Consider the following 110,316-nt stretch of genomic DNA (forward strand, 5'->3'; position numbering starts at 1 on the left):
CCGGTCACGGCCAGCAGGAGGGAGCAGGTCAGGGCGAGCAGGGGAGCGCGGGTTCCGGCGTTCCGAGTCATCAGTGGTCCTCTCTGCGGTGGGCGGTCGCCCGGCAGGCCCCCGCCCGGTCGCTGCCTGAAACGCTACGAAGCGCCGCAGCCCGTGACAAGGGCCCAAAGGGCCAGGCGGCGGCCCGGTGCGGCAGCGCGGGAGTGGGGTGCCCCCGCGGACGGGTCAGAAGCGCCCGTCGGTGTCCTGGTCGCGTCGGCGGAGCGGATTCTCGCGCCAGTCCTGGCGGTCGGAGGGGTCCGGGCCGTAGCCGGGGCGCAGCAGAGGTTCGTCGGGATCGTCCTCGGGGTGCGGCTTGCGGGGTGCGCCCGTGCGATGGGTGAGCCAGTATCCCCACCCGATGCAGGCCGCCGCGACGAGGATGATCAGCAGCCCGATGGCCAGGAGGAGTGGCGCCTCTTCGGGCGCCGGCGTGCCCGTCGACGCGGCCCGGGCGAAGTCCGAGACCGCCTGCGGGACGAAGAGCGTGCTGACGAACAACAGGACGAGGCCTGTCAGGTACTGCTTGACGCCGAGTTTCATGACTTCCCTGGGTGTCCTCGCGGTCGGTTCGGGGCTCCTCCCAGCTTAGGCCCTGGCGCCCGCACCCCTACGCTGGACTGGTGCGTCAATCCCTGCCCAGCAACCGCCGGCTCAGCCGCAGTATCCTGCGGCTCGCCGTCCCGGCCCTGGGTGCGCTGATCGCGGAGCCGCTCTTCCTGCTCGCCGACTCGGCGATCGTGGGTCACCTGGGCGTGGAGGAGCTCGCCGGCGTGGGCCTTGCGTCCACGGTGCTGCAGACCGCCGTCGGTCTGATGGTCTTCCTCGCCTACTCCACCACGCCCGCCGTCGCCCGTCTGCTCGGTGCCGGGCGCCTGCCCGAGGCGCTCGCGGCAGGGCGCGACGGCGTGGGCCTCGCCGTCGTGCTCGGGGTCCTCCTGTCCGCCCTCGGCTGGGCCTCCGCTCCGCAGTTGGCGTCGCTGATGGGCGCCGAGGGGGCGGTGCACGCCTTCGCCGTCGACTACCTCCGCTGGTCGATGCCGGGACTGACAGCCATGCTGGTGGTGCTCGCGGCGACCGGCATGCTGCGCGGGTTGCAGGACACGCGGACGCCGCTGATCGTCGCGGGGGCCGGGTTCGGCGTGAACATCGTGCTCAACTACCTGCTCGTCTACGGCGCCGGGATGTCGGTGGCCGGGTCCGCGCTCGGGACGAGCATCGCCCAGTGCGGCATGGCGACCGTCTACCTCGTGATGATCGTCCGCGCGTCGAGGGGGCAGCGGGTGCCACTGGCGCCGTCGCTCCGCGGCATCCGGCGAACCGCCGGCGTCGGGTCCTGGCTCATGCTGCGCACGCTGTCGCTGCGCGTCGCGATCCTCGCGACCGTGTTCGTCGCGACCGCGCAGGGGCCCCTCAGCCTCGCCTCCCACCAGCTCGTGATGACCGTCTTCACCTTCCTCGCCTTCGCCCTCGACGCCCTCGCGATCGCCGCGCAGGCCCTGATCGGCAAGGAGCTCGGTGGAGGGAACCGGCCGCTCGCGGCGGCCCTCACGGGGCGCATGATCACATGGGGCGTGGGGTTCGGCGTTCTCACCGGCTGCCTGCTGGCGGCCGTGGCGCCCTTCATCGGATGGATCTTCACCCCGGATCCGTCGGTCCAGGCCGCGTTCACGGCCGGTCTGTGGGTGCTGGCCGCGTTCCAGCCGGTCTGCGGTCTCGTCTTCGTCCTCGACGGCGTCCTGATCGGGGCGGGCGACGCGCGCTACCTGGCGATCGCCGGCGTCGTGAACCTGGCGGTGTACCTGCCGTTGCTGGGTCTCGTCGGGATGGCGGACCTGACCGGCGGGGCGGGCATCGTCTGGCTGTGGCTCGCCTTCGGCGGGGGCTACATGCTGGCGCGCGCGGCGACGCTGGGGTGGCGGGTCCGGGATGATCGCTGGATGGTGACAGGGGCGACGCGGAGCGTGGTTCGGGAGGCCTAGCCAGGACGAATCCGGATCAGCCTGGCTGCTGCAGTCCTTCAGCGGTACCGACCTGCTCCATGAGGTGCTCCTTGATCGTCCTGTCGAGTGGTGATGCGTCGACGGCGATCCGTGCGCGGTCCAGTTGGGCGCGGAGGGTCCGGGTATGCGTGCCGAGGCTCTCGGCGTAGCCCGCACTGAGGGTGATCTCGGTGAGCATGTCGATGGTCCGGCTTGCCGTCCGGGGGTCCGTGAACGCGTAGGTGATGACCTGGTCCATGACCAGCTCGAGCAGCTGTGCGAAGGTCGGGAAGACCAGCCGGGCCCGCGCTTGCCCGGCTTCGTCGCAGAGCGTCGCCGGCCCTGTATCCCTGGTGGTGAGGGAGCAGAGGAGCGCGGAGATGTGGCTGAGTGCATGGACGGCGGTCGTGGGGTCGTTGATGCCGGGTGAGAGCGCCTTGTCGGTCACATCGAGGAGTTGTTGCAGGCCGAAGGACGGATCCTGCGTGGACGTGCGTTCGAATCCCGTCCTCAACGCCCGGGACGCTGCCTGCTCCAGGCCGGTCAGCCGATCGCCGGACAGCGGGGTCCCATTCGTGCTCCACAGCTGCGCGACGGGTATCCCCGCCACGAGCGACGTGCCGGGTACCGCATCCATGGCGATGAAGGCGTCGTGTTCCACGGCTGCTGCCACGAGGTCCGCGTCCTTGACCCGGATGAGGAAGCCGGAGGACGGAGCCTTCAACGGCGACGGCGTGGTCCGCGGCGACGGTGCCTCCTGGGTGCGTGGTCCCTGATCGGGGAACACCCGGTCCAGGGTGCCCTCGGCCTCCCGATGGACGTCCCGCAACATGGTCTCGACGCGGATCTGTCGTGCAAGGTGGGCCAGGAAGAGCACCAGTGCGACGACGGTCGCGATCGACAGGGCGAACGCGGTGGTCACGGCGATCTCCGGGACGAAAGCGTCGCCGGCGCTGGTCTCCACCCGGATGCTCCGAAGCACGGTGAGAGCGAAGACGAACGTCGCCAGGAACAGGGCGAGGGTCCAGTGGACAAAACGGTCACGCGTGAAGGTGCGCAGGAGCCGGGGGGAGAACTGGCTGCTCGCGAGCTGCAAGGTGACGACGGTCAGGGAGAAGGTCAGCGACGTCACGGTGATGGTCGAGCCGGCGATCGTCTCGAGCAGGGACCGCGCAGCTTCAGGGCCTCCACCGAACAGGACGCCCGAGACTGCCGGCGGCATGCGGTCGTCGAACTGCCCGTCGAGGAAAGGGAGAGCCTGTCCGAGCCCGAGAGCGATGACCGTCGCGGCGAGCGGCACGGGCCAGAGCTGGGAACGCAGGGACTCCCGTATGGACTCTCTATCCAGGTTCATGCTGCCCAGTCTGGTTCATGGAGGCCATGTCCCGTTCTCCCCCCTCTCCGTGTGCGCTCAGCCCGTCACCGGTGGTGTCCGGTGCAGTACCCGCCCACCTGCGTTCCCGACCACACAATCCTGACCGTTCCACCCCCGAGATCGGCGGGGTAACAGGGTAGTTGCGATTGCGCAACGGTAGCCGAAGAAGGGTCACGATGCCATAACGCCGGTTGTCTCGCAGTGAGAAGCATGCTTACGGTCTATGAGGGAGCGGCATCACCCAACCCCGGAAAGGCCGACCACACGGACAGGAACGGCCCAGGTCCCGGGGTCGTCCGAAGCATCCTCGAAGACGTCCGAATGTCGTCGTCGAGGGTCCGGTCGGAGGACACGGTGACGACCTCCCATCAGCACCTGCACACCGATCTCCGCACGTCCCCCGATCCCGCAAAGGAAACCTTCATGCTTCCGCGCCGCCAGCAGAGCTCGACCACCTACCGGCACCACCAGCCTCCGGCAGGGCGGCCAGGCGTGTCCGCCGCCATCCTGGTCGCCGGTCTCATCGCCCTGACAGGATGCGCCACCGGCGGCGAGGACAACTGGAACTCGACGGCTGTCGGCGATGACAAAAGCGTCGGAGCACTGGACCTGCGCAGTGTCCTGCTGGTCGCCGCCGAAGACGGGGGACCAGCCAGGCTTCTGGGTACTTTGGAGAACAACACCGACCAGCCCATCGAGGTCACCATCAGCGATGAGGACGAGGAGACAACGCTGACCGTCCCCGGTGACGGCAGCATCGGCCTGGACACGGATGAGACCCTCCTGCAGAGTGCCGGAGACGCGCCCGGCGCTCGCACGACTCTCACCGCGACCACTGACGAGGGTGACGTCGAGCTCCTGGTCCCGGTCGTCGACGGGACTCTCGACCCCTACGAGCCATACCTGCCCGAATAACCGGTCCGCGGTTGCTCCTGGTCCTCTTTCATCGATGAAGCGGGGCGACGGATACTGGTGGCCATGACCGATCACGGGACATCCGACCGCGAGATCGACGCGGTGATGCGCGCTTCACGCGCCCTGATTGCCGTGGTTGCGACGTCCCTGGCCGACGTGGAGCAGCAGGTCACCCCGGCCCAGTTACGGGTTCTGGTGCTCATTGCCAGTAGGGGACCCCAGACCCTGGGGTCTGTGGCGGAGGATCTGAAGGTGCATGCTTCCAATGCGAGCCGCACCTGCGACCGTCTGGTCGCCGCCAGGATGATCGAACGCGGCGAAATCCCGACCGACCGGCGGTTCCTCCAGCTCCGCCTCACCGACACCGGGACCCACTTCCTGGCCGGTCTCATGGCGCATCGCCGGGGAGCCCTCGCAGAGATCGTCGCAAGGATGCCCGCCGAGGACCGGCGCGAACTGGGAACCGTCATGGAGTCGTTCGCTGAAGCGGCAGGAGAACCCTCCGATGAAGCGTTACCCGCGGTCCTCGGACTCGGTTTCCCCTGACGTCGAGGACCGCCGGGCGGTCATCGCCGGGACCCGGTCACGTTCTCCGTGAGGTCCTCGAGGCGGTCGAGCCCCAGAGCTTCGATGATGAGGTGGACGTGGCCCTCGATCGTGCGAAGGGGCAGGTGCAACGCCCGGGACATGTCCTGGCAGGTCAGGCCGCGGACGATCATCGCCGCGATCGACTCCTGCCGGTCTGTGAGAACGCGGTGCTGCACGGATTGCTCGTGCCGGGCACCGCTCTCCGATCCCGTCGAGCCGGGTTCCGACCACAGGGGACGTGGAGTGAAGGCAGGCAACATGACGCGACTCCTCAGGGGCAGGTGAATACCAGTGCCACCGGGGTCTGGGTGCCAGCCTCAACCCTCCGTCATGCGCGTCCGCCCGTCAATTAGGGTGTGGTGGTGGACGCGGTGATGCGGTTGGAGGGACTCTGGGCTGGGGTCTTGAACATTTGGGTCTTTCGAACGGAGGTCGGGCTATGGTGGAGTCAGTTCTTGGTGAAATTCAGTGACCATCGGCGGATCACCGAAGGGCTTTCAGAGCGATGAATGCCTGCGGCCGTAGGGCCGAAGCCAACGACCCGAGAGCCACCATGCAGAACGCACCCCTATCCCCAGCCCTGCCTACCTGTGTCCGGTGTTCTGTCGTCGCGGGGGCGGGTGGTTGGGTGTGTTGAGTGTTGAGGGTAGTGCTGATTTGTGTGCGGTGTTCCTGACGGAGTTGCCGGTGACCGGTGCTGCGATGTCGATTTTCATGGGGACCGCGAATGAGACGCGGGTGGGTGCCACGGATGAGCGTGCGATCGCGTTGGATGAGGCGCAGTTCTCTGTGGGGGAGGGTCCGCGGTGGGATGCGATGCGGACCCGGGCGCCGGTGATGGTCCCGGATACGCATGCGGCTCATCTGACGTGGCCCGTGCTGGGTACTGCGTTGGCGGATGCGGGGGCGGCGGCGGTGTTCGTGCTGCCGATGCTTGTCGGTGCAGTGAATATCGGTGTCGTGGAGCTGTATCACACCCGTCCCGGGCCGTTGAGTCGGTCGAAGCTCCTGCATGCGGTGGCGTTGACGGGTAAAGCGTCGTGGTCGCTGATGCATTCGATCCTGGACGAGGGCCGCCACGGTCCGGGGATGATGGAGTCCGAGCCGTTGGCGCGGCGGGAGATCCACCAGGCCACGGGGATGATCCTGGTGCAGGCGGATGTGTCGGCCGCTGAGGCCCTGATGCTGTTGCGGGCGCACGCGTTCGCGCATGAGCAGTCCCTGGAGGACGCGGCGCGGGCGGTGATCGGCAGGAAGCTGACCTTCTCGGGGGAGCCGGATGCTGTGTCCGATAGTGCCGATGGTGAGGAACACTAGTGGAAGTACTTCTATATCCCCGCCATCAGGGCGACGATACGAAGCGGTGCCGGAGGGCAGAGCAATGGTGACCCGATCACGACCCGAGAAAGTCAGCACCGCATTCGTCCGGCTCGCCGATACCCTGGTCGCCGATTACGACGTCCTGGATCTGCTGCATACCCTCGCGGAGGAGTGCGTGGATCTTCTGCAGGTCGATCAGGTGGGCATCCTCCTGGCGAGCCCGCTGGGGGATTTGCAGGTGGTGGCGTCGACGAGTGAACAGTCGGAGCTCGTCGAGATCCTCCATTTGCAGGCGGGGGAGGGCCCGTGCATCGAGTGTTATCACTCCGGGGCGGTCGTGTCGATCGCCGATATCGCTGCGCTCGGTAAGTGGCCGGCGTTCCGGGAGGCTGCGCTCCGGCAGGGGTTCGCGTCGGTGCATGTGGTTCCGTTGCGGATCCATGACCGGGTCATCGGTGCGATGGGTCTGTTCTGTTCGGAGATCGGGGATCTGGCGCGGGAGGATGCCATGATCGCCCAGGCCCTGGCGTCCGTGGCCACGATCAGCCTCTTGCAGGAGCGGACGATCCGGGAGAGCCAGATCGTCAATGATCAGCTGCAGAGGGCGTTGAACAGCAGGATCATGATCGAGCAGGCCAAGGGCGTCATCGCCCAGATCTCCACCGTCACCATGGACGAGGCGTTCAATCGCCTGCGCAATCATGCCCGCTCCACTCACCAGACGCTGAACGACACCAGCCAGAAAGTCATCGACCGGACACTGCTCCTCTGAACCACCCCCTCGGCCCGACCGCTCCCCGGGACCGGTCGGGGGAAGACGGGCCCTCCGCGGTCAGGGACGGGTCCACGAGGCGCCCGTCGACGAGGTGGACCGATCCGTGCATGCTGGGCAGGTGCACGAGGTCGTGGGTGACGAGCAGCGTGGACGTGTTCAGTGTGTCGGTGAGACGCAGGATGAGCTCGATGATGTGGGCGCCGCGTTCCTGGTCGAGGGCGCTGGTGGGTTCATCGACCAGGAGCACGCTGGGATCGTTCATGAGTGCCCGCGCGATATTGACGCGCTGGCGCTGCCCGCCGGAGAGCTGATGAGGGCGCTTGCCAGCATGGTCGGCGAGGCCTACTGCATCCAGGAGTTCAGCGGCACGACCCGCGGCCTGTGCACGGTTGGTCCTGCTGTGTCTGCCTCCGAGTTCGTTCATGACGACGAGCTGTTCCTGCGCGGTGAGGGACGGAACGAGGTTGGATTGCTGGAACACGATGCCGATGCTGGTGCGCCGTAGCTCGGTTGCCTCGTCCCGGGTCAGTCGTGTGGCGTCGATGCCGTTGATGAGGACCTGCCCCGAGGTCGGCCGCATGAGGGTTGCCGCGACCGCGAGGAGGCTGGACTTCCCGGATCCGCTGGGGCCCGTGATGCCGGTGACCGTGCCGGGATGGCAGGTGAGGGACACGTCGTCGACGGCGGTGACGGTGCTGTCTCCGTCGGGAAAGGTCAGGGTGATGTTGTCCAGGCGGATCATCGGTTACTTCCCAGGGCGGTGAGCGGGTCGGCGGAGGTGACGGAGCGCAGGGCGAATGCTGCCCCGGCCAGGCCGAGCACGACCATGATGATGCCCGGAAGGGCCGTTGTGAGTGGGCTGAGGAGGAAGGGAAGTGCTGAACCTGCGAGAGCGCCCAGCAGCGCGACTACTCCCAGTCCGATGCCGATACCCAGGAACAGCACGATGAGAGCCTGGCCGAGGGCGTCCGTGATGAGGGATCGGGTACTGGCTCCGAGGGCCTTGAGGACCGCGACGTCGGCCTTCCTCTGCATGGTCCAGACGGTGAAGAACGCCCCGATGACCAATCCGGAAATGCCGAACAGCATGCCGATCATCAGCAGGAGGGATCCGATCTCGGACCGGAATGCGCCCAGTGCGGTGAGGGAGCCGAGAGTGGTCTTCGAGATCGTGGCCTGGGCGCTGTCGGCAGCGGCCCAGTCCGGGTCACCGGTCACGGTGAGGACGGTGGCGTAGGCATCGGCAGTGCCGGTGGCTGCCGAGTAGGACTGCCAGTCGTGCAGGGTCATGCGGACCACGGGGGTATGGCTGTACCAGCCGTCCCCGTCGATCGACTCCACGAGGTACGGGGTGCCCGCAATCGTGACGCTGTCACCGACGACCACCTCGAGGTCCTTCGCGGCTGATTCGGACAGTGACAGCAGCCCGTCGTCGGTGGGAGCGGTGGGATCGACGTCCGGTTGGACCCCGAACACGGCTACCGCCACACGGGTAGCGCCGGTCTCGGCGCGGGTCTGGCTGATCCCCACGGGCCGGGCTGTGGCGACACCGTCTGCGGCGGCCCAGGAGCGAGCCTGCTCCTCGGTGATCGTGGAGTCGGAGAACGACGGTTCAGCAGCACCACCCGGGGTGCCGGCCGGTGCCGAGAACACGATCCTGTCCGCCGGGAGGGCGAGGACGGCAGAGATGTTCTGGGTGGCCAGACCCCCGGTCAGGCCACTGAGGAAGCCGACGAGGACGGTGATGAGTGCAACAACGGACCCGATGAGGACGAATCGTCCCCGGGCGAAGCGGAGATCGCGTAACGCGACGAACATGGCGTCTACCTTTCCTGTCACCGGAAGTGGTGACAGGTTCAACTCTGCCGCTGCAGGACGGTTCATTCATCGGTCCCGAGATGGCTTCCTGCCGGTCGAAGGAATGGATCCGCGATCCTACTTTCGGACGATGAGCCGGATCTGTTGCACGCGTAGCATTCAGATCATGGCCCATACTGCTCTGACCCCGGTCTTCCTGGGGCTGCGTACCGGCCTGCACGCCCTGTTCGTCGTCCTCGCCGCCGTCGTCCTCGCCCGGGCTGTCCTCGTCCCGACCGACGCCAGTGGGGTCGTCGTCGTCCTGACGGTCCTCCTGGCAGTGGTGTACTGCCTGGGTGCGGTGGTCCTTCGACCTGCGCGCCCGATACCGAACGCGCGGGCGTCCGCCTGGTTGGGCGCGCTGTCGGTGCTGTGGCTGATCCTGCTGGCGCTCGGCCCTGACGCTGCGTACCTGGTCTTCCCCCTGTTCTTCCTCTACCTCCATCTCCTGGGCCGGTGGTGGGGATCAGCGGCGATCGTGGTGTCGACGTCCGTCGCCGTCGGCGCGCTGGGCATCCACAGCGGGTGGACCGTGGGCGGTGTCGTCGGTCCCTTCGTCGGGGCGGGCGTCGCCCTCCTGATCGGACTCGGCTATCAGGCCCTTGCCCGTGAGGCAGGGCAGCGGGAAGCGCTCGTCCGGGAACTGCTGGAGACGCAGGGCCGGCTCGCGGCGACCGAGCACGAAGCAGGAGTCCTCGCAGAACGAGCCCGCCTGGCGCGGGAGATCCACGACACCGTGGCGCAGGGACTCTCCAGTATCCAGATGCTGCTCCACGCGGCCGAACGCCTGGATCCGGACCGGCCAGGGATGGAACACGTCCGGTTGGCACGCGAAACCGCTGCCGCCGGCCTCGCCGACACGCGCCGGTTCATCCGTGAACTGACCCCACCCGACCTCGACGACGACGGGCTGGGCGGTGCCCTGCGCAGGCTCGCGACCACCCAGTGGGCCACACAGGGACTCGACGTCCGGGTACGCGTCTCCGACACGGTCGTCCTGCCGATGCACCTGCAGACCGCGCTGCTGCGCATCGCCCAGGGAGCCATTGCGAACGTCCTGCAACACGCGAACGCCACTACTGCCACCATCACCCTCGCTGTCGACGACGGTGTCCTGCGGTTCGCCGTCGTCGATGACGGAACCGGATTCGACCCCGGGGAACTCACCCGGGACACCGCACGCACGTCGGACTCGTTCGGGCTCCAGTCCACCCGTGAACGCGTACAACAGCTCGGGGGCACCCTCCTCCTCGATGCCGCCACCGGGCACGGGACATCCCTCACGGTCGAACTCCCACGTGAGGACGCGGCGTGATCAGGATCGTCATCGCCGATGACCACCCCATCGTGCGCGCAGGCCTGATCGCCCTGTTCAGCCTCGAGGACGACCTCCGCGTCATCGCCGAGGCGGCCACTCCCGACGAGGCCGTCCGTGCCGCCGAACGCGAATGTCCCGACGTCGTACTCATGGACCTGCAGTTCGGTACGCGGGCAACGTCCACCGGCGCTGATGCCACTCGGCGCATCAGATCCCTCGAAGCCGCCCCCTACGTTCTCGTCCTGACGAACTACGACTCCGACGCCGACATCCTCGGCGCCGTCGAGGCCGGCGCCAGCGGCTACCTCCTCAAGGACGCCCCGCCCCATGAACTGGTGGCAGCGGTCAGGGCCGCGGCCGCCGGCGAGAGCGCCCTCGCTCCGATCATCACCTCCCGGCTCCTCGACCGCCTCCGTGCGCCGGGCATCAGTCTCAGCGCACGCGAGATCGAGGTGCTCCAGCGTGTGGCTACAGGACACTCGAACAGTGACATCGCTGCGATCCTCCACATCAGCGAACCCACCGTGAAATCCCACCTCTCCCACATCTTCTCCAAACTCGACGTCACCTCCCGTACAGGCGCCGTCGCCACCGCCCGCTCCAAAGGGATCCTCCGGTAGCTCATCCCCATCGCTCCGCGTTTGTCCACCGCGGACGGGAGGGGGCGCGTGATGTCTGCGGATTAGTTGCACAAGGTAACGTGATCGATGGGTCGGCGTCTGTCGGGCTGATTCAGGCACTACATGGGGTTCCAGGAAGCGGCATCATGATCAGCCAGGACGTGCAGCAGTGGGTGGCTGTCCAGACTCTACGGACGGCGAATTTCGATGCGTCGTCCGTGTGGCTCACCTACGCGAGCCTCGGTGGCAAGCGCGACGTGCGCGAGGTGATCTCCTACCTCGAGGGTGGGGGGACCCTGCCGGTCCTCGATCGGGATCTCGTCGCGCACGCGTTCAACGAGATGATCGATGACTGCGATCTCCCGGTGGACGGAGCCCATTACAGCACCGACGAGGTCGCGGACGGGTCCGGTTTCGGGGACAACCTCCGTGTGCTGGTCCTGGACCCCGACGAGCACAGGTTCGACCTGCCCGCGGCGACGGCGCCCTACGGGATCTCCGCCGATGGCGAGGAGATCGATGCCACTGCAGAGCAGGATGAGGATGCCGAGTACCGGCGGTGCCATGCCCTCCATGAGACGGGACTGCTGGACACAGGAGCGGAGGACCGTTTCGACCGCTACACGAAGAGGGCCCGCGAGCATTTCGGGGTGAGCTCTGCGTCGATCGCCCTGATCACCGAGGACCGGCAGGTCATCAAGTCCGTCGTCGGCCCGATCGGGCAGGACCTCCCACGCGACGTCGCCCTCTGTTCGCGCACCATCGAAGCCTCCCGGGTACTGGTCATCACGGATGCCAGGACCGATCCCGAGTACTGTGATCACCCGCTCGTCGTCGCCGGCCCTCACGTCCGCTTCTATGCCGGCTTCCCGATCACGACCGCCGACGGCTGGCGGATCGGAACGCTGTGCCTCATCGATGACCGCCCGCGCTCCTTCAGCGACGACGACGCGCTGGACCTCCAGCGTATGGCGCTTGATCTCGAGATCGAGATCTGGGTCGGCGACACCGCCTAGGAACGAGGGTGCTTCACCGCTACCGTCCGATGGTCGATCAACGCCGTGGTTCTATTGGGGTGCGGAGCGGTAGCTCGCCGGACTCACGGGGGAAGAATGGCACATCGCCGAAAAGCACTGAAACAGTCCACGCCCACTGACGCATCACTGTGGGCCAGGCCATTCGGCTATGCACTGTGCGCCGTTGTCTGGCTGGTGCTCTTCCTCGTCGTGGCGGGGATGTCGCTGGGCGCCCTGCCACTCGCGTTCTCGGACATGGGACCACTGCGGGCGAGCGACGGTCTGGCGAGAGCGCTGGCCGATCCGGCGGAGGGCCTCGCCTTGATCGCCGTCCTGGTCCTGATGCCCCTCATATGGGGCGGCGTCTTCGCGTGGCTCCTCGTTGCGACCGGAGCAATGGCCGCGCTGAGCGTGGTGTTCGTTGCGCGTGCACTGAACAAGGACTTCTCGAGTGAGAAGCTGAGCTTTTCGACGATGGACGATGCGGTGATGGGCGGACCGAGCCCTGATGGAGTGGCGATGTCGCTGCAACCGGTCCGGTCGACACCCGTCTCCGACGTCCTGATCCCCGCCTACTGGGCCGGCTGGAAGCCGGGCGTGAACCTCTACCTCTCGGCCACCATCCTGGGCGCCGCGTATCTCTTCACTGTGATCTGGGTCTTCTGGCCTGTGGATGGATGGCTGTGGCAGCTTCTCTGTGCCGTGATCACGGTGACGCTGGCGGTCTGGGGGGCGTGGCGCTACCGGCGCGCCCTCCTCGAACGTCCGTTGCCCGGCTACTTCGAGCGCTGATGCGCAGGTGGTGTTCGGCGGTGCCGAGACGGACTCTGCCGGTCATGGGTCGTCGGGGAAGAGTGGGCGGTCTGCCCTGGGCGCCCCCGGAGGACCGAAGGGGCGCCCACCGCTGCGGGCACCCCTTCTACGCGTCCCGGGATGGGGGCGCTACTTCCCGACCGGGCCGAACATGGCGTCGATGTCCGCCATCTCCATGTCGGCGGTGTCCTGGATGAGCTGGAGCAACTCGGGATCCAGCCCCGGCGCGAACTCCTCCAGGCGCTCGGGTGCGATCTCCGACGGCACGCCCTCGGGTGCCTGCTCACTGGCATCGAGGGTGGTGCCGTCCTTCGACGGCGACAGGCCCTGGTAGATCTTGCCGGCCTCCGACTGGCCCTTGAGGTCGAAGGTGTACTGCTTGCTCTGCAGCCCGAGGTCGAGGAGCTTCTTGACCTCGGGGAACTGCTCGGCGTTGGTCTTCGGGATGGGCAGCAGCGACTTCCAGTTCACCCCGAGGGTTTCGAGGGCCTTGGCGTACCCGTTCTCGTGGGCCTGGTCGCGGACGATCAGGTAGGAGATCGTGGAGCGCGCCGTCTTGTTGTCCGTCATCTCGTACATGCGGCACTTCTGCAGGCGGCCGGTGGCCTCGAGCATCAGGTTGTACAGCAGGTCCAGCGGGAGGTTGCCCGAGTTGTAGACATAGCTGCCGCTCCACGGGTTGCCGGCCGAGTCCACCGGCAGGGCGCCTTGTGCGCCCACGAGGTAATGATGGATGTTGCCCGCGGACAGGGCGAGGTCGAGGGGGATCGCCCCGCCGGCGCCGGGGGTGTCCAGCGGGTCGTCGATCTTGCCCTGGTAGCGGGGTGAGCCGTCGAGGAGCCGGGAGATGGTGGTGCCGATCAGCTCGACATGGCTGATCTCCTCGGTGCCGATGCCCTGGATCAGGTCGCGGTAGGGCTTGGCCGCCGCACCTCGGAAGTTCATGGCCTGGAACAGGTACTGCATCATGGTGCGCATCTCGCCGAACTGCCCGCCCAGGCCCTCCTGCAGGGCGTTGGCCGCAGCGGGATCCGGCTCGTCGGGAATGATCTCGTTGATGAGTTGCTGGACGTGGAAGAACATGGGACCTCCTAAGGGGCGGCGACACACCACCGCTTCTCACACTTCTCCAGAAGAGCCGTCCCTACAACATCGCTCGTCCTCCGGGCGCAGGGGTTGCCAAGAACGGCTGACTGCGACTACATCGATGCCAGGCGGATGTGCCCGGACCGTCGGAATGGATGGACCATGAAGAGATGAGCACGGCAATCCCTCTGCCGAAGGTCGGCGCCCCGGCAGTGAGGGCCCTGGCGCGGATCGGCATCCACACGGTCGACGACCTGGAAGGTGCCGACTTCGGCGAGCTCGCGACTCTTCATGGGGTCGGCCCGAAAGCCGTTCGGCTCCTCCGCGCGGCTCTCGACGAGAAGCACAGGCTCGGAACCGATCCCGAGCAGGAGGGCACCTGACGGCAGGACCTGATCAGCTGAAATGCGTCCGGGTGCGCCCACGGAGGTCGCGGACGAAGGCGCCCACGGCACCCACGTCAGCCACCTGCGACGGGGGCGGTACGCTGCGATTCCCCTCCGGTAGCCGGCTGCTTGACGACCGGAGGGACTCCCACGTTCGTGCACGAGGCTCGTCGGTGTGTTCCGGCTGAGTCCCGCGGACGAATCCGGGGACATCGTTAGGGGTAAGCCCAGTATGCGCCCCTGATGAGCGGCCTCGTCCCCCGGGCCCATCGGGATCAGCTGTGTTCATCCCCTGCGGGAACTGGTACGGGGTCCTGGTGCCCGTGCCGGCCGAGGGTCGGCGTTGTGCCGGACTAAACTGGGCACACCGGAGATCGCCCGGCACCGCACTCTTCGAGAGAGGCCTTTGATGGCTGCAGCACCGCCTGCCCCGGGCGCCGGCCCCGACCTCGCCGAATTCACGGTGTGGAAGCCGTTCCTCGTACGTGCCGTCGTCAGCTTGGTGTTCGGCTTCGTGACCATCTTCTGGCGTGAACCCTCCACCCTCGTGCTGTCCCTCGTCGGCGGACTGTATCTCCTGCTGACCGGCGCCGCGTATCTCTGGACGCACCGCATGGCGCACTGGGGTCCGGGGTCGAGGGTGCTCACCGATATGGGCGGTGGACTGCTGCTCGGAGCCGGTCTGGCAAGCCTCGTCCTCCGGACCGATACCGTCTTCGCATTCGCCGGCGCCGTCGCGCTCGTCGCGGCGGGATCCGCCGAGCTGGTCCGCGGGCTCGCCGCCCGTCGACACGCCGCGGCGCGGGACCTCGTCGTCGTCGGCGTCGTCAGCATCGTCACGGGCGTCATCCTGCCGTTCGTCGAGCCGCTCGGCGCGCATGCGCTGCTGGGAGTCACGGGCGGCGGCGCGCTGCTCACCGCCGTCGTGCTCGGCATCGCGGCCCTGAGCTACCGGCACGATTCAGCGCTCAGCGCACCCCGGGGGTCCGGCTCCCACGGCGAGCCGGACCCCGTAAACTAGAGGCTCTACGCCTCGTAGAACATTCGCATCACCGGAAGGAGTGCCCGTGGCCAAGCGCCAGCCGGGGAAACCCACCCAGGGACGGTTCCGTCACGGCATCAAGGCGCCCCTCGTCTTCTCGGCAGTCCTGGCCGTGGTGGCCGGAGTCGCGACGTCGATCTTCGCCACCGGCGGCGGAACCAAGGTGCTGCGCATCGATCTGGGCCTGACCGCAGCAGGGATCGCCTTCATCGTCTCCCTCGTGATCTGCGCGATGCTCATGATGGCGGAGACCCCGAACGCCGAGCACCTCAGCAAGGGATCCGGCGTCAACCGGTCCTCGGCGAAGCCTGACCCCAAGGGTCCGTCCGCGCAGGATCCCGCCGCGCAGGGTCCGTCCACGCCGGCGTCGGCTGCTCCCGAGCGTGGTGACCAGCCCCGCTACGGCGAGCGCCTGCCGAACCAGGACTCCTGACGAAAGCGCCCCACGCGCCTGCTTGACGGCGCTGTTAGCCTGCCCCCATGGGCGACGATCTGCGGGCATTCATCAGGGACTTCGGCACGATGGTGCGCCTCGCGCAGGACGCGCAGCCGCACCACGCCCGCGGCAGGGAACTCGTCGAGACCCTTGCCGCGCACCTCGATGCGGACCCGGGAAGCCTCCCTGTGGTGGTCGAGGACGTCCCGGCCCACCGTTTCGTGGACGCCGACATCATCCTCGCGTCACTGGCCCGGAAGGGGCGGTGCGTGGGGATAGGCGGCGGTGACCAGCGGCACCACATGTCCCTCGGCGACATGATCCAGCAGTCCGAGCTGTACCCGAACTTCCCGCTGTCGCAGCCGGACTACGTAAACCTGCCCGTCGGCCCGGACGAGCAACGGCAGGCGATCGCGCTCGGCCTCCACCTGTTCCACCGCGGCGGCGTTCCACTCGCCCTCCTGCAGCGCCAGGCCGAGCCGCGCTTCGGCCGGCAGGTCGCGTCCCTTGAGGTCCTGTGCTCGGATGCCGACGTCGTCGCCGGTCTCCTGGCGGAGTTCCGACGGCGGATGCAGCGCGAGAGCGTGATGAAGGGGCAGGTCCTGTCGCTGACCACCGAGGACTTCGGACCGAGCGCCGCGGGCGTCACCTTCCATCGTCGGCCCACGCTGGAGGCTGCGGACGTCATCCTTCCCGGCGGCCTGCTGGAACGCGTCAGCGAGCACGCGCTCGGCATCGCGTCACACCGGGAGGCGCTCGTCGCGGCCGGCCAGCATCTCAAGCGCGGCATCCTGCTGTACGGTCCGCCGGGCACCGGCAAGACCCACACGGTCCGATACCTGCTGAGCGCAAGCGAGGGCACCACGGCGATCCTCCTGTCCGGCGGAACCCTCGCGCACATCGCGGAGGCGGCGCGGATGGCGCGCGCGTTGCAGCCGTCGATCGTCGTCCTCGAGGACTGCGACCTCATCGCCGAGGATCGCAGCTTCGGCCACGGGCCGCAGCCCCTCCTGTTCGAGGTGCTCGATGCGATGGACGGGCTCGACGACGACGCCGACGTCACGTTCGTCCTGACCACGAACCGCGTGGACATGCTGGAACGGGCGCTCGCGCAGCGGCCCGGGCGCGTCGACCTCGCCGTCGAGGTGCCCCTCCCGGCCGAGCACGAACGGGCCGACCTGTTGCGGCTCTACGCGCGGGACCTGCCCTTCGGTGCGGACGCCATCGGATCCGCCGCGGGCAGCACCGCCGGAACCACGGCGTCCTTCACGCGGGAGCTGGTGCGCCGGGCCGTCCTCGCGGCCGCGCTGCAGGACGTCCCCGTCGCGGACGCGCATCTGCTCGCCGCGGTGGACGAGCTGATGGCCGATGACGCGTCCCTGACCCGGAGCCTGCTCGGCAGCAGCGGCCCGGAGTCGGAGGCCGGGGCCGCGGAGCCCGGCACGGCGTCGTTCGGGTGGGGCCCGGGATCGGCGATCTCCGCAGCCGATCACTCCCCGGTGCAGGGCCCGGGCTTCGCCGACGGCGGCTACTCGGAGGACGGGTTCCCGGATGACGGCGTCGAGGACATCGGCGGCATCGGCGGCGGCGAGGGCCGGGCGTGACGGCTGGGACGTGAAAACGGGGAGATGACCGTCCGGCGAGGAACCCCGGTCAGGCGCTCCGGGCCTTCCTGGCGCGGTACGCCTTCACGTGCGTCCGATTCGCGCAGTTGCCGGTGTCGCAGAAGCGCTTCGAGCGGTTGCGGGTGAGGTCGAGCACCACGTCGTCGCAGTCCTCGGCCGCGCAGGAGTGCAGGCGGTCCAGTTCATGCGCCCGGATGACGTCGGCGAGGGCCATGGCCGCCTCGGTCGCCATCCGCGCCTCGAGTGGAGCTTCCGGCCCGGTGGCGTGGAGATGCCAGTCCCACTCGTCGTGGCGGACCAGCTGCGGGAGTGCGTTCGCCCGGCGGAGGATCGCATTGACGAGCCCGACGGCGTCGTCCTCCTCCGCGAACCAGATCACCTCGAGTTCGGTGCGCAGCGCGCGGACGGACCGCAGTTCGGCGTCGGTGTGGGTGCGGGAGCCGCTGAAGCGCTGCTCAGCGAGGAAGCGGTCGAGCCCCTCGGGCGTCGCCAGGGGGTCGAGAGGATCCTTCCCGGTGTTGATCAGCGCCGCCACGGTCGAGAGTGCCACCTCCGTGTCATAGGTGAAAGACATGTTGACTCCTGACATCGCGCTGATCTAATGTCACGACCATAGCCACTTGTCACCCCTGACACCAAGCATCGATCCGAAGGGAGAGGCCGTGACCCTGCGCCCTACCGCCGGTCTATGGATAGCGCTCGTCTCGGCCGCGACCTTCGGCGTCTCGGGTCCGTTCGCGAAGTCCCTGCTCGAGATCGGCTGGAGCCCCGGCGCCGCCGTCGGGCTGCGCATCGGGGGCGCCGCCGTCGTGCTGCTCGTCCCGGTGCTGATCGCCCTGCGCGGCCGCTGGTCCACCCTGCGGGGCAACGCGCTGACGATCGCGATCTACGGGACGACGGCGATCGCCCTCTGCCAGCTCTTCTACTTCAACGCCGTGCAGCGCATGTCCGTGGGAGTGTCCCTGCTGCTCGAGTACCTGGCACCCGTCCTGCTCGTGGGGTTCCTCTGGCTGCGCTCGCGGACGGCCCCGAACGCGCTGACGATCATCGGGTCCGTGACCGCGATCCTCGGGCTGCTGCTGGTCCTCGACCTGGCGGGCGACGCCCGGCTCGATCCCGTCGGCGTGCTGTTCGGTCTCGCCGCCGCCGTCTGCCTCGTGGTGTTCTTCCTGATGTCTGCGCGGGTGGACGAGACACTGCCGCCGATCGTGATGGCCGGCGGGGGCATGGTGGTGGCGGCCGGCACCATCCTGGTCCTCGGCCTGACGAACATCATGCCGTTCCGGTTCGTGTTCTCGGACGTGCGCCTGGCCGGAGGCACCTACAGCTGGATCGTCCCGGTGGCCGTCCTCGTCCTCGTCGCGACGGTCGCCGCCTACGTGACGGGCATCCTCGCCGCGCGGCGCCTCGGCTCGAAGGTGGCGAGTTTCGTGGCCCTCACCGAGGTGATGTTCGCGGTGCTCGCGGCCTGGCTGATCCTCGGCGAGCTGCCCGGTCCCGTCCAGCTGCTCGGCGGGCTGCTGATCGTGGCCGGCGTCGTGTGCGTCAGGGTGGACGAACTGCGGTCCGCGCCCGACGGCGACCTCGAGGAGGCGCTCGACCAGCCCGATCCCGTGGAGCCGTTGCCGCGCCCGTGAGATCGGGGACGGGAACTTCCGCCCTCCCGTGATCGGTTGAACCTTCAGCAGTGCCGTCTCTTCCGGGCGCTGCCATCCAACGGGAGGACACGCACCACGTGAACAGCGTCACCGGGCAAGACCGAGGGCACCGGAGCCGGCCGGATCGGCTGCTCCTGGGTCTTCTCCTGATCGGCGTGCTCGCCTCCACGCTCGTGCTCCTCGGCCCCGGTCTGCTGAGTGGCCTGCGGGCCGCGGGCGGCCCGGTGCTCGGGACTTCGGAGTGCACGGTGGGGACGTCCGAGGGGGAGGTCGGACTCACCCGGACCGAGGCGAAGCAGGCGACGACGGCGGTGGCGCTCAGGGCCCGCGGATTGCCGGCCCCGGACACGGCCGGGATCGATGCGGCGGTCCTGCAGCGGGTGGCGGAGGGACCGGCCGGGGATGCCGGGCCCGGTCTGGCCTGCCGCGGCTCGGCTGCCGACGACCTCCAGGTCCAGGAGCTGACGGCCACCGGCCTGACGCCTCGCGCCCAGACGGTCCGCGAGGCCATGGGCGAGGTCTTCGGTGACCAGAGCCTGGGCGGGTTCGTCCCGGGAGGGGTGGGACAGGGACACGGGGCGGAGTCCACGCACTACGACGGCCGGGCCGTCGATGTCTTCTTCCGTCCCGTGACGGAGGAGAACCGACGCGCCGGATGGCTGGTGGCCCACTGGCTCGTCGCCCACGCCGAGGACCTGGATATCCAGTACGTGATCTTCGATGACCGCTTCTGGAGCGCCCACAGTTCCAGGGCACAGTGGGGCGACTACGACGCGCCTGATCCGGGCAACGAGATCCTGCGTCATCTCGACCACGTGCACGTCGACGTGCTGCGCGGCGGCACCTGACCGGGTAGGTGGCGTGCGGCCCTCAGACACCCTTGAGGCGAGCGCCGACCCCCAGTACACTGGTGCGCATGACCGGGCAGGAGCCGGCCCCTCCGGGGGTCGCTGCGGTTCCCCAGGGCGGTGCGGTACCTCGCGAGGACACGGCCGGTCGCTCGCTGCAGGCTCCGTCCCCCCGCAGTGCGACGGAGCGCAGCCGCACCTTCCTCGGCATCCTGGTGAACACCGGGCTCGCGAACATCACCACCAGCTACCTCTGGTTCGCCTTGACGTTCTGGGCCTACCTGGAGACGCGCAACGTGATCGCCACCGGCGTGATCGGCGGCGTGTACATGCTGCTGATCGCCCTGTCCAGCATCAGCTTCGGCACCTTCGTGGACCGCTACCGCAAGCTCTCCGTCATGCGCGTCGCGGCCGGCTTCACCCTGGTGATGTTCGTGCTGGCCGGCGTCATGTTCCTGGTGACGCCCGCCGCCAGTCTCCTGGACCTGCAACGGCCGTGGTTCTGGGTCTTCACCCTGATCATCCTCGTCGGTGGCGTCGTGGAGAACCTGCGTAACATCGCGCTGTCCACGACCGTGACCATCCTCATCGAACCGGACCGGAGAGCCAACGCCAACGGACTGGTCGGCATGGTCCAGGGGCTGATGTTCGTCATCACGTCGGTGCTCTCCGGGCTGTCGATCGGGCTGATCGGCATGGGCTGGACGATCGCTGTCGCCCTGGTGCTGACGGCCCTCACCTTCGCGCACCTGCTCACGCTGCGCATGCCCGAGGAGGCGCGCGCGGCGGCCACGGATGCACGGGGCGGGTTCGACCTGCGCGGTTCCCTCGCCACGGTCCTCGCCATCTCGGGGCTGTTCGCGCTCATCCTGTTCTCCACGTTCAACAACTTCGTGGCCGGCGTCTACACGGCGTTGCTGGATCCGTACGGCCTCGAACTGTTCACCGTGGAGCAGTGGGGGATCCTCTTCGCCCTCGGTGCCACCGGGTTCATCGTGGGCGGCGCCCTGATCGGCAGGTTCGGCCTCGGCTCGAACCCCCTGCGCACCATGCTCATCGCGGTGATCGTGATGGGGGTCGTCGGGGCGGTGTTCACGCTCCGGGCATGGGCGTGGCTGTACATCGTCGGCATCTGGCTCTATGCGGTCCTGGTGCCGTTCGTCGAGGCGGCCGAACAGACCGTCATCCAGCGGGTGGTACCCCTGCCCCGGCAGGGGCGCGTCTTCGGCTTCGCCATGGCGTTCGAGTCCGCGGCGGCACCGGTCACCGCCTTCGTCATCGCGCCGATCGCGCAGTTCTGGATCATCCCGTACGCGCGGTCGACGGAGGGCGCCGCCCGGTTGGCCCCGCTGCTCGGGGAGGGCGCCTCCCGCGGCATCGCGCTCATGTTCCTGGTGGCGGGGATCGCCACGATCGCGGCCGCCGTCCTGGCCTTCCTCGCGCCGGTCTATCGTCGCGTGTCGGCGTCCTACGCCGGCGCGGAGGCCCCGGCGGCCGCGCCGGCACAGTGACCGCGAGGTCCTGCCGGGCCGCAACCAGCCGGGCCCGGGGCGGCTACCGTCCGAAGCTCCGCAGCCGCAGCGAGTTCGCCACCACGAGCACCGAACTGGCCGCCATCGCCGCTCCCGCCAGCATCGGATTGAGCAGGCCGAGTGCGGCGACGGGGATGCCGACCGCGTTGTAGAAGAACGCCCAGAACAGGTTCCCCTTGATGGTGCCGAGGGTGCGGCGGGACAGTTCGATGGCCTGCGCCACCTGCTCCAGGCTGTTCCCCATCACGGTGAGGTCCGCTGCCTCGATCGCGACGTCCGTGCCCGACCCCATGGCGATGCCGAGGTCCGCCTGCGCGAGCGCCGCGGCGTCGTTGACGCCGTCGCCCGCCATGGCCACGGTCGCCCCGGCGGCCTGCAGTTCCCGGATGGCGTCCACCTTGCCCTCGGGGGTGACCCCGGCGCGGACATCGGCGGCGTCGATCCCGACGACGGCGGCCACCTGCAGGGCGACGGCCCGGTTGTCGCCGGTGAGCAGGACGGGCCGCAGCCCGAGGCGGCGCAGCCGCGCGATCGCCGCTGCCGAGCCGTCCTTGACGGTGTCGGAGAGCGTGATGAGGCCTGCGACGTCGTCGCCGATCGCCACCCAGATGGCTGTCCTCCCGGCGTCCTCCGCGGCCGTGAACGTGGCCGTCTGTCCCTCGTCGGGCCGGATCCCGTTGCGCTCCAGCCAGCCGGCCCGCCCCACGGTGACGACGACGCCGTCGACCTCCCCGCGCACGCCGCCCCCGGGCGCGCTCGAGAAGTCGTGGGCCACGGGCAGCCGCCCGGCGGCGGCGGCGTGCTCCGCGATGGCCTGCGCGATGGGGTGCTCGCTCGCGGCCTCCACGGCGCCCGCGAGGCGCAGCAGGTCGGGTGCCGGAACGGCGGCGAGCGGGACGACGTCGTCCACGGACATGGTGCCCGTGGTGACGGTGCCGGTCTTGTCCAGCACGATGGTGTCCACGGTGCGGGTGTCCTCGAGGACCTGGGGGCCGCGGATGAGGATACCCAGCTGGGCGCCGCGGCCGGTGCCGGTCAGGAGTGCGGTGGGCGTGGCGAGGCCGAGGGCGCACGGGCAGGCGATCACCAGCACGGTCACGGACGCCGTGAAGGCCGCGTCGAGGTCCCCGACCAGCACGAGCCACAGCACGAAGGTCAGGACCGCGAGCACGAGGACCACGGGGACGAAGACCGCGCTGATGCGGTCGGCGAGGCGCGCGATGCGGGCCTTCCCGCTCTGTGCCTGGCTGACGAGGCGGCCCATCTGGGACAGCACGGTGTCGGAGCCCACGCGCGTCGCCCGCACCACGAGCCGGCCGGACGTGTTGATGGTCGCACCCGTCACGGTGTCGCCGGGGCCCACCTCGACGGGCATGCTCTCGCCGGTCAGCAGGGCGGTGTCCACGGCGCTGTGGCCCTCCGTGACCGTGCCGTCGGTCGCGATCTTCTCGCCCGGGCGGACGACGAACGCGTCCCCGGGGATCAGCGCATCGGCGGGCAGCGTGACCTCGGTGCGCTCGCCGTCGACGGTACGCAGCACGCGGGCCTCCTTTGCGCCGAGGCTCAGCAGGGATTTCAGGGCGTCGCCGGCGCGCTGCTTCGCCGACGCCTCGAGGAAGCGGCCGAGCAGGAGGAAGGTGACGACGACGGCGGCCACCTCGAAGTAGTGGGAGTGCTCCGTCATGTCCATGCCCGCCATGCCGGCATGCTGGGTGAGGGCGGGATCGGCGAACAACTGCCCGGCCGAGAACAGGAAGGCCGCGGTGACGCCGATGGAGACGAGCGTGTCCATGGTGGAGGACAGGTGGCGCGCATTGATGGCCGCCGCACGGTGGAACGGCCACGCGGACCACGTCACCACCGGCAGGGACAGCCCGAAGACCACCCAGCCCCAGTTCGGGAACTGGAGACCGGGCACCATCGAGATCAGCAGCACCGGCACGGCCAGGACGGCAGCGAGGACCAGGCGCGCCCCGAGGAGCGACGGCGTGTGGTCGTGGCCGCCGTCGTCCGGGTGTTCGGGGTGCACGACGCGGGCGCCGTAACCGGTCGCCACCACGGTGTCGATCAGGTCCTGGTCGCTGACAGTGGCCGGCACCCGGACGACGGCGCTCTCCAGCGGCAGGTTGACGCTGGCCTCGACGCCGTCGAGCTTGCCGAGCTTCCGCTCCACCCGGCCGACGCACGACGCGCAGGTCATGCCCTGGATCGAGAGTTCGACGACGCGGTGCTCCTGCTCCGTACCCTGCACCGGGGCCTGCTGGGCGGCCATCTCAGGAACCGGCAGGCACCACGGTGTAGCCGGCCTCGGCGACGGCGCCGTCGATCGAGGCGGCATCCAGCGGTGCGGAGGAGGAGATGGTGGCGGTGGAGGTGCCGCCGTTCACGAGCTCGACGTCGACGGTCTCGACGCCGGGGAGTTCCGACAGTTCGCTCTTGACCGCGCTGACACAGTGGCCGCAGGTCATGCCGGTGATGTTGATGGTGGTGGTGCTCATGGTGTTCTCCTCGGTGGGTGGATCGGTGGGTGGATCGGTGGGTGGATCAGGCGCTGGATCAGGCGGTGGGGCGTGTGGCTCGGTGCTGATGGGCGTCCTCTGCTGCCACCGCAGGACGCGGCTGTCAGCGCAGAAGGCGTCCGATCGCGGCGGTGGCTTCCTGGACCTTCTCCTGCACGGCGTCGCAGTTGCCGGAGACCTGGGAGTCCTGGGCGGCTCCGACGACGCAGTGCGAGATGTGCTCCTCGAGCAGTCCCATCGAGACGGCGTGGAGGGCCTTGTTGACGGCCGCGACCTGCGTGAGGATATCGATGCAGTACTTGTCCTCCTCGACCATCCGTGCGATGCCGCGGACCTGGCCCTCGATGCGCCGCAGCCGTTTGAGGTAGGCGTCCTTGTCGTCCGTGTAGCCGTGCTGCACGGTGTTCTCCGCATCGGTCCCGGTGGTCATGAATTAGCTCCTCGCATACGGTCCACGATACCCTTGGGGGGTATAACCGCCAAGCCCTCCTGGTATTCCCGCGTGGAGGGAACACCCAGCAGGATGCCGTACGTTGGCTAACCGGCACACTCTCGACCCAAGGACGTTCATGACCCTCTCGCTGTCGGGCTGGCAGAAGCGAGTCCTCGTGATCCTCGCTGCGATCGCCGTCGTCGCGCTGTTCGCCCTCGCGTTCACCGCGGGCCGCGTCTCCGCCGGACCCTCCTACCCCGACGCCGGCAGTGCTGATGCGGGGTTCGCCAGGGACATGCAGGTCCACCACAACCAGGCCGTGGAGATGTCCATGATCGTGCGCGACACCGTGGAGGACGAGACCCTCCGGTCCATCGCCTATGACATTGCCCTGACCCAGCAGCAGCAGGCGGGGCAGATGTACGCGTGGCTCGAGGAATGGGGGCTGCCGCAGAGCGACTCACAGCCGCGCATGGAGTGGATGGCGGGCTCGGGTGACCACGGCGGGATGGACATGGGGTCGGGTGCGGACGGTGGATCCATGCTCATGCCGGACGGTCTCATGCCCGGCATGGCCACAGAAGCCCAGCTCGACGAGCTGCGTGCCGCGCGCGGCGAGGACGCCGAGAGGCTGTACCTGACGCTGATGATCAGCCATCACCGGGCGGGCGTGGACATGGCCGCAGCCGGTGCCGACCTTGCGGAGACGGAGCAGGTCCGCACGCTGTCCACGAAGATCCAGTCCGGCCAGCAGGCCGAGATTGCCCTCATGCAGACCATGCTCGACGCCCTGTAGTGCCGCGCTGTCCCGCTGCCGCCCCGCCGGGCGGTTCGGGGACAGGCGGCCCCCGCCGGTACATTTGGTTCCGGCGCTAACCGAACCGCGGCGACCGCCGCAGCCACCCCAGCACCGAAGGACACCTCGTTGAACAAGAAACGGTCTCAGGAGAACCAGGACCGCCAAGCGCGCCTGGCCGCCATCCAAGCCCAGCAGCGGGCCGGTGAACGCAAGCGCAACGCCCTCATCTTCGGCGGGATCGGCGCCGTCATCCTGGCGATCATCATCGCGGTGACCCTGGTCATCGTGAACCAGGTGCAGGACAACCGGGAGCGCGACGCCCAGGCGTCCCAGCCCATCGAGGGCGTCCAGGAATACCCCGACGTGACGTTCGAGCACGTGGACGGTCCGGTGGAGTACGAGCAGTCGCCGCCCGTCGGAGGCAACCACAGCCCCGTCTGGACCAACTGCGGTGTCTACACGGAACCCCTCCCGAACGAGAACTCCGTCCACTCGCTGGAACACGGCGCTGTCTGGATCGCCTACAACCCGGACATCGGCCAGGCGGAGATCGACAAGCTGACCGAGCTCGTGGGGAAGCGCTCCTACGTGCTGCTCAGCCCCTACCCCGGCCTCGAGTCGCCCGTCGCCGCCAGCGCCTGGGGTATCCAGCTCACGGTCGACTCCGCCGACGACCCCCGTTTGGACACGTTCCTCACCAAGTACATCCAGGGCGAGCAGACCCGCGAACCGGGCGCGGCCTGCTCCGGTGGCGTCACGCCCGCGGGCCTCGCCTCCTAGGAACCCCGCATCGCCGACGGCGCGGCAGGACCCACCACGGTCCTGTCGCGTCGTCGGCGTCCCCCCTCGACGAGCCGTCGTCATCCCCGCATTCGTTGTCTCCGCGTGCGAACACTTCGGTAGCGTAGCCAGTCGGGGCTGCGTATCGGCGGCCCGGATGATCGGAAGGTACCCCGTCGTGACGGACGAGAAGAACCTCGGAGAACTGTCCCTGCCCGGGATGCTGCAGGACATGGTCCTGGACAGCTCGGACATCAACGAGTTCCTCGACGGGCTTGCCAGGCTCGCGGCGGACACCCTCTCGACCCGGGGCGCCGAGATGATGTGCGGTGTCACGCTCCTGCGGCACGGATCCATGGGGACGGTCGCCAGCAGCAGCGAGCAGGCGAAGCTCATGGACGAGGTCCAGTACGCCTTCGACGACGGACCGTGCATCAGGGCCGCCCGGGACGGTCAGGTCTACCGCGTGGACGATTTCCTCGAGGAGAAACGCTTCGGAAACTACACGGCTGCCATCGCGGAGCACGGGATGCGCTCCGCCATCGGCGTGCCGATCCCGCTCGAAGGCCTCGCGGCCGCCGGCCTGAATGTGTATTCACCCCAGCCCCACGCCTTCGGCGACGAATCCATCGCCGAAGCCGTGCAGCTCGCCACGGAGGCCTCGAAGTTCCTCCGCGTCGCAGTCCGGGTGGCCCACCTCACCGACACGGGCGAGCACCTACAGGCTGCGATGAGCTCTCGGACCACGATCGACGTGGCGGCGGGCATCATCATGGGCCAGAACCGGTGCAGCCACGAAGCAGCCATCACCATCCTCAAAGCCGCATCCAGTGGACGGAACATCAAGCTGGCGGACATCGCCGCCGCCGTGGTCACCTCGATCGGCCAGCAGCTCCCCGAGACGCACTTCGTCCCCTGACCATCCTCAGGTCCCCGCTGTAGCTCATGACCTCATCCCCTGCGGGGGATGCAGGGGGAGCCCGGACGGGTAATGGTGGCGTCCTACGCCATCCACAGCGAGGAAGAGGTGCACCATGACTACAAGCGCGGACAAGGAACAGCAAGCCGTCATCGTCTCGGGTGACCACGGGCACGGGAAGCACCATGCCGAGGTCCTGATCATGAGCAGGGACCCGGAAGGACCCGGAGGGGCGGGCAACTACTACAACTCCCTCGGGGTGGTCGATGACGTCTCCGACGAGGACTTCGACGCGCGATTCCTGGCACTCGATCCGGAGATGCTGAGGAAGGAACACGGCGGAGACGGGATCCGCTTCAACGGTCCGCGCCGTTTCCTCGCCGACCGCTTCGAAGGGGAGGCCTTCGACGGGGGCAAGCCCAGCATGATGGGCCCCCTCCCCATGTACCTGTACGGCACGTTCGTCGTCCCGGATTTCGACGCGTTCATCGCCGGCAAGCAGACCCCCTACCGGGAGACGGTCTCCAAGCGCTCCACCACATGGTTCTTCGAGGCCGGCTCGGAGGTGTACGAGCTGGTGTCCCCTGAGGGAACCGTGTTCGTCATGCAGAGCGCCTCGTTGAGGGTGGACCCCGGCAACACCGTCGACAGGCTACCGACCCTCGGAGAACGCCTGGCGTTGCCGGAGGGGTGGGCCTACCGGGCCAGGACCCTCGAGGACGAACTCGTCATGCGGGCCACCTATGACAGCGACCCGCCGAACACGGTCGTCCTCGACGAGCTCGAGAACAACTACCAGCGCCTCCGTTAGCACCCACCCCGTTCCGCGGGGGCCGCCTCCGGTCGACACACCCGACCACGCGATGCGCGGGCACCTGATCCAGGGGCGTGAGGTCACCCCGCGCGGGTGACGCGCCGCAGGTCTACCGTGTTCAGGATGAGTACGGACGTCCCCAGCATCGCCGGGACGGCCATGAGGGCCGGCGGACTGGCTCCGGCCCCGTCTGGAAATCCGGCCCGATCCGAAGGAGACGACATGTGTCGTTGGCTAGCGTATTCAGGTTCCCCCGTGCGATTGGACGACCTTCTCTACAAACCCGTGAACTCCCTCGTCATGCAGAGCAAGCACTCACGCATGGGCGTCGAGACCACCAACGGCGACGGGTTCGGCGTCGGCTGGTACGGGACCGGGCCGACTCCCGGGGTCTACCACAGCACCGAGCCTGCCTGGCACGACCGCAACCTGCGCGAGCTCGCAGGGCATGCCTCGGCCGGCCACGTGTTCGCACATATCCGTGCCACCACCGGCACGGCCGTCCAACAGACGAACTGCCACCCGTTCCGCCACGGCCAGTGGCTCTGGATGCACAACGGGGTCCTCACGGACTTCCACAAGGTGAAGCGTGATCTGGCCATGGCGGTCGAGCCCGACCTCTACCCCGAGATCGAAGGGTCGACGGACTCGGAACTGTTCTTCTACCTCGCCCTCACCTTCGGGCTGGAACGGGACCCGCAAGCGGCGGTCGCGGAGGCGGTGGGACTCATCGAGGAGACCGGACGGCGCCACGGCATCGACTACCCCCTCCAGATGACGGTCGCAACCACCGACGGCGACACCACCTGGGCCTTCCGCTACTCCAGCGAGGGCAACTCGCGATCACTCTTCCACAGCAATGACATCGCGACCCTCCGTGCCCAGTACCCGGACAACCCCCTGATCCATGAACTCTCGGACGATACGCGGCTGGTGGTCTCCGAGCCGCTCGGGGACCTCCGCGGGGCGTGGCGGGAAGTGCCGGACGCCACGTGCGTCGTCGTGCACGGAGGCGAGCAGGAACTGTACCCGTTCTCGCCCTCGACCCCGGTCGCTGCGGCAGTCTGAGCCATCCTCGGTCTCCATCCGTCCGACGCCAGGACCCGGCGTGAGGTCACCCCGCGTGGGTGACGCGCCGCATGCCACCGGCCCACAGGATGAGACTGCGGCGGCCCGTCGGACCGCCCGTCACAATGAGAAACGGAGGTCTTCAGCATGGCTGAGACGATGGATGAACCAGGGCCGGTGGATTGGCTCGTCGTGGAGTTCCCCGGGCCGGACTTCGGCAAGGGCCAGATCGCCCCGTTCCTGGAGGACCTGGTCAATCGTGAACTCATCAGGGTCCTCGATATGGCGTTCCTGCGGAAGAACGCGGACGGCGCGCTCGAGACGGCGGAGATCTCCGACCTCGACGAGACCGAGCTCGGCGGGATCCGCATGGCTGAGACCGAGCTCGCGATGGTGCTGTCCGAGCAGGACATCATGGACCTCGCCGAGACGATCGAGCCCGGCCACTCCGCCGCGGTGCTCGTCTGGGAGAACCAGTGGGCGGCCCCGTTCGGTGCGGCCGTCCGCAAGGCCGGCGGCCAGCTCGTGGCCAGCGGCCGTATCCCCACCCAGGCCGTCATCGCCGCCTTCCAGGCCGACGAGGCCGACACCCGGTCGGCCGAAGCAATGAAGGAAGGAGTCTGACATGCCACTCGCAGCACGCCGCAGGCGCAGGACCGCCGCCGCCGTCGGCGGGGCCATCGTCGTCGCCCACGGGATCAACCGTCGCGGAGACCGCCGGGAGGACCGGCGGGACGACCGTGGGGACCGGCGCGAGGATCGCCGGGATCGCCGCGACTGACACCGTAGAAGACACGTCGATCGTCACATCACGGAATCCTTGTTCGCCGGTGCGCATGACTTCGCGGTCATGCGCACCGGCGCGCATCGTCATCGACGGGTACGAGGACGACTTCCGGCGCATCGACAAGATGCAGGCATCTGCCGGGACCGCCGGCTGCATCGGCCGGTTCCGTTCCTACGACGAAGGACGAAGACCATGTCACTGTCCGTGAAGCTGCCGAAGGACGACGCCGAGGTGACCCTCATGCGGTTCGAGGGAGTACGGGCGCAGCGCTACACCGAGATCTTCCTGATCGCACCCGCCGAGACCGGCGAGATGATCGGCAGCATCTACAACACCATCGGCCTGAACGATCCCGACGGTTCCGGCGACACCTGCCCCCAGCCTGTTCTGGATCGCCTCGACATGCAGGCCCTCGCGGAGGAATACGGCACCCCTGCCGCTTTCAAGAACGGCCCCCGCCTGTGGTGCCTGGACTGGATCGATGCCAAGGTCGGCAGTGAGCGTGACTTCCACGGGTTGAAGGCCCGCTGGGTCATGTGGCTGGACGTCCCCAAGGGGATAGGCGGCCGTCAGGAGGAACTGGCGTACAAACCCATCACGGGCAAGCGTGACACCGAGTTCGGCATCGACAAGGGATCTCCCGCCTTCATCCTGGACGACCCGGACGGCAATACGTGGGTGATGAAGTCGGTCAGCCTCATCATCGACCCGCACCAGACGTACGCCGCCATGACGCAGCTGGGTGAGCGTCTGCGCCTCCCCGAGGGGTGGTCGTACCGAGCCGTGACATTGGACCAGGACCTCGTCCTCACCCCCGAGAACGGGACCGCACACATCCTCCAGGACGACCTCGGGAACACCTACGACCGTGTGGGCGGACCGTTCAGCAACTTCACGCCCTGAGCGTCGGCTCGTCCACCCGGCACTGTCCCGAGATCGGCCGGACATCACTGCGAGGAGCGCACCATGGCAGAGACCTCGACCGCCGGCCCGGAGGCGTCGCCCGCCCCACCGGTCGGCATGCTCGACTGGCGCGACGAATACGCCTACACGGCGGGGGTACAGGCCTTCATCTACGGATTCGCCTACATCTACAACGCCAAGCTCCGGCATGACTGGGCGACGAGCACGCAGGACCCCGCGGTCATCCCGGCTGCGGCTGTCAACGAGTTCTGGCATGCCAGCCGGATCCTGGATGCGACCTACCGGGCGGGCGGCTGCCCGAGTACGGACTCGCTGTACTCCCTGGCCTGGTTGGACCTCCGTGACGGGCCGTTGATCCTGTCCCACCCGGACATGGGTGAGCGGTACTTCGCCTTCCAGCTCGCCTCGTTCACCTCGGACAATTTCGGTTACGCGGGTCAGCGCACCACCGGGCCGGGCGCTGGAGACTTCGCCGTCGCTACTCGGTCGGTGACCACGCGTCCGAGCTGCGGATGGACGACGACGGGGGGGGCTGATGCTGTACCTGCAGCCGGACCCGCCGGCCGACGAGCGGCAGCAGAACTGGCTGCCGTCCTCATCCGAGAGCCAGTGGTTCGTCCTACTCAGGATGTACCGGCCGAGGCCCCCGGCCCTCGACGGCTCCTGGCGGTGCCCGGGAATCAGCCGGACGGACTGAGCCCACCCGCGCGCGACGATGAAGGGAACGAGATGATCTGGGCGTTATTGGCGTTCCTGGGGGTGCCGCTCTGGTTGTGTGCCCTCGGACTGTTCACCGTCATCTACCGCAACCGGGCGCTGCGCCGGCGACGCGGCAACATCCCGGTCAGGGTACTCCGGTCCGGGAAGACCCGCTGGGTGAGGGGGCACGCCGTGTGGATCTCGGACGTGTTCGCCTGGCGGGGCAGCCCCGCCGCCTGGACCGAGGGCCTGGTGCAGGTTCTCACCGTCAGCGTCGCGCCCGCGGATCCCGAGCAGCGCAAGCACCTGCGGGGGCTCGGCGGGGACCCCCTGATCGCGACGATGACGGTCGCCTCCGCGGCCTCGGACGAGCCGGCCACTCTGATGGTCGCCGTGGCCGATGTTGACCGCGCCGCTGTCCTCGGACCGTTCCATCCGGCCCCGGATCAGAAGCAGTCGGGCCGCTGACCGTCCTCACCGCGTAGGCCGGGGCGGCCGCCGTGCTACTGGTCGACCGCGGCGCCGATCGGTTCGAGGACCACCTCGGGATGGTCCTTCTTGAAGTGCCCCACCTTCCACTTGTCCCCGAACACGGCCACGATCTCGCCGTCGGACCGGAAGAGGATCTCGCCGCCGCGGAAGGTCTGGGGAACCCCCTGGCTCTCCGGCGCCACGCGCATCGCGAGCGTGTAGGAGAGGTTGTCCAGCGAGGTCGGCGCGTTGAACTCGGTGCCGAGCCGCTCGGCGGCGACCTCGAACTGCAGGGCCCCGACGGCCGCGAGCACGGGCGCCTGGTCGCCGCGGAGGTCCGAGCGCAGCACCTGCACCACGCCCTCGTGCTCGAGCTGTTCGATGCCGCGCCGGAACTGCTTGTACCGTCCCGGATCCTTGGCGCGCGCGACGGCGAACAGTTCGGGGGAGAAGCGCGGGATGTCGGGGAACTGCACGGGCTCCTCGGCGAACAGGCTGTCACCGACGCGGAGGCTCGTCGCGTTCACGAGTCCGACGACGTCACCTGGCCAGGCGGTGTCCACCACCTCGCGGCTGCGTCCGAGGACGCGGTGCGCGTACTTGGTGGCGAAGGGCTTCCCTGTGCGCTGGTTGGTGATGACCATGCCGCGCTCGAACGTGCCGGAGCAGATGCGCAGGTACGCGATGTGGTCGCGGTGGGCGCTGTCCTGGCCGGCCTGCACCTTGAACACGAAGCCGGACATCGGCGCGTCGATCGGGCGCGGCTCGTCCTCCTTCGAGGGGCGGGGGCTGGGGGAGGGCGCCACGTCCACGAGGATGTCGAGGAGCTGGGAGACACCGAAGTTCTTGGCTGCGGCGGCGAAGAGGACGGGCGTCTGCCGGGCCGCCTCGAACTCCTCGCGGTCGAAGGAGCCGTGTGAGGATTCGACGAGGCCCGACTCCTCGCGGGCGTCGAGCCAGGCGCCGGCGTCGCGCGGGTCGAGGGCGTCGATGTCCACCTCGGTCTCCGTGGCGGCCTGGGCGCCGGCCTCCACCGCCGTCAGAGCGATCGCCCGCTCCGCCCGGAGGTCGAGGAGCCCCTGGAACTCTCCGGCGATCCCGGCCGGCCAGGTGAGCGGGACCGGCGTCATCCCGGTGCGCTCCCCGACGTCGTCGATCAGGCCGAGGGCGTCGAGGCCCGGCCTGTCCCATTTGTTGATGACCGTGATGATCGGGATGTTCCGTGCCTTGCACACCGCGAGCAGCTTGACGGTCTGCGGCTCGAAGCCCTTGGCGGCGTCGATCAGCATCACCGCGGAGTCGACGGCGGCGAGGACGCGGTACGTGTCCTCGGAGAAGTCCGCGTGGCCCGGGGTGTCGACGACGTTGAGGATCGTGTCGCGGTAGGTCAGTTGGAGGGCGGCGGAGCTGATCGAGATGCCGCGTTCCTGCTCGATGCCCATCCAGTCCGAGACCGTCGCGTGGCGGCTCGACTTGCCGTGCGTGACGCCGGCGTCCTGGATGGCCCGGGCGAGCAGCGCCAGCGCCTCCGTGAGGGTCGACTTCCCGGCATCGGGGTGCGAGATGACGGCGAAGGTGCGACGGCGTCCGGCCTCGCGGCGGACGGCGTCGGCGTCGAGGACGGGGGATTCGGTTAGCAGGGCCACCCTCCCATTGTCCCCGATACCGGCGGGGCGCCCGTCGGCGGGGGCCCCTGTTCGCTGTCCGCGTGGGTGCGGGCGGCCCGGGAGGGTCCGGAGCGGCGGATCCCGACGGCGCCGTCGGCGTCAGTGCAGCTCTCGCCGCATGAGGATCCGTGGGAACCCGCTCACCACCGATGTGGTGTCAGCCGCCCGGGTGAATCCTGCCGCCTCGAAGAGCCGGCGCGTGCCGACGTAGGCCATCGTGGTGTCGACCTTCAGCCCTTTGTTGTCGACCGGGTACCCCTCGATCGCCGGGGCGCCGTGACTGTCCGCGAAGTCCACCGCGCCTGCGAGCAGCCGATGCGAGATGCCCTTGCCGCGATGCCCCGGCCGCACCCGGATGCACCACACCGACCACACGTCGGCGTCGTCGACGCGGGGGATCGTGCGGCTGCGGGCGAAGGCCGTGTCGGCGCGCGGGTGGACGGCCGCCCAGCCGACGACGTCGTCGCCGTCGTACGCGAGCACCCCGGGCGGCGGATCCTGGTGGCACAGGCGCTGCACGAGGTCACCGCGCCCCTGCCCTGTCAGTGCGGCATTCTGTTTCGACGGGAGGCGGTAGCTGAGGCACCAGCAGGCCTTCGCATCCGCGCGCCTCGGTCCCACCATCGTCGCGACGTCCTCGAACGCCGTTGCCGGACGCACCTCGATCACCATGACCCCACTGTTCCACCCGCACCCCCGGCGGACAACGGGTGCGGGTGACCGGCCTCGGAGGAGGGGGTCGGCTACCTCACGGCTCCCGTGTCTGGCAAGCAGTTCCGGGACCCATGTCGACGGGATCGGCGACCAGATGCTAAGTAGGCTGATCAATGGAGTCCCAGCAGGGTCCCTTCCCCCCAATCCAAGGAGCGCCATGATTCGCAAGACCGCAGCTACCGCAGCCCTCTCCCTCGTCATCCTGACGGGAATGGCAGCCCCCTCCATCGCCTCCGAAGAGCCGGCTTCCACCACCCAGACCCAGGAGAGCGACGACAACGGCGACAACGGCCTGTGGGGCCTTCTCGGCCTTCTCGGCCTCGCGGGTCTGTTGAAGAAGAACAAGAAGGAGCACGTCGACCACCGCGCCAACGGCGCCTCGGGCGTGAACGACCCGAACCGCGCCGGACACTAGGTCCCGGCTCCCGGCGGGCCCGAAGCCTGGGCGCGCCCGGCATGACAGGGGTCCATTCCTTCCGGAAGGGACCCTTGTGGTGTTCCCGGGGGTTGCCGCCTAGTGGTCGACGCGCTGCGCCGTCGTGCCTCGCAGGCTCCAGGCAGCAAGGATGGACGCGCCGGCCATGAGCAGCGCCGCGATGCCGGATGTCAGTGTGACGCCGCTGTCGAAGGCCTGGAACGCCGATTCGCGGAGGAGCGACGCATCGGCGGGGCCGAGCTGGGCCGCGATCTCGACCGCTCCACCGAGGGTCTCGGTGGACGTCTCCGCCTGGCCGCTGCTGAGCGCTGCCGGGAGGACCAGGTCCCGCTGGTAGGACGCGAGGAGGATGCTGCCGAGCACGGCGGTGCCGAGGACCGAGCCGACCTCGTAGGCCGTCTCGGAGACGGCGGACGCCGCGCCTGCCTTGGCGGCCGGGACGGAGGACAGGATCAGGTCGTTGGACACGGTCTCGGACGCGCCGACGCCGATCCCGAGGATCACGAAGGCGGTCATGAGGAAGCCCGCGGACCCGCCCTCACCCAGCAGGGCGATCATCGCGTAGGCGACGGCCGAGAACAGCAGGGCGATCGAGACGACGACGTGCGGCGGGCACCGGCGGGCCAGCGGCACGACGGCGAGGCCGGCGATGATCGTCACGAGGAGGCCCGGCAGCAGGACCAGCCCGGCGTCGAGCGGGCTGAACCCGAGCACCAGCTGGAGGTGCTGCGAGACGAAGAACAGGAACCCGACGAGCGAGAAGATCGCGAACAGGTTCACGAGGACGGCGCCGCTGAATGCGCGCACCGTGAACAGGCGGACGTCGAGCATGGGGTTGCGGCGTTGCAGCTGGCGGGCGACGAAGGCGGTGCCCGCGGCGATCCCGATGAAGGCCACGGTCACCGAGACGAGCAGCGGGCCTCCCTTCGCCAGGTTCTTGATGGCGTAGACGATCGGCAGCATGGTGCCGATGGACAGGACGATGCTGGCGTAGTCCACGAGGCCCGGGTGGGCATCCCTCGATTCGGGCACGAGGGCCGGGGTCAGCGCGAGCATGAGCACCAGCACGGGCACCGCGAGGAGGAAGACGGAGCCCCACCAGAAGTGCTCGAGCAGGATGCCGCCGAGAAGGGGGCCGAGTGCGGCGCCCGCCGAGAAGCCCGCGGCCCAAACCGCGATGGCGATCCGGCGCTGGTTCCGGTCCAGGAAGATGTTGCGAATGAGCGAGAGGGTCGAGGGCATGAGCATGGCGCCGAAGACGCCGAGACCCACGCGGGCGGCGACCAGGAACCCGGCCGTCGGGGCGAACGCCGCGACCACCGAGAACACGGCGAAGCCCACCGCGCCGATCATGAGCAGGCGGCGGCGGCCGAAGCGGTCGCCGAAGCTGCCCATCGCGACCAGCAGGCCGGCGAGCACGAGGGGATAGCTGTCGACGATCCAGAGCAGTGTGGTCCCGCTCGTTGCGAAGTAGCGGGAGATCTCGGGCAGGGCGAAGCTCAGCACCGTGTTGTCCACCGAGACCAGCAGCACCGGCAGCATCAGCACGGCGAGGGCGAACCACTCGCGGCGGCCGGCCAGGGGGTCGGGGGACTGAACGGCACGCGGGTTCACCCCGGATACACGTGCGGAGGAGGAAGGTGTCGTGGTCATCCATTCAAGCTATACCGTCCAGCCGGTACAGTACAACTATCGTGACCGGTATCATCAGGGAGTGTCCAGTTCCCGCGAGCGCATCCTCGACAGCTTCGAGAAAGCCCTGATCCGCGACGGAGAGAGGGCCGCGACCATGGAAGCGGTGGCTGCGGCCGCCGATGTCTCCAAGGGCGGACTGCTCTACCACTTCCCCTCCAAGGAGGCGCTCGTCGACGGCCTGGCCGACCGCCTCCGCGGTCTCGCCGACAAGGACCGCGAGATGATGACGGCCGCGCCGGACGGGGCGGCCCGCTACTACGTCCGGACGTCCGTGTTCGAGGACAGCCCCCTCGACCGCGCGCTCGTGTCCATGGCCCGCCTCGCCCAGCAGGGGCACCCGACGGCGAAGGCCTCCCTCGCCGACATCCAGGAACGGTGGCTCGACGCGCTCGACGCCCAACTCGGCGACCGCACGACGGCGCACGCCGTCAAGCTCCTCGGCGACGGCCTCTACTACGACGCCGCCTTCTTCGCCTCGGCCGGGACCGGCCGCACGAGCGGCGCGGAGATCGACGAGCTGCTCGGCGTGGTGGACCTCATCGTCAGCCGGAGCGGGCGCAGCGGCGCCGCACCCTGACGAACCCCGTCACCCGGCGCCGTCATCCGGTGGTCATCGGGTGCGGTCATCCTGTGCCGGGACGGGTCCGCAGGAAGAACGCCTCACCGGAGTGAGGCGTGCGAGCAGGATTCGCCCGGACAAGCGGTTCGGGTACTGAGGAGGGGATGGACGGATGATCAAGGGTTTCAGGGACTTCATTCTGCGCGGCAATGTGATCGAACTGGCGATCGCCGTCGTCATCGGCAGCGCCTTCACGGCCCTCGTGGGCGCCTTCACGGCGAACATCATCAGCCCGGTCATCGCCTCCGCCGGCAGGATCGATACGGCGGGGTACGGCTTCTGGATCCGGCCGGGAAACGACGCCACGTTCGTCGACGTGGGTGCCGTCCTCACGGCCGTGGTCACCTTTCTCATCACGGCGGCCGTGGTCTACTTCCTGTTCGTCGTGCCCATGAACCGTGCCCGGGCCCGGCTGCGTGCGCTCGCCGCGCCGCAGGACCACGAGGAGGCCCCGCTCTCCGTCGACACGGCCCTCCTCACGGAGATGCGGGACCTGCTGAAGGACATGGCGTCCCGGGGCGTCCGGCCGTGACCGGCCCGGCCGGTCCGCCTGCGGGGTTGGGCTCCCTCCGCCCGCAGAGCCTGCCGCTCCGCGCCGGCGTCCGCCTGGTGGTGGCGGCGGTCGTGGTCCTGGCGGTCCTGTCCACCTTCCTGGACACCGCGTCCCGGGGCGCCGTGAACCCGTTCAACTTCTTCGGGTTCTTTACGATCCAGAGCAACCTCATGGCCGCAGCGGTCCTGCTCGCCGCCGCCGTGCTCCAGGTCCGCGGAGCAACCGCACCCGAATGGCTCCTGCCCGTACGGGCAGCCGTCACCACCTACATGTTCGTCGTCGGCGTCGTCTACAACCTGCTGCTGTCGGGACTCCCGGGCGGCGTGGAACTCGCCTGGGCCAACTGGGTCATGCACGTCGGCTTCCCCGTCTACGCGGTGCTGGACTGGATCGTGACCACGGACCGGCGTGCGCTCTCCTACCGCGTGCTCCGCCTCGTCCTCGTCTACCCGCTGGTCTGGGTGACGGTGGTCCTCGTGCGGGGTGCCACCGACGGCTGGGTGCCCTACCCGTTCCTCGACCCGGCGTCCGGCTACGCCTCGGTGGTTTTGTACGTCGTCGTCATCGCGGCGGCCGTCCTGGCTTTCGGTGCCGTCGTGATCCTCGTCAGCCGCCGCGTCCGACCTGTCGCCCAACTCGTCGGCGAGGCCCGGCGCGGAGCCGACTGACCGGCGGCCGCCCTTCCTGCTCGGCTGAGCCCGGGCGCGCGTCGCCCTACCGACGGGTGTCCGCGAGGTCCGACGTCGACGGCCCCTCGAGCAGCTTCCCGTCAGCCGTGAAGCGCGACCCGTGGAGCGGGCAGTCCCAGGACCGCTCGACGTCGTTCCAGGACAAGACTCCCTTCAGGTGGGGGCAGACGGCCGAGACGCGGTGCTGCACGCCGTCGACCGTGCAGACCCCGATGGGGCGCGCGCCCTCGCGGATCACACGGCCCTCACCCTCGCCGGGCGTGGAGGAGGAGGACCTCGCGAGGCCGCCCAGCCAGCCGGTGACCATCTCCATGCCCACGACGGCGTTCGCCTGCGCTGTCTGGAGCGCGTCGGCCGGGCTGACCCTGGTGCGGTACAGCGTCTCCGCCCAGGGCATGTTGCCGCCGAGGATCTCGCCCGCGAGGGCCAGCGATGCGGCGACCGCGTTGGTCATGCCCCACCTGTTGTAGCCGGTGGCCGCATAGATGTGCCCGCCGCCGGCCGGTACCTGGCCCACGTAGGGGACGGCGGCGGCCGGCGTGTAGTCCTGGGCGGACCAGGCGTACGCGGGACGCGCCGTCGGGAAGTACTCGCGTGCCCACCGCGTGAGGCCGTCCACCCTCGCCTGGGTGTTCAGGCTGTGGCCCACCTTGTGGCCGTTGCCCCCGACGATCAGGTACCTGGTGCCGTCGACGACGGCGGTGCGCAGCGACCGGGTGGGGGAGTCCGCGCCGAGGTACATGTCCTCCGGGACGTCGCCCTCCACGGCCAGGGCCACGCAGTACGAGCGCATGGGCTGCAGCACGGCGAAGTAGCCGCCGCGGTCGAGGATGGGGATGCCCGTGGCGAGGACGACGTTCGCCGCCGTCACCGGGCCCGCGTCGGTCTTCAGCTCCACGCCGTCCGCGCCCACGCGAGCCCTCTCGAGCCCCTCGACGCGGACGCCTTCGACCAGCGTGCCGCCGTGCCGCCTGAACCCGGAGGCCAGCCCGGCCAGCACCTCGAGCGGGTGGAACTGGGCCTGGTCCTTCAGGCGGAGCGTCTTCCGCACGCGGAAGGGCAGGGCGGCGTCGCTGCCGAGCTCGGTGGCGAGCCCGGCAGCGACGCACGCCTCGTGCTCGGCGCTCAGCGTCCGCGCCCCGGTGTCCGTGGTGGCGTACCCGATGGCGTCCCGGGTCTGATAGGCGATGCCGTTCTCGCCGCAGAAGCGCAGCAGCCAGCTCTGGCCCTCGCGGTTCCCGAGGACGTAGGCGCGGGCGAGCTCGACGTCGTGGTGCTTCAGGATCGCCGAGATGCTCGTCCCCTGCAGGAGCGAGAGCTTCGCCGTGGTGTTCCCCGTGGTCACCGCCCCGACGGTCCGCGCCTCGAGGACCGCCACCCGGTGGCCGGCCCGGGCCAGCAGGAGCGCCGTCGTCAGCCCGGTCAGTCCGGCCCCGACGACGACCGAATCGTAGGCGGCGCCCGTCGGCAGGGTGTCGGCCGGGATGGGCGGAGCGGTATCGAGCCAGAGCGATCTCATGCTGGTTCCTTCCGGAGCCGGTTCGGTGGTCCCCACCGAACCACCACGCCTGGCCACGGTCAAGCATCCGGGCCTGTCGGCAGCGGGCGCTAGGGTTACCGGACGACCGTCCCCTGCAGGAAGGCACCTTCGTGCACGTCCAGCTCGTCCTTCCGCACCAGCTGTTCGAGGAGCACCTCGAGGCGTCCCCGGACACGCACTTCATCTTCCTCGAGGACGACCTGATGTTCCGCAGCCTGCGGTTCCACCAGCAGAAACTCGTCCTGCACCGCGCGGCCATGACCATCTTCGCGCGGCGGATCCGGGACGCGGGCTACGGCGTCGACTATGTGGAGACCTCCGCGGAGGCCACCAGCCAGGAGAGGCTGTCGGCCGCGCTCGCGGCCCGCGGCGCCACGCAGGCGACCTACTACGACGTCGTCGACGACTGGCTGGACCGCAGGCTCACGCGGACCCTCGCGGACGCCGGCGTGGCGGCCCGCGTCCTCGAGACCCCGCAGTTCCTCACGCCGCGCGACGTCCTCGGCACCTACTTCTCCTCGCACACCTGGCGCATGCAGACCTTCTACGAGTGGCAGCGCAAGCGGCTCGGCATCATGGTGGAGCCCGGCGGCTCCCCGACGGGCGGGAGGTGGAGCTTCGACGCGGACAACCGCAAGAAGCTGCCGAAGAAGATCGACCTGCCCCACCTGCCGCAGTTCCAGCGGCCGCCGGAGGTCGAGGACGCCATCCTCTGGGTGCAGGGCGCGTTCCCCGACAACCCCGGCGCCGCGGAGTCCTTCAACTGGCCCGTCACGCACCGGCAGGCCTCCGATGCCCTCGAGGCGTTCCTCACCGAGCGCTTCGAGCTGTTCGGCCCCTACGAGGACTCCATCGCGGAGGGCAAGACCTACCTCTTCCACTCGGCGCTGAGCTCCAGCATGAACACCGGTCTCCTCAGTCCCGCCGAGGTGGTGGACCTCGCCCTGGACTTCGCCGACCGCCACCACACACCGATCGCCAGCGTCGAGGGCTTCATCCGCCAGGTCATCGGCTGGCGCGAGTACATCCGGGCGTCCTACGTGGTCCGCGGGCGGGAGATGCGGACCGGCAACACGCTCGGCCTCACGGCGGACCTCGACGAGGGCTGGTGGACCGGGCACACGGGCCTCGCTCCCGTGGACTCCGTGATCACCCGCGTCCTCGACACCGCGTACGCCCACCACATCGAGCGGCTCATGGTGCTGGGCAACGCGGCCCTGCTGATGCGGGCGAAGCCGGACGCCGTCTACGAGTGGTTCATGGAGATGTTCATCGACGCCTACGACTGGGTGATGGTGCCCAACGTCTACGCGATGAGCCAGTTCGCGGCCGGGACCATGATCACCACCAAGCCGTACGTCAGCGGCAGCAACTACATCAAGAAGATGAGCGACTTCAAGGACGGCCCGTGGCGCTTCAGCTGGGACGCGCTTTACTGGGAGTTCGTGGGCGACCATCGCGAGCTGTTCGCCCGCAACCCCCGATCCAACATGAGCGTGGTGCTCCTCGACCGCATGGACGACGAGCGGCGGGCGGCCCTGCGCCACGAGGCCGCGCGGTGGCTCCGGGGCGAGGGGTCGACGACGGGCAGCCCGGGCCCGGCCGCGCCGCCGCCGGCGACGGAGGCCACGCTCCCCGGCCTATAGTCGGAATCATGGAACAGAGAACCCTTGGAAGAACCGGCCGTCCCGTCTCCGTCGTCGGCCTCGGCACCTGGCAGCTCGGCGCGGACTGGGGCGAGGTCGAGGACAAGGACGCCGTCGCCGTCCTCGAGGCCGCCGTCGATGCCGGCGTGACCTTCTTCGACACCGCCGACGTCTATGGCGACGGGCGCAGCGAATCGACCATCGGGGCCTTCCTCAAGGACAACCCGGGCCTCGACATCCTCGTCGGCACGAAGATGGGCCGCCGCGTCGACCAGGTCCCCGAGAACTACACGCTGTCCAACTTCCGCCAGTGGATCGACCGGTCGCGGACCAACCTCGGCGTCGAGGTGCTGGACCTCGTCCAGCTCCACTGCCCGCCGACCGCCGTGTACAGCTCCGACGAGGTCTACGACGCGCTCGACACCCTCGTGGGCGACGGCGTCATCAGGAACTACGGTGTCAGCGTAGAGCGCACCGACGAGGCGCTGGCCGCCATCGCCCGGGGCAATACCGCCAGCGTGCAGATCATCCTGAACGCGTTCCGCCTCAAGCCGCTCGACGAGGTCCTGCCCGCGGCGCAGGCCGCCGGCGTCGGGATCATCGCCCGCGTCCCCCTGGCCTCCGGGCTGCTGTCCGGCAAGTACACGAAGGACACCGCCTTCGCCGAGGACGACCACCGCAACTACAACCGGAACGGCGCCGCCTTCGACGTCGGAGAGACCTTCTCGGGCGTCGACTACGCCACCGGCGTCGAGGCGGCCCGCGAATTCGCGGACCTGGTGCCCGACGGCGTCACGACCGCCCAGGCGGCCCTCGCCTGGATCATCGCGCAGGAGGGCGTCAGCACCGTCATCCCCGGCGCCCGCAATCCCGACCAGGCCAGGGCCAACGCCGCAGCGGCCGATCACGTGGGCCTCGGCGCGGAGATGAGTGCCGCCGTCGCCGACATCTACGACCGCCATTTCCGGGCCGTCGTGCACCCGCGATGGTGATCCGCTGACCGGAACCCGCCCGCCCCGCGGGCGGGTTCCGCAGGGCCGGACGCTCCGCTATGGTGGGCACTACCAGGTCAGACGGAGTTAGAGGACGTCTGTCATTGTTGGATCACCGACGAAGGAATCGACATGACTGAAAACACCTCAGGCGTCACCACGGGCGAGTCGCACACCATCCGCGACTGGACGGACCTCGCCGAAGAGATGTGGTCCTACCTGACCGGTCGCGGCGCCGCGATCAACTACACGCTCCAGGACATGACCGTCGAGGTCCCGCGTGACATCGGCCCCGATGCCCCGCGCGCCACCTGGAAGTTCAACGGCACCCTGCGGATCACGACCAGCGACAACGTGGCCAGCGGCTCCGATTCGCACGCGGGCTGATCCGCCGTAACCGTCATGGCCTCCTCACTCAGGCTCGACATTGACATCGATTTCTCGCTTGGGGAGCCGGCCATCGACGGCAAGCCGGAAGCAGGGCTCTCCGGCACCGTGAAGGCGGCCGGCACCACCGTCGAGATCTTCGTCGACGACCCCGGCTCCTTCCGCGGGAACAACCTCCCCGGCCTCGGGCAGGTGCGGGACGTCGCCCGGCAACTGGCGGAGCGCGGACTCGCGGTCTCGGTCTCCGGGCCCAAGGGGCTGCTGGTGAGCATCGGCGCCGTGGAGTCCTCCGTGGCGCAGCGGCTCATCACGCGGTCCCCCCACATCCGCCTCGGCTCGCCCGGAACGCTCGCGCCCCTGCTCGGGATCGGGCGGCGCGCACTCGCCAAGGGCGATGCGCCGTCGCTCATCCCGCCCTCCACGCCGTTCCCGCTCGTCCCGACGGTCAACCGCCGGATCCGGCGGACCATCACGACGACGCACTACCTGCGGGGAGCCGGGCGTCCGCGCCTCATCTTCGTGCAGAACTCCTCGACGTGGACCGGCCAGGTGCCGCGCGAATTCGAGCTGGTCGCCGATCGCACCACGATCGGCAGCGGCGAGGACGCGATGCTCAACCTCACCGGTCTCGACGCCCTGCACGCGGAGGTGCTCCACACGGAGGACGACGAGTACGTGCTGGTGCCGCACGGCGTCATCACCGGCAGCGTCAGCGGCAGGGAGCCGTCCGTCCTCCGCACCGGTGCGCGCATCCAGTTCGGGGCGTGGGCGCTGGCGTTCTTCCGCGAGGAGTACGCGGACCACGGACGGCCGTTCGGAGGCCGCAGCGGTGGCGAACTCGCCTACCAGCGTCCGCAGCGCAATCCGCGGACGGGCGTCACCGAGGTGGACGGCTCCGCCGGCGTCGGAGACTTCCGACGGCGGCGGCCCTGACCCCGGTGCAGCCCGGAGACCGACGGGCGGGACAGGGAGCAGGACGGGTGCGGCATGGCCGATAGCGTCGAACTCCTGCTGGACCCGCTGTCGGAACTCTTCCTGCTCGAGGACTGGGCTGCGCTCGAAGCCGCGGGCCTGCCGAACCAGTCACGCCACCAGTCCTTCAGCAACAGCCCGCATGTCACCCTCGCGGCCGCCGGGCGGATCGACGACAGCTTCGACGCCCGACTCGCGATCGCGGGGCAGGGCGGTCCGGCGGAGCTGGTGACTGCGGGATTCCTCGTCTTCCCGACCCGGCGGAAGTACGTCCTCGCCCGGCCGGTCATCGCCGGCGACGCGCTGACCGGACTGCACCGGCGGATCTGGGCCGCCCTGGACGGTGTCGCTGATCCGGTGCCCACGACCGTCCCGGGGGCCTGGACCCCGCACATCACGCTCGGTCACGGGCTGACGGCCGACCAGCTTGCTGCCGCCATCGGCATCCTGCGGGACCGCGCGCCCGAACGGCTCCGTGCCGGAGCCGTCCGCCGGTGGGATGCGCAGGAGAAACGGCTGATCCTGCTGGCCGGTGGCGGGGATGCCGGGCTTACGGGGTCAGGGGACGTCGGCGCGCAGTGACGCCGGGTGGACCAGGACACCCTGCGGCTCGCGGATCCACCACAGGCCGGTGGCGCGCTTCTCCTCCCGGGTGGAGAACCGGTAGGCGAACATCCGGGCCCGGATGTAGCGGGGCCGTTCGCCGTCGAAGGGGTCGCGGCGCAGCAGCTTCAGGACCAGCGGGTCGGCCTGGAGGAGCTTGACCAGGAACGGGGTGAACCAGCCGCGCTCCGAGCCCAGGGCGAGGAACCACATCATCCAGTCCAGCCGCAGGTGGTACGGCGCGAACTGGCGCGGCATCCGCGACGGGTCACCGGGCTTGCCCTTGAACTCGTACTCCCGCCAGTGCGCGCCAGGGCCCACGTCGTCGAGCGTTCCCTCCACGATCACCTCGTACCGCACCTTCGTCACGCTCCCGAACGCCCCGTAGGCGTTGCCGAGGTGCCACCGGTTGAAGCTCGCGTTCATGAGCTGCCGACGGGCGAACAGGTTCAGCAGGGCAGGCCGGCTCAGGTAGGCGAGGAAAAGCATCGCGAGGACGACGACGGCGGTGACGTACAGCGGCGTCGGCTGGTAGGCGCCGGGTACGTCGAGGGCCGGAAACACCGCCTCGTAGAAGGAATCGGGCACCGTGGCGAATGTCAGGATGATCGTCAGGGTGTTGAGCCAGGCGAAGTTGCCGGAGAGCACGAGCCAGCCCTGCGTGAGGATCACGACGAGCGCGGCGAAGCCCGCCACCGGCTGCGGCGTGAAGAGCAGGAACGGGACGGCCAGCTGCGTGACGTGGTTGCCCGCCACCTCTAGGCGGTGCAGCGGTTTCGGCAGCAGGTGGAAGAACCGGCTGGCCGGGTTCGGCATGGGCTGGGTCTCGTGGTGGTAGTACAGGGCGGTCAGGTCGCGCCAGGAGCGGTCGCCGCGCCTCTTGATCATCCCGGCCCCGAATTCGAGCCGGAAGACGAGCCAGCGGATCATCAGCAGCACCAGGAACGGCGGCGTGATCTCCGTGGAGCCCAGGAACGCGACGATGAATCCTGCCTCCAGCAGGAGGCTCTCCCAGCCGAAGCCGTAGAAGGCCTGACCCACGTTCACGATCGACGTGTACAGCCACCAGATCAGGAGGAACGCGACCAGGGGGACCCACGGCGGTCCGGCCTGGGGGAGGCCGAGGACGAGCACCGCGGAGACGGCCGCGCCGGTCCACGCGACGACGCGCAATCTGCGGTCCGTGTAGCCGCGATGGAAGAGGGACGGGCCGGCCCGCCTGCCGGCCCGTTCGAGGAACACGGGGACCGGCATGAGACCCTTCTCGCCGAGGAGGGCCGGGAACTGCGCGACGGCGGACAGGAACGCGATGAGGTACACGGCGGCGACCCCGCGCTGTGCGATCTGCCGCCCCACCTCGTAGTCCTCGGCGGTGAGGACGCCGGCGATCCACTCCATCCCCTCAGCGTCCGGTCACCGGGGAGGGGCGTCAAGGGCGTTTCGACCTGCAAGCCCGCGGCGCTGCGGGCTAGTGGACGGGCGCCGGATCGCCCGGCGTGTGGCGTCGGCGCGGGAGGTCGACGAGTGCCTGCACGGCGGCATGGTCGCTCGCGTACCTGCCGTCCAGGGTGGAGGTGTTCACCGCCACCTGGCGGACCAGCACGTCGGGTGTGGTGAGGATCCAGTCGATCCGCGCTCCGCCGTCCACGGGACGACCGTAGCGGGGGTAGGTGCCGTAGGCGGGGGTGAGGTGCTCGTCCGCCCGGGTCCAGGTATCGACGAGGACCTCCGAGTCGAGGAACCGCCGGTACGCGGAGGAGGATCCGGCGTCGGAATTGAAGTCGCCCATCACGATGGTGGGCAGCCTGGGGCGGAAGAAGCGCACGAGGTCGAGCACCGCGGCGGCACTGCGGACCCTCGCGTACTCGGACTCGTGGTCGAAGTGCGTATTCACGAGCAGGATCTCCCGGTCCGTCGCGCTGTCGTGGAAACGGCCCCACGTCACGATGCGCGTCACGCCGTTGCCCCAGGTGGACGAGCCGACGAGCTTCGGGCTGTCCGACAGCCAGAACTGGTCCCATTCGATGAGCCGGAGGCGCCGGGCGTCGTAGAAGATGGCCGAGTACTCGCCGCGGCTGCCGCCGTCCCTGCCCGCACCGATCATGCGGTACCTCGACGGCAGGGCCGCCTCGACCACCACCAGCTGGTGGTGGAGGGCCTCCTGCACCCCGAGCACGGCCGGGACCTCCCGGCGCAGCAGGTCCTGCAGGGGTGCGATCCTGTCCGGCCAATAGTCCACGTCGTCGGGCTGCGCAGCCGGGCGGTCGTACCTGATGTTGAAGCTCATGACGTGGAGGGAGGAACGGCTGGCGCTGATCAGGGCGGGCGACGGCGGTGGTGCGGGTGTTCGTGGCATGGGGCCCTTCCGGTGCGGCACGTGCATTGCGGCTGCTGCCCGGCACTACGCCGGCACCCGGTCTAGTGGAGGTGGTCCACCAGGTCCGCCGCGATGCCCGTGTACCGCGCGGGCGTCAGGGCGAGGAGCCGCTGCTCGGCCTCCGCGCTGAGGCCGAGGCCGCTGACGAACTCGCGCATGCGTCCGGCGTCCACGCGGTGTCCGCGGGTCAGGTCCTTGAGGCGCTCGTACGGGTCGTCGAGGCCGGGCACGCCGGCGATCGCCTCAGCGCGCATGACCATCTGCACCGCTTCCCCGAGGACCTCCCAGTTGCCGTCGAGGTCCGCCGCGAGGACGTCCTCGGCGACGTCGAGCCGAGCGAGGCCCTTCGCGACGTTCGAGACGGCCAGCAGCGAGTGCCCCAGCGCGACCCCGATGTTGCGCTGGCTCGACGAGTCGGTCAGGTCCCGCTGCCAGCGGGAGGTCACCAGCGTCGACGCGAGGACGTCGAGCAGGCCGGAGGAGATCTCCAGGTTGGCTTCCGCGTTCTCGAAGCGGATCGGGTTGACCTTGTGCGGCATCGTCGAGGATCCGGTGGCGCCCGCCACCGGGATCTGGGCGAAGTACCCGATCGAGATGTAGCTCCACACGTCCGTGCAGAAGTTGTGGAGGATCCGGTTGAAGCGCGCGACGTCGGAATACAGCTCCGCCTGCCAGTCATGCGATTCGATCTGCGTGGTGAGCGGGTTCCAGGCCAGGCCGAGGCCTTCCACGAAGGACCGCGCGACGTCCTGCCAGTCCGCCTGCGGGACGGACGCGTAATGGGCGGCGTACGTGCCGGTGGCCCCGTTGATCTTCCCGAGGAACTCCGTGGCAGCGATGCGGTCGAGCTGCCGCGTCAACCGGTGCGCGAGGACGGCCATCTCCTTGCCGAGGGTGGTGGGGGTGGCGGGCTGGCCGTGGGTGCGCGAGAGCATAGGGGTGTCCCGTGACGTGCGCGCTAGGTCCGCGATCGACGCGACGAGCGCCCGGGCGGCCGGCAGCCAGACGTCCAGGACGGCGCCCTTCACTCCGAGCGCGTAGGAGAGATTGTTGATGTCCTCCGACGTGCAGCCGAAGTGGACCAGGGGCTTCAGGCGGCCGATGCCGATCCCGTCCAGCCGCCGCCCGATGAAGTACTCCACGGCCTTCACATCGTGCACCGTGACGGCCTCGATCTCGCCGAGTTCCGCCACGGACTCTGCGTCGAAGGACGTGACGATGGCGCGCAGCCGCGCCTCCTGGTCAGCGCCCAGCGGTTCGGTCCCGGGCAGGACCGAGTGCCGTGTCAGGTGGATCAGCCATTCCACCTCGACGTGGACGCGGTCCCGGTTCAATGCCGCCTCCGAGAGGAAGTCGACGAGCGGGGCGACGGCCTCGCGATACCGGCCGTCGAGTGGGCCGAGCGTCAGGGACGTCCCCTCCCCTCTGGACAGAGCAGCGAATTCAACCCGGGGGAGCACGGAGTCAGCCATTCCCCCATCCTTCCACGGTACCGACGGCGGGTGTCACCCCGTGCCGTAACCTCCCGCGCCCAGGAGCCGGTCCGGTCACTGTCCACATACCGGCCCGACCGTCCGGACGCCCGTGTTCCGCTCCTAGCGTTGAGGGACGAGCGGACGAGCGGACGAGCGGACGAGCGGACGAGGGGAGGGGCCATGGACGGCGGGATGGACGGCGGAGCGCCATGCGAGGCGTGGGCGGTCGTGAGCTCCGAGGTGGCCGCGATGGCCGCCCGGCTCCACTGGCATGCAGGGCAGATGGGGGACATCCGCAGGCATGCCCTGTCGGTCGGCCTGCTCTCCTGGGAGTCTCCCGCGGGCGGCAACTTCCGGGCCTATCTGGCGGAGCGCTGCGAGGACTTGGGTCGAACCATGGACCTGCTCGAGCGCGCCGCGCAGGAACTGGGCACCTTCGCCCGCCTGGTCCGGGACGCCGAGGAACGGCAGCGCGGAGCGGGACCGTGACGGACCGGCTGCGCCCCGTCGTGGGCGACGACGGCCCGATGGCCGTCCGCGGAGGCATCGGCGGGATCCGGTTCCAGTGGGAGGAGCTGGAGGAGGCCGCCCGGGTGCTGGCGCTCCTCGCCGCGGACGCGGGGGATGTCGCCGTCGGCCTCGGGTTTCTCGGCCACGACGTCGGGGAGCTCCCGTGGCGGATCATGCACCTCCACCTCCCGGGGGGCGTCGCCGGGCCGCAGTACCAGGCGGCCCTCGCTCAGATCGACGGGGCGTGGAGCTCCTGCCTGGAGAACGCCCGCGCGCTGGCCTCGGCGGAGGCACGGCTGCGCGCAGGCCTGCGCGCCTACCGTCTGGCCGACGACGTCGCGCTCGCCGTGACCGAGGCCGCGCGCCAGGCATCCGGAGGGGCGGCCCGGAACCTCGCGCGTGCGGCGATCGACCACGGCGCCCTGACCGTCGGCCCCATCGCGCTGCAGGGCGGGGACGCAGGGGCGCCCGTGCGGTTCGAGGGGACGGTAGGGGGCGTGCTGGAGCGGCTGGCCGCGGTCGAGGGGGACGCCCCCGGGACCTTCGAGGTGCTGCGGGCAGGGTCCGACGACGAGCCCGTCTACGTCGTCGTCCTGCCGGGCACCCAGGCGGGGAGCCCCGCGGGGGCGGCGGGAAGCAATCCCTTCGACGTGGCCGGGATCGCCGAGGCCCTCGCGGAGGACAGCCGCTTCACGGAGGAGGCCGTCCTGCGGGCACTCGAGCGGGCCGGGGCGCGGGAGGGGGACGCCCTCGTGGTCGCGGGTTACAGCCAGGGCGGCCTGCACGCCGTCAACCTCGCGGAATCCGACCACCTGGGCGGTCGCTACGACGTCCGACTCGTGCTGACCGTCGGGTCCCCCACGGGGTGGTCCGCGACCGGCGACACGGAGTACCTGCACCTGGAGCACGTGGCGGACACGGTCCCCGAGGTCGACTCGTCCCCGAACGGTGACGACCGCCACCGGACCACCGTCTCCTTCGCCACCCCGGTGCCGCCGCTGGGTGAACGGGCCGACGGCTCCGACGAACCCTGGGGCCTCGGCCCGGCCCACAAACTCGAGAACTATGCGCGGGGAGCGCGTCTCCTCGACGCCGGCGACGCACCGTCGCTCGCCCCTGCGGCCACCCTGCTGGCCACCGCCGGAGCCGGCGGCGTGGCGCGCCGGTACTCCTTCACGGCGACGCGTCGACTACCGGCCGGCAGTGCTCCACCGTCCGGGAGCAGGCGCCGTGAGGCGGACGGCCGGTCTAGGCTATGGCCATGACATCGATCGAGGACCGTCCGGCACCATCCTCAGGCCCTGCGGCCGCGGATCCCGAGGCGGCCGGCATCCGCCCGCGCGGTGTCCTGGGACGGCTTCCGCGCTACGCGGCCGGTAAACCGCCCGTGGTGGTCGAGGGGCTGGAGAGCTTCAAGCTGTCGTCGAACGAGAACCCGCTGCCGCCCCTGCCCGCAGTCCTCGCCGCGATCGCCTCCGAGACGTCCATCAACCGCTACCCGGATCCGCTGACGACAGCGCTCCGGACCGAACTCGCCGGCCATCTCGGCGTTCCCGCGACCGACATCGTCACGGGTGCGGGCAGTCTCGGCGCCCTGAACCAGATCCTCGCCACCTTCGCCGGACAGAACGATTTCGACGCACCCGACGAGGTGATCTACGCGTGGCGCTCGTTCGAGGCCTACCCGATCAGCGTGGGCCTCGCGGGGGCTGCGGGCGTGCAGGTCCCGGTGCGCGAGGACGGCACGCATGACCTGGAGGCGATGGCGGCGGCCATCACCGACCGCACGCGCGTCATCATGCTCTGCACCCCCAACAATCCCACCGGGCCCATCCTCACGCGGGACCAGGTGGTCGGCTTCCTGGCGAAGTTGCCGCCGCAGGTGGTGGTCGTCATCGACGAGGCGTACCAGGAGTTCGTGCGGCGGCCGGACGCCGTCGACGGCATCGAGCTGTACCGGGAGCACGAGAACGTGATCGTGCTGCGGACCTTCTCCAAGGCCCACGGCCTGGCGGGCCTCCGGGTGGGCTACTCGGTTTCCCAGCAGGCCCTCACCGAGCACCTGCGGGTCAGCGCCGTCCCCTTCGCCGTATCGCAGATCGCCGAGCACGCCGCCGTGACGTCGCTCCGGCACATCGCGGACGTCGAAGCCCGCGTCCAGTCGATCGTCGACGAGCGGATCCGCGTCGTCGAGGGGCTCCGCGAACTGGGCTGGCGCATCCCGGAGGCCGAGGGGAACTTCGTCTGGCTCGCGCTCGGCGAGCACACCCAGGACTTCGCAGTGAAGGCCGGCGAGCGGGCGCTGTCCGTGCGGGCCTTCGGATCGGAGGGTGTACGCGTCTCCATCGGTGAGCCGGCCGCCAACACGCGCTTCCTCGAGCTGTGCGGAGAGTACATCCACCGGCCCCGGACCGGGCCGGCCGAACTCAAATAGGCCCTCGGGGCCGCTCTGACTAGTCTTGATCAGGATGTCCCGGGAACATATGTTCTCCGGTGTATGACCTACGACATACATTCCCTGAACAGAATGTATTGCGTCATGTGAGGAGTGGTTATGAGCGGCAGTCGTGTGCCTGCAGCGGAGTTCGAGGTCGAGGAGGTCCTGCGCGCCGCCCGCTCCGCGGTCGGTGAGCGCGAAGGCGCCGCGGCGGACATGCTGCAGGTCCTCGCGCCCGACGGGACGATGGCCCGCGGCATGACCGCGGAGATCGACGGTGAGATCGTCGACTTCTTGCCCTACCTTGCAGCGACGGACGCCTCCCACCTGCGCGCGCTGTACCGGGACATGTTCCTGCTCCGGCGCTTCGACCAGGAATCCACGGCCCTCCAACGGCAGGGCCAGTTAGCGCTCTGGGTGCCTTTGACGGGCCAGGAAGCCGCGCAGATCGGATCCGGACGCGCCCAGCAGCCCCAGGACTACGCCTTCCCGACGTACCGGGAGCACGGCGTCGCCCTCACCCGTGGCGTCGAGCCGGCCGAGATCCTCCGCCTCTTCAGGGGAGTGACGAACGGCGGGTGGGATCCCCGCGCGCGGAACTTCCACCTCTACACGCTCGTCCTCGCGGCGCAGTCCCTGCACGCCGTCGGCTACGCGATGGGCATCCAGCGGGACCAGCTCGCCGATCCCTCACTGCCGGAGGCTGCCTCGGTCGCCTACTTCGGCGACGGCGCGAGCTCCGAGGGCGACATCCATGAGTCCATGGTGTTCGCCGCATCCTTCAACGCGCCCGTGGTGTTCTTCTGCCAGAACAACCAGTGGGCCATCTCCGTCCCCGCCGCCGTCCAGACCAGGGTCCCGCTCGCGCGTCGCGCCGAGGGCTACGGATTCCCGGGCGTCCGTGTGGACGGCAACGACGTCGTCGCCGTCGAAGCCGTCACGCGGTGGGCCCTCGACCACGCCCGGTCCGGGAAGGGACCCGTCCTGGTCGAGGCCTACACCTACCGGATGAGTGCGCACACCACGGCCGACGACCCCACGAAGTACCGGCTGTCCTGCGACGAGCAGGAATGGAAGCCGCGGGACCCGCTGGTCCGCCTGGAGGCCCACCTGCGCTCGCAGGAACTGGCCGATGACGCGTTCTTCGACGAGCTCGCCGTCGAGGCCCGGTCCATGGCCACCGCCCTCCGCGAGGCCGTGCTGTCCATGACGGTGCCGGACATGGAGAGCCGCTTCGCGAGCGTCTATGCCGAGCCGCACCCGCTCGTGCAGGAGGAACTCCGCTTCTTCCAGCAGTACGAGGCCGGGTTCGTCGATGAAGGGAAGCACGCCTGATGGCGACGATGACCATCGCGAAGGCGATCAACGAGGGGCTCCGCGCCTCCCTCACGCAGGATCCGAAGACCCTGCTGATGGGCGAGGACATCGGCGAGCTCGGCGGCGTCTACCGTGTCACCGACGGCCTGAAGAGGGATTTCGGGGCGATGCGCGTCGTCGACTCCCCACTCGCCGAGTCCGGCATCATCGGCACCGCGATCGGACTCGCCCTGCGCGGCTACCGGCCCATCTGCGAGATCCAGTTCGACGGCTTCGTGTTCCCCGGGTTCAACCAGATCACCACCCAGCTTGCCAAGCTGCGCACGCGCAGCGACGGCATGTTGAGCGCACCCGTGGTGATCCGCATCCCCTACGGGGGCGGCATCGGCAGCGTCGAGCACCACTCGGAGTCCCCCGAGGCGCTCTTCGCGCACACCGCAGGGCTACGGATCATCACGCCGTCCAACCCGCAGGACGCCTACTGGATGATCCAGCAGGCCGTCAGCTGCGAGGACCCCGTCATCGTGTTCGAGCCGAAGCGCCGCTACTGGCTCAAGGGCGAGGTGGACACCACGGCGCCCGCCGGTGACCCGTTCTCCGCGCACGTCCTGCGCACGGGCACGGACGCGACCATCGTCGCCTACGGCCCGCTCGTGCCCGTCGCCCTCGCCGCGGCCGCTGCCGCGGAGGAGGACGGACGCAGCGTCGAGGTGATCGACCTGCGCTCCATCTCGCCCATCGACTTCGACACCGTCACCGAATCGGTGACCCGTACCGGCCGCCTGATCGTCGCCCACGAGGCGCCGACCTTCGGTGGCATCGGCGGGGAGATCGCCGCACGGATCTCCGAACGCGCGTTCCTGTCCCTCGAGGCCCCCGTCATCCGCGTCGGCGGGTTCCACATGCCCTACCCCGTCGCCCGCGTGGAGGAGCACTACCTGCCGGACATCGACCGCATCCTCGAGGCACTCGACCGTGCCTTCGCATACTGAAGGACCATCATGACGCTCAAGACGTTCAACCTGCCCGACGTCGGTGAAGGCCTCACCGAGGCGGAGATCGTGCAGTGGAAGGTGGCGCCCGGGGCGACGGTGGCGATCAACGACATCATCTGCGAGATCGAGACCGCCAAGTCCCTCGTCGAACTCTCCTCGCCCTACTCGGGAACCGTGTCCGAGCTGCTCGTCGCGGAGGGCGAGACCATCGAGGTCGGCACGCCGATCATCGCCGTCGACGATGCCGACACCCGCGACGGGGATGGTGACGGGTCAGGCACCTCGACCGCGACCGGCGGCACCAGCGCCTCCGCGCGTGCGGAGGGGGGACAGCACGACGGCGGCGCGGCCGGTACTCGAGGCCCGGCGCAGTCGGGCCCCGGCGTCGACGACACGGACGGTGCCGATCGCGCGGATCACGCCGTGGATCGCGCGGCCCGCGGCGCTGCCGCCGATGGGTCCGCCGCTCAGACCGGCGACGCCGCGGTCCCCGTACCCGACATGCCCGGCGAGTTCGCCGGCGCCCGGCAGGACGGGGCCGATGCCACAGGTCCGGGGGCAGCCGATCCCGAGCCCACGCCGGGCCCGTTGGTCGGCACCGGGCCGAAGGCCGACGCCGTGAAGCGCAGGCCGCGCAGGACGCCGCCCGCCGAGGCGCTGTCCGCCGCGCCGTCGCCGCCGTCGCCGCCCGCGCCGACCCCGCGCCCACATACTGAAGCGCGCACCGCGCCCGGCGCCCCGCCGTCCCCCGCCCCGGCGGCGCCCAGCGCACCGGCGGGCACGCGACCCGAACGGCCTGCCGAGGCACCGGGGCGGACCAGCCCGCTGAACCAGCTCATCAACCGTGTCCTCGCGAAGCCGCCGGTACGCAAGGCCGCGCGGGACCTCGGCATCAATCTCGCGGACGTCCCGGCCACCGGGTCCGCGGGCGAGGTCACCAAGCAGGACCTCATGAGCTACCAGTCCCAGCGTGACGCCGAGCAGGACGGCGCGGACTCCTTCTGGTCGGACCCTCTCGGGGGCGGCCGCATCGAACGCATCCCGGTCAAGGGTGTCCGTAGGGCGACGGCGAAGGCCATGGTGCAGAGCGCGTTCACGGCACCGCACGTGAGCATCTTCGTGGACGTCGACGCCTCCCGGACCATGGAGTTCGTGAAGCGGCTCAAGGCGTCCCGGGACTTCGAGGGCATCCGGGTCTCGCCCCTGCTGATCCTGGCGAAGGCAGTCATCTGGGCGGCGGCGCGGAATCCGTCGGTCAACGCGACCTGGGCGGAGGACGAGATCCTCGTCAAGCACTTCATGAACCTGGGCATCGCCGCGGCGACACCGCGGGGGCTCATGGTCCCGAACATCAAGGACGCGCAGGACCTCTCGCTGAAGGAGCTGGCCCTCGCCCTCAACGAGCTGGCGACGACGGCCCGGGCCGGCAGGACGCAACCGGCCCAGATGCAGGGGGGCACGCTGACGATCACCAACATCGGGGCGCTGGGGATCGATACGGGCACACCCATCATCAATCCGGGCGAAGTGGCGATCGTGGCCTTCGGCACGATCAAGCAGAAGCCCTGGGTGCTCGACGGGGAGGTGATCCCCCGCTGGATCACCACGCTCGGGGGATCGTTCGACCACCGTGTGGTCGACGGCGACCTGAGTGCACGCTTCATGGCCGACGTCGCCTCGATCCTCGAGGAGCCCGCACTCCTGCTCGACTAGGGTGGGGCCATGGACCAGCAGCTACCCGGCGGGAGGCCGGGCCGGAGCCCACGACCGCGCTACCCCCTGAGCAGGCTCCTGCTCGTGGTGGTGATCGGTTTCCTCGCGTCGAGCGTCCTGCAGCTGGCCTTCCCGGACCTCGGCGCGGTGGCACGGCTGTCGATCCTCGTGATCGTCGCCGCACTCATCTCGATCGCGGTGACGCTGCGTCAGCAGAAGCGCCCGCCGCGGTAGGCGCCGGGCGAGGCGGACTACCGGTTCTGCTCGATCGCTCCGCGCAGGATCGGCGCGAGCCGGCGGACGCCCTCCACGATGTCCTCGGGCGAGACGGCGCTGAAGGCCAGCCGGAGCTTGTTCGACGGCTCGTCGGACGGAGTGAAGGCGGCGCCGGGGATGAACACGACACCGGCGTCGATCGCGGTGTAGAGCAGCGGATACGTGTCGATGCCCTCCGGGAGGGTGACCCACACGAAGAAGCCGCCGTCGGGGGTGGTCCAGTGGACGCCCTCCGGGAACTCCTCGGCGAGGGCGCCGAGCATGGCATCGCACCGCTCGCGGTAGAGGCTGCGCATGGAGCTCAGGTGCCCGCGCCAGTCGTACTCGGTGAGGTAGGCGCTCACGAGCATCTGCGTGAGCGGGGACGGGCACAGCACCACGGCCTCGCAGGCCAGGTAGAACCGGCGGTGGAGGTGCCTGGGAACCAGCGCCCAGCCGAGCCGGACGCCGGGCGCGAAGATCTTCGAGAAGGAGCCGAGATAGATGACGTCGTCGGGGTTGTCCGCGCGCATGGGCTTCAGCGGCTCACCGTCGAACCGCAGCATGCCGTACGGGTTGTCCTCGAGGACCAGGATGTTGTGGTCGCGGCAGATGTCGACGACCCGCTGGCGTCGATCGGCGGCCATCGTGATGCCGCTCGGGTTGTTGAAGCTGGGGATCGTGTACAGGAGCTTGATCGAGCGGCCCTGCGCCTGCAGTTCGGTGATGACACGTTCGAGCTCGTCGGGGATGAGCCCGGCGTCGTCCATCGGGATCGTGACGACGTCGACCTCGTACGCCTCGAACGTGTTGAGGGCCCCTACGTAGGTGGGGTCCTCGCACAGGATCACGTCGCCCGGATCGCAGAAGACCTTCGCCGCGACGTCCTGCGCCGACTGCGAGCCGGTGGTGATCACGATGTCATCGGGGCTCGCGCCCTGGATGCCCTCGGCAGCCATCACGTCGCAGACGAGCCGCCGCAGCTCGTCCATGCCCTGGCCGCCGCCGTACTGCAGGGCCTCGAGCCCGTGCTCGGCGATGATCTTCTGGGCGGTCCGGCCGAGGTCCTCGAGCGGCAGGGACTTCAGGTACGGGCTCCCGCCTGCGAGGGACACGAGGCCCGGGCGGATGGAGATGTCGAAGACATCGCGCACCGCCGACTGCTTGATGTTGGCCGCGCGCAGGGAGAAGAGCTGGTCGTGGCGCGCGGCGGAGTCGACGGCGCGTTCGAGAGCTGCTTCGGTCTCGGCGGGCAGGAGATCGGTGGGGGTTTCGCTGGAGGACGTCACGCCCAGAGTCTAGGCGGGGGTTCACCATCAGGCAACAGGTGTTGCCCAGCAGTGCAACCCGCTCAGATCCATCCCGCGTCGCGCGCCTTGAGGGCTGCCTGGAAGCGGCTGTCCGCCCGAAGGGTCTCCAGCATCCAGGCGATGTGCCGTCGGCAGGTCCTCACGTTGATGTCCAGGCGCCGCGCGATCGACTCGTCGGACAGTCCGTTCGCGAGGCCCTGGAGGATGGAGCGCTGCATCGAATTCAAGGGCGATCCGACCTGCTGCGGGGAGAGGAAGGACTCGCTGAGCTCCCACGCGATGTCGAACAGGTGCGTGAAGATATGGATCAGGCTGTGGTCCCTGATGACGAGGGCGGCCTTGTCGTCGCGCGTGAGCCGGCGACCCACCAGGGCCAGTTTCTCGTCGAAGATGAGCATGCGCAGGGGGATGAACGGGAGGACGCCGAACTGCCCGCCGCCCGCGGCGATCGCCTCGACGGCCTTGCGGGTCGGCACGTGGTCGCGCGTACTCGTGTCGTAGAGGGTCCGCCGTCGCACCCCGTTCCCCAGGAGCTCGAGATCCTTCCGGACGCTCTCCTCGTGGACGTCCGCCGTCGAGCCCTGGCCGGGCTGCGCGATGTACACCTTCTCGGTGACGTCTCGTCCGTAGTCGATGAGGACCCGGTGGATGAGGTGCGGGTCCTCGAGGGTCTCCACCGATGTGCTGGCGAGGGCGTGCTTGCGGGCGTCGAGGAAAGTGGGCAGGAGGCTGGACAGTTCGCGCCGCTGGGCGCTGATGCGCGCCTTGAGCTCCTGCATCTCGCGTTCGTCCGCGTCGACGAGGTCGGCGAGGGCGACGTCGGGCGAGACCGCGACGAGCCCGTCCGCGCTGCCGGCCTGCGGGCTGAGCAGCCGGCGGTCGGACAGCTCGCCGACGGCCTCGTCGATGCGCCGCAACGTCAGGCCGAGGGCGTCGGAAGCCTCGGAGCGCGTCCAGCCGGGGTGTCCGACGGCGTACCGGTAGACCTCGAGTGACGTCGCACCCAGCATGTGAGCTCCTTGTCCCGGCCACTGGTACCAGCGGCGGATCGCGTGCGAAAAAGATGACATGTCCAGTTAATGACACACCGGGGAAGCTGGCAATCCAGTCGTGCCGGGAACGCCGAGATCCCCGCCGTTCCGCGGAGGCGGGGCCGGGGCGCCCCTGTCTCCGATGTCCACCCAGCGCCGCCGCGTCCTGTTCGCGCCATGTCCACAAACGGCCACCCCTACTGCTGGACACTACCTGCCGCCGACGGACATTCTGATGAAGCCGGTTCAGCGGAAAGTCCCGAGGGGGGCCTTCCCGCAACGGACCGGGCACTGCCGATCGGCAGTGCGGGGACAGCTCGACCACCCGTGACACGGGCAAGGAAGGATCGCCATGAAGAAAGTACTCGGCGCAACTGCAGGCCTGATGATCGTGGCGGGAGCTGTCCTGCCGGCAGGCCAGTCCATCAGCGCGGCTAGCTGGGACTGGCCCAAGGGTCAGCCCACAGCGAGCAGCTGGGACTGGCCGAAGTAACAGGTGCCTCCGGACTAGAGCCCGGAGGGCACCCCAGAGCCCGCCCCAGCGGGGGTGATCACAGACCCTGAAGGAGAGAGCCATGAGCCAGTTGACCGCCGTTCGAACCGCCTCACGGACGGCCGTCAGCACTCAGTGGTGGCATCTCTCCCTCTCGACGGGTGGCTTCGATGCAGCGGACGGCATCATCGAAGAGCTGGTTACCCCGCTGGTGGCGCAGGCCCAGGCGCTCGGCGCGAAGCGCTGGTACTTCACCCGGTGCGAGGACCCGTCGACGGGCATCGTGGGACAGGTCAAACTCAGCATCCACGCGCACCCCCGGGTCCTCGAACCCCTGCGCACCTTCCAGCGGGCGCTGCAGACCCGCAGTGCGAGGAGCATGCCCCTGCTGGTGGTCCGCCAGCATTTCACGGCTCCCGCGAGCAACACCTACTACTCCGGCGGCCGGGAGATGGCCGATCCGCAGCTCGAGGCCAACCTCGTCAAGTACGGCGGGGTCGAGGGCCTGCAGCTCGCCGAGGAGGTCTTCGAACTCGGCTCCGAACTCGCCCTCTGGGGCACTCAGCGTTTCCCCCGCATGCAGAGCCGGTCGGCGCTCGGGGCGTTGATCCTCTTCGACTCCGCGCAGAGCATGATGCGCGGCCCTCGGTCCGCGGGATGGCCGGACCGCCGGCGACTCTCGTGGGACTTCTACTGGGACAGCCACCTGCGCACGTGCACGGCCGACGTCGGTCCGCGCGCCTCGGGGGTCCGTGAGGCGATGACCGCGCAGGTCGCCGCGAAGGCGCCCGGGTTCCACGCGCTCATGGCGGCTACAGCCTCCGAGTCCGCGGTCCAGAACTGGCGGCGGCGCTGGTTCCGTGCACTCGACACCTACCTGTACCGGGCGGACAAGGTCCGCGTCAGCCGCAGCGCCCAGCACCTGACCGTGTACCAGGCACACATGGCGCTGAACCGCCTCGGTTTCGTCGCCCGCGAGGAGGCGGCACTGGGGTTGTACGCGCGGAGCTGGAAGCCGCTGGCCGTTCCGGCCCGCACGATGCGTCCTGCTCTGCAGCCCGGCCCACCCATCGACCGAAGGACTGCACCATGAATGCAAGGAACACCATCGTGCTGGCCATGGACGACACCGACCTCTCCGAGGCCCTCGGCTGCTCGTCGGAGGAGGTCGAGTCGATGCAGAACGACGGCGTCCTCGCCTCGCAGGGCCAGCTCTGGGAGATCGGCCCGGCGCGTGACTACCTGCGGGATGCCGCCTGGGCGGACAGCCTCTGGCACTGAGGTCGGTCGGCATGCCGACCACGAACGACGGGACGCCGGCGCGATGAGCGCCGGCGTCCCGTGCTGTTACCCGTGCACCTGCTCGCGGTGGGTGGGGATCAGGCCGCGACGGGCGTGGCCGCCCCGGCGAGGGCCATCAGCACTCCGGTGACCAGCCCGGAGACCTCGGCGTCGTCCTTCGGGTGCAGCTCCGCGAAGCGCGTGATGGAGCTGCCGATGGAGAGCTTGGCGTCCTCGAGCACCGTGGCGCCCGCGACACCGAGGGCGCGGCGGGCTTCATCGTGCGCCCACACCCCGCCGTACTGGCCGAACGCCGACCCGATGACGGCTGCGGGCTTGCTCGCGAGCGCACTGTCGCCGTAAGGGCGGGAGAGCCAGTCGATGGCGTTCTTCAGCACTGCCGGCATACTGCCGTTGTATTCGGGGGAGACGAGCAGGACGGCGTCCGCATCGGCTGCCGCGGCACGGAGGGCATCGGCGGCCTGGGGGCGATCGGCGTCGTTGTCGATGTCCTCGTTGTAGAACGGGACATCGTTCAGCGCATCGAACGTGACGACGTCGACGGTCTCGGGGGCGTGTGCGGCGGCCGCTTCCGCGAGCTGGCGGTTGATGGAACCCTCGCGCAGGCTTCCGACGAGGGTCAGGATCGTGGTGGACATGATTTCTCCAAGGCTGTGGGGCCGTGCGGCCGGGTGTTCGGTACTGCGACAGATGCGTCCCCCTCTTCAAGCGGACTGCGGTCCGTTTTATTCCGCCGCTATAGTTGCGGCATGCAGGGCGAGGAATTGCTCCGGGTCACGGGCGACGACGGAGAGCGGACCGATGCGGCACGCAACCGCCGCCTGATTCTCGACGCCGCTACGGAGCTCGTCGCCACCTGCGGTCCCGAACGGCTGACCACGGACGCGGTGGCGCGCCGCGCAGGAGTGGGCAAGGGCACCGTCTTCCGCAGGTTCGGCAACCGCGCGGGCCTCCTGCACGCGCTCGCGGACGAGGCGGGGCGCTCCTTCCAGCACGCCTTCATGGCCGGCCCTCCGCCCCTGGGGCCGGGCGCGCCGCCGCTCGAGCGGCTGATCGCCTTCGGCGAGGCGAGCATCGAGCGGATGCGCTTCGACGGGCAGATCCTCCGGGCGGCCGAGCAGCAGGGCGGGCCGGACCTCGAACACCCCACGCAGCAGCTCACGCGGCTGCACCTGTCGATACTGCTGCGGGGTCTGCACGTGCCGGATCCCGACCTGGCCGCCTACCAGCTGTCGGCCTTCCTCAACGCGGGACTCCTCCTGCACCTGCAGGAGCACCGGGGCATGTCGAACGCCCGCCTCGCCGCGTCCTGGCGCGTCCTCGTCTCCGCCCTCGCAGCGGACGCAGGTAGCAGCCGGAGTTCCGCGGGGCCCTTGTAGACTGTCAAGCGCCGGCGCCCTGCCGGCCGTCAGGTGAGGTTGGTGAAGCGTGGAGGAGATACCCGAGCAGATGTCCGACTCCCGTGAGGCAGTCCAGGATGAGGCCGTGACAGGCCGGCTCCTCCATGTCGTGGCCGACGAGGTCGACGCACTTCCCCCCGAGAGAGCAGCCGCGCGGCTCCAGGACCTGCTGGTGGACCACCCGGACGTGCAGGCCTTCCTGCAGGAGCTGGCCGAGTTCACCGCCGAGACGCTCGGCACCCGGGGCGACACCTACTGCGGCATCACCCTGCAGCGTTCGGTCCACGAGCAGCTCACCGTCGGCAGCAGCGGGGAGAAGGCCCGGGCCATGGACGAGGTGCAGTACGAGCACGACGACGGCCCGTGCCTGCACGCCCTGCGCGTGCACGACGAGGTGTTCATCGCCGACGCCCGCAGCGAGGCGCGCTGGCCCGGGTTCATGGAACACATCACGCGGAACGGTGTCGGCGCCATGTTCTGCCTCCCCCTGGACCTCGAGGGGTCGGCACGTGCGGCCCTCAATCTGTACGCCGAGGAAGTGTCCGTGTTCAGCGAGGACTACCGGCGGGTCGCCCGTGCCTTCACGGTGCAGGCGTCGCAGGCGCTGAAGCTGGCCGTACGCGTGGCGCAGCACGCTGCGACGGCGGAGGATCTCCACGCCGTACTGCAGACCCGTACCGAGATCGACCTCGCGGTCGGGATCATCATGGGGCAGGACAACTGCTCGCAGAAGGACGCGTTCGACAAGATGCGTCGGGCCTCCAACTCCCGCAACGTGAAGCTCCGGGTGCTCGCCGCGGGCATGGTCGCAGGGCTGAACGGCACCGTTCCCCGCGCCCACTTCGAGCCTTCCTGACGCTCGTGGCTCCGATCCAGCACCGGCCCCTGCGGACGGTGCTGGTCGGCTTCGGCCACGGCGGCAGCGTCTTCCATGCACCGCTGATCCAGCATGATCCCGGATTGGACCTCGCCGTCGTCGTCACGTCGAGCCCCGACCGGCGGCAGGCCGCACGGGCCGCCTACCCGACCGCCCGGGTGGCCGCGAGTCTCGACGACGCGCTCCTAACCGTCCCGGACCTCGATCTGGCCGTCATCGCCACCCCTCACGCCACGCACGCGCCGCTGGCCGCCGTGGCGCTCGGGCGGGGCCTGCACGTGGTCGTCGACAAGCCCTTCGTGGTGCACGCCGACGACGGCGAGCGGCTCATCGACGCCGCACGCGCGGCGGACAGGCTCCTCGTGCCGTTCCACAACCGACGGTGGGACGGGGACTTCCTGACGGTGCGGTCGGCGGTCGCTTCGGGGGCCCTGGGTGGAGTGCGCACCTTCGAATCGGCGATGGAGTCGTGGAAACCGTCGATCAGGAAACCCTGGAAGCGCGACGCCGGGCCGGCGGACGGCGGGGGCGTGCTCTACGATCTCGGCTCGCACCTGGTCGACCAGGCGCTCACCCTCTTCGGACCGGCGGTTCCCGTGTACGCGGAGCTGCGCAACGACCGCGGGGGCGCGGCCGAGGACTCCGCGTTCCTCGTCCTGCGGCACGACGGCGGAGTCACCAGCCACCTCCATGCGGGGACCCTGGTGCCGCTCGTCCGGCCCCGCTTCCGCGTCGCCGGGGCGCAGCGCGGATTGACGATCATGGGTACGGACCCGCAGGAGGCCCTGCTCGCGGCGGGCGTTCGGCCCGACGGCGTCGCGGGCGCGGCCGAAGCCCTCGCGGTGCCGCCCCGGGGCCTGCTGGGCCGCGACGGGGACGCCGAACCGTTCGCCGTCGGCCCCGGCCGGTACCCGGACTTCTATTCGGGGCTCGTCGCCGCCATCCATGGGGGCGGACCGCCGCCGGTGACGGCGGCGGAGGCCCTCGACGTCGTGCGGCTGATCGAACAGGTCCACGCCACCTACCCGCCGGGGCCCCCGGGTATTTGAGCGGGCAGGGCCGCCCGATCAGGTACCCCGCACCACTAGACCAGTGCCGACCAGTCCTTCGCCAGCTCCAGGCCGTGAGCCTCGGACACCGAGTGGTGTGCGACCCGGCCCGACGCGACGTTCAGCCCGCGCGCCAGGGACGGATCGGCGTCGAAGGCCGCGCGGACGCCCCGGTCGGCGAGCGCCACGGCGTACCGGAGCGTCACATTGGTCAGGGCGTAGGTCGAGGTGTTCGGGACGGCGCCGGGCATGTTGCCCACGCAGTAGAACAGCGATCCGTGCACCATGAAGGTGGGGTCCTCGTGCGTGGTGACGCGGGAGTCCTCGAAGCATCCGCCCTGGTCCACCGCGATGTCCACGAGGACGCTGCCCGGCTTCATCCGGGAGACGAGTTCGTTGGTGACGAGCTTCGGGGCCCGGGCGCCGGGGATCAGGACGGACCCGATCACCAGGTCCGCATCGAGGACGGACGTCTCGATCTCCAGGGAGTTCGACGCGATCGTCTTGACGCGTCCGGCATACAGGGCGTCGATCTCCCGCAGCCGGGCGATGTTGATGTCGAGGATGGTGACCTCGGCTCCCGTGCCGACGGCCATCGCCGTCGCATTGGTGCCCGCGACACCGGCCCCGAGGACCACCACCTTGGCGGGCCGGACCCCGGCGACGCCGCCGAGCAGCAGGCCGGGGCCGCCGGCGGGTGCCGTCATGACCTGCGCGCCGACCTGGACGGACAGGCGTCCGGCCACCTCGGACATCGGGGCGAGGAGGGGCAGGGAGCGGCCGTCCTGGACGGTCTCGTAGGCGATGGCGGTGACGCCGGCGTCCACGAGAGCCCGGGTCAGTTCGGGTTCCGCCGCGAGGTGGAGGTAGGTGAAGAGGATGAGGCCCTTGCGGAAGCGGTGGTACTCGGCGGCGACCGGCTCCTTGACCTTCAGGACCATGTCCGCGCGCGCCCACACGTCGTCCGCGGCGTCGACGAGCTCGGCGCCGGCAGCCTCGTATGCTGCATCCGTGATGTTCGACCCGACGCCCGCTCCGCGTTCCACGAGCACGGTGTGCCCGTGGGCCCGGAACTCGTGCACACCGGACGCGGTGATGGCGACGCGGAATTCGTTGTTCTTCACTTCTCTGGGGACGCCGATGATCATTGGGTTCTCCACGGGTTCGATCGGGCGGACGGGGTAGCTCCAGAATAGGGAACGGTTCAGGGCGCGAACGGAGGCCCTTCCCGGCGATCAGGCGATGCCCTGCAGGGCGGACCGTGCCGCGCGGTGATCGATACCCGTGATACCGCCCCTCGCGCCGGATGTGAGCTGGACCACTACCAGATCCGCGCCGGAGCGGCCATCGACAGATGTCGAGTCCGCGAGCGGCAAGTGTCGCCCAGGGTGGCCGGCTCCGCCTACTGTTGGGCTGTGCAGAACCAGCAGATCGAGGATCTCGTCGAGTCGCTCGCGCAGACGCTGGGTCGTGGCCTGTCCCTCGAGGATCCCGACGGCGTCCTCCTCGCGTACAGCAGCCACCAGACCACCGCCGACCGCGTCCGGGTCAACTTCCTGCTGAGCAAGAAGGTTCCGGCGGACGTGAGCGAGTGGCAGCTCCGCCACGGGATCGCGCAGGCCGTCCGCGCGGTCGCCGTCCCGGCGAACGAGGACCTCGGGATGCTGGGACGGGTGTGCGTCCCCCTCCTCGTCCGGGGCTTCCGTGTGGGCTACCTGTGGGTGCAGCAGCACTCGAGCGAGGATCCCGCCCCGGGCATCCTCGCTGCCCTGCCGGCGGTCCGGCCGACGATCGACCGCCTCGCCGAACTGCTGCTCGAGACGGACACGGCGTCCTCCGAGCGGCGCACCCGGCGGGAGGCCACGTTCCTCGCCGCCTGCCGCGGCGTCGCCGCCGCGGTGGAGGACCTGCGCGGCTGGCGTGAGCTGGGCGGGCACGGGCCGTGGCGCGTGGCCCTCGTCCATGAGCTGTCCGAGTCATCGGCCGGTGCCGGGACGGAGGACCCGCATGAGGCCGCCCTGCTCCAGCGCACCATCGCCCTGCAGGCGACGGTCGGCGTCGAGCCCGTCCTGTTCAGCGCCGGGGCGTCCACGCACTCCGTCCTCCTGTGCGAGGCGAGAGTGGGCCGCAGCGCCCTCCAGCATGTGGTGGACCGGTGCCGGATCGAGGTGGCCAAGCGGGCGGGCCGTCCCGCGGGGCGGTTCGTCCTCGGCCTCAGCGAGCCCGCGGCCGATCCGCGTGACCTCGCGGATGCGTTCCGTCAGGCCCAGCACGCAGCCCAGGCGGATGCGGTCGATCTCCAGCTCGGCGGGGTGTCGACGTTCGCCGAGATCGGGGTCTACCAGTTCCTCGGCGCGGTCGGCTGGCAGGCTCCCGCGCACGGCAGCGTGCGGTTCGACGAGCTGTGCGAGGCGGACCGCCTCGGCGAACTCCTGCCGGTCCTCGAACTGCTGTATGACAAGAACGGCTCGGTGCAGGACGTGGCCGCGCAACTCCACCTGCACCGCAGCAGCGTCTACAACCGGCTGACGAGGATCCGCTCGATCATCGGCGCGGACCCGCTCGCCGGGATGGTGCGGCTGGAACTGCACCTTGCGCTCAAGGCCCGCAGGTGGCGCTCCCGCCCCCGCTTCGAGCAGTCCTAGCATCGCCGATGCCGATGCCGATGCCGCTACGCTTCGCCGCGCTCCGCCGTCGAGGATTCCGACGCCGCCGGCTCCGCGGCTGAGGGGTCCGAGCGGCGCAGCTGGCTGCGCAGCCAGTCCTCGACGTCGGCCCGGCGGAGGCGCCGGTGCGATCCGCGGTACTCCACCGGGAGCGTGCCGGCGTCGGTGAGCTTGCGCAGATAGCTGTTCGAGATGCCGGCGAGCTCGGCCGCCTGCGAGGTGGTCAGCAGCTCTGCCACCGAGGTCACCTGGACGGCGTCGCCGTCGGACAGGCGGGCGAGGAGGTCGACGACGGCGGCCTGGGCCTCCCCGGGAAGCCGGTGCGCGGTGCCGTCGACGAACACGGTGACGTCGGCGCTGCCGCTGAGCGCACGGCGCAGGGGCGCGGCCTGTTCGGGCGGAAGCGCAGCCGCGGATCTGGGGGCCCTGATGTTCATGGGGCTATTGTGCCAGTCGTTGCCCCGGATCGACGCAATTACGTGGTAATGAACGCTTCCGCATTGAGTAGTAGAGGTCTATCCTCGCCGTATACGTACCCCAAGTACCTGCACCCAGCGTCGGTTGCAGGTACGGAAACGGTGAACCTCATGACAACAATCGATCACGGGCGGAGCCTGCGTACCAGTAGCTCCGCCGTAGCAGTCCCGCCCACCGAAGAAGCCCCCTCCTGCCCCCTGTGCCGCACGGACGACTACCTGATCTTCGAGGAGTTCGTGCCCGCGCGCCAGGCCGACCATTCCACCGACCTCCTCCCCGCGAGCGCGAGCTATACCTGCTCCGAATGCGGGACCTTCAACGCACACGCCGTCCCGGCGTCGTGGCGTCCGCCGCAGTGGTTCTGGTACAACTGACCGGCTCGCTTCCCTCCCGCCGCGTGCTGGCCGCGAGAGGGCCCGCTTGACCTTTCCGCAGCGTCAATTCCTACTGTTGGATCCTCCCGGCGTACCGTGCGGCGGGAGGAGGAGGACGACGTGGACTACCCGATCACCACCGTGGCTCGGCTTGCCGGCACCACGAGCCGGACCCTGCGCCACTACGCTGATGTCGGCCTGCTGGAACCGTCCCGCGTGGGCGCCAACGGCTACCGGTTCTATGACGCCATGGCTCTCGTCAGGCTCCAGCGCATCCTGCTGCTGCGATCCCTCGGATTGCCGATACCGGCCATCCGGGCGCTGCTCGATGACGACGCGGCCGCCCCGGCAGCCGCCCTGCGGGCCCACCTCGACCACCTCCGCGGTGAGCAGCAACGGCTCGACCGCCAGATCACAGCGGTCCTCACGACGGTTGAGGCCCTCGAGCGGGGAGAGGAACCCATGCCTGAGAAGATGTTCGACGGATTCGACCACGCGCGCTACCGGGAGGAGGTCGAGGAGCGGTGGGGCATTGATGCCTACGCCCACGGCGATGCCTGGTGGCGCGGGCGGAGCGACGCGGAGAAGGACGCGTTCGGCAGGGAGGCCGCGGAGCTCGGTGCAGGCTGGATCGACGCCGCAACCCGGGGTGTGCCACCCACCGACGGCGGAGCCCAGGAGCTGGCCGGGCGCCACGTCGCCTGGCTCTCCTCCGTCCCGGGCGTGCCGCGCGACGAGGACGGGGAACTCCTGCCCGAGTACGTACGGGGGCTTGGAGCGATGTACGTCCAGGATCCGCGGTTCGCGGTGAACTACGGGGGCCTGGGCGGCGCGGAGTTCGTCCGGGCAGCGCTCGAGGCCTGGCTCTCGCGTTCCGGACGATAGGCCCGGTCGGCTGATTCCATGTTCACCGCGCGAGCGCCTGTCGACCCAGCAGGAGGACCACCATGAAGATCCGCTTCCCGCACCGCAGGGCCTTCGCCGTCGTCGTTCTCGGCGCCGCGGCGCTCATCACCTCCTGCAGCGGAGCCGGCCCCGCGACCCAGCCGGCCCCGCAGGGCGCAACGCCGTCGCAGGGTCGAGCGGACGCGATTGCCGAGCCCGTCACCGTCGTCTCGGGTCTGGGAGCGCCGTGGTCGGTAGTCTTCGTCGACGGGGCGACACTCGTCAGTGAGCGGGACAGCGCCAGGATCCTCGAAGTCCTCGAGGACGGTTCGACCCGTGTCGCCGGAACCGTCGAGGGCGTCGCCGGAGCGGGAGAAGGGGGCCTGCTCGGGTTGGCGGTCGACGACGAGCAGCGGCTCTATGTCTATTCCACGGCCTCGGACGGCAACCGCATCCAGCGCTTCGCTCTCGCCGGGAATCCAGGCGGCCTCGCGCTGGGGGACGCCGAGACACTGCTCGACGGTATTCCTTCGGCGAACTATCACAATGGCGGTCGTCTGGCCTTCGGCCCGGATGGGATGTTGTACGCCACAACCGGCGACGCCGGCCAACGCGACACGGCCCAGGACCGCGCCTCTCTCGCAGGGAAGATCCTCCGCATGACGCCGGACGGAGACGCCCCGGACGACAACCCGTTCCCCGGCTCCCTCACCTACAGCTACGGGCATCGCAACCCCCAGGGCCTGACCTGGTCGGACGACGGCACGATGTTCGCCGCGGAGTTCGGGCAGAACGCCTGGGACGAACTGAACATCATCACGGCCGGCACCAATTACGGCTGGCCCGCCGTCGAAGGCATCGTCGGAGAAGAAGACTTCACCGACCCCGTCCAGCAATGGGACCCCGGGACGGCCAGCCCCAGTGGCATGACCTACCTGGACGGCACCCTCTACATCGCCAACCTCCGCGGCGAGGTGCTGCGCGCCGTTCCCGTCGCCGATCCCGGCTCGTTCACCGACCTCTACGCGGGCGCCTACGGAAGACTCCGGGACGTCGCCGCGGGCCCGGACGGTGATCTCTTAATTCTCACGAGCAACACCGACGGACGAGGGGAGCCTTCGTCCACGGACGATCGGCTCCTGCGCGTTCCTCTGCAAGCTCCCTAACACCCCCATTCCGCCAGCGCCGGTCCCGGGACGACTACTGCTGCCTGCCAACTTCACGAAAGATCGGCATGAACACCACGAGCGTCCTGCCAACACCTGCACAGGCTGACACGCCGCAACGCCTTCCACTGCTGGCCCTGATCGTCCTCGCGGTCATCGGGTTCGTCCTCGTGGCGATGGAGACTATGCCGGCCGGAGCCCTCCGCCTCCGGACCGTATCCGGCGCGGCTGCTCTGATGGTCACTGCAGCACTCACCGGATGCACCGACGATTCCGGAGCGACCTCGGATGCGACATCGGACTCAGCAGCTTCTCCGACAACCCAGGACACTCTCATGGCACCCTCACCCGACTCCACTCCCGGCCGAACCACCGGGGATCCTGATTCCTCGAGCGCTGCTTCCGCCGGCAGCACGCCCATCGTGCTCGAACTCGACGGGACGACCGTCACCGGCAGGCTGAGCGACGGAGCGGCCTCGGTATCGCTTATGGAGCAGCTCCCGCTCACCGTGTCCCTGAGTGACTTTGGCGGCCAGGAGAAAGTTGCGGAGCTCCCCGAGCCCCTCGACCTTGACGGCGCACCCGCCGGCAGTGGCGCCGAACCCGGTATGATCGGCTATTACGTCCCGGACCAGCGACTGATCCTCTACTACGACCAAGTCGGCTACTACGCAGGCATCGTCCCCCTCGGAACCTTCGACGACGTGCCAGCCGTGGAGAGCCCGGCCGATGCGTCCACGGTCACCCTCCGTCCAGGCGGCTGATCCCGCATCTCATGCTCCTCAAGACCGCGGCCACCGACCGACACCGAAACACCCCCCGTCACCATGACACCCCGATGCCCTAGCCACACGCTCACAGCGTGACCACACCACACCGTTCTCAAGGAGAATCATGCGCACCGTCAACGCCATCGCGGCACCGTCCGCCACCGAACCGCTGATCAGGACCACCATCGAGCGCCGCGACGTGGGCCCGAAAGACATCCTGATCGACATCGCCTATTCCGGCGTCTGCCATTCCGACATCCACACCGTCCGTGGCGAGTGGGGTGACATCCAGTACCCGCAGGTCGTCGGCCACGAGATCGTCGGCACCGTGAGCGAGATCGGTTCCGAGGTCACCAAGCACAAGGTCGGCGACCGCGTCGGCGTCGGCTGCATGGTCAACTCCTGCGGCGAGTGCGAGTACTGCGTCCGCGGCGACGAGCAGTACTGCACCAAGGGGAACGTCCAGACGTACGGCGGCGTCGACCCCGCGGACGGCACCGTCACGCAGGGCGGCTACTCGCAGGCCGTCGTCGTCACCGAGGACTTCGTTCTCCGCGTCCCCGAGAGCCTCGACTTCGAGAAGGTCGCCCCGCTGCTTTGCGCCGGGATCACGCTCTACTCGCCACTGCACCACTGGCAGGCGGGCCCGGGCACAAAAGTGGCCATCGTGGGCCTCGGCGGGCTCGGCCACATGGGCGTGAAGATCGCCGCGGCCCTCGGCGCCGATGTCACCGTGCTCTCGCAGACGACCTCCAAGAAGGAGGACTCCCTCCGGTTCGGTGCGTCGGCACACTATGCGACGAAGGACCCGGAGACCTTCACGGAGCTCGCGAACTCGTTCGATCTGATCATCAACACGGTCTCGGCGAAGGTCGACATGGGCGCCTACCTCGGCCTCCTCAAGGTCGATGGGACCCTCGTCAACGTCGGGGCTCCTTCCGAACCCCTCGGGGTCCCCGCGTTCGCCCTCATCCCGGCACGCCGCAGCTGGGCAGGCTCCATGATCGGCGGTATCCGCGAGACGCAGGAGATGCTGGACTTCTGCGCCGAGCACGGTATCCACCCCGAGACCGAGCTCATCAGCGCCGACGGCATCAACGACGCCTACGAGCGAGTGCTCAACTCCGACGTCCGATACCGCTTCGTCATCGACGCCGCCACCTTCGCCTGACCCGTAGAGCGTAGAGCGTAGAGCAGGTCACCTCCGCCAGGTCCGGTGGAGGTGACCTACTGGGTCCTACACACCCGCTCGGGCCTGCCCAGGTACCTGCAGCACCCATACGAGGGTCAAAGGCTTCGGTGCTAACAACCGTTTCGATCAGATGTTCAGATGTCTCAAGAATGATTCGCCGATAATCCATCCTTCGTCAGATGCCTGACGACCTCAGGACGAGGCGCCGACCCGGTAGCCATGGCCTGGCGGCCCGGTAGGTGCGCCCCCCGTTCACCTCGGCCTGACCCGGTTCCGATCCCGTACTCAGCGAGCCGGGCGATCTCCGTAAGCAGGTGGCTATGTCAACCAGTCATGCGGTGACGCTCACCTGCAGGCGCGCACTGGGTCGGCACGGCACAGACTGACAGAGTCACAGAGTTACAGCGCGCCAGGAGATTCGGCAGGAGTGATCAGCCGGTACTGATGCAAAGATCCGCAGCACCTCCGCTTCCAGACGCGGATCCGTGTAAGACCAGACTGGGACATCTTGCTTAGTCCGCCTGCGTCACGAGGCACCAACTACAGTGAGTCGTCACTCACTGGTGGGCCGGCGGCGTTGCCGCTTGGTTTCGGATCGCTGCTGCTTGTACGCGGAACGGCGACGTTCCGAGCCGCGCGTGGGTCGCGTCGCGCGGCGCAGAGGGGGCGAAGGGGTGAGTGCGGCGGCCACAATTTCGCGGAGCGCCCCGAGAGCGATTTCGCGGTTACGCAACTGGGACCGCTGCTCAGACACCGTCACCGTGATCGCCCCCGAGACATGCCTTCGGGCGAGTTGGTCAACGATTCGCATCCGCTGCTCATCGCTTAGAGCCGACGACTCCGATGGTACCCAGGTGAGTTGCACCCGACTGTCAGAAGTGTTGACGTGCTGCCCGCCAGGCCCGGATGACCTGGAGAACTTCCATTGTAATTCGGTTGCCGGAATAATTAAGTCCGATGTCACTTCAAGATCCACGCAGTAAGCGTGGCACGCCAGGTGTGTCTGGTGGCAAGCGTCAACAACTGGAGGTCGTTCCGTCGACGACGTGACCGTGACCGTGCGCAGCAGCGACCGTGCCGCTCTGGGCGCCGCGGTTGTGCCCTCGCGCGGAAGAGCTTCCACCGGAATTCGTCATCGGATGCACCGATAACCCACCTTCCGTCAGATGCCTGACGACCTCAGGACGAGCCGCCGACCCGGTAGCCGTGGCCTGGCGGCCCGGTTGGTGCGCCCCCCGTTCACCTCGGCCTGACCCGGTTCCGATCTTGTGCTCAGCGAGCCGGGCGAGCTCCGTAAGCAGGTGAAGTGAGAACGTAGTTGTCCAACAGCCTGTTGGGCAACTACGTAGGGCGGCCCACCCTGAGGTGGACAGGCTCGACGCCTGCAGTTGATACGCCTCGGCGCCCGCTGAGCAGGGATGCCCATTGTTCAGCGTTCGCCGCGTGCATCAGTTCGTGAACTCGCCGAAACGACGTCGGCCCTGTGGCCGTCGTCGCCGCGCCCGGCGCCCCGCGCTCTGGAAGGATCGCTCAACTAGGGTGTGGGAGGTGACTGACCTCGAACCTGATCTTCCTCCAAGTTATGCAGAAACGCTGACCGAACTGGCCAATGCCGTACGAGCCGCAAAGGCGAGAGCTCAGCGCGTCGTCAATGCTTCCATGATCGAGCTCTACTGGAACATCGGCCGAACCATCCTGCAGCAGCAACAGGCCGAGCCGTGGGGGAGCGAGGTGCTCGGTCGTCTGGCTGAGGATCTCCGCGCCCAGTTCCCGCACATGAAGGGGTTCTCGCGGAGGAACCTTTACTACCTGAGAGCCCTGGCCAACGCGTAGCAGGGAGGGGCGCATCTGTGCAGACAGTGTCTGCACAAATCAGCTGGAGTCATAACATCACCCTGCACGTGCAACTCCAGGATCAGGACCTGCACGAGTGGTACGCGGCGCGGAGTGTCCGCCACGGGTGGTCACTGGCCGTCCTTGAACACCAGATCGCATCCAGGCTTCACGAGCGGGAAGGATCAGCTCCGAACAACCTCAAGGCGCGACTGCCCGAGGAGGGGACGGGACTCGCCCGGGAAGTCATAGCTGCGCGCGAGGACCTGGGGCGTTGGGTCCGACCACATGCGTTGCAAGCGCCCCGGACCTGTCAGGGGCCGACCGACCTGTCCCGCCCGGCCCGCTTCGCGCTGTACAGGTTGCGGTCGGCCTCCTGCAGCAGGTCGGCCGTCGTCGCCCCCGGTTCGCAGCCGGCGAAGCCGATGCTCACCGTGAGGCGCAGATCGCCGTCGATCTCGGGCCACCGGAGCTCCCGGATGGCGGACAGCACCCACCCTGCCACCTGCCCCTGGTCGGCGTCCTGATGCAGGACCAGCAGGAACTCCTCCCCTCCGATCCGGGCGACGTGGTGGACGCCTTCGCACGTCGACAGGGCCGCGGCGACGGCCACCAGCACGTCGTCGCCCGCGGCGTGCCCGTAGCGGTCGTTGACCAGCTTGAAGTGGTCGAGGTCGAGGATGGCCAGGGAACCGGTCCACGGTCCACCGGCCTGCCAGGTCCGGACGACGTCGGGCAGTGTGTCCTCCACCCAGCGCCGGTTGCGCACCTTCGTCAGGGGGTCGATGGCGACGGCCGCCTCCGCCTGCTCCGCGCGTTCGAGCGCCTCGGTGACATTCTGCTCGGCGAACAGGTGGTCCACCTGGGAGCGGCGGGCCTCGATCCACCGGCTCCGCGCCGCCTGATGGAACTGCCGGTGGAGTTCGTAGGCGAGCCGGAAGTCGGCCGCGGACGCCGCGATGGCGGCGCGCTCCTCCAGGACGGTGGAGGCGACCTCCTCGAGCGCATGCTGCACGGTGATCCGCTCGGCCCGGTCGAGGGCACGCCGCGCCGCGGGGAGGTTGCCGACCCCGTGGTGGGCCTGCGCGAGCAGGAGCATCCGGGTGGCCCGGGTCTCCGGCTGCGACGTCGCGGCGTCGTCGTCCCCGGCCCGCTCCAGCACGTCGAGCGCGTCCCAGGGGCGGTTGTCCGCCAGGTGGCCGCGTGCGAGGACGTCCGACAGCTCGGCTTCGAGGTCGGGGGACGCGGCGATCACGGCCTCCAGCCGCCGCATCCAGAAGCGCGCCTCGTCCGGCATCGACTCGTCCAGCGCGGAGTGGAACGCGTTCGAGGCGATCTGGGCCAGGAGTTCGGGGTCGGCCAGTTGGTCCGCGAGGGCGAGCGCCCTGCGGGACACGTCGAAACCGTGCTGGAGGAGCCCTGCGACCAGGAGGCCGACCGCCTGGCGCGTCAGGAGCTTCGCGCGGAGTCGGGGCAGTTCGGTGCCGTCCAGCAGAGTGACGGCGATCGTCGCCTGCTCGGCGCCGGAGCCCGAATGGCCCGCGATGAGGTCCATCATCGCGATGAGGGCGTGGCACCGGCTGGCGAGCCGCGCGTCGCCCTGCTCGGTGGCCCATTCGAGGATCTCCTGACCCCGTGTCCGCGCGCCGGGTGCGCCGTCGGTGCGGGCCAGCGCGTCGAGCCCGGTCACCTCGGCCCAGAAGGCCACGTCGAGCCGCCCGAGCGTCTCCGCAAAGGCCCTGATCTCGGCGGCCTCCCCCACGGCGCGGGGGAGATCGGCGCTGATCTCGACGGCTTCGAGGGTGGCGATGAGGTCCTTCTCCTGCGCGAGGCGCAGGGACCCGCTTTCGATGACGGTGTCATTCATGGTGTGGCTCCAGATGGTCGGGGCAGCGCTTTCCTGCTGACCGTGGAGCGTGAACGAGACCATGGTGTGCGCTGACGTGCCGGGTGAGACTGGCGTGTGTTCAGTCTGCCGTGTCGAGGGCATCGCCTCAAGGGTTCCGGCTCATTGATTTCGTCGCGCCGGACAGCGCCGGACAAGGCGAGGCAGCGCCGGGCGGCTCCGGCGGTACCGGGCACAGCAGCGTCTCCTATGCTTGATGCACCACGGAGCCGCAGTCCTTCCCCGCGTCGGCCCGCCGCAGGAGCCGCAGGGATGACAGGAAGGACCGCCGTGACCACGGACAGCAGTGCGGACGAGGAGGGCGTGGTGAGCCGGGCCGCCCACGCCGTCGACCAGGCCTCCGACATACGCCCCCCGGACGCCCCGGTGCGGCCCGGCTGCGCCATCTTCCGCGCTGCGTCCGGACACCTATGACGCCGCGGACGAGGCCCCCCGCGCGGGGGCAGGCGGGCCCCGGCGCTCCGCCCGACCCGAAGTACTGCAGGTCGTGCGGCCGCCGCATGGAGTGGCGGAAGAAATGGGAGCGGACCTGGGACACGGTGCTCTACTGCAGCGACGCCTGCCGGGCGCGCAAGGTGAGGCCGATCGACGCGGACCTCGAAGAATGGCTCCTGACGCGTCTCCGGAGCCTGCCCCGCGGGCAGGGCATCGACCCGGCGGACGCCGCCCGGGCCCTCGACGAGGAGGGCGGGACCCTCCTGCACGAGCCCGCCCGCAGCGCGGCACGCCGCCTCGTGAACCGGGGCCTCGCGGAGATGGTGCAACGCGGTGCCGTCGTGGACCCGTCGACGGCGAAAGGGCCCGTGGCCCTGCGGTCACCGCGCTGACGCGACCCGCTCGGTCGCAGCCACGCGCTCCGCAGGCTCGTAGCGGACGGTCCGGGCCGATCGGCGGGCGGCCGCGCGGATGCCCGCGAGGGGAGAGCCGGGGGATCCGGGACCGGAGTCCAGCAGGCCGGCGGCCCGCGCCTGGACGAGGATGTTCCCGAGCGCCGTCGCCTCGACCGGGCCGGCGAGGACCGGCAGCCCCGTGCGGTCGGCGGTCAGTTGGCAGAGCAGTGCGTTCTGCGACCCTCCGCCCACCACGTGGATGACGTCGATGCGGTGTCCGGACAGGCGGACGGCGTCCTGCAGCGTGCGCGCATAGGCCGCGGCGAGGCTGTCCAGGATGCATCGGGCCATGGCCTCCCGCGTCGGTAGGACGTCCGGCCCCGCCCCGGCCGCGCGGCGGATGCGCGCGGGCATGGCGTCCGGCGCGAGGAAGTCCGTGCTGTCCGCGTCGATGGTCGGGCCGCCGGCCGGCAGGGCTGCGGCGGCCGCCAGCAGCGCGGGGAGATCGGGCTCCGGTCCCTCGATGCTCCACTCACGCAGGCACTCCTGCAGCAGCCAGAGTCCGCCGGTGTTGCGCAGGTAGCGGATGGTCCCGTCCACGCCGCGCTCGTTGGTGAAGTTCGCGGCGCGGCTCTCCCCGGTCAGGATGGGGGCGTCGAGTTCGACCCCGACGAGCGACCACGTACCCGAGGAGATGTACGCGAAGTGCGGCGAGTCGGCCGGGACGGCGGCGACGGCGGAGGCGGTGTCGTGCGACCCGACGGCGACGACGGCGGTGGCCGCCGGGAGGCCCGTCGCCGATGCGATGGCCGGCAGCAGGCGGCCGATCGCCGTGCCGGGCTCGATGAGCGGGGGGAAGAGTTCCGGGGACAGGCCGAGCGGACCGAAGAGGTCCTCCGCCCACGTACCGGTGGCGGCGTCGAGCAGTCCCGTGGTGGAGGCGTTCGTCGCCTCGGTGCGGCGCTCACCGGTCAGCCGGTAGGCGAGCAGATCGGGGATGAGCAGCGCCTGGAAACCCTCGAGCGACCGCTCGGCGGCGAGCTGGTACACCGTGTTGAACGGCAGGAACTGCAGCCCGGTGCGCGCGTAGAGCTGCGCGGGCGGCACGGCACCATGGATGACGTCGATGCTCGCCGCGGTGCGTTCGTCCCGGTAGCTGAACGGCAGGTGCCGGAGCGTCCCGGCGTCGTCGACGAGCCCGTAGTCCACGGCCCAGGTGTCGATGCCGATGCTCGTGACGGTGGCACCCGTCCGGGCCGCGGCCTCGCCTGCCCGGCGCAGTCCCACCAGCACCTCCGCGAGGAGCGCCTCGACGTCCCACCGCAGGGCGCCGCCGAGGAAATGCGCGCCGTTGGGGAAGCGGTGGATGATGTCGAGCTCCGGACCGGCGGCCGTGAGCCTCCCGAGGATCACCCGGCCGGAGGACGCCCCGATGTCCACGGCGATGAACACCGCTTTCGAGCCGGCGGCCATGTCAGCGCAGGAACGCCGCGGCCACGCCCGCATCCACAGGGATGTGCAGCCCCGTGGTGTGGGAGAGCTCGGCGGAGGTCAGCACCGCGACGGCGTTGGCGACGTTCTCGGGCAGCACCTCGCGCTTCAGGAGAGTGCGCTGGGCGTAGTACTCGCCCAGCTTCTCCTCCTCCACGCCGTACACCGCGGCCCGCTTGGCACCCCAGCCGCCGGCGAAGATCCCCGAACCGCGGACCACGCCGTCGGGGTTGATGCCGTTCACCCGCACCCCGTAGCCGCCGAGCTCGGCTGCGAGGAGCCGCACCTGATGCGCCTGGTCCGCCTTCGCGGCGCTGTAGGCGATGTTGTTGGGCCCGGCGAACACCGAGTTCTTGGACGAGATGTAGATGATGTCCCCGCCCATGTCCTGCTCGATGAGCACCCTTGCGGCGGCCTGCGACATGAGGAAGGACCCCTTGGCCATCACGTTGTGCTGCAGGTCCCAGTCCTTCTCCGTAGTCTCGAGCAGGGGCTTGGAGATGGACAGGCCGGCGTTGTTGACCACGAGGTCCAGCCCGCCGAACGCCAGCACGGCGGCCGTCACGGCCTGGAGCACCTGCGCCGGATCGGTCACGTCGGCCTGCACGCCGATGGCGACGTCGGGCCCTCCGAGTGCTTCGGCGACGCCATTCGCGCTGTCGATGTTGAGGTCCGCGATGACCACGCAGGCGCCCTCCGCGGCGAGGCGCGTCGCGATGGCCTTGCCGATGCCCGACGCCGCTCCCGTCACCAGGGCGATGCGTCCCGCGTGGGATTTCGGTTGCGGCATCCGCGCGAGCTTGGCCTCCTCGAGGGCCCAGTACTCGATGCGGAACTTCTCGGTCTCCTCGATCGGCGCGTAGGTCGAGATGGCTTCGGCGCCCCGCATGACGTTGATGGCGTTGAGGTAGAACTCCCCGGCGACGCGCGCGGTCTGCTTGGTGGCGCCGTAGGAGAACATGCCGACGCCGGGCACCAGCACGATCGCCGGGTCGGCGCCGCGCATGGCAGGGGAATCCGGCGTCGCGTGGCGGTCGTAGTAGGCGGCGTAGTCCGCGCGGTACGCCGTATGCAGTTCGCGCAGGCGCAGCAGGCAACTCTCGACGTCGGCGTCCGCAGGGAGGTCGAGGATGAGCGGCTTGATCTTGGTGCGGAGGAAGTGGTCCGGGCAGCTCGTCCCGAGCGCACCGAGGCGCGGGTGCTCGGTGGAGGCGAGGAAGTCGAGGACGCGGGGGTCGTCGGTGAAGTGGCCCACCTGCGCCCTGTCGGTGGAGGAGAGCCCGCGGATGGTCGGCGCGAGGGCCGCGGCCTTGGCGCGGCGCTCCTCCTCGGGCAGCGCGGCATACCCTTCGAGCAGGGGACCGAAGGGTTCGGTCCGGCCGTGTTCGGCGATGTACCGCTCCGCCGTCTCGATGATCCAGAGCGAGTTCGCCTCCGCCTCCTCGGACGTGTCCCCCCAGGCGGTGATGCCATGGCCGCCGAGGATGGTGCCGATGGCTTCGGGGTTCGCCTCCCGGAGGGCGGCGATGTCGAGCCCCAGCTGGAAACCGGGCCGCCGCCAGGGCGCCCAGGCCACCTTCGGCCCGAAGATCGCCGTCGTCAGGGCCTCGCCGTCCGCCGCGGTCGCGACGGCGATCCCGGAGTCGGGGTGGAGGTGGTCCACGTGGGCGGCGTCGACGAGGCCGTGCATCGCGGTGTCGATGGACGGTGTGGCGCCGCCCTTGCCGTGCAGCGTGTAGTCGAAGGCGGTGACCATCTCGTCCTCGCGCTCCACGCCCGGGTACACGGAGCGCAGCGCCTGCAGCCGGTCGAGCCGCAGGACGGCGAGCCCGGACTCCGTGAGCGTGCCGAGGTCCCCGCCGGATCCCTTGACCCAGAGCAGTTCGACGTCCCCGCCCGTGACGGGATCGACGCCCGTGCCCTTGGCGGACGTGTTGCCGCCGGCGTAGTTCGTGGTGCGCTTGTCGGCGCCGAGCCGGTTGGAGCGCCCGATGAGGTCGCTGACGGTCCGGTTGGTCGTGCTGTTGTCAGAGGTGGCCGTCGTCGGCTGCGTCGTCGTCACTGTCATGCTCCCCATCCGGCCTGCCGGCCGCCCTGCCGTTCGGTGTTGATCCGGTCCTGGTAGCCGCTCTCCCGGTACGCGGCCGTCGGGTCCGCGGGGAGTCCCTTCGATGCGCGCCACGCGGCGAGTCCCGGGCGGACGTCGGTGTAGAAGGCGTCCATCATGAGGGCGTTCGCGCCGAGCACGTCGCCGGCCTCCTGCGCCGCGGTCAGGGCGGATCGGTCGATGAGCAGGGCGCGCGCGGTCATCTCCTGCACGTTCAGCACCGAGCGGATCTGTCCGGGGATCTTCTCCTCGAGGTTGTGGCACTGGTCGAGCATGAGGGCGATCCCGCTGGACGGATCCAGGCCGCCGCCGCGGATCACCTCGGCCATGATGCGGAACAGCTGGAACGGGTCCGCCGCTCCGACGATCAGATCGTCGTCCGCGTAGAAACGGGAGTTGAAGTCGAAGGAGCCGAGCTTCCCGAGGCGGATCAGCTGCGCCACGATGAACTCGATGTTGGTCCCGGGGGCGTGGTGGCCCGTGTCGAGGCAGACCAGGGCCTTGTCGCCGAGCTGCTGGCAATGGGCGTAGGAGGTACCCCAGTCGGGGACGTCCGTGTGATAGAACGCCGGCTCGAAGAACTTGTACTCGAGCACCAGCCGCTGGCCCTCGCCGAGGCGGTCGTACACCTTCCGGAGGGAGTCCTGCAGCCAGTCCTGCCGGGACCGCATATCGGCCTGCCCCGGGTAGTTCGAGCCGTCCGCCAGCCAGATCTTCAGGTCCCGGGAACCGGTGACGTTCATGACCTCGATGCACTCGTACATGTGGTCGATCGCCTTGTTCCGGACCGCGGCGTCGCTGTGCGTCAGGCTGCCGAACTTGTAGTCGTCGTCCTGGAACGTGTTGCTGTTGATCGTGCCGAGCCGCACGCCGTGCTCCCCGGCGTGGGTGGCGAGGCTCCCGTAGTCGTCGACCCTGTCCCAGGGGATGTGGACGGCCACGCTCGGCGCGAGGCCGGTCAGCCGGTGGACCATGCCGGCGTCGGCGATCTTCTCGTGGACGGTGCGCGGCGTGCCGGGGGTCGCGAAGACCTTGAACCGGGTCCCGGAATTGCCGTACGCCCAGGAGGGCACCTCGATGGCGAGCTGGTCCAGCTGTGCCGCGATGTCGTCGATGACAGTCATGTACTCTCTCCAGCGTGCGGGCCGGGTGCTTCACTCCACCGGCGGCGATTCTCGGGTTCTTCCACCCGTCCGGGAGGGCCCGGACGAGGAAGTAGATGGGCCGTGCTTTTGAATCGTTTCATTAGCACGTTTCAAAGCTATCCTTGCTGGAGACCGAGTGTCAACCGTTCCGTCGGCGCCCCGCCGGCGCGCGACGCGACCTCCGAGACAGCCGGAGTCCCATGAGCAGCCGACCAGTCAGTATCAAGGACGTCGCGGATACGGCCGGGGTGGCGGTCGGGACGGTCTCGAACGTGCTGAACCATCCCTCGCGCGTCTCCGCTGCCACCCGCGAGCGGGTGCAGGCCGCCATCGACGCGCTCGGCTTCGTGCGGAACGACGCCGCCCGGCAGCTGAGGGCGGGCCAGAGCCGCACCATCGGACTGGTCGTGCTCGACGTCGCCAATCCCTTCTTCGCCTCCCTCGCACGTGCGGCCGAGGACTGCGCTGCCGAGAACGGGAGCACCGTGGTGCTCGGCGACAGCGGGCAGGACGCCGAGCGTGAGGCCCGGTACATCGACGTTTTCGAGCAGCAGCGCGTGCAGGGCATGCTCATCTCGCCGGTCGGGGATGTGGGCCCGCGCGTCGAGGCGCTTCGTCAGCGCGGCATGCCCGTGGTGCTGGTGGACCGCGTGGATCCGCAGCGACGCTGCAGCTCGGTCTCCGTGGACGACGTCGCCGGCGGCTACATCGCCGTCCGGCACCTGCTCGAGGCGGGCCGGCGGCGCATCGCATTCGTGGGGACCAGGGCCGACTACCGCCAGGTCGCGGATCGCCTGGCGGGAGCCCGCCAGGCGATCGAGGAGCACGACGGCGCCGTGCTCGAGGTCCTCGAAGCCGATGCCATGACGGTCCTGGCCGGCCGGGACATCGGGGAGACGATCGCACGGCGCGGGCACCGGGAACTGCCGGACGGCATCTTCTGCGCCAACGACCTCCTCGCGATCGGCGTGATGCAGGCGGTACTGCTGATCCGCGGACTCCGGATCCCCGAGGACCTCGCCCTCATCGGGTATGACGACATCGATTTCTCCGCCTCCACCGTCGTCCCGCTGACGAGCGTCCGGAAGCCGACCGAACTCATGGGGCGCACCGCCGTCGAGCTGCTCCTCGAGGAGATCGAGGGGCCCGCCGCCCGCCGCCGCCAGGTGATCTTCGACCCCGAACTCGTGGAGCGCCGCAGCACGCAGGCCGGGGTCCACGCCGTCGGCTGACCGGTCGACCCCGGCACGGCGGTGCGGTCACAGTCCGATCTCGGGCTGTTGACGGTGATGGAGGTCGCGCCTACTATTCGAGGAAGCCGAATCTGAAACGATTCATTTCTTCCCGAGGAGTTGCATTGACGCATCCTGATGGCCGTGGCAGCGACGCCACGGATCCGTCCGCACCGGGGCGGACCCCCGTGCTGGCACTCCGGGGGGCACTGAAGACCTTCGGCCCGGTCGTCGCCCTCGCCGACGGCACCATCGACCTGGTTGCGGGCGAGATCCACGCGCTGGTGGGCGAGAACGGCGCGGGAAAATCCACCCTCGTGAAGATCCTTGCGGGGGTCCACCACCCGGATGCGGGGGAGTTCCTCGTGGGCGGGCAGGACGTCACTTTCCGCAACGTCGCCGACAGCAAGGCCGCCGGGATCTCCGTCATCTACCAGGAGCCCACACTCTTCCCCGATCTCACGGTCGCCGAGAACATCTTCATCGGGCGCCAGCCCCGGGGCCGCTTCGGCCTCATCAGCCGCGTCGAGATGCGGCGCCGCGCGAGGGAGCTGTTCGGCCAGCTCGGTGTCCCGATCGACCCCGACCGCGTGGCCGAGGGACTGTCCATCGCGGATCAGCAGATCATCGAGATCGCCAAGGCCATCTCCCTCGACGCGCGCATCCTCGTCATGGACGAGCCCACGGCGGCGCTCAGCGGCGTCGAGGTGGACCGCCTGTTCGCCGTCGCCCGCCGCCTGCGCGACGCAGGCAGCGGCATCCTGTTCATCTCCCACCGCTTCGACGAGGTCTTCGGCCTGTGCGACCGCATCACGGTGATGCGGGACGGCGCCTACATCGCGACGCACGAGACGCGGGCGACCTCGGTCGAGGCCATCGTCCGGGAGATGGTGGGACGCGACATCGACGCACTGTTCCCGAAGACCGAGACGGAGGCCGGCGACGTCGTCCTGAAGGTCGAGGGGCTGACCCGGCCGGGTGTCTTCCATGACATCGACTTCGAGGTGCGGGCGGGCGAGATCGTGGCCCTGTCGGGACTGGTGGGAGCCGGGCGCACCGAGGTGGCGCGTGCCGTGTTCGGGATCGACCGCTACGAGTCGGGCACCGTCCGGATGTTCGGCACGCCGCTGCGCCGCAAGGACCCGCGTGCCGCGATCGACGCCGGGATCGGCTTCGTCCCTGAGGACCGCCGCAAGCAGGGACTCGTCATGGACCTGTCGGTCGAGCGCAACACGGCCCTGACGCTCCGCCACTCCCTTGCGCGGTTCGGTATCATCAGGGCGCGCGCCGAGCGTGAGGCCGCCGAGACGTGGGGCAAGAGGCTCCAGGTGAAGGCCGGCTCGCCCGAACACGCCGTCTCCACCCTTTCCGGCGGCAACCAGCAGAAGGTCGTCCTCGCCAAATGGCTCGCCACGGACCCGAAGCTCCTGATCATCGACGAGCCGACGCGCGGCATCGACGTCGGCACCAAGGCCGAGGTGCACCGCCTGATCTCGGAGCTGGCGGGACGGGGCATCGCGATCCTCATGATCTCCTCCGAACTGCCCGAGGTGCTGGGCATGGCCGACCGCGTGCTGGTCATGCGGGAGGGGCGGATCACCGGCCGCCTCGACCGCGCCGAGGCCACCGCCGAAACCGTCATGCACGCCGCCACCGCATCCCTGGAGTCCTCGCGATGAGCCTCGACAGCAAGAGCGCGCCCGCCCACCCCGCCTCCGGACACGAGAAGACCTCGGTCCTCGCGTCGATCCTGAAGCTCCGCGAACTCCCGGTGATCCTCGCCCTCGTGCTGCTCGTCGCCGTGACCGCCGCGCTGAACCCGCTGTTCCTCAGCGAGCAGGGCATCAAGGACCTGCTGCTCAACGCGACCATCCTGATGATCCTGGCCGTCGGCCAGACCCTCGTCATCATCACCCGGAACATCGACCTGTCCGTCGGATCCATCCTCGGGCTCGTCGCCTTCGGGACCGGCAGCATGTTCGCCGCCGCCCCCGATCTGCCGATCGCCGTGGTCTTCGTCCTCGGGATGCTCCTCGGCGCGGTACTCGGCGCGTTCAACGGCCTCCTCATCACCATCGCGAAGGTGCCTGCCCTCGTCATCACGCTCGGCACGCTCTACATCTTCCGGGGCATCAACAACGCGTGGGCCGGCGGCACCCAGTACTTCGCCGGCGACCGGCCCCAGGCCTTCGGCGACCTGTCCGTGGACACCTTCCTAGGATTCCCCCTGATCACGCTCATCGCGGTGGGCGTCGTCGCGATCGTCGCGGTGTACATGTTCGGCACCCGCCAGGGACGCGACCTGTACGCCATCGGATCCGACCCCGACGCCGCCCGCCTGTTCGGCATCCCCGTCACCCGCCGCGTCCTGCTCGCCTTCGTGGTCAACGGCCTGCTGGCCGGCCTGGCCGGCGTCCTGTACGCCAGCCGCTTCAACTCGGTGGGCGCGACGACGGGAGCGGGCCTCGAGCTCGACGTCGTCGCCGCCGCGGTGGTGGGCGGCGTCGCGATCTTCGGCGGCAGCGGCACCGTGCTCGGCGCAGCGATCGGAGCACTCCTCCTGACCACCATCACCAGCGCCCTGACGGCGCTGCGCGTGGACAAGTTCTGGCAGCAGGCCATCGTCGGCGTCCTGATCCTCGCCGCCGTCGTCATCGACCGCATCGCCAGTGTCCGGTCCGCCCGCAAGCTCCGGATCGCCGAGGCCCGCAATGTCTGACCGCCTCGACGCCCAGCCCGGTCCGCAGGACACCACCCCGCCCGAAGGGCACCAGCCGGAGAACGGCACCCCAGCGAAAGGCAGGCGCATGTCCGCCCCAGGCACCAGGACCCCGGAGGAGAAGCGGCCGAAGCAGGCCCGCCCGGCGGGGCGGACGGCCGACTCCACGAAGGTGCTCGCCATCCCGAAGGGCCGCACGGGCGCCGCGAGGATCCTCCTCGGGCGCGACGCCGTCATGATCTACGTGCTGATCGTCGTCGTGCTTTTCGCCTGCCTCACGATCCCGCGGTTCGCGTCGCCGGTCACCGTGGGGTTCCTGCTCCTCGACGTCATCCCGACCCTGCTCATCGCGCTGCCGATGACGCTCGTCATCATCTCGGGGGAGATCGACCTCTCGGTCGCGAGCATCGCAGGGCTGACCAGCGCCCTCATGGGTGTCCTCTGGCAGGGCGGCATGCCGATCGCACTCGTCCTGGTGGTGTGCCTGCTGGCGGGACTCGTCGCGGGAGCCTTCAACGGGGTGCTCATCGCCTATCTCGGGCTGCCGTCCCTGGCGGTCACCATCGGCACGCTGGCGCTCTTCCGCGGCCTCGCGCTCGTGGTCATCGGCGACAACGCGGTGGCGAACTTCCCACCCGGGCTCACCGCCTTCTTCACGTCGAAGATCGGAGGGACCGGCATCCCCACGGTCATGATCGGCGTCGTCGTGCTCATCGTCGCGTTCACCGTCGTCCTGCACTTCACGCCCTTCGGCCGGGGGCTCTTCGCCCTCGGCTACAGCAGGGAGGCCGCGACGTTCGTCGGCATCGACGTCGCCCGGTCCAAGTTCCTGCTGTACCTGGCCACCGGCACGGTGTCCGCGCTCGCCGGCATCTACTGGACGCTCCGCTACTCCAGCGCCCGGAGCGACAACGCGAGCGGCCTGGAACTCGCGGTGATCGCGGCGGTGCTGCTCGGTGGAGTCTCGATCTTCGGCGGCAAGGGGTCCATCCCCGGCGTCTTGGCCGGGGTACTGCTGATCGGCACCATCAACTACGCGCTCAAACTGGACCGCGTCTCCGAGGTGGTCCTCATCATCGTCACGGGCTCCCTGCTCATCATCTCGGTCGTGGCGCCGAACATCGCGTCCGCCATCCGTGAGGCACGCCACGCCAGGCGTGTCCGCACCGCACCACTTCCCTAGGCCGTCCCCCTGGGGTTGCACCCGGCGACTGGTTTCCAGCGCACATCGAAAGGAAGAAACAATGAGGTTCATCCACTCCGGATCCACCCGACGACGGGTGGCCGTCGCGGCCCTCGCCACGAGCGCCGCGCTCGTCCTCAGCGCCTGCGGCGGCGACACCGGCTCCGACAGCGGCGGCGAGGGCGGCAACGGGTCGCAAGGCGAGCAGACCATCACCTTCATCCCCAAGCAGCTCAACAACCCCTACACCGACGTGGTGCTGGGCGGCGGCGAGGCCGGCGCATCGGAGGCCGGCTTCGCGTCCTCCGAGGTGGTCGGCCCGCTGGACGCCAGTGCGTCGAGCCAGGTGTCGTTCATCAACGCCGAGACACAGCGCGGCACCAACGTGATCGTCATCGCCGCCAACGACCCCGACGCCGTCGGCCCCGCGCTCGAGGAGGCCCGCGCCGCCGGCGCGAAGATCGTGGCCTTCGACTCAGACACCAACCCCGACTACCGCGACCTCTTCGTCAGCCAGGTGGACGCCAAGGACGTCGCCCTGATCCAGCTCGAGCTCATCTCCGAGCAGATCGGCGGCGCGGGCGAGATCGCCATCCTCTCCGCCACCGCGAACGCCACGAACCAGAACGAATGGATCAAGTTCATGGAGGAGGAACTGGCGTCCAACCCCGACTACGCGGACATCGAGCTCGTGGCGAAGGTCTACGGCGACGACGACGACACGAAGTCCTTCCAGGAGGCGCAGGGACTCCTGCAGGCCTACCCGGACCTGAAGGGCATCATCTCGCCCACCACGGTCGGCATCGCCGCGACCGCCCGGTACCTCTCCACCTCCGAGTACAAGGGCAAGGTCGCGCTGACCGGCCTCGGCCTGCCGAACGAGATGCGGCCGTTCGTGAAGGACGGCACCGTCACCGAGTTCGCGCTCTGGGATCCGGCGCAGCTCGGCTATGTCGCGGCCTTCGCGGGCAAGGCACTGGCCGACGGCGACATCACGGGGGAAGTCGGCGACACGTTCGAGGCCGGCGAGCTCGGCGAGCGCGAGGTCGGTGACGGCGGGATCGTGCTCGTCGGTCCGCCCACGCAGTTCAACGCGGACAACATCGACGACTACGACTTCTAGCCGCCGAGCAGGGCGGGGTGTCCTCCACGGATGCCCCGCCCTTCCCACGGGATTCCGACCCTCCAGTTGAGGAGCACACCCATGACCACCGATTCCGCGCCAGCACCCGGCACGCCCCCGGCGCGGCTCGAGCCGATCCGCCGCCGCCCCACCCGCCTGGGCCTCGTCTCTGGGGGCCTCGGAGCGTACTGGCCGCAGTTCCCCGACCTCCTGCCGCAGCTGCGGGAGTCGGTGCGGTATGTCACCTCCCGTTTCGAGGCGCTCGACGCCGACGTGACCGACGTCGGCTTCGTGTCCGATGCGCGGGAGGCGGCCACGGCGGCCGAGGAGCTCCGGCGCGCAGACTGCGATCTGATTGTCATCTTCCTCACCACCTACCTCACGTCGTCCATGGTGCTGCCCATCGCGCAGCGCGCGCAGACCCCGGTCCTCGTGATCGACCTGCAGCCCACCGAGGCCATGGACCACGCGAACTTCGACACCGGCAAGTGGCTCGCCTACTGCGGGCAGTGCCCCGTCCCCGAGGTCGCGAACGTCTTCGGGCGTGCGGGCATCCCCTTCCGATCGGTGTCCGGGTACCTGACGCAGGAGTCCGCGTGGGAGCGCATCGACCGGTGGGTCCACGCGGCGGGTGTGCGCGGCCGGCTCCGGCACGCGCGTCACGGGCTGATGGGCCACGTGTACCCGGGCATGCTGGACGTCTCGACGGATCTCACCACGGTCTCTACGACGTTCGGCTCCCACGTGGAGGTGGTCGAGTTCGACGACCTCCGCGAATTCGTCGGCGAGGTGACGGACGACCAGGTCCAGGAGCGCATGGACCTCGCCCGCAGCCTGTTCACCATGGACGGATCCGTGGACGAGGACGACTTCGCCTGGGGCGCGAAGGTCTCGGTGGGGCTCGACCGGCTCGTCACCGAGTTCGACCTCGACTCGCTCGCCTACTACCACCGCGGCCTCGCGGGGGAGCAGCACGAACGCCTCGGGGCGGGCATGATCCTCGGCGCGTCCATCCTCACGGCCCGCGGCGTCCCCATGGCGGGGGAGTACGAGCTGCGGACCTCGATCGCGATGCTCGCGGCGCAGGCGATGGGCGCCGGCGGGTCCTTCACGGAGATCCAGGCACTGAACTTCTTCGACGGCGTGGTGGAGATGGGGCACGACGGTCCGGCGCACCTCGCGGTCAGTGCAGCCCAGCCGCTGCTGCGCGGGCTCGGCGTCTATCACGGCAAGCGGGGATGGGGCGTCTCCGTGGAGTTCGACGTGCGGCAGGGCCCGGTGACGACGTTCGGTATCGGGCAGGACCCGGACGGCTCCTACGTCTTCGTCACCTCCGAAGGGACCGTGGTCCCCGGCCCGCTGCTCGCCATCGGGAACACGACGTCCCGCGTGGACTTCGGAGGAGACCCCGGGCTCTGGGTGGACGAGTGGAGCCGGACCGGCGTCGGCCACCACTGGGCGCTCTGCGTGGGCCACCGTGCCGCCGATGTGAGAGCCGCGGCGTCACTGCTCGGCGTCGAGCACCGCCACGTCGCCCTCTGATCCTTCCCACCCCGCGAGATCCACGACGACGAACGGAGACCCATGGAACGCGTATGCTTCCAGCTGCAGGTCCGGCCCGGGCGCATCCCCGAGTACCGGGAGCGCCACGCGGCGATCTGGCCGGACATGGCACGGGCACTGAAGGACACCGGGTGGAACAACTACTCCCTGTTCCTGCGCCCTGACGGGCTGCTGATCGGGTACGTGGAGTGCGAGGACTTCGCCGCGTCGCAGGCCGCCATGGCCGCGACCGGGGTCAACGCCCGCTGGCAGGCGGAGATGGGGCCGTTCTTCGAGGCGCTCGAGGGCCGCCCGGATGAGGGCTTCCTCCGTTTCGAGGAGGTCTTCCACCTGGAGGACCAGCTGTAGGTCCACGGGCGGCGGTTCCGTCGGGCCCGGACCGGGGAGGAGGGTCCGAGCTAGACGATGGCGAGGATGGTGAGGGTGACGAGCGCGTTGTTGGCGGCGTGGAGGAGTATCGGTGCCCAGAGGTTGCGGTGGAACCGTCGGAGGAGGGCCAGCGCGATGCCGAGGGTGAAGAGGTAGACGAAGCCCAGCAGGACGAGGTGGGCGGCCGCGAAGAGGGCGGCGGACAGGACGATCGCCACACCCGGCCGGAAGCGCCGGGTGAAGCCGTCCAGGAATGCGCCCCTGAACAGGATCTCCTCCCAGAGCGGTGTGAGGACCGCGATGACCACGAAGCAGACGACGATCCACGGGCCGGAGAGGGCGGTGATCTCCGCGAGGGGGTCATCGGCTGTCCCGGCCGACGCTGTGTCCACACCGAGGGAGGTCAGGGCGACGAGGAAGATGCCCTGCAGGCTGCCACAGACGACGATGATGACCGGTATCTGCCAGAGCAGGTGGAACAACCGGGGTGAGGGCCGCCGGAAGCCGAGATCGGCCGGGCTGAGGCGGTTCCGGCGGACGAGATGGACGTAGAGGGCGAGGATCGCGGCCGCGGTGACCGTCACGAGGAAGACCGGCAGCAGGGACGCGACGGTGAAGTCGACGATGCCGGAGAACCCGACGGCGACGATCGTGCCGGCGACGACGGCGATGTAGGCGACCACGAACATCAACGCCCAGGCCGCCTGACCGAGAGTGGTCGGCGTCACCTGCCGACCCGCGGGTCCTCGTTCGCTGCTTGGCATGGCTGTCATAGGAGGGCCCCCGGGTCATGATGTGGCTGTGCGGTGAGCTTCCACGCTATCCGCGACCCGCTCGAACACCTCGGTGCCTCTCGGAGGGCAGTGATGGGAATGGTCGGCTCGAGCATGCCGACGGCGGATGCCGGGGACCCCGTCCGCGGGATCAGGCCGGTCGTCAGGAGTGGCGGCTTCTCTGCCACGGTGGCTCCATCGTCATTGGGGGCGGCCGGCCGAGTGGCCCCGTCGGGAGCCCGGGTGATGGAGCATGTGGCCGTGGGTGGCCGTGCTGAACCGTGCGGCCCTGCGCGCGATGTGGTGGGTCCGGCCGCGGCGCCGGAGCCCTTCGGACGGGGGCAGGACGGGCTGCTGCGCGGCGCGGGAGTAGAACCAGAGTTTGGCGAACTCCACCAGCACCAGGTAGATCGCGGCCATCCCGAGCAGGGCGAGGAAGAACGGCACGGGCAGCGGATCGAAGCCGAGGACCCCGGCCAGGGGCGAGAACGGAAGATAGACGCCGAGGGCCACGACGGCCAGGGAGGCGCCGATGAGGCCCGCGGACGGACGGCTGCGGTAGAAGGGCACCCGCCGGGTCCGGATGACGAAGATGATCAGCGTCTGCGTGACGATGGACTCGATGAACCAGCCGGCCCGGAACTCGCCCGGCACGGCATCGAACACGTAGAGCATCAGGGCGAACGTGGCGAAATCGAACAGGGAACTGATCGGGCCGAAAAGGAACATGAAGCGCCGGATGAAGCCGATGTCCCAGTGCGACGGCGCGAGCAGCTGTTCCTTGTCCACGCGGTCCCCCGGGATGGCGAGCTGGCCGGCGTCGTAGAGCAGGTTGTTGAGCAGGATCTGCCCCGGCAGCATCGGCAGGAAGCTCAGCGCCACGGAGGCCGTGGCCGCGCTGAACATGTTGCCGAAGTTGCTGGAGGTCCCCATCAGGACGTACTTGATGGTGTTGGCGAAAATCCGGCGGCCCTCCATCACACCCTCGGCGAGGACCCCCAGATCCTTGTCCAGGAGCACGACGTCGGCGGCATCCTTGGCGACATCGGTCGCGCTGTCGACGGAGATGCCGATGTCCGCGGCGTGCAGTGCCAGCGCATCGTTGACGCCGTCTCCCATGAAGCCGACGGACCCTCCGCTCTGCCGTAGCAGCCTGATGATCCGGGCCTTCTGCTCGGGAGACACCCGGGCGAAGATGCTGGCCTCCCGCGCCGCAGCGGCCAGCTCCGGATCGGACATGGTCTCGACCGCGGTGCCGGTCAGCGTTCCGCCGGAGAAGACCCCGAGCTCGTCGCAGACCTTTTCGGCCACCCGGGCATTGTCTCCGGTGGCGATCTTGACGGTGATGCCGAGGTCCGCGAGCCGGTCGAGGGAGGTGCGGGCGGTGGATTTGGGTCGGTCCAGGAAGATCAGGAAACCGGCGAGGACCAGGTCCTTCTCGTCGGCGGGCCCGATCTCGGTCAGGCCATCGGCGTCCCGGGTGGCGACGGCGACCACCCGGGATCCGGCGTCGAACTGTTCGTCCAGCATCGCCTGCACGCCGGCGGCGATGGTGTCTCCGCAGAGCGCCAGGACGTCTTCCGGTGACCCCTTGGTGATCAGGCGGGCGGCGGCACCGGCGTCGCTGACCAGCACGCTGGTCCGGCGGCGCAGATGGTCGAAGTCGATGACGTCGAGCCGGTTGTACCGTGCGGGCTGGAAGGCGGCGGCGCCGGCGGAGGTCCACAGTGCGGCGTCCAGCGGGTTCAGACCCACGAGGGAGCGCTGGGACTCCGCGTAGTCGGCTTCTGTGGCGAGCAACCCCAGGGTGAGCAGCTGGGGTGCCGAGATGCCGGGGGCGGCGGGCAGGGCGGCGGTGAAGCTGATCCGGCCCTCGGTCAGCGTCCCGGTCTTGTCGGTCACGAGGATGTCCATGTCGCCGAGGTCCTCGATGCAGACCAGCCGTTTGACGAGGACCTTGCGCTTGGCCAGTTGACGGGTTCCGGTGGCCAGGCTCGAGCTGACGATGGCGGGCAGCAGCTGCGGCGTGATCCCGACGGCGATGGCGAGTGAGAACAGCAGCGACTCGATCACCGGCCGCTGCAGCACCAGGTTGGCGATGAAGATCAGCGAGGTGAGGCCGATCGCCACCTGGAGCAGGAGGTAGGAGAAGCGTTGGAGTCCCAGCTGGAATTCGGTCTGGGGCTGACGCTCGCCGAGGCCGAGGGCGATCCGTCCGAATTCCGCCCTTCCGCCGGTGGCCACCACCATGCCGACGCAGTTGCCGGCCTGGACGACCGTTCCCATGAACAGGCACGACGTCAGGTCCCCGAGGGCGGCGGCGGCGGGGGCGGGCGCGGGATCCTTGCCGACCGGCATCGATTCCCCGGTAAGGATGCTTTCGTCGCAGAGCAGGTCCTTCGCCGTCAGGAGCCGCATATCGGCGGGGATGATCGCGCCGATGGCCAGGTGCACGACGTCACCGGGCACCAGCGCGGTGACGTCGGCTTCCCCGGGGTTCCCGTCGCGGACCACGACGGCGCGGTGGGTGACCCGGGAGTGCAGTGCCTCGGCGGCGCGTTCGGCCCGGAATTCGTTGCTGAAGCCCAGCCCTACACTGACCAGCAGGATCACGCCGATCACGATCGCATTCGTGGCATCGCCGAGGAAGAGCGAGAGGCCGGCCGTGATCAGCAGCAACAGCAGGATGGGGCTCCGCAGCTGACGGCCCAGGACCGACCATCCGCTGGCCTGGTGGGTGCGCACCGCGTTCGGGCCCAGCTCGGCGAGGCGCCGGGCGGCCTCGCTGCGGGTCAGTCCCCCGGCGCCGGAGCCGAGCCGCGCCGCGACCTCTTCCGCCGGCAGATGGGCGGCGTCGGAGATCACCAGCGGCAGGGGACGCGGTCCCCGGACCTCGAGCTCTCGCATGCGGCATCCGATCGTAGGACGAGCTACGTCCTAGGGTAAGTCCGCACGTCGGCGATGCGGGTGGGGTCCTGGCAGGATCAGGGGGTCAGCGCGGCGACGATGTCGGCGGCGGATCCTCGCTGTGCATGGCGGTACCCGGTCCCGGCCCAGAGGTGGAGTGCCTGCACGTCGTTGGTCGCCGCTGCAGCCGCGCGCAGCGGGGCTGTCATGTAGTGGATCTGGGGGTAGGCGTGAGCGGTGATCGGGTGGTCGTCCATGAAGCGGTTGTGCAGGCTCCGTGCCGGTCGTCCAGTGAACGCGCGCGTGACCGACGTCTCGGTGAAGCGCGGATCCTCCAGCGCCGCGCGGTGGGCGGGGGTTGTCCCTGCCTCGTACGCCAGCAGCAGGGCAGTTCCGACCTGCACGGCAGTCGCTCCGGCGCTGAGTATCTCTTCGGCGAGCCGGCGCGTACTGATGCCGCCGCTCGCGATCAGGGGCAGGTCGGTGACGGTCCGGATGGCGGCGAGGAGTTCGGGAAGCGGACTCGTGCCGGGGTCGGTGGCAGGATCGAAGGTCGCCCGGTGGCCTCCGGCCCCGGGCCCCTGCACCACGAGGACGCGGGCGCCGTTGCCGGCAGCGGTGCGTGCTTCGGCGGCATCCGTGACGGTCACCGCGGTGAGGACCCCCAGCGCGTCGAGTTCGCGCAGGATGGTGGCGGAGGGGCAGCCGAAGGTGAACGAGGCCATCTCCGGTCGCTCGGCGCGCACGACGTCGAGCTTGCCCTCCCACGCATCGTCGTCCCAGCGGGGCCTCCCGAGGTCGACGCCGTACCTGTCCGCGTGCACCTGGAGCTCCCGACGGTATGCCTCGACCTCCTCGTCGTCGCCGTCGTTCGGGGACACGACGAAGAGGTTGACCCCTATCGGGCCCCCGGTGAGGGTCCGGGTGGCGCGGATCTGCTGGGTGAGCCGATCCGGCGACTTGTACCCACCGGCAAGGAACCCCAGGCCGCCGGCGTTGGTGACCGCCGCCACCAGCTCCGGTGTCGAGGGTCCTCCGGCCATGGGCGCTCCGACGATCTGGCGGCGTAGCGATGAAAGATCAGAAGCAAGCACGAGGACTCCCGGGGTAGGTGCTCGGAAGAGCGTGGCGGCGTTCCGTCGACCGACTCATGATCCTGTGCGGGAAGGAACCATCCGGGATGCGCGGGTCACGCGCAACAGGGTGACGGCGAGCGTCCCTGCTACCGGTGTCCACACCAGCCGTTCGACGCGGGATCGCGACGCGAGGTTCATCGCCGTGCCGAGGATCATCAGCCCCGACGCCGCCGTGAGGATCCGGTGCCGCGCCGTCGGGCCCGGACCCCTGCCGAGGGTGACCAGGACCAGTGCGGCGTAGGCCAGTGCGGAGACGGCGCTCGACGCCCGGTGCCTGGTCGGGAGAACACCCCGGTGGGCGCCTCCATAGGCGGCTTCCCCCCACGGGGCACCCGCGGCCAGCGCCGCCTGGAAGGCGGCGACGACGGCGAGGAGAAGGGCGGCGAGGCCGGCGGGCGGCCGGTGCGTGGCCAGGCCGGGAAGGATCGGTCGAGTCATGATCGGAGCCTAGCGGGACACCGCCCGGGCGGGAACGCCGTCGTCGCGAATCGTCGACAGCCTCGCGGGAATCCGCCGCCGGACGGGGAATAGTCAGTAGCCGGCGCCAGGACCGCCGTCGGACGCCGGGATGAACCCTGCGGCGAGGGCCTCGGACCCGCGGGCGAGCAGCGCGACGTCGGCGCCGACCAGGATGAACCCTGCCCCATGGCCCAGGTACCCTCGCGCGACGGACGGGGTGAAGGCGTTGACGCCCGCCGGTTTCCCGGCCCGCCCGGCAACGGCCAGGCAGTGTTCGACGGCGACCACCACCTCGGGGTGTTCCTGCTGGCCCAGGACACCCATGGATGCCGCGAGATCGGACGGGCCGACGAAGAGCGCATCGACGCCGTCGACCGCGAGGATGCCCTCCACCGCGTCGACCGCCGCCGCCGACTCGATCTGCACGGTGACGCTGATCGTCGAGGACGCGCGCGTCAGATACTCGGGCACCCGGTTCCAGCGGGCCGCCCGCGCGAGCGCTGACCCGACGCCGCGCACCCCCTCCGGCGGATAGCGGGTCGCGGCGACGGCCGCCTCGGCGTCCGCGACCGAATGCACCATCGGGATCAGCAGGTTCTGCACGCCCAGGTCCAGGTACTGCTTGATGAGGACGGTGTCGTTGACGGGGGGCCGGACGAGCGTCTGCACCGGGTACCCGTGGACGGCCTGCAGCTGGGCGAGGATCGACTCGAGTCCGTTCGGGCTGTGCTCGGCGTCCACGAGCAGCCAGTCCAGCCCGGCCCCTGCGCAGATCTCGGCGACGAGCGGACTGCCCGAACACACCCACATGCCGACGAGCGGGCGATCGGCCCCGGCCAGCGCCTCACGGAAGGAACCCCCTAGTGGAAACGGCATGTGACGGCTCCCAACGGTCCGTAGTCGGCGTGGACGGTGTCGCCCCGGTCCACCCAGAGCGGGCGGGTGAAGGACCCGGCGAGGATGATGTCGCCGGCGTGCAGTCCGTCACCGTGGGCGGCGATTTTGTTCGCGAGCCAGTGCACGCCCGCGGCCGGGTGGTCGAGGACCCCGGCGGCGACGCCGGTCTCCTCGACCACCTGGTTCTTGTAGAGGATGGCGGACACCCAGCGGAGGTCGACGGCGTCGGGCCTCACCGGCCTGCCGCCGACCACCATGGCGCCCATCGCCGCGTTGTCGGAGATGGTGTCCACGATGGTGCGCCCCTCCATCTCGATCCGCGAATCGAGGATCTCGAGGGCGGGCACCACGTGGTCGGTGGCGTTCAGGACGTCGAAGATCGTGCAGCCCGGCCCGGCGAGATCGTGCTTGAGCACGAACGCGAGTTCCACCTCGACCCGCGGACGGGTGTAGGCGTCCCATGGCACCGAGCAGCCCGTCTCGAACACCATGTCGTCGAAGATCGCGCCGTAATCCGGCTCCGTGATGCCGGTGGCGGCCTGCATGGCCCGCGAGGTGAGCCCGATCTTCCGTCCCACCAGCGTGCGGCCGGCGTCCTCGTTCCGCTGCCGCCACAGCCGCTGCACCGCATAGGAGTCCTCGACGGTCATGCCCGGGTACCGCGCCGTCAGCAGCGGGACCGGCGTCCGTGTCCGGGCGGCGTCGAGGAGCTCGTCGGCGATCTGGCTGATGGTCTGCGGGTCGAGCATCGGATTCCTTTCGCTGGCTCGATGGGGGCGGTCAGAGCTGGGTGCCGAGCTTGAAGCCCTCGACGCCGTCGTCGTCCGCTCTGCGGGTGTAGGAGAAGCCGTCGGCGCCGACGGTGACGGCCATCTCGCTGCGCTCGTCCCGCTCGACGACGGGCTGGGGGTTGCCGTCGAGGTCCAGCACGAGGGAGGCCTCCGAGTACCAGGACGGCACCACGGGGTTCCCCCACCAGTCGCGCCGCTGGTTGTCGTGGACGTCCCACGTGATGGTGGGGTTGTCCGGGTCGCCCGTGTAGTAGTCCTGGCAGTAGATCTCGACGCGGTGGCCGTCCGGGTCGAGGATGTAGAGGTAGAAGGCGTTGGAGACGCCGTGCCGCCCGGGCCCGCGTTCGATGCGGTCGCTGATGCGCAGGGCGCCCATCTTGTCGCAGATCTGGATGATGTTGTGCTTCTCGTGGGTCGCGAAGGCCACGTGGTGCATGCGCGGGCCGTTGCCTCCGGTCAGGGCGGTGTCGTGCACGGTCTGCTTGCGGTGCATCCAGACGGCATAGGTGACGCCGTCGGAGTCCTGGATGTCCTCGGAGACGCGGAAGCCTAGGTCCTCCAGGTAGGCCCGGCCGCGCGGGACGTCGGGGGTGACCTGGTTGAAGTGGTCCAGCCGCACCAGTTCGCCGGCGGAATACAGGTCATAGCGCTGGGTGAGGCGCTCCACGTGCTGGACGTCGTAGAAGAACTCGTACGGGAAGCCCAGCGGGTCCTCGACGCGCACCGAGTCGCCGACGCCCTTCGTGAACCCGTCCCGGCGGCGTTCGGTCCGGCAGCCCAGTTCGCGGTAGTACGCCTCCGCGGCGTCCACCTCCTCGGGCGACCTCACCCGGTAGGCGAAGGCCGCGACGGCGGCGACGGGCCCCCGCCGCAGCACGAGGTTGTGGTGGATGAACTCCTCGAGGGAGCGCAGGTAGATCGCGTCGTCGTCCTCCTCGGTGACGTGCAGGCCGAGGACGTCGACGTAGAACTCACGCGAGCGGGCGAGGTCGGTGACCACGATCTCCATGTAGGCGCAGCGGACGATGTCCGGGGCGGGGACCGAGGGGGTGGGAACGGGGGTGGTCATGGGATTCTCTCTTCGTCGAGCGAACTGAGGAGGGGTCAGCCTTCGGCGGGGGCGGAGTCCTTGTCCGTGTCGCCGAACTTCGGGGTGTGGACGGTGCCGAGGGTGATGTGCACGGCCTGCTGGTCGGTGTAGAAGTCGATGGAGCGGTAGCCGCCCTCGTGGCCCAGGCCGGACGCCTTGACGCCGCCGAACGGGGTCCGCAGGTCGCGGACATTGTGGCTGTTGAGCCACACCATCCCGGCCTCGACCTCCTGCGCGAAGGTGTGGGCGCGCGTCAGGTCCTTCGTCCACACGTACGCCGCGAGGCCGTAGCGGGTGTTGTTGGCCAGCCTCAGGGCCTCGGCGTCGTCCTCGAACGGGGTGATGGCGACGACGGGCCCGAAGATCTCCTCCTGGAAGATCCGCGCGTCGGGGGAGACGTCGGCGAAGACCGTGGGCGCGATGTAGTTGCCCTCGGGCAGGTGCTCGGGGCGGCCGCCGCCGGCGAGGAGGCGGCCCTCCGTCTTGCCGATCTCCACGTAGGAGGCCACCTTGGCGTAGTGCTCGGGGTGCACGAGCGCCCCGACCTCCGTCCGTGGATCGTGTGGGTCGCCGACGACGATGGTCTTCGCGCGGGCCGCGTACCTCTCGCAGAACTCCTCGTAGACGGGGCGCTCGACGAGGATCCTGGAACCCGCGGTGCAGCGCTCGCCGTTGAGGGAGAAGACTCCGAACAGCGCCGAGTCGATGGCGGCGTCGAGGTCCGCGTCGGCGAAGACGATGCAGGGGGACTTCCCGCCGAGCTCCATCGACAGTCCCTTCAGGTGCACCGCGGCGTTCCGGAAGATCGTCTGCCCGGTGGTGGTCTCCCCGGTGAAGGAGATGAGGGGGACGTCCGGATGCTTGACGAGGGCGTCGCCGGCTTCCTCACCGAGGCCGTTGACGAGGTTGAACACGCCGTCGGGCAGCCCGGCGTCCGTGAAGATCTGTGCCCACAGGGACGCCGAGAGGGGCGTGAACTCGGCGGGCTTCAGGACCACGGTGTTGCCCGTGGCGAGGGCGGGCGCGAGCTTCCAGGACTCCAGCATGAAGGGTGTGTTCCAGGGCGTGATCAGCCCGGCGACGCCGATCGGCTTCCGGTTGACGTAGTTGATCTGCGAACCGGGGACCTTCATGGCGTCGTCGAACTGGGCGACGATCAGGTCCGCGAAGAAGCGGAAGTTCTCGGCCGCGCGCAGGGCCTGGCCCTTCGCCTGGGTGATCGGCAGTCCGGTGTCGAAGGTCTCGAGCTCGGCGAGCCGGGCCTCCTGCGCCTCGACGGCGTCGGCGATCCGGTTCAGCACGCGGGCGCGCTCGCGGGGCCTCATCCGCGGCCACGGCCCGTGGGTGAAGGCCTCCCGCGCGGCGGCCACCGCGCGGTCGATGTCCTCCTTCTGGCCCGCCGCCGCGGTGGCGTAGGTGGTGTTGGACACCGGGTCCAGGACGTCGAACGTCGCCCCGCCCACCGAGTCGACGAACCGGCCGTTGATGTAGTGCTGGATGGAGGACGGCAGTCCCTCCGGGATGTGCTGCCCTGTCACTGCAGTGGGCTGCGCACTGGGGATCGTCATGGGTGGGTCCTAACCGTGGTCGTGTGCTGCGGCGGAGGCTGCTTCGGAGGCTGCTTCGGAGGCGCTGAAGTGCGTCAGGTAGGCGTCGAGGGTGGCGCTGCGGTGCAGGCGGGCGGCGCGTTCGATGGTGTCCGCGTCGGCCCCGTCCTCGATGAGGGCGAGCAGGTGCGCGTGCTCCTCGACGGACTCGTGGGCGCGCTCGGGCACGAAGCGGAAGGTCGAGGACCGCAGCGACGCGAGCCGGTTCCAGCCGCGGTGCACCAGGTCCAGGATGTGCGGATTGGGGCAGTGCTCGAAGAGGATGGCGTGGAAGTCCTGGTTCAGCCGGGTGAAGCGGACGGGGTCGAAGTCCTGCAGGCAGGACCGCATCTCCTCGTTGACCGCCCGGGCCCGCGCGAGGTCCCCGGCGCCGACCAGCGGCGCGGACAGCGCCGTCGCCGCACCCTCGACGAGGCTCAGGGTCTGCATGGTGTACAGGTATTCGGTGGGGTCGATCCCCGCGACCGTCGCTCCGACGTTCCGCTGGAAGGTCACCAGTCCTTCGGCCTCGAGGCGGCGGATCGCCTCCCGCACGGGCACGACACTGACCCCGAGGTCCTGGGCGATCGCGGCCAGGACAAGCCGATGACCGGGGGGATAAGCGCCGTCCACGATCCGCTGCTTCACGGCACCGTAGGCCTGCTGCGACTTGCTGCCCGCCGCGGGGGCGTCGTCGACGGTCGTGGCCGGCTCAGCCATCGGTGCGCCGCTCCCGCCACTGGTCGTACCGCTGACGCCAAGCGGCGTCCATCGGGTACAGGCCGTCCACGCCGTGCCCGTCGGCCACCATCTCCGCGATGAACGTCTCCTCGCGTTCCTGCACGACGGCGTCCGCGGCCAGGTCCGGCGCGAGGGCGGGCGGGATCACGAGGATGCCGTCGGCGTCCGCGACGATGATGTCGCCGGGCTGGACGGTCGTCCCTCCGCAGGCGATCGTGACGTCGGTGTCCCACGGGATGTGGCGCCGCCCCAGCACGGCGGGGTGCGGGTTGGCGTAGAAGGTGGGCATGTCCATGGCCGCGACCGCGGCGAAGTCACGGACGCCGCCGTCGGTGATGATCGCGGCGGCTCCGCGCACCTGCGCACGGAGGGCCAGGATGTCCCCGACCGTACCGGTGCCCTTCTCGCCGCGGGCCTCCATCACGAGGATCTCACCCTCGCCGACGGTGTCGATGGCGCGCTTCTGGGCGTTGTAGCCGGCGCCGTGGGCACTGAAGAGGTCCTCGCGGTTCGGCACGAAGCGGAGGGTGCGGGCGAGCCCGACGACGCGCCGGCCCGGCTGCGTGGAGGTCAGGCCGTCGATGCTGACGTTGTTCAGTCCGCGCCTGCGCAGCAGGGAGGAGAGGGTGGCGGTGGAGACGCTTTCGAGCGTCGCCTTCAGTGCGGGTGTCAGGACGTCCATCGACACGGGCGTGGGCAGTCCCGCCGCCTCGCGGGAGCCGTAGGCCTCCTCGCGCTGGGCGTCGTCGGCCTTCGGGCGGGCACCGAACGCGGCCAGCGGCGTCGTACCCTCGTTGACCGTCGTGGCCAGCCGACCCGTGGACAGGCCGCCCGCTGTCACCTCGATCTCCAGCAGGTCGCCCGGACCGGCGACCGACGCTCCCGCCGGCGTGCCGGTGAGCACCATGTCGCCGGGTTCGAGTGTGAGGAGCTGGGACAGGTCCGCGATGAGCCGGGCGAACGGGAAGAGGAGGTCGGCGGTGGTGTCGTCCTGCACCAGTGCGCCGTTGTGCCAGGTGCGGATCCGGAGGGCGGCGGGGTCGACGGCGTCGGCCGGCAGGAGCCCGGGGCCTACCGGGGTGAAGCCGTCCCCGCCTTTGGACCGGAGGTTCGAGCCCTTGTCCGCGTAGCGCAGGTCGTAGACGCCGAGGTCGTTGGCGGCCGTGACCCATCGGACATGGCTCCACGCGGTGTCGGGGGAGACCCTGCGGGCGGGGGTGCCGATGATGAGCGCGATCTCGCCTTCGAACCCGAGGAGTTCGCAGCCCGAGGGGCGTTCGACGGCGGAACCGGTCAGGGAGAGGGAGGAGGACGGCTTCAGGAAGTAGGACGGCTGCTCGGGCGTGCGGCCCCGCTGTGCGGCCCGGCTGGGGTAGTTGATGTGCACCGCGATGACCTTGCGGGCTGCAGCCAGGACGCCGTCGTCGAGCAGTTCCACCCGTTGCTCCTCATCGAGTACGAAATCGTATACGAAGAGTAGGCGGGGGTGTTCGGATGCGTCAAGGTCCGCTCTCGTCTGCCGCGTCAGAAATTTCGCCCCGGGCATGGTGGTGGACCGCGGTCCGTGGTGGAATTTGGCATCCGAACGTTCCGCCCGCCCGTGCACCGGGGGATGAGGCTCCAGCCCCGCCTCCGGCACCGGCTCCGACTCGGGAGAACCCCATGGCTGACCGCAAAGCATCGACCCATCCCTCGAAGAAAGCCGCACGCAAGCACTGGAGCGATTTCACAGACGGCCAGAAGGCGAGGGTGATGATCCTCGGCGCCGTGCAGCTGTCCCTGGCCGCGTTCGCCTGGACGGACCTGGCCACACGGCCCAGGGACACGGTGAACGGCAGCAAGGGCATGTGGGCTGCCATCATCGCGATCAACTTCGTGGGGCCCGTGGCGTATTTCTGGAAGGGCATCCGGCGCTGACGCACGCCGCCGGAATGGGATCTCCTGCCCAGTGAGCGTGGGCGGGAGGTAGCGGCTAGAGGACAGCCGAAGTGTCGCTGCGCTGCCGGTTCCCGACGGTGACCAGGACGGCTACTTTCCGTAGCGGTGTTTCCAGGGCCGTCTCGAGGTCCGCTGCGACGGCGGAATGGATGCGATGCAGCACATCCTGAACGTCCGCGCGATCGTCGATCGTCACGTTGAGCGAGAGGTCGCAGGCGGTGGCGCTGCCGCGCAGGACAGCCTCGGCTCCGGTCACTCCGGGAAGGCGCTGCATGTGGTTCTCGACCGCTTCGGAGAGGACCTTGGGCTCGCACAGGGTGTAGCCGGTAGCACCGTCCCCGGCATGAAGTCGGAACGTGCGGGCCGGGTGGCGACGCGGGACCTGCGCAAGCAGCCACAGCAGGGCCAGGATCCCTATGAGCACGGAGACGACCGTCAAAATGATCGGAGTGAGGTCGGCAGCGAACACGTCCCTGAAGGTGCCCGGGAACGCTGGATCGGCCGGCCGTGCGGCACGGAAGCCTGCATCGAGTGATGCGGTGATGGTGGCGGCGAGCCCGGCCGCGAGCAGGATCCCGGCCACTCCGAGGAGCAGGGCCAGCAACCCGATGATGGTCAGCCATGTGCGGTTGAGCCGTCCGGCGGTTTCCCTCATGAGGTCCTACTTCCGTTTTCTACTGCGGCGGGTCACTGATCGGCCGGTGGCTGATCAGCAATGGATCGTGGGCGGACGGGACTCAATCGTTGGTGGTGCGGACCCGGACCGTGACGGTCGGTTGCGGCGTGATCCCGAGGTCCTGCATCTTGGTTTCGAGGGACGCTTTCAGGCGATCACCCAGGTCACCCCCATCGTGCAGGGGTGTGCGGACCTCGACGTCCATCCTGGTGTCGGTGGTGCTCACCGAGCTCCGATCGACGCCGTCGGTGCGATCGATGTGGGCTGCCGCGATCCTGCTCAGCCCGCGGCGGGTGATCACGGCTTCGGAGGTCCCTGCCCGGCGGCTCTCCGGTTCGACGAGCCGGAGGGTTCCGCGCTGGCCGGGGAGGATGCCGGCCAGCAGGAGGATCAGTCCGAGAACGGTCAGGATGATCGCGGCGGCCAGGATGGGCGGCGAGTTCCACGCCAACTGGGCGAGAGTTTGCCGTACGGACCGCAGGAAACCGGGCCATGAGCCGGTCGTGATGCGGGTGATGCCGATCCATGCTCCGGCCACCGCGGCGGCGAGCAGGACCAGCGCTGTGAGTGTTGCCGGGATCGACCGGTTCGAGCGGCGATGCAGCGACTGGGAGGTGCTTGGGCTGCTCATGCGAGCTCCCTTCGGCCCTGACCCCGGGTGGGGTCGAGGAGGGTGTTGATGGCGATGTCGACCTGCCGGACGTCGAGCCCGCAGATCCTGGAGACTTCCTCGCGGACGCTTGTCCGCAGGAGCTCCGTGGTCCGCTTCAGCGGCACCGGGTAGGTGATGCCGACCTCGAGGCGTAGGGACGCGATGAGCCCGTTGAGTTGCACCTCGCACCTGGGCCGCGTCGTCTCCTTGTGGCGGGCGCCGAGTCCGAGGAAACCTCCTACGGGTCCGCTGACGCCGGGCACGTTCGATGCGGCGTTGCTCGCGACCTTCTCGATGGCCTTCTCCGCAATGACGAGGGCTCCCCGCGTCGAAGGATCGGAGCCGGCCGACCGCGCGGACGGGGTGGGCGGGTCCGTCCGGGAGTGCTCGGAACGACGTTCGGTTCCTGCATGCCGGGCAGTGGCCTGAGAGGCGGTGTGGTCCACGTCGGTCACCGGCGGGTGGTGGATCGCCCGGTCAGTGCCCCGAGATCGAGCTTGCCGTCGATGATGCGGGCGACGACCAGTCCGACGGCGCCGAAGAACGCGACGAGGACGAATTCGTAGAATCCGCCGAACGCTGCGGCCCATCCCAGGACGAGGCCGGTCAGCAGGCCCATAGCTGTGGTGCTCATAATCGGGTGCCTTTCCATTGAGCGCCTTCTCGAGGCGCGATTACAGGTGGGGTGCGTGATGCCATCCTGCTGCGCCAACGCGCTTGATCGAGCGATACCGAGCCGGATCGGTCGACGGTAGGACTGCCGAACCGGCTCCAGGTGAGGCCTATCGCCCCCTGTGCGGGGCCATCACCGGCAGCATCGCGCGGTGATGGCCCCCGATGACCCGGTGGGTACTACTGCAGTTCCGCGCGGGCGGCGACGGCGTCGTGCGCGTCGCTGTCCTCGTCCTCGGCCAGGTGTACATCGGTGACGTTGATGTTGACCTCGATGACTTCCAGTCCGGTTGCCTCCTCGACGGAGGAGATGACGTTGCGGCGGATCATCTGGCTGACCTCGACGATCGACGCGCCGTGCTCCACGACGATCGACAGGTCGATCGCTGCCTGGCGTTCCCCCTTCTCGACGGTGACCCCGCCGCTGACATTGGTCTGGGATCCGGGGATGCGCTCGGAGAGGCTGCTGAATGCCCTGCGGCTTGCACTGCCCATCGCGTAGACGCCGGGCACTTCGCGGGTGGCGATGCCGGCGATCTTCTGTACGACGGTCTCGGCGATGGTGGTGTTGCCCTGCCGGGTCTGAAGCGGTCCTACGGGCTGGGTCCTCTCGGCTTCCCGGGACTGCTCCGCCTGGCGCCCCTGCTCCTCGCCCGTGGCGGGAATGACTGCTGCCCGGCGTGCTGCGGTGCTCTGGTCCTCTGTCATCTGAATCGATCTCCTGTGTGAGGGGTTCGTGCCGTACACACTTAAAGACGCCGCCGATTTCGGAACGTCACGCTGATAGCGCACCTATTTTTCGTGCGACATCAGGAACGGGGCCGGCCCCGGAATGCTCGCCTATGCTGATCGGGATGGGCTGGTCCCGTCGAGCCCCGCCGCGTCGAGCTGTCTGGAGAGGAAGCAGATCCTGTGAAACGCCAGCACGACGATGATCCGCCACAGCGCCCGTCCTCGCCGGGCATCGAAGCCGACCTGGATGCGGACCTCACCTCCCTGGTCGAGACCGCCACGACCGGCCAGATGATCGGGCGGGGCCCCGGGACCCGGGAAGAACTGCCGGGGGCTCAGGCAGGCCCCCCGTCATCCCGGCCGGGACCTGTCCCTGATGGTGGAATGAACGGGTCGGCCGCCGTGTCGCTGGATGACCTCGATGAGCTGACCGTCGTCGCCCGCGCGCAGGACGGCGACCTTCACGCCTTCGAGTGGCTGATCTCCGCCTACCAGGGCGGAGTCTTCCGGCTCGCGTTCAGGATGCTTGACGATCACGCGGAGGCCGAGGACATCGTGCAGGAGACTTTCATCGCCGCGTGGCGCAACCTGCCGAACCTCTCGGCCCCCCAGGCCTTCATCCCGTGGCTGTACCGAACGGCGACGAACAAATGCTTCGACCAGCTCCGCAGCCGCCTTCGACGGCCGAGTGATCCTGTCTCCTTCGACGACGGCGCCTCCGATACACCGGGCGCCACAGGAGAGGGTGAGCTGTGGAATCACCTGCCCATGCTGACTGGTGGTCCTGCCCAGGACCCTGCGGCGTACCACGAGGCCGAAGCACAGATGCAGGCCCTGGCCGATCTCCTGCAGACCGTCCCGGCCAGCCTCCGGGCCTGCTGGTTGCTCCGGGGCGTCCACGACTTCTCCTACGCCGAGATCGCCGCGATCGTGCAACAACCTGAAAGCACCGTTCGTGGACGTATTGCACGGGCCCGACGACTCCTCGCAGAAGGGATGCAACCATGGCGTTGAATGAGGATCAGCCGCGTCTGGGGTGCGGACGGCTCATCGACGAAGTGTGGGCGTCCATCGACCAGCCGCCGAGCGTTCACGAACAGACCTGTGCCGACTGCCAGAGCGCGCGCGCAGCACTGCACCACCTCGTCGCGGTCACCGAATCCATGCGCGACCGTGACCGCGACGACGCGGGCCTGCAGCCGGGTCACCGCGTGAAGGAGGCGATCATGATGGTTGCCCGGGCCGAGGTCCGCCGTAGCAGGCGCACCCCGTTGGCCACCACGTCCCTGGGCACGATCGACATCAGCGAGCAGGCCCTGAGCGCACTCATCCGCTTCGCCGCCTCCACCCTGCCCGGCGTCCGCGCACGACGCTGCACCATCACCACCCTCCGGACGGCGCGGACACCCCAGGCAGCCCACAGCATGCAGGGAGGGACGTCCTCGACGACAGTCGTCGACGTCGAGGACGTACGGATCACGCTCACCGTGGCTCTTTCATCGCAGGTGAAGATCCCTGACACCATGGGCCTGCTCCGCGAACGGGTCGGGACCATCGTGCAGGCCCAGACATCGATCACCATGCAGCAGATCGACATCATCGTGGAGGACCTCTATGACATCTGAGCATCCCTCCCAGGCGCGGGTCGTGGACCTGGACAGCATCGCCGGGACGCTCAGCCGCGTCCTCGGCGCACACCCCGGAGTGGTGCGCCTGGAACCGACCATGCGCAGTGTCATGAGCCGATGGAAGATCGCCTCGGTCAATCAACTGCACAAGACCCTGCGGCCCGACACTGCCTCTCCGACCGTCGCTACCCGCGACGGACTGATCCTCTCGCTCACCGACGGCGTCCTCAACGTCCACATCGACGTCGCCACCAACATCGGCAAGCCTGCCCTCGGGTTGGCGCGCGAGGTGCAGGACATCGCCGCGAACCTGGTCCAGTCCAGCGGCCTCGCGGTGGGGCGCATCGACGTCACGATCCTGGCCATCGAAGGAACACCCGACACCTGACGATCCACGGCGCAGGGAGAACCGCTCGCGCTTCATCGATCGGGGTTCGCGGCCGCAATCGGTGAGAGGCCGTCACCCAGCCGCCTGCGGCACCGAGTGACAGGTGGCAGGCCGACGACCCGCACACCAGGCAGGGCGCCGCTGCTAGTGTGGCGCCACCGTCGACCGAGGAGAACAGTGGCACCGGAGATCGACCCGCACGACCTGACACCCCGGCAGATCGAGCTGATCAACGAGGGTCGGAAGCTCGAGGGCATGCACCTGTCCCTCTTCGGCTACTTCGGCGGCCCGGAACTGCAGGGTGCCTGCATCGGGCGCATGCAGCTCGACGAGGACGGCCAGCTCCCGGCGTCCAGCTACGAATCTCCCGAGGACCGGCTGAGGGAGCTGGTTCTCGCGCAGCTGCTCCGCGGAGCCCTGCGGCAGTCCATCCCGATCGTCCTGGATGCGATCTTCGAGGACATCTTCGCCCTGCGCACCCTGAAGGCTGCCGGCGGCGACACGCAGCAGTACATCACCTCCGCCGGGGCACGCGTCGTGGACATGCTGCCGCCGGCGTACCGGCGCTACTACACGTCCGACCTCATGCAGCGCTTCGCCGTCGTCGCGGCCGAGGTGGCCTCGGATTTCGAGCTCGGATGGGAGGGGCCTCGCACGTTCGCCCATGAGCTCGCAGCGTACTGCTTCGCGAGGAAGGGGATCCGGCACGCCGACATCGAGTACGGTGCCGGCCTGGGGGCTGTGAACCTGGATCGATTGATGATCGGGCTGCTCGAGGAGACCGCCGTGCTGGAGAAGACCTACCTGCCGGCGCCTGAAGGTGATGAGCTGAAGCCCCCCGCCTGGTTCGTGCCCCACGACGCCGCATCCCGGGTCAACCCCTACCTCCACCCGGAGGGGATGCCCAGCACGGAGCAGGTCGATCTCCTCGAACACCAGCTCAGCCACGAGGTCGCCGAGAAGTACGCGGGCCCGGCCCGGCAGAAGGCCCTCGCCGGGGGTGCCCTGGTCGACATCAGCCCGTACGCGTCCCGCCAGTACTTCCTCTGCCCGGTCGCCGTCGAGCACTCGGTTGTCGCAGCCCTCGGCCTGGACGACCTGCCGCCGGAGTCCGAGTGGGAGGACCTGCTGCTGCACCCGGCCTGGCATGGCGCCGCGGAACACCCCACCTGGAAGAGCTTCGATTACATCGCCGCCGGGTTCGAGGGCCAGCACCTGTACGTCGCGCTGGTCGCCGGCACCGACGAGATGGACTCGCCGGTCCTGACCATCCAGTACCTCGGCGAAGTCATCGACGAACCGTAGATCTCGTGCCGGCGTCGCTCATCCGGTCGCCGCCGCCGGCCGTCGCTCGAGCGCCGGCGGGCCGACGTTTGACCTCGGTCACCACGTCGGATTAGCTGATGAACAGTCGGCAATCATCACGGACAGGACCCGAATGACGAACAGCGAAGGCACTTCGGCGGCCACCCATGCACAGGGCAGCACCGCTCCGACCTCTCAGTCGGCACCGGTCCATCCTGCATTCGTGAACGACCGGGCCGCCGCGTGGCTGGGCGTGGAGGTGCTACGAGCCGAGTTCGGCGACGTGCTGATCCGCATGCACCTGCGCGAAGAGATGCTCAACGGCTACGGCGTGGCCCAGGGCGGTATGGTGATCGCCTTCGCCGATGTGGCGTTCGCCCTTGCCTGCAATGATCCGAACAGCGACGGGAGCACGGTCACGGTGGCGTCCGGCCTGGACGTCAACTTCATGAATCCTGGATTCGCCGGGCGGACGCTGACCGCCGATGCCACCGTGGTCAGCCAGACCGGCAGGAGCGGACTCTTCGACGTTCGGGTCATCCAGGAGACGGCCGACGGCGGGGAGGAGATCCTCGCCGTGCTGCGCGGCCGATCCCGCACCATCCCCAATCCCGCCTACCGCAGGAAGTAGCACGGACAGTTCCGTAGTGGCGGCTCCGAGTGTCGTCCCGGCGGCGCAGGCGGCTGCGTGGCCGGAGGTCAGGCCGGAATGGTGAGCCCCTGCAACCAGGTGTGCCACGCCGGTTCTTCATGCCGGACGTAGTCCGCCGCGTCGGAGGAGAACAGATAGGCCCGTACGCCTGCCGTTGCCGTATCGGCGCTCTCGCTGTAGGCGAAGACGTTGAGCATGCCGGGCACCGGCGCGGTGAGCCGGACGAGCGCCTGCCTCTCGCCCACACGCTCGACCGTGCCGGTGGCACCGCGAATCCCGACGGTCGCGCCCTCGCCGCCGAGCCCGAGCGCGTCGTGCAGGGTCGACCAGAGCGCCTGTGCGTCGCCGGGATGGGAGGCGGTGGCCTCGAGCGGTGTGGCCTCCTGGCCGGGGAAGTGCGACAGGTAGAGGCGCAGGTTGTCGAAGAACGGCATCCAGCTGGTGCCCATGTCATCCCAGAACTCCGATTCCCAGGCGGCGCCGATCCCGAAGCCACTGCTGGTGACGCGCACGACGCAGGTGCCGCCGGATTGCGCTTCGACGAGGAACTCCGACGTCAGGGGGCTGAGCGCATCCGGGTCCTTGCCCATGAGCGCGGCCCAGTCCTCCTCGTAGGCGATGCGCCGCGGCGGATCCCAGCCGGTGACCCGGCCGTCGGAGCCCATCTCGGGGCCCATGGTGAAATGCAGGGAGCCGCCCTCGCGCTCCTCCATCTCGGTCGGCAGGAACCAGGCGCTCATGCCCCTGGCGGTGGCGATGGCCTGCCACACCTGTTCCGGGGTCCCCGGGACTTCGACATGGAATTCCAGGCGGTACGGGACGTTCGGGATCGTGTTCATCGGTTCTCCTCAGGAAGTGGGTGTGCGGCGACGACGAGCCGGTGCGGGCGCCCATCGTCATGGTGGTAGCGAGCGGTCAGATCGAGCACCGCGGCGGTCAGATCGTCGGCGAAGGCAGCCCGGTCGGCGGCGGACCGGAAGCCGATCCGGGTGTCGATGGTCAGCGTCGGCAGGGTCTTGCCGGACGCGCCGGCTCGGTGCGCCAGGGCGCCGACCTCGCGCACCAGGCGGCCGGCCAGCGCGACAAGGTAGCCCGCCGATAGATGGTCGTCGTTGGCGTCCGGATCAGCGGCGGACGGGCTCACGGCAGCCGGCGACACGACGTACGACGCCGCGGAGGCCCGCAGGACCCGCTCAGTGATGCCTCCGTGCAGGCGCTCCTCGAACAGCTCCACCAGGCCGTACGCCTCGAGCGCCTTGAGGTGGTAGTTGATCTTCTGGCGTCCGAGGCCGACTCGAGCGGCGAGCCCGGCGGCAGAGGCCGGCTCGGCCAGCTCGCCGAGCAGCCGGGCGCGGATCGGATCCAGGACGGCGGCGGCCGCCTCCGCGTTCTCGATGACTTCGACGTCTTGCATGCCACCATCGTGAGCTTGACAATAATAGTTGTCAAGGTTCTGGCCGGAGTGGCGGGGTGACGTGGACGTCGGGACGAAGGCATCTGGGGCCGCCGATCTCCTAGGCACAGCGCGCGCCTGGGTCGTACGCTGATGCTCGAGTCCGACGCCGGCAAGGAGGTTCGTGGTGGCCGCAGGTACGAGAACCGATCCATGGCGGTTGGTGACAGCCCCAGGGTCGTCCGAATACACGATGTACCGGGATCCTGGGACCGACCCGCCGGCGCTGGTGTGCCAGGTGGGTTCGACCACGCTGAGATACCACCTGAGGGCCGTGGAGGACCTGCACGCGTGGTTGCTGGAGCAGGGCGACTGGGTGCCGCTCGGCGCGGCGGACGAGAACAAGCCGGCACCCGACGGCAGCGTCGAGTCCTGGGGAAGGGACCCAGCCAATCCGGCGGGTGGCTGGTACGGGCTGAGACACGGCTACCGGGGACGTTTCGGGATGTACCTGCCGCCGCTCCTGGAGGCACTGGGCCTGGCGGAACTCACGCACGAGAAGCGGAACAACAAGGTCCGCGCCCTACCGCCGTCGTGATGAACTCCTTCGGCGTCATCTTCGATGAGCCGTAGCGGGGGGATCCGGGCGCTCGGAAGCGCTGGTCGCTATGAACCGGTTGTGCAACCGCATTTCGCAGCAGTGATGATCCGAGCCAGTACCCAGCCGACTGCTGTCACCAGCGGCACATTCACGATGATCAGTCGGGTCAGTGACTGTCGGCGGCGGGGTCCGAAGCTGTCGTGGGGATGGTGATGTCATGGCGCGGGGTCGTGCTGGTGGACGGGCCCTGCTGCACCATCAGGATCTGCCGTTCCCGGAGGGGGATCCGTGCCGATTCGACAGCCAAGGCGTGTACCTTCTCCATGTCCGTGGTGAACGTCATGAGCCGAGGGTAGCGAACGGTTGTGACCGCGAGGGTCCGCGCAGGTGGCGACGGCATGAACGGTAATGCTCGCGACGGTTTCATTCGTGCACGACTCCGGTCGGGGTGACACGCCAGACCGCCCTCGCTTCCAGCCGGGTAGGGGTCGTGCACGCAGATCCTCGGGATCGGCAGCGGCGGTCCCGCCCGAGGACTGTTTCCGGGCTGTGGGTCGAGCGGAGTCCTCTGATTGCGGGATGGTGCGCGCTATCCTGCTGCCGGGTTCTGCCCGTGTCGGTAGGTTCGGAGTGTCTCGGTGATGGCTTGTTCGATCGGGGTGGCAGTGATGCCGAGGCTGCGCGTGATCCTGCTGCTGTCGACGATGAAGGGTTCCTCGAACTGGTACTGCATCTCGAGGAGTTCGCACACGGTGGGGTTGACGAGTCCGAGGGCGCGGAGCAGCAACGGCGGAACGGCGCGGAGCCCGGATCGGTCGTGGCCTGCTTGCCGGTAGATGATCTGGACGAGTTGACGTGTGGTGCGGGTGTCGGGGTCGTTGGGCAGGTGCCATATTCCTCCTGGCGCGTCCGGGTGTTCGCCGAGGACGGCAAGGCCCTCGCCGATATCCGGGAGGTAGGTGTAGGTGTGGGGTTGGTCGGGGTCTCCGAGGACGGTCGCGGTCCTGCCCTTCAGCGCGGCGGGCGTTGTTCTCGCGGTCCTCGGTGAGCGGGCGTCCTGCGGGACGTCCGTACATGTAGACGTTCTCCAGGCTGACCAGGCGCGCGCCCGCCCTTTCGGCGGCGGTCAGCACGCCGGCCTGCAGCGACGGGAACTGCTCACTCCACTGCGAGTAGGGCGGGTTCAGCGCCTGATAGACGACGGCGGCGCCACGGGCGGCGCTGACGGTGAAAGCGGCGTCCCTGGCGTCGCCCGCGAGGACTTCGACATCAGCACCGACCGGGGCGTGACCCGAGCGGTTGACGAGGCGAACGGTGCGGCCACGGCGACGGAGTGCGTCGAAGGTGGCGAGACCGGCGGCTCCAGTGCCGAAGATGACGTGCAGCCCGCTGCTCATGTCGTCGCCGACGTCGTCGGGAGCGCCGCGGGGATGCCACGATGCTGCCGGGAGGGCACGAGCCCGTTGAGCGCGAGCCCGGACAGGGCGGCGAAGACGAGGGCGCCGCCGGCGCCGAAGACGATGAACTGCTCGTCGACCCTTACCAGCAGGAGGGCCGTGACGGTCCAGCCCAGCGCCCACAGGACGGAAACGACGGCGGCCCAGACCCAGCGTCGGGAAATGCCGCGAGGCAAGGCCGCAGCCTGGCAGGCGCCGACGATGAGGCCGTTGAGGGCACCCATCAGGGCGAGCGCCGCGAGGGAGGTGCGGTAGTCCACGACGGCGGCGCCGAGGACGAGTCCCGCACTCATGCCCACGGTGGTTGCAGGGA

General features: G+C 69.5%; 118 protein-coding genes and 1 pseudogene (2 of these 119 running past the window's edge). 71 read left to right on the plus strand and 48 right to left on the minus strand.

All coding sequences use genetic code 11. The features are described from left to right. Together IWX63_RS09165 and IWX63_RS09170 are read right to left on the minus strand one after the other, a co-directional pair. Positions 1–71, minus strand: partial view of a S1C family serine protease gene (locus IWX63_RS09165; protein WP_199277867.1) — the start only. Its footprint begins 1,063 nt before the window's first position; the window shows 71 of its 1,134 coding nt (coding positions 1–71); its start codon is at positions 69–71; its stop codon lies beyond the left edge, outside the window. Positions 72–225: 154 nt separating this feature from the next. After that, complete coding sequence (locus IWX63_RS09170) at positions 226–582, minus strand: hypothetical protein (protein ID WP_199277868.1); 357 nt, start codon at positions 580–582, stop codon at positions 226–228. A gap of 80 nt (positions 583–662) precedes the next feature. Here IWX63_RS09170 and IWX63_RS09175 point away from each other — a divergent pair, with 80 nt between their 5' ends. Then, complete coding sequence (locus tag IWX63_RS09175) at positions 663–2,021, plus strand: MATE family efflux transporter (RefSeq protein WP_199277869.1); 1,359 nt, start codon at positions 663–665, stop codon at positions 2,019–2,021. A 16-nt stretch (positions 2,022–2,037) separates the two neighbouring features. On the opposite strand, the gene IWX63_RS09180 is transcribed toward IWX63_RS09175, so the two are convergent. Then, positions 2,038–3,375: a DUF2254 domain-containing protein gene (locus tag IWX63_RS09180; protein ID WP_199277870.1), complete on the minus strand. Its 1,338-nt coding sequence runs from the start codon at positions 3,373–3,375 to the stop codon at positions 2,038–2,040. A 375-nt stretch (positions 3,376–3,750) separates the two neighbouring features. Between IWX63_RS09180 and IWX63_RS09185 the strand changes: the two genes are divergently transcribed. Together IWX63_RS09185 and IWX63_RS09190 are read left to right on the plus strand one after the other, a co-directional pair. Further along, positions 3,751–4,311, plus strand: coding sequence for a hypothetical protein (locus IWX63_RS09185; protein ID WP_199277871.1), 561 nt, complete (start codon positions 3,751–3,753; stop codon positions 4,309–4,311). Between the two features lie 63 nt (positions 4,312–4,374). Continuing rightward, positions 4,375–4,857, plus strand: coding sequence for a MarR family winged helix-turn-helix transcriptional regulator (locus tag IWX63_RS09190; protein WP_334685791.1), 483 nt, complete (start codon positions 4,375–4,377; stop codon positions 4,855–4,857). 20 nt (positions 4,858–4,877) lie between these two features. Here IWX63_RS09190 and IWX63_RS09195 read toward each other — a convergent pair whose 3' ends face one another. After that, entirely contained in the window at positions 4,878–5,159 is a 282-nt protein-coding gene (locus tag IWX63_RS09195; protein WP_199277872.1) for a LuxR C-terminal-related transcriptional regulator, read from the minus strand. A gap of 406 nt (positions 5,160–5,565) precedes the next feature. Between IWX63_RS09195 and IWX63_RS09200 the strand changes: the two genes are divergently transcribed. Then, positions 5,566–6,216 carry a GAF and ANTAR domain-containing protein gene (locus tag IWX63_RS09200; RefSeq protein WP_334685758.1) on the plus strand — a complete coding sequence of 217 codons (651 nt, stop codon included), beginning with the start codon at positions 5,566–5,568 and terminating at the stop codon, positions 6,214–6,216. 64 nt (positions 6,217–6,280) lie between these two features. Next, a complete protein-coding gene (locus IWX63_RS09205) occupies positions 6,281–6,991 on the plus strand; it encodes an ANTAR domain-containing protein (protein ID WP_199277873.1) in 711 nt (236 codons plus the stop codon). On the opposite strand, the gene IWX63_RS09210 is transcribed toward IWX63_RS09205, so the two are convergent. Both IWX63_RS09210 and IWX63_RS09215 read right to left on the minus strand, forming a co-directional pair. Continuing rightward, positions 6,966–7,736, minus strand: a complete 771-nt coding sequence (locus tag IWX63_RS09210) for an ABC transporter ATP-binding protein (protein ID WP_199277874.1) — start codon at positions 7,734–7,736, stop codon at positions 6,966–6,968. The genes IWX63_RS09205 and IWX63_RS09210 overlap by 26 nt on opposite strands. Beyond that, positions 7,733–8,812: an ABC transporter permease gene (locus IWX63_RS09215; protein WP_199277875.1), complete on the minus strand. Its 1,080-nt coding sequence runs from the start codon at positions 8,810–8,812 to the stop codon at positions 7,733–7,735. Before IWX63_RS09215 ends, IWX63_RS09210 begins: the two co-directional genes overlap by 4 nt. A gap of 166 nt (positions 8,813–8,978) precedes the next feature. Between IWX63_RS09215 and IWX63_RS09220 the strand changes: the two genes are divergently transcribed. From IWX63_RS09220 to IWX63_RS09235, 4 genes are all read left to right on the plus strand, one after another. Next, entirely contained in the window at positions 8,979–10,166 is a 1,188-nt protein-coding gene (locus IWX63_RS09220) for a sensor histidine kinase (RefSeq protein ID WP_199277876.1), read from the plus strand. Further along, positions 10,163–10,789: a response regulator gene (locus IWX63_RS09225; RefSeq protein WP_199277877.1), complete on the plus strand. Its 627-nt coding sequence runs from the start codon at positions 10,163–10,165 to the stop codon at positions 10,787–10,789. The genes IWX63_RS09220 and IWX63_RS09225 overlap by 4 nt, the downstream gene beginning before the upstream one ends. A 146-nt stretch (positions 10,790–10,935) precedes the next feature. Then, the gene (locus IWX63_RS09230) at positions 10,936–11,805 is read left to right on the plus strand and encodes a GAF domain-containing protein (protein ID WP_199277878.1); all 870 of its coding nucleotides are present in this window, start codon (positions 10,936–10,938) and stop codon (positions 11,803–11,805) included. A gap of 96 nt (positions 11,806–11,901) precedes the next feature. Further along, a complete protein-coding gene (locus tag IWX63_RS09235; RefSeq protein WP_199277879.1) occupies positions 11,902–12,597 on the plus strand; it encodes a hypothetical protein in 696 nt (231 codons plus the stop codon). A 150-nt stretch (positions 12,598–12,747) separates the two neighbouring features. Here IWX63_RS09235 and IWX63_RS09240 read toward each other — a convergent pair whose 3' ends face one another. Next, positions 12,748–13,701, minus strand: coding sequence for a manganese catalase family protein (locus tag IWX63_RS09240; RefSeq protein ID WP_199277880.1), 954 nt, complete (start codon positions 13,699–13,701; stop codon positions 12,748–12,750). A 173-nt stretch (positions 13,702–13,874) separates the two neighbouring features. Between IWX63_RS09240 and IWX63_RS09245 the strand changes: the two genes are divergently transcribed. The 4 genes from IWX63_RS09245 to IWX63_RS09260 all read left to right on the plus strand — a co-directional run bounded on the left by IWX63_RS09245 (position 13,875) and on the right by IWX63_RS09260 (position 17,172). Next, entirely contained in the window at positions 13,875–14,087 is a 213-nt protein-coding gene (locus IWX63_RS09245) for a helix-hairpin-helix domain-containing protein (protein ID WP_334685759.1), read from the plus strand. A 412-nt stretch (positions 14,088–14,499) separates the two neighbouring features. Continuing rightward, positions 14,500–15,111 (plus strand): DUF308 domain-containing protein, encoded by a 612-nt coding sequence (locus IWX63_RS09250; protein ID WP_199277882.1) that lies wholly within the window; start codon positions 14,500–14,502, stop codon positions 15,109–15,111. 46 nt (positions 15,112–15,157) lie between these two features. Continuing rightward, a complete protein-coding gene (locus IWX63_RS09255) occupies positions 15,158–15,565 on the plus strand; it encodes a hypothetical protein (protein ID WP_334685760.1) in 408 nt (135 codons plus the stop codon). A gap of 47 nt (positions 15,566–15,612) precedes the next feature. Beyond that, positions 15,613–17,172: an AAA family ATPase gene (locus tag IWX63_RS09260; RefSeq protein WP_199277884.1), complete on the plus strand. Its 1,560-nt coding sequence runs from the start codon at positions 15,613–15,615 to the stop codon at positions 17,170–17,172. 49 nt (positions 17,173–17,221) lie between these two features. On the opposite strand, the gene IWX63_RS09265 is transcribed toward IWX63_RS09260, so the two are convergent. Beyond that, the gene (locus tag IWX63_RS09265; RefSeq protein ID WP_199277885.1) at positions 17,222–17,767 is read right to left on the minus strand and encodes a CGNR zinc finger domain-containing protein; all 546 of its coding nucleotides are present in this window, start codon (positions 17,765–17,767) and stop codon (positions 17,222–17,224) included. 88 nt (positions 17,768–17,855) lie between these two features. On the opposite strand from IWX63_RS09265, the gene IWX63_RS09270 reads away from it, so the two are divergent. The 3 genes from IWX63_RS09270 (at position 17,856) to IWX63_RS09280 (ending at position 21,210) form a co-directional block, all read left to right on the plus strand. Further along, positions 17,856–18,830, plus strand: coding sequence for an EamA family transporter (locus tag IWX63_RS09270; RefSeq protein ID WP_199277886.1), 975 nt, complete (start codon positions 17,856–17,858; stop codon positions 18,828–18,830). Between the two features lie 98 nt (positions 18,831–18,928). Beyond that, on the plus strand, positions 18,929–19,699 hold the full coding sequence (locus tag IWX63_RS09275) for a hypothetical protein (protein WP_334685761.1): 771 nt from the start codon (positions 18,929–18,931) through the stop codon (positions 19,697–19,699). A 68-nt stretch (positions 19,700–19,767) separates the two neighbouring features. Next, positions 19,768–21,210 (plus strand): MFS transporter, encoded by a 1,443-nt coding sequence (locus IWX63_RS09280; protein ID WP_199277887.1) that lies wholly within the window; start codon positions 19,768–19,770, stop codon positions 21,208–21,210. Positions 21,211–21,253: 43 nt separating this feature from the next. Here the strand turns inward: IWX63_RS09280 and IWX63_RS09285 are convergent, their stop codons facing one another. The 3 genes from IWX63_RS09285 to IWX63_RS09295 form a co-directional block, all read right to left on the minus strand. Then, positions 21,254–23,503, minus strand: a complete 2,250-nt coding sequence (locus IWX63_RS09285; protein ID WP_199277888.1) for a heavy metal translocating P-type ATPase — start codon at positions 23,501–23,503, stop codon at positions 21,254–21,256. A 1-nt stretch (position 23,504) separates the two neighbouring features. After that, positions 23,505–23,729, minus strand: coding sequence for a heavy-metal-associated domain-containing protein (locus tag IWX63_RS09290; protein WP_199277889.1), 225 nt, complete (start codon positions 23,727–23,729; stop codon positions 23,505–23,507). A 124-nt stretch (positions 23,730–23,853) separates the two neighbouring features. Then, the gene (locus tag IWX63_RS09295; RefSeq protein WP_199277890.1) at positions 23,854–24,180 is read right to left on the minus strand and encodes a metal-sensitive transcriptional regulator; all 327 of its coding nucleotides are present in this window, start codon (positions 24,178–24,180) and stop codon (positions 23,854–23,856) included. A 139-nt stretch (positions 24,181–24,319) separates the two neighbouring features. Here IWX63_RS09295 and IWX63_RS09300 point away from each other — a divergent pair, with 139 nt between their 5' ends. From IWX63_RS09300 to IWX63_RS09340, 9 genes are all read left to right on the plus strand, one after another. Then, positions 24,320–24,979 (plus strand): DUF305 domain-containing protein, encoded by a 660-nt coding sequence (locus IWX63_RS09300; RefSeq protein WP_199277891.1) that lies wholly within the window; start codon positions 24,320–24,322, stop codon positions 24,977–24,979. A 129-nt stretch (positions 24,980–25,108) separates the two neighbouring features. Beyond that, positions 25,109–25,762, plus strand: a complete 654-nt coding sequence (locus tag IWX63_RS09305) for a DUF3105 domain-containing protein (RefSeq protein WP_199277892.1) — start codon at positions 25,109–25,111, stop codon at positions 25,760–25,762. A gap of 178 nt (positions 25,763–25,940) precedes the next feature. Continuing rightward, complete coding sequence (locus tag IWX63_RS09310) at positions 25,941–26,681, plus strand: GAF and ANTAR domain-containing protein (RefSeq protein WP_334685762.1); 741 nt, start codon at positions 25,941–25,943, stop codon at positions 26,679–26,681. A gap of 115 nt (positions 26,682–26,796) precedes the next feature. Beyond that, positions 26,797–27,492: a hypothetical protein gene (locus tag IWX63_RS09315; protein WP_199277893.1), complete on the plus strand. Its 696-nt coding sequence runs from the start codon at positions 26,797–26,799 to the stop codon at positions 27,490–27,492. A 225-nt stretch (positions 27,493–27,717) separates the two neighbouring features. Continuing rightward, the gene (locus IWX63_RS09320; RefSeq protein WP_199277894.1) at positions 27,718–28,563 is read left to right on the plus strand and encodes a class II glutamine amidotransferase; all 846 of its coding nucleotides are present in this window, start codon (positions 27,718–27,720) and stop codon (positions 28,561–28,563) included. 147 nt (positions 28,564–28,710) lie between these two features. After that, a complete protein-coding gene (locus IWX63_RS09325; RefSeq protein WP_199277895.1) occupies positions 28,711–29,187 on the plus strand; it encodes a DUF6325 family protein in 477 nt (158 codons plus the stop codon). A 1-nt stretch (position 29,188) separates the two neighbouring features. Further along, on the plus strand, positions 29,189–29,344 hold the full coding sequence (locus IWX63_RS09330; protein ID WP_156135027.1) for a hypothetical protein: 156 nt from the start codon (positions 29,189–29,191) through the stop codon (positions 29,342–29,344). A 198-nt stretch (positions 29,345–29,542) separates the two neighbouring features. Continuing rightward, positions 29,543–30,253, plus strand: coding sequence for a hypothetical protein (locus tag IWX63_RS09335; RefSeq protein WP_199277896.1), 711 nt, complete (start codon positions 29,543–29,545; stop codon positions 30,251–30,253). 63 nt (positions 30,254–30,316) lie between these two features. Beyond that, positions 30,317–31,441 (plus strand): DUF1254 domain-containing protein, encoded by a 1,125-nt coding sequence (locus tag IWX63_RS09340; RefSeq protein WP_199277897.1) that lies wholly within the window; start codon positions 30,317–30,319, stop codon positions 31,439–31,441. Between the two features lie 35 nt (positions 31,442–31,476). Here IWX63_RS09340 and IWX63_RS09345 read toward each other — a convergent pair whose 3' ends face one another. Further along, positions 31,477–33,090, minus strand: coding sequence for a peptide chain release factor 3 (locus tag IWX63_RS09345; RefSeq protein ID WP_334685763.1), 1,614 nt, complete (start codon positions 33,088–33,090; stop codon positions 31,477–31,479). 120 nt (positions 33,091–33,210) lie between these two features. After that, positions 33,211–33,783: a GNAT family N-acetyltransferase gene (locus IWX63_RS09350; RefSeq protein ID WP_199277898.1), complete on the minus strand. Its 573-nt coding sequence runs from the start codon at positions 33,781–33,783 to the stop codon at positions 33,211–33,213. A gap of 199 nt (positions 33,784–33,982) precedes the next feature. On the opposite strand from IWX63_RS09350, the gene IWX63_RS09355 reads away from it, so the two are divergent. Next, a complete protein-coding gene (locus IWX63_RS09355; protein WP_199277899.1) occupies positions 33,983–34,240 on the plus strand; it encodes a WGxxGxxG family protein in 258 nt (85 codons plus the stop codon). Positions 34,241–34,339: 99 nt separating this feature from the next. On the opposite strand, the gene IWX63_RS09360 is transcribed toward IWX63_RS09355, so the two are convergent. Then, positions 34,340–35,914 (minus strand): MFS transporter, encoded by a 1,575-nt coding sequence (locus IWX63_RS09360; RefSeq protein ID WP_199277900.1) that lies wholly within the window; start codon positions 35,912–35,914, stop codon positions 34,340–34,342. 61 nt (positions 35,915–35,975) lie between these two features. Between IWX63_RS09360 and IWX63_RS09365 the strand changes: the two genes are divergently transcribed. From IWX63_RS09365 to IWX63_RS09375, 3 genes are all read left to right on the plus strand, one after another. Continuing rightward, positions 35,976–36,533: a TetR/AcrR family transcriptional regulator gene (locus tag IWX63_RS09365; RefSeq protein WP_199277901.1), complete on the plus strand. Its 558-nt coding sequence runs from the start codon at positions 35,976–35,978 to the stop codon at positions 36,531–36,533. A gap of 154 nt (positions 36,534–36,687) precedes the next feature. Next, on the plus strand, positions 36,688–37,107 hold the full coding sequence (gene mscL / locus IWX63_RS09370) for a large conductance mechanosensitive channel protein MscL (RefSeq protein WP_199277902.1): 420 nt from the start codon (positions 36,688–36,690) through the stop codon (positions 37,105–37,107). A gap of 26 nt (positions 37,108–37,133) precedes the next feature. Then, positions 37,134–37,796 (plus strand): Pr6Pr family membrane protein, encoded by a 663-nt coding sequence (locus tag IWX63_RS09375; RefSeq protein WP_199277903.1) that lies wholly within the window; start codon positions 37,134–37,136, stop codon positions 37,794–37,796. Positions 37,797–37,842: 46 nt separating this feature from the next. On the opposite strand, the gene IWX63_RS09380 is transcribed toward IWX63_RS09375, so the two are convergent. Then, positions 37,843–39,336, minus strand: coding sequence for an FAD-dependent oxidoreductase (locus IWX63_RS09380; RefSeq protein ID WP_199277904.1), 1,494 nt, complete (start codon positions 39,334–39,336; stop codon positions 37,843–37,845). 131 nt (positions 39,337–39,467) lie between these two features. On the opposite strand from IWX63_RS09380, the gene IWX63_RS09385 reads away from it, so the two are divergent. From IWX63_RS09385 to IWX63_RS09405, 5 genes are all read left to right on the plus strand, one after another. Next, complete coding sequence (locus IWX63_RS09385; protein WP_199277905.1) at positions 39,468–41,003, plus strand: cryptochrome/photolyase family protein; 1,536 nt, start codon at positions 39,468–39,470, stop codon at positions 41,001–41,003. Between the two features lie 8 nt (positions 41,004–41,011). Then, positions 41,012–41,995 carry an aldo/keto reductase gene (locus IWX63_RS09390; RefSeq protein WP_199277906.1) on the plus strand — a complete coding sequence of 328 codons (984 nt, stop codon included), beginning with the start codon at positions 41,012–41,014 and terminating at the stop codon, positions 41,993–41,995. 132 nt (positions 41,996–42,127) lie between these two features. Then, positions 42,128–42,382: a hypothetical protein gene (locus IWX63_RS09395; RefSeq protein ID WP_199277907.1), complete on the plus strand. Its 255-nt coding sequence runs from the start codon at positions 42,128–42,130 to the stop codon at positions 42,380–42,382. Positions 42,383–42,397: 15 nt separating this feature from the next. Beyond that, positions 42,398–43,315, plus strand: coding sequence for an FHA domain-containing protein (locus IWX63_RS09400; RefSeq protein ID WP_199277908.1), 918 nt, complete (start codon positions 42,398–42,400; stop codon positions 43,313–43,315). A 54-nt stretch (positions 43,316–43,369) separates the two neighbouring features. Next, complete coding sequence (locus IWX63_RS09405; RefSeq protein WP_199277909.1) at positions 43,370–43,936, plus strand: 2'-5' RNA ligase family protein; 567 nt, start codon at positions 43,370–43,372, stop codon at positions 43,934–43,936. On the opposite strand, the gene IWX63_RS09410 is transcribed toward IWX63_RS09405, so the two are convergent. The 3 genes from IWX63_RS09410 to purB form a co-directional block, all read right to left on the minus strand. After that, positions 43,913–45,355, minus strand: a complete 1,443-nt coding sequence (locus IWX63_RS09410) for a lipase maturation factor family protein (protein WP_199277910.1) — start codon at positions 45,353–45,355, stop codon at positions 43,913–43,915. The genes IWX63_RS09405 and IWX63_RS09410 overlap by 24 nt on opposite strands. Positions 45,356–45,425: 70 nt before the next feature. After that, positions 45,426–46,313 (minus strand): endonuclease/exonuclease/phosphatase family protein, encoded by an 888-nt coding sequence (locus IWX63_RS09415; RefSeq protein ID WP_199277911.1) that lies wholly within the window; start codon positions 46,311–46,313, stop codon positions 45,426–45,428. Positions 46,314–46,375: 62 nt separating this feature from the next. Then, a complete protein-coding gene (purB, locus tag IWX63_RS09420; RefSeq protein ID WP_199277912.1) occupies positions 46,376–47,806 on the minus strand; it encodes an adenylosuccinate lyase in 1,431 nt (476 codons plus the stop codon). A gap of 183 nt (positions 47,807–47,989) precedes the next feature. On the opposite strand from purB, the gene IWX63_RS09425 reads away from it, so the two are divergent. The 7 genes from IWX63_RS09425 to IWX63_RS09455 all read left to right on the plus strand — a co-directional run bounded on the left by IWX63_RS09425 (position 47,990) and on the right by IWX63_RS09455 (position 55,015). After that, entirely contained in the window at positions 47,990–48,298 is a 309-nt protein-coding gene (locus IWX63_RS09425; RefSeq protein ID WP_199277913.1) for a hypothetical protein, read from the plus strand. After that, entirely contained in the window at positions 48,295–49,584 is a 1,290-nt protein-coding gene (locus tag IWX63_RS09430; protein ID WP_199277914.1) for a hypothetical protein, read from the plus strand. Before IWX63_RS09425 ends, IWX63_RS09430 begins: the two co-directional genes overlap by 4 nt. Then, positions 49,581–50,753 (plus strand): histidinol-phosphate transaminase, encoded by a 1,173-nt coding sequence (locus tag IWX63_RS09435; RefSeq protein WP_199277915.1) that lies wholly within the window; start codon positions 49,581–49,583, stop codon positions 50,751–50,753. The genes IWX63_RS09430 and IWX63_RS09435 overlap by 4 nt, the downstream gene beginning before the upstream one ends. A gap of 120 nt (positions 50,754–50,873) precedes the next feature. Then, positions 50,874–52,091 carry a pyruvate dehydrogenase (acetyl-transferring) E1 component subunit alpha gene (gene pdhA, locus IWX63_RS09440; RefSeq protein WP_199277916.1) on the plus strand — a complete coding sequence of 406 codons (1,218 nt, stop codon included), beginning with the start codon at positions 50,874–50,876 and terminating at the stop codon, positions 52,089–52,091. Next, entirely contained in the window at positions 52,091–53,065 is a 975-nt protein-coding gene (locus tag IWX63_RS09445) for an alpha-ketoacid dehydrogenase subunit beta (RefSeq protein ID WP_199277917.1), read from the plus strand. The genes pdhA and IWX63_RS09445 overlap by 1 nt, the downstream gene beginning before the upstream one ends. A gap of 9 nt (positions 53,066–53,074) precedes the next feature. Beyond that, positions 53,075–54,781: a dihydrolipoamide acetyltransferase family protein gene (locus tag IWX63_RS09450; RefSeq protein WP_199277918.1), complete on the plus strand. Its 1,707-nt coding sequence runs from the start codon at positions 53,075–53,077 to the stop codon at positions 54,779–54,781. A gap of 9 nt (positions 54,782–54,790) precedes the next feature. Further along, positions 54,791–55,015: a hypothetical protein gene (locus IWX63_RS09455; protein ID WP_199277919.1), complete on the plus strand. Its 225-nt coding sequence runs from the start codon at positions 54,791–54,793 to the stop codon at positions 55,013–55,015. A gap of 17 nt (positions 55,016–55,032) precedes the next feature. Here IWX63_RS09455 and IWX63_RS09460 read toward each other — a convergent pair whose 3' ends face one another. Further along, the gene (locus tag IWX63_RS09460) at positions 55,033–56,325 is read right to left on the minus strand and encodes an aminotransferase-like domain-containing protein (RefSeq protein ID WP_334685764.1); all 1,293 of its coding nucleotides are present in this window, start codon (positions 56,323–56,325) and stop codon (positions 55,033–55,035) included. 62 nt (positions 56,326–56,387) lie between these two features. After that, positions 56,388–57,356, minus strand: a complete 969-nt coding sequence (locus tag IWX63_RS09465) for a helix-turn-helix transcriptional regulator (protein WP_199277920.1) — start codon at positions 57,354–57,356, stop codon at positions 56,388–56,390. A 373-nt stretch (positions 57,357–57,729) separates the two neighbouring features. On the opposite strand from IWX63_RS09465, the gene IWX63_RS09470 reads away from it, so the two are divergent. From IWX63_RS09470 to IWX63_RS09480, 3 genes are all read left to right on the plus strand, one after another. Next, positions 57,730–57,870 carry a hypothetical protein gene (locus tag IWX63_RS09470; RefSeq protein WP_199277921.1) on the plus strand — a complete coding sequence of 47 codons (141 nt, stop codon included), beginning with the start codon at positions 57,730–57,732 and terminating at the stop codon, positions 57,868–57,870. An 82-nt stretch (positions 57,871–57,952) separates the two neighbouring features. Beyond that, on the plus strand, positions 57,953–58,963 hold the full coding sequence (locus IWX63_RS09475) for a lantibiotic dehydratase C-terminal domain-containing protein (protein WP_199277922.1): 1,011 nt from the start codon (positions 57,953–57,955) through the stop codon (positions 58,961–58,963). Further along, positions 58,960–59,151, plus strand: a complete 192-nt coding sequence (locus IWX63_RS09480) for a hypothetical protein (protein WP_199277923.1) — start codon at positions 58,960–58,962, stop codon at positions 59,149–59,151. Before IWX63_RS09475 ends, IWX63_RS09480 begins: the two co-directional genes overlap by 4 nt. Positions 59,152–59,249: 98 nt before the next feature. Here IWX63_RS09480 and IWX63_RS09485 read toward each other — a convergent pair whose 3' ends face one another. Continuing rightward, positions 59,250–59,813 carry an NAD(P)H-dependent oxidoreductase gene (locus IWX63_RS09485; RefSeq protein WP_334685792.1) on the minus strand — a complete coding sequence of 188 codons (564 nt, stop codon included), beginning with the start codon at positions 59,811–59,813 and terminating at the stop codon, positions 59,250–59,252. 108 nt (positions 59,814–59,921) lie between these two features. On the opposite strand from IWX63_RS09485, the gene IWX63_RS09490 reads away from it, so the two are divergent. Genes IWX63_RS09490 through IWX63_RS09500 form a run of 3 tightly spaced genes read left to right on the plus strand, consistent with a single transcriptional unit; the run spans position 59,922 to position 62,498 of the window. After that, complete coding sequence (locus IWX63_RS09490; RefSeq protein WP_199277925.1) at positions 59,922–60,551, plus strand: TetR/AcrR family transcriptional regulator; 630 nt, start codon at positions 59,922–59,924, stop codon at positions 60,549–60,551. A gap of 49 nt (positions 60,552–60,600) precedes the next feature. Further along, complete coding sequence (locus IWX63_RS09495; protein WP_199277926.1) at positions 60,601–61,428, plus strand: GAF and ANTAR domain-containing protein; 828 nt, start codon at positions 60,601–60,603, stop codon at positions 61,426–61,428. A gap of 5 nt (positions 61,429–61,433) precedes the next feature. Continuing rightward, complete coding sequence (locus IWX63_RS09500) at positions 61,434–62,498, plus strand: Gfo/Idh/MocA family protein (protein ID WP_199277927.1); 1,065 nt, start codon at positions 61,434–61,436, stop codon at positions 62,496–62,498. Between the two features lie 35 nt (positions 62,499–62,533). Here the strand turns inward: IWX63_RS09500 and ald are convergent, their stop codons facing one another. Continuing rightward, a complete protein-coding gene (gene ald, locus IWX63_RS09505; RefSeq protein WP_199278091.1) occupies positions 62,534–63,646 on the minus strand; it encodes an alanine dehydrogenase in 1,113 nt (370 codons plus the stop codon). 267 nt (positions 63,647–63,913) lie between these two features. Here ald and IWX63_RS09510 point away from each other — a divergent pair, with 267 nt between their 5' ends. Beyond that, a complete protein-coding gene (locus IWX63_RS09510; RefSeq protein WP_199277928.1) occupies positions 63,914–65,143 on the plus strand; it encodes a PucR family transcriptional regulator in 1,230 nt (409 codons plus the stop codon). Between the two features lie 26 nt (positions 65,144–65,169). On the opposite strand, the gene IWX63_RS09515 is transcribed toward IWX63_RS09510, so the two are convergent. After that, positions 65,170–65,601, minus strand: coding sequence for an excisionase family DNA-binding protein (locus tag IWX63_RS09515; protein WP_199277929.1), 432 nt, complete (start codon positions 65,599–65,601; stop codon positions 65,170–65,172). Between the two features lie 150 nt (positions 65,602–65,751). Between IWX63_RS09515 and IWX63_RS09520 the strand changes: the two genes are divergently transcribed. From IWX63_RS09520 to IWX63_RS09540, 5 genes are all read left to right on the plus strand, one after another. After that, positions 65,752–66,015 (plus strand): hypothetical protein, encoded by a 264-nt coding sequence (locus IWX63_RS09520; protein ID WP_199277930.1) that lies wholly within the window; start codon positions 65,752–65,754, stop codon positions 66,013–66,015. 120 nt (positions 66,016–66,135) lie between these two features. Continuing rightward, on the plus strand, positions 66,136–66,900 hold the full coding sequence (locus tag IWX63_RS09525) for a MerR family transcriptional regulator (RefSeq protein ID WP_199277931.1): 765 nt from the start codon (positions 66,136–66,138) through the stop codon (positions 66,898–66,900). Positions 66,901–66,962: 62 nt separating this feature from the next. Further along, on the plus strand, positions 66,963–68,066 hold the full coding sequence (locus IWX63_RS09530) for a PQQ-dependent sugar dehydrogenase (protein WP_199277932.1): 1,104 nt from the start codon (positions 66,963–66,965) through the stop codon (positions 68,064–68,066). Positions 68,067–68,134: 68 nt separating this feature from the next. Next, on the plus strand, positions 68,135–68,830 hold the full coding sequence (locus tag IWX63_RS09535; protein ID WP_199277933.1) for a cyclophilin-like fold protein: 696 nt from the start codon (positions 68,135–68,137) through the stop codon (positions 68,828–68,830). 130 nt (positions 68,831–68,960) lie between these two features. Beyond that, a complete protein-coding gene (locus IWX63_RS09540) occupies positions 68,961–70,007 on the plus strand; it encodes an NAD(P)-dependent alcohol dehydrogenase (RefSeq protein WP_199277934.1) in 1,047 nt (348 codons plus the stop codon). Between the two features lie 574 nt (positions 70,008–70,581). Here IWX63_RS09540 and arfB read toward each other — a convergent pair. Then, the gene (arfB, locus tag IWX63_RS09545) at positions 70,582–71,004 is read right to left on the minus strand and encodes an alternative ribosome rescue aminoacyl-tRNA hydrolase ArfB (protein ID WP_199277935.1); all 423 of its coding nucleotides are present in this window, start codon (positions 71,002–71,004) and stop codon (positions 70,582–70,584) included. Positions 71,005–71,576: 572 nt separating this feature from the next. Between arfB and IWX63_RS16795 the strand changes: the two genes are divergently transcribed. Then, positions 71,577–71,861, plus strand: coding sequence for a DUF1016 N-terminal domain-containing protein (locus IWX63_RS16795; protein WP_334685765.1), 285 nt, complete (start codon positions 71,577–71,579; stop codon positions 71,859–71,861). A 68-nt stretch (positions 71,862–71,929) separates the two neighbouring features. Beyond that, a pseudogene (locus tag IWX63_RS16800) lies at positions 71,930–71,980 on the plus strand (hypothetical protein); the annotation flags it as partial. A 194-nt stretch (positions 71,981–72,174) separates the two neighbouring features. Here IWX63_RS16800 and IWX63_RS09555 read toward each other — a convergent pair. Beyond that, complete coding sequence (locus IWX63_RS09555) at positions 72,175–73,728, minus strand: GGDEF domain-containing protein (protein WP_199277936.1); 1,554 nt, start codon at positions 73,726–73,728, stop codon at positions 72,175–72,177. A gap of 309 nt (positions 73,729–74,037) precedes the next feature. Here IWX63_RS09555 and IWX63_RS09560 point away from each other — a divergent pair, with 309 nt between their 5' ends. Together IWX63_RS09560 and IWX63_RS09565 are read left to right on the plus strand one after the other, a co-directional pair. Continuing rightward, on the plus strand, positions 74,038–74,181 hold the full coding sequence (locus IWX63_RS09560) for a hypothetical protein (RefSeq protein ID WP_199277937.1): 144 nt from the start codon (positions 74,038–74,040) through the stop codon (positions 74,179–74,181). Next, positions 74,178–74,594, plus strand: coding sequence for a DUF2256 domain-containing protein (locus IWX63_RS09565; protein ID WP_199277938.1), 417 nt, complete (start codon positions 74,178–74,180; stop codon positions 74,592–74,594). The genes IWX63_RS09560 and IWX63_RS09565 overlap by 4 nt, the downstream gene beginning before the upstream one ends. Here the strand turns inward: IWX63_RS09565 and IWX63_RS09570 are convergent. From IWX63_RS09570 to rhaI, 3 genes are read right to left on the minus strand one after another with little or no spacing between them, the layout of a single operon-like run. Further along, positions 74,583–76,070, minus strand: a complete 1,488-nt coding sequence (locus tag IWX63_RS09570) for a rhamnulokinase (protein WP_199277939.1) — start codon at positions 76,068–76,070, stop codon at positions 74,583–74,585. The two genes, IWX63_RS09565 and IWX63_RS09570, sit on opposite strands and share 12 nt — an antisense overlap. A 1-nt stretch (position 76,071) precedes the next feature. Beyond that, positions 76,072–78,156 (minus strand): bifunctional aldolase/short-chain dehydrogenase, encoded by a 2,085-nt coding sequence (locus tag IWX63_RS09575; RefSeq protein ID WP_199277940.1) that lies wholly within the window; start codon positions 78,154–78,156, stop codon positions 76,072–76,074. After that, positions 78,153–79,319 carry an L-rhamnose isomerase gene (gene rhaI / locus IWX63_RS09580; protein WP_199277941.1) on the minus strand — a complete coding sequence of 389 codons (1,167 nt, stop codon included), beginning with the start codon at positions 79,317–79,319 and terminating at the stop codon, positions 78,153–78,155. The genes IWX63_RS09575 and rhaI overlap by 4 nt, the downstream gene beginning before the upstream one ends. 221 nt (positions 79,320–79,540) lie before the next feature. Between rhaI and IWX63_RS09585 the strand changes: the two genes are divergently transcribed. The 7 genes from IWX63_RS09585 (at position 79,541) to IWX63_RS09615 (ending at position 87,508) form a co-directional block, all read left to right on the plus strand. Continuing rightward, positions 79,541–80,572: a LacI family DNA-binding transcriptional regulator gene (locus IWX63_RS09585; protein ID WP_199277942.1), complete on the plus strand. Its 1,032-nt coding sequence runs from the start codon at positions 79,541–79,543 to the stop codon at positions 80,570–80,572. A gap of 125 nt (positions 80,573–80,697) precedes the next feature. After that, a complete protein-coding gene (locus IWX63_RS09590) occupies positions 80,698–82,251 on the plus strand; it encodes a sugar ABC transporter ATP-binding protein (protein WP_199277943.1) in 1,554 nt (517 codons plus the stop codon). Next, entirely contained in the window at positions 82,248–83,291 is a 1,044-nt protein-coding gene (locus tag IWX63_RS09595; RefSeq protein ID WP_199277944.1) for an ABC transporter permease, read from the plus strand. Before IWX63_RS09590 ends, IWX63_RS09595 begins: the two co-directional genes overlap by 4 nt. Beyond that, positions 83,284–84,474: an ABC transporter permease gene (locus tag IWX63_RS09600; protein WP_334685766.1), complete on the plus strand. Its 1,191-nt coding sequence runs from the start codon at positions 83,284–83,286 to the stop codon at positions 84,472–84,474. Before IWX63_RS09595 ends, IWX63_RS09600 begins: the two co-directional genes overlap by 8 nt. 61 nt (positions 84,475–84,535) lie before the next feature. Beyond that, positions 84,536–85,597 (plus strand): rhamnose ABC transporter substrate-binding protein, encoded by a 1,062-nt coding sequence (gene rhaS, locus IWX63_RS09605; RefSeq protein ID WP_199277945.1) that lies wholly within the window; start codon positions 84,536–84,538, stop codon positions 85,595–85,597. An 81-nt stretch (positions 85,598–85,678) separates the two neighbouring features. After that, positions 85,679–87,139 carry an L-fucose/L-arabinose isomerase family protein gene (locus IWX63_RS09610; RefSeq protein ID WP_199277946.1) on the plus strand — a complete coding sequence of 487 codons (1,461 nt, stop codon included), beginning with the start codon at positions 85,679–85,681 and terminating at the stop codon, positions 87,137–87,139. 42 nt (positions 87,140–87,181) lie between these two features. Then, positions 87,182–87,508, plus strand: coding sequence for an L-rhamnose mutarotase (locus tag IWX63_RS09615; RefSeq protein ID WP_199277947.1), 327 nt, complete (start codon positions 87,182–87,184; stop codon positions 87,506–87,508). A 50-nt stretch (positions 87,509–87,558) separates the two neighbouring features. Here the strand turns inward: IWX63_RS09615 and IWX63_RS09620 are convergent, their stop codons facing one another. From IWX63_RS09620 to IWX63_RS09665, 10 genes are all read right to left on the minus strand, one after another. After that, positions 87,559–88,257 (minus strand): CPBP family intramembrane glutamic endopeptidase, encoded by a 699-nt coding sequence (locus IWX63_RS09620; protein ID WP_199277948.1) that lies wholly within the window; start codon positions 88,255–88,257, stop codon positions 87,559–87,561. Positions 88,258–88,503: 246 nt separating this feature from the next. Beyond that, on the minus strand, positions 88,504–91,209 hold the full coding sequence (gene mgtA, locus IWX63_RS09625; protein ID WP_199277949.1) for a magnesium-translocating P-type ATPase: 2,706 nt from the start codon (positions 91,207–91,209) through the stop codon (positions 88,504–88,506). 77 nt (positions 91,210–91,286) lie between these two features. Next, positions 91,287–92,303, minus strand: coding sequence for a nitronate monooxygenase (locus IWX63_RS09630; RefSeq protein WP_334685767.1), 1,017 nt, complete (start codon positions 92,301–92,303; stop codon positions 91,287–91,289). Between the two features lie 54 nt (positions 92,304–92,357). Further along, positions 92,358–92,783, minus strand: a complete 426-nt coding sequence (locus IWX63_RS09635; protein WP_199277951.1) for a hypothetical protein — start codon at positions 92,781–92,783, stop codon at positions 92,358–92,360. Positions 92,784–92,876: 93 nt separating this feature from the next. Then, a complete protein-coding gene (locus tag IWX63_RS09640) occupies positions 92,877–93,614 on the minus strand; it encodes an HpcH/HpaI aldolase family protein (RefSeq protein ID WP_442859119.1) in 738 nt (245 codons plus the stop codon). A 50-nt stretch (positions 93,615–93,664) separates the two neighbouring features. Next, positions 93,665–94,450 (minus strand): 2-oxo-hept-4-ene-1,7-dioate hydratase, encoded by a 786-nt coding sequence (gene hpaH / locus IWX63_RS09645; protein ID WP_199277953.1) that lies wholly within the window; start codon positions 94,448–94,450, stop codon positions 93,665–93,667. Between the two features lie 31 nt (positions 94,451–94,481). Next, positions 94,482–95,561, minus strand: a complete 1,080-nt coding sequence (hpaD, locus tag IWX63_RS09650) for a 3,4-dihydroxyphenylacetate 2,3-dioxygenase (RefSeq protein ID WP_199277954.1) — start codon at positions 95,559–95,561, stop codon at positions 94,482–94,484. Between the two features lie 35 nt (positions 95,562–95,596). After that, positions 95,597–97,150 (minus strand): 5-carboxymethyl-2-hydroxymuconate semialdehyde dehydrogenase, encoded by a 1,554-nt coding sequence (gene hpaE, locus IWX63_RS09655; protein ID WP_199277955.1) that lies wholly within the window; start codon positions 97,148–97,150, stop codon positions 95,597–95,599. Between the two features lie 9 nt (positions 97,151–97,159). Next, the gene (locus IWX63_RS09660) at positions 97,160–97,888 is read right to left on the minus strand and encodes a GntR family transcriptional regulator (protein WP_199277956.1); all 729 of its coding nucleotides are present in this window, start codon (positions 97,886–97,888) and stop codon (positions 97,160–97,162) included. Further along, on the minus strand, positions 97,881–99,347 hold the full coding sequence (locus IWX63_RS09665; RefSeq protein ID WP_334685768.1) for a fumarylacetoacetate hydrolase family protein: 1,467 nt from the start codon (positions 99,345–99,347) through the stop codon (positions 97,881–97,883). The genes IWX63_RS09660 and IWX63_RS09665 overlap by 8 nt, the downstream gene beginning before the upstream one ends. Positions 99,348–99,571: 224 nt before the next feature. On the opposite strand from IWX63_RS09665, the gene IWX63_RS09670 reads away from it, so the two are divergent. Beyond that, positions 99,572–99,826 (plus strand): PLDc N-terminal domain-containing protein, encoded by a 255-nt coding sequence (locus IWX63_RS09670; protein WP_199277958.1) that lies wholly within the window; start codon positions 99,572–99,574, stop codon positions 99,824–99,826. 55 nt (positions 99,827–99,881) lie between these two features. Here the strand turns inward: IWX63_RS09670 and IWX63_RS09675 are convergent, their stop codons facing one another. The 5 genes from IWX63_RS09675 to IWX63_RS09695 all read right to left on the minus strand — a co-directional run bounded on the left by IWX63_RS09675 (position 99,882) and on the right by IWX63_RS09695 (position 102,555). After that, complete coding sequence (locus tag IWX63_RS09675; RefSeq protein ID WP_199277959.1) at positions 99,882–100,502, minus strand: hypothetical protein; 621 nt, start codon at positions 100,500–100,502, stop codon at positions 99,882–99,884. 82 nt (positions 100,503–100,584) lie between these two features. Next, entirely contained in the window at positions 100,585–101,154 is a 570-nt protein-coding gene (locus IWX63_RS09680) for a DUF6286 domain-containing protein (protein WP_199277960.1), read from the minus strand. Next, on the minus strand, positions 101,151–101,630 hold the full coding sequence (locus tag IWX63_RS09685) for an Asp23/Gls24 family envelope stress response protein (protein ID WP_199277961.1): 480 nt from the start codon (positions 101,628–101,630) through the stop codon (positions 101,151–101,153). The genes IWX63_RS09680 and IWX63_RS09685 overlap by 4 nt, the downstream gene beginning before the upstream one ends. Further along, entirely contained in the window at positions 101,627–101,809 is a 183-nt protein-coding gene (locus IWX63_RS09690; RefSeq protein ID WP_043442268.1) for a hypothetical protein, read from the minus strand. Before IWX63_RS09690 ends, IWX63_RS09685 begins: the two co-directional genes overlap by 4 nt. Positions 101,810–102,027: 218 nt before the next feature. Then, the gene (locus tag IWX63_RS09695) at positions 102,028–102,555 is read right to left on the minus strand and encodes an Asp23/Gls24 family envelope stress response protein (RefSeq protein ID WP_199277962.1); all 528 of its coding nucleotides are present in this window, start codon (positions 102,553–102,555) and stop codon (positions 102,028–102,030) included. Positions 102,556–102,759: 204 nt separating this feature from the next. Here IWX63_RS09695 and IWX63_RS09700 point away from each other — a divergent pair, with 204 nt between their 5' ends. From IWX63_RS09700 to IWX63_RS09720, 5 genes are all read left to right on the plus strand, one after another. Next, a complete protein-coding gene (locus tag IWX63_RS09700) occupies positions 102,760–103,593 on the plus strand; it encodes an RNA polymerase sigma factor (RefSeq protein ID WP_199277963.1) in 834 nt (277 codons plus the stop codon). Further along, positions 103,584–104,204 carry an Asp23/Gls24 family envelope stress response protein gene (locus tag IWX63_RS09705; protein WP_199277964.1) on the plus strand — a complete coding sequence of 207 codons (621 nt, stop codon included), beginning with the start codon at positions 103,584–103,586 and terminating at the stop codon, positions 104,202–104,204. The genes IWX63_RS09700 and IWX63_RS09705 overlap by 10 nt, the downstream gene beginning before the upstream one ends. Next, entirely contained in the window at positions 104,194–104,595 is a 402-nt protein-coding gene (locus IWX63_RS09710; protein WP_199277965.1) for a hypothetical protein, read from the plus strand. The genes IWX63_RS09705 and IWX63_RS09710 overlap by 11 nt, the downstream gene beginning before the upstream one ends. Positions 104,596–104,772: 177 nt before the next feature. Further along, positions 104,773–105,900: a hypothetical protein gene (locus tag IWX63_RS09715; RefSeq protein WP_199277966.1), complete on the plus strand. Its 1,128-nt coding sequence runs from the start codon at positions 104,773–104,775 to the stop codon at positions 105,898–105,900. Positions 105,901–106,123: 223 nt separating this feature from the next. Further along, positions 106,124–106,531, plus strand: coding sequence for a hotdog fold thioesterase (locus IWX63_RS09720; protein WP_334685769.1), 408 nt, complete (start codon positions 106,124–106,126; stop codon positions 106,529–106,531). Between the two features lie 68 nt (positions 106,532–106,599). Here IWX63_RS09720 and IWX63_RS09725 read toward each other — a convergent pair whose 3' ends face one another. Both IWX63_RS09725 and IWX63_RS09730 read right to left on the minus strand, forming a co-directional pair. Then, positions 106,600–107,391 carry an SRPBCC family protein gene (locus IWX63_RS09725; RefSeq protein ID WP_199277968.1) on the minus strand — a complete coding sequence of 264 codons (792 nt, stop codon included), beginning with the start codon at positions 107,389–107,391 and terminating at the stop codon, positions 106,600–106,602. After that, complete coding sequence (locus IWX63_RS09730; RefSeq protein WP_199277969.1) at positions 107,388–107,966, minus strand: ArsR/SmtB family transcription factor; 579 nt, start codon at positions 107,964–107,966, stop codon at positions 107,388–107,390. The genes IWX63_RS09725 and IWX63_RS09730 overlap by 4 nt, the downstream gene beginning before the upstream one ends. A gap of 166 nt (positions 107,967–108,132) precedes the next feature. Here IWX63_RS09730 and IWX63_RS09735 point away from each other — a divergent pair, with 166 nt between their 5' ends. Beyond that, complete coding sequence (locus IWX63_RS09735; protein ID WP_199277970.1) at positions 108,133–108,543, plus strand: DUF6855 family protein; 411 nt, start codon at positions 108,133–108,135, stop codon at positions 108,541–108,543. Between the two features lie 169 nt (positions 108,544–108,712). On the opposite strand, the gene IWX63_RS09745 is transcribed toward IWX63_RS09735, so the two are convergent. The 3 genes from IWX63_RS09745 to IWX63_RS09755 form a co-directional block, all read right to left on the minus strand. Further along, positions 108,713–108,889 carry a hypothetical protein gene (locus IWX63_RS09745; protein WP_199277971.1) on the minus strand — a complete coding sequence of 59 codons (177 nt, stop codon included), beginning with the start codon at positions 108,887–108,889 and terminating at the stop codon, positions 108,713–108,715. Positions 108,890–109,135: 246 nt separating this feature from the next. Beyond that, complete coding sequence (locus IWX63_RS09750; protein WP_199277972.1) at positions 109,136–109,333, minus strand: hypothetical protein; 198 nt, start codon at positions 109,331–109,333, stop codon at positions 109,136–109,138. A 606-nt stretch (positions 109,334–109,939) separates the two neighbouring features. Next, positions 109,940–110,316: the 3' portion of a hypothetical protein gene (locus IWX63_RS09755; protein WP_199277973.1), read on the minus strand. It continues 220 nt past the right edge of the window; only the last 377 of its 597 coding nucleotides appear in the window; its start codon lies off the right edge, out of view; the stop codon is at positions 109,940–109,942.

Origin of the sequence: Arthrobacter sp. CAN_A2 (genome assembly GCF_015752045.1) — a bacterium.
Taxonomy (GTDB): domain Bacteria; phylum Actinomycetota; class Actinomycetes; order Actinomycetales; family Micrococcaceae; genus Arthrobacter_D.

Excerpts from the sequence above, each read along its gene's own strand:
- IWX63_RS09170 (WP_199277868.1), bottom strand. The coding sequence starts at position 582 with ATGAAACTCGGCGTCAAGCAGTACCTGACAGGCCTCGTCCTGTTGTTC.
- IWX63_RS09180 (WP_199277870.1), bottom strand. The coding sequence starts at position 3,375 with ATGAACCTGGATAGAGAGTCCATACGGGAGTCCCTGCGTTCCCAGCTC.
- IWX63_RS09190 (WP_334685791.1), top strand. The coding sequence starts at position 4,375 with ATGACCGATCACGGGACATCCGACCGCGAGATCGACGCGGTGATGCGC.
- IWX63_RS09195 (WP_199277872.1), bottom strand. The coding sequence starts at position 5,159 with ATGTTGCCTGCCTTCACTCCACGTCCCCTGTGGTCGGAACCCGGCTCG.
- IWX63_RS09205 (WP_199277873.1), top strand. The coding sequence starts at position 6,281 with ATGGTGACCCGATCACGACCCGAGAAAGTCAGCACCGCATTCGTCCGG.
- IWX63_RS09210 (WP_199277874.1), bottom strand. The coding sequence starts at position 7,736 with ATGATCCGCCTGGACAACATCACCCTGACCTTTCCCGACGGAGACAGC.
- IWX63_RS09215 (WP_199277875.1), bottom strand. The coding sequence starts at position 8,812 with ATGTTCGTCGCGTTACGCGATCTCCGCTTCGCCCGGGGACGATTCGTC.
- IWX63_RS09220 (WP_199277876.1), top strand. The coding sequence starts at position 8,979 with ATGGCCCATACTGCTCTGACCCCGGTCTTCCTGGGGCTGCGTACCGGC.
- IWX63_RS09230 (WP_199277878.1), top strand. The coding sequence starts at position 10,936 with ATGATCAGCCAGGACGTGCAGCAGTGGGTGGCTGTCCAGACTCTACGG.
- IWX63_RS09235 (WP_199277879.1), top strand. The coding sequence starts at position 11,902 with ATGGCACATCGCCGAAAAGCACTGAAACAGTCCACGCCCACTGACGCA.
- IWX63_RS09240 (WP_199277880.1), bottom strand. The coding sequence starts at position 13,701 with ATGTTCTTCCACGTCCAGCAACTCATCAACGAGATCATTCCCGACGAG.
- IWX63_RS09245 (WP_334685759.1), top strand. The coding sequence starts at position 13,875 with ATGAGCACGGCAATCCCTCTGCCGAAGGTCGGCGCCCCGGCAGTGAGG.
- IWX63_RS09250 (WP_199277882.1), top strand. The coding sequence starts at position 14,500 with ATGGCTGCAGCACCGCCTGCCCCGGGCGCCGGCCCCGACCTCGCCGAA.
- IWX63_RS09260 (WP_199277884.1), top strand. The coding sequence starts at position 15,613 with ATGGGCGACGATCTGCGGGCATTCATCAGGGACTTCGGCACGATGGTG.
- IWX63_RS09265 (WP_199277885.1), bottom strand. The coding sequence starts at position 17,767 with ATGTCTTTCACCTATGACACGGAGGTGGCACTCTCGACCGTGGCGGCG.
- IWX63_RS09280 (WP_199277887.1), top strand. The coding sequence starts at position 19,768 with ATGACCGGGCAGGAGCCGGCCCCTCCGGGGGTCGCTGCGGTTCCCCAG.
- IWX63_RS09285 (WP_199277888.1), bottom strand. The coding sequence starts at position 23,503 with ATGGCCGCCCAGCAGGCCCCGGTGCAGGGTACGGAGCAGGAGCACCGC.
- IWX63_RS09290 (WP_199277889.1), bottom strand. The coding sequence starts at position 23,729 with ATGAGCACCACCACCATCAACATCACCGGCATGACCTGCGGCCACTGT.
- IWX63_RS09295 (WP_199277890.1), bottom strand. The coding sequence starts at position 24,180 with ATGACCACCGGGACCGATGCGGAGAACACCGTGCAGCACGGCTACACG.
- IWX63_RS09300 (WP_199277891.1), top strand. The coding sequence starts at position 24,320 with ATGACCCTCTCGCTGTCGGGCTGGCAGAAGCGAGTCCTCGTGATCCTC.
- IWX63_RS09315 (WP_199277893.1), top strand. The coding sequence starts at position 26,797 with ATGACTACAAGCGCGGACAAGGAACAGCAAGCCGTCATCGTCTCGGGT.
- IWX63_RS09320 (WP_199277894.1), top strand. The coding sequence starts at position 27,718 with ATGTGTCGTTGGCTAGCGTATTCAGGTTCCCCCGTGCGATTGGACGAC.
- IWX63_RS09325 (WP_199277895.1), top strand. The coding sequence starts at position 28,711 with ATGGCTGAGACGATGGATGAACCAGGGCCGGTGGATTGGCTCGTCGTG.
- IWX63_RS09330 (WP_156135027.1), top strand. The coding sequence starts at position 29,189 with ATGCCACTCGCAGCACGCCGCAGGCGCAGGACCGCCGCCGCCGTCGGC.
- IWX63_RS09335 (WP_199277896.1), top strand. The coding sequence starts at position 29,543 with ATGTCACTGTCCGTGAAGCTGCCGAAGGACGACGCCGAGGTGACCCTC.
- IWX63_RS09340 (WP_199277897.1), top strand. The coding sequence starts at position 30,317 with ATGGCAGAGACCTCGACCGCCGGCCCGGAGGCGTCGCCCGCCCCACCG.
- IWX63_RS09350 (WP_199277898.1), bottom strand. The coding sequence starts at position 33,783 with ATGGTGATCGAGGTGCGTCCGGCAACGGCGTTCGAGGACGTCGCGACG.
- IWX63_RS09355 (WP_199277899.1), top strand. The coding sequence starts at position 33,983 with ATGATTCGCAAGACCGCAGCTACCGCAGCCCTCTCCCTCGTCATCCTG.
- IWX63_RS09360 (WP_199277900.1), bottom strand. The coding sequence starts at position 35,914 with ATGACCACGACACCTTCCTCCTCCGCACGTGTATCCGGGGTGAACCCG.
- mscL (WP_199277902.1), top strand. The coding sequence starts at position 36,688 with ATGATCAAGGGTTTCAGGGACTTCATTCTGCGCGGCAATGTGATCGAA.
- IWX63_RS09380 (WP_199277904.1), bottom strand. The coding sequence starts at position 39,336 with ATGAGATCGCTCTGGCTCGATACCGCTCCGCCCATCCCGGCCGACACC.
- IWX63_RS09390 (WP_199277906.1), top strand. The coding sequence starts at position 41,012 with ATGGAACAGAGAACCCTTGGAAGAACCGGCCGTCCCGTCTCCGTCGTC.
- IWX63_RS09395 (WP_199277907.1), top strand. The coding sequence starts at position 42,128 with ATGACTGAAAACACCTCAGGCGTCACCACGGGCGAGTCGCACACCATC.
- IWX63_RS09400 (WP_199277908.1), top strand. The coding sequence starts at position 42,398 with ATGGCCTCCTCACTCAGGCTCGACATTGACATCGATTTCTCGCTTGGG.
- IWX63_RS09405 (WP_199277909.1), top strand. The coding sequence starts at position 43,370 with ATGGCCGATAGCGTCGAACTCCTGCTGGACCCGCTGTCGGAACTCTTC.
- IWX63_RS09410 (WP_199277910.1), bottom strand. The coding sequence starts at position 45,355 with ATGGAGTGGATCGCCGGCGTCCTCACCGCCGAGGACTACGAGGTGGGG.
- IWX63_RS09415 (WP_199277911.1), bottom strand. The coding sequence starts at position 46,313 with ATGCCACGAACACCCGCACCACCGCCGTCGCCCGCCCTGATCAGCGCC.
- purB (WP_199277912.1), bottom strand. The coding sequence starts at position 47,806 with ATGGCTGACTCCGTGCTCCCCCGGGTTGAATTCGCTGCTCTGTCCAGA.
- IWX63_RS09425 (WP_199277913.1), top strand. The coding sequence starts at position 47,990 with ATGGACGGCGGGATGGACGGCGGAGCGCCATGCGAGGCGTGGGCGGTC.
- IWX63_RS09435 (WP_199277915.1), top strand. The coding sequence starts at position 49,581 with ATGACATCGATCGAGGACCGTCCGGCACCATCCTCAGGCCCTGCGGCC.
- pdhA (WP_199277916.1), top strand. The coding sequence starts at position 50,874 with ATGAGCGGCAGTCGTGTGCCTGCAGCGGAGTTCGAGGTCGAGGAGGTC.
- IWX63_RS09445 (WP_199277917.1), top strand. The coding sequence starts at position 52,091 with ATGGCGACGATGACCATCGCGAAGGCGATCAACGAGGGGCTCCGCGCC.
- IWX63_RS09450 (WP_199277918.1), top strand. The coding sequence starts at position 53,075 with ATGACGCTCAAGACGTTCAACCTGCCCGACGTCGGTGAAGGCCTCACC.
- IWX63_RS09455 (WP_199277919.1), top strand. The coding sequence starts at position 54,791 with ATGGACCAGCAGCTACCCGGCGGGAGGCCGGGCCGGAGCCCACGACCG.
- IWX63_RS09465 (WP_199277920.1), bottom strand. The coding sequence starts at position 57,356 with ATGCTGGGTGCGACGTCACTCGAGGTCTACCGGTACGCCGTCGGACAC.
- IWX63_RS09470 (WP_199277921.1), top strand. The coding sequence starts at position 57,730 with ATGAAGAAAGTACTCGGCGCAACTGCAGGCCTGATGATCGTGGCGGGA.
- IWX63_RS09475 (WP_199277922.1), top strand. The coding sequence starts at position 57,953 with ATGAGCCAGTTGACCGCCGTTCGAACCGCCTCACGGACGGCCGTCAGC.
- IWX63_RS09480 (WP_199277923.1), top strand. The coding sequence starts at position 58,960 with ATGAATGCAAGGAACACCATCGTGCTGGCCATGGACGACACCGACCTC.
- IWX63_RS09490 (WP_199277925.1), top strand. The coding sequence starts at position 59,922 with ATGCAGGGCGAGGAATTGCTCCGGGTCACGGGCGACGACGGAGAGCGG.
- ald (WP_199278091.1), bottom strand. The coding sequence starts at position 63,646 with ATGATCATCGGCGTCCCCAGAGAAGTGAAGAACAACGAATTCCGCGTC.
- IWX63_RS09515 (WP_199277929.1), bottom strand. The coding sequence starts at position 65,601 with ATGAACATCAGGGCCCCCAGATCCGCGGCTGCGCTTCCGCCCGAACAG.
- IWX63_RS09520 (WP_199277930.1), top strand. The coding sequence starts at position 65,752 with ATGACAACAATCGATCACGGGCGGAGCCTGCGTACCAGTAGCTCCGCC.
- IWX63_RS09530 (WP_199277932.1), top strand. The coding sequence starts at position 66,963 with ATGAAGATCCGCTTCCCGCACCGCAGGGCCTTCGCCGTCGTCGTTCTC.
- IWX63_RS09535 (WP_199277933.1), top strand. The coding sequence starts at position 68,135 with ATGAACACCACGAGCGTCCTGCCAACACCTGCACAGGCTGACACGCCG.
- IWX63_RS09540 (WP_199277934.1), top strand. The coding sequence starts at position 68,961 with ATGCGCACCGTCAACGCCATCGCGGCACCGTCCGCCACCGAACCGCTG.
- IWX63_RS09555 (WP_199277936.1), bottom strand. The coding sequence starts at position 73,728 with ATGAATGACACCGTCATCGAAAGCGGGTCCCTGCGCCTCGCGCAGGAG.
- IWX63_RS09565 (WP_199277938.1), top strand. The coding sequence starts at position 74,178 with ATGACGCCGCGGACGAGGCCCCCCGCGCGGGGGCAGGCGGGCCCCGGC.
- IWX63_RS09570 (WP_199277939.1), bottom strand. The coding sequence starts at position 76,070 with ATGGCCGCCGGCTCGAAAGCGGTGTTCATCGCCGTGGACATCGGGGCG.
- IWX63_RS09575 (WP_199277940.1), bottom strand. The coding sequence starts at position 78,156 with ATGACAGTGACGACGACGCAGCCGACGACGGCCACCTCTGACAACAGC.
- rhaI (WP_199277941.1), bottom strand. The coding sequence starts at position 79,319 with ATGACTGTCATCGACGACATCGCGGCACAGCTGGACCAGCTCGCCATC.
- IWX63_RS09585 (WP_199277942.1), top strand. The coding sequence starts at position 79,541 with ATGAGCAGCCGACCAGTCAGTATCAAGGACGTCGCGGATACGGCCGGG.
- IWX63_RS09595 (WP_199277944.1), top strand. The coding sequence starts at position 82,248 with ATGAGCCTCGACAGCAAGAGCGCGCCCGCCCACCCCGCCTCCGGACAC.
- IWX63_RS09600 (WP_334685766.1), top strand. The coding sequence starts at position 83,284 with ATGTCTGACCGCCTCGACGCCCAGCCCGGTCCGCAGGACACCACCCCG.
- rhaS (WP_199277945.1), top strand. The coding sequence starts at position 84,536 with ATGAGGTTCATCCACTCCGGATCCACCCGACGACGGGTGGCCGTCGCG.
- IWX63_RS09610 (WP_199277946.1), top strand. The coding sequence starts at position 85,679 with ATGACCACCGATTCCGCGCCAGCACCCGGCACGCCCCCGGCGCGGCTC.
- IWX63_RS09615 (WP_199277947.1), top strand. The coding sequence starts at position 87,182 with ATGGAACGCGTATGCTTCCAGCTGCAGGTCCGGCCCGGGCGCATCCCC.
- mgtA (WP_199277949.1), bottom strand. The coding sequence starts at position 91,209 with ATGCGAGAGCTCGAGGTCCGGGGACCGCGTCCCCTGCCGCTGGTGATC.
- IWX63_RS09635 (WP_199277951.1), bottom strand. The coding sequence starts at position 92,783 with ATGACTCGACCGATCCTTCCCGGCCTGGCCACGCACCGGCCGCCCGCC.
- IWX63_RS09640 (WP_442859119.1), bottom strand. The coding sequence starts at position 93,614 with ATGTGGGTGTGTTCGGGCAGTCCGCTCGTCGCCGAGATCTGCGCAGGG.
- hpaH (WP_199277953.1), bottom strand. The coding sequence starts at position 94,450 with ATGCTCGACCCGCAGACCATCAGCCAGATCGCCGACGAGCTCCTCGAC.
- hpaD (WP_199277954.1), bottom strand. The coding sequence starts at position 95,561 with ATGACCACCCCCGTTCCCACCCCCTCGGTCCCCGCCCCGGACATCGTC.
- hpaE (WP_199277955.1), bottom strand. The coding sequence starts at position 97,150 with ATGACGATCCCCAGTGCGCAGCCCACTGCAGTGACAGGGCAGCACATC.
- IWX63_RS09660 (WP_199277956.1), bottom strand. The coding sequence starts at position 97,888 with ATGGCTGAGCCGGCCACGACCGTCGACGACGCCCCCGCGGCGGGCAGC.
- IWX63_RS09670 (WP_199277958.1), top strand. The coding sequence starts at position 99,572 with ATGGCTGACCGCAAAGCATCGACCCATCCCTCGAAGAAAGCCGCACGC.
- IWX63_RS09675 (WP_199277959.1), bottom strand. The coding sequence starts at position 100,502 with ATGAGGGAAACCGCCGGACGGCTCAACCGCACATGGCTGACCATCATC.
- IWX63_RS09680 (WP_199277960.1), bottom strand. The coding sequence starts at position 101,154 with ATGAGCAGCCCAAGCACCTCCCAGTCGCTGCATCGCCGCTCGAACCGG.
- IWX63_RS09690 (WP_043442268.1), bottom strand. The coding sequence starts at position 101,809 with ATGAGCACCACAGCTATGGGCCTGCTGACCGGCCTCGTCCTGGGATGG.
- IWX63_RS09695 (WP_199277962.1), bottom strand. The coding sequence starts at position 102,555 with ATGACAGAGGACCAGAGCACCGCAGCACGCCGGGCAGCAGTCATTCCC.
- IWX63_RS09705 (WP_199277964.1), top strand. The coding sequence starts at position 103,584 with ATGGCGTTGAATGAGGATCAGCCGCGTCTGGGGTGCGGACGGCTCATC.
- IWX63_RS09710 (WP_199277965.1), top strand. The coding sequence starts at position 104,194 with ATGACATCTGAGCATCCCTCCCAGGCGCGGGTCGTGGACCTGGACAGC.
- IWX63_RS09725 (WP_199277968.1), bottom strand. The coding sequence starts at position 107,391 with ATGAACACGATCCCGAACGTCCCGTACCGCCTGGAATTCCATGTCGAA.
- IWX63_RS09730 (WP_199277969.1), bottom strand. The coding sequence starts at position 107,966 with ATGCAAGACGTCGAAGTCATCGAGAACGCGGAGGCGGCCGCCGCCGTC.
- IWX63_RS09745 (WP_199277971.1), bottom strand. The coding sequence starts at position 108,889 with ATGACGTTCACCACGGACATGGAGAAGGTACACGCCTTGGCTGTCGAA.